Below are 114,110 nucleotides of genomic sequence, written 5' to 3'. Positions count from 1 at the left end.
GCCGCGGGCGATATAGAGCGTTCCGAGCGTGGCGATGAAGGGTGCGACGTTGAGCTTGGTGATGAGCAGGCCGTTGATGAGCCCGATCAGCAGCCCGACGGCCAGCGTGATGAGAATGATCTCGTAGATGTTGAAGTAAACGGTATAGCCGATCGGCAGTTCGACGCCGTTGAGGATAAGGGCGCCTGCCACCATGCCGCAGAGGCCGACAATTGAGCCTACCGATAGATCGATCCCGCCGGTGACGATCACGAAGGTCATGCCCATGGCGAGAAAGGCGTTGAGCGCGACATGCTTCGACATCAGGATGATGTTGGCGGTCGAGGTGAAGTTCGGTGCAAAGATCGCAAAGAAGATGACGACGGCAAACAGCGCGATGAAGGTCCTGAGCTTCATCAGCGTCAAGAGAACGGAGCCGTTCGAGCGATTGGTCGCAAAGGCGGAGGACGTGTCTGCGGTCATGACGCGAGTTTCCCTGTATGTCCGTGTCCCTTGGCGGATGCCGCGATGATGGCCTCTTCCGTCGCTTCGCTTCGGTCGAGAACGGTCACGAGCTTGCCGTTGCTGAGCACTGCGATGCGGTCCGAAAGTGCCATGACCTCTTCAAGGTCCGATGTTGAAAACAAGATTGCCAGACCCTTGCCCGCGAGCCTACGCATGGTGCGGAAGACGTCGGCCTTGGCGCCGACATCGATGCCGCGGCTCGGCTCATCCATCAAAAGCACCTTCGGATCGGTCATCAGCGCTTTGCCGATGACGACCTTCTGCTGGTTGCCGCCGGACATGGAGGTGACCTCGAAATCTGGATTGGGCGCCTTGATCGAGAGATCGCGGATCATCTCGCGAATGGCGTTCTTTTCGGCACCCGGATCGATATGGAAAAACAGCCGGGCGAAGCGGCTGAGGCTCGCAAGCGTTAAATTGCTGGCGATGGACAGGACCTGCACCAGTCCCTCGCGCTGACGGTCCTCGGGGATCAATGCCAGGCCTTGCCGGATGCGCCGGGTGGTGTCGCGGGCGCGAACCTCGACCCCATCGATGTAGATCCGCCCGGTCGAGTGCATATGCCGGCCCATCACACATTCGAAGAATTCGCTACGCCCGGCACCCATCAGGCCGTAGATGCCGAGGATTTCGCCGGCGCGCACCGATAACGAGACATGATCGACGGCAAGGCCGCCCGTGCGCCGCGGCAGGCTGATCTCCTCGGCACGGAAGGCTTCTTTGCCGATCGCATGGCCGCCGTCCCTGGCGAAGTCCTTGGCATCCGATCCGATCATCGAGCGGACGATCCATTTCGTATCGATATCACGAACCATCGCCTGACCGGTGATCTGCCCGTCGCGCAGCACGGTGATGTAGTCGCCGATCCGCATCAGCTCTTCGAGCCGGTGCGAGATATAGACGATGGCGACGCCTTGAGCCTTCAGTTCCACAATGACCTTGAACAGAATGTCGACCTCAGCCGCAGATAACGCCGATGTCGGCTCGTCCATGATGAGGATACGGGCGTCAAGCGATATGGCCTTGGCGATCTCGACGAGCTGCTGCTGCCCGATCGGCAGGTCTTCCACCATGGTTTCGGCGCCTATGCCGGCATCGAGCCGATCCAGAAACGCGTTGGCCCTTGCGATCTGCGCCTTGTGATCGATACCGAAAATGCCGCGGGTGATTTCGCGCGTGGCGAAGATGTTCTCGGCCACCGTCATGTTGGCAAAGAGATTGAGCTCCTGGAAGATCATGCCGATTCCGCGGGCCTGTGCGTCAGCCGGGCTGCCGAAGGAGACTTCCTCGCCCTCGAGCAGGATGCGGCCCGAAGTCGGCCGTTCGACCCCGGCGATGACTTTCATCAGGGTAGACTTGCCGGCACCGTTTTCGCCGACGAGCACATTGACCGCGCCGCGGTGCAGCTCGAGGTTGGCGTGCCTGACGGCGACGATGCCTGAATAGACCTTGGAAACGTCCTCCAGGCGCAGGATGATGTCGTTGCTTGGGGTTCCGCTCATGATCATTGCCCCAATGTCAGGGCCGAAGGCGTGATCAGGGGAAGCTGGCCGGATGGCGGCAGCGGAAACGCGCCCGTTACGGTGATCGTCTTTCCGATCAGCTCGTTGCGAGGCAGAGCTGCCAGAAAGGACGAGTTTGCCTTCTCATTGAAGGCTTTGCCGAATTGAGCCCACTCGATCTGATTTCTGAATTCGTTGAAGTCCAGGAAATCAAGCGCGTCGCGTAGCGCCGTACCTCGGATCGCAGGGCCGATCTGTACCTTCGCGTCCGGCTTGCCATCGCCATCCACATCGACGTCGAGGGTTCCGGCGCGAGAGGCTGTGTCGGCAGCCACGATCTTGCCGCTCAGTTTGACGGCATAAGTCCACGGCGATGAAGCCTGTTTTCGCGGGTTTCCGTATTTTGCGCCGGCATCGTCCGGATTGGCGGCTATGGCTTGCAGCACCGTCTTAATGTCACCCGCGCGCTTCTCAATAGCGGGCAGTGCCTGGGGTTGCCAGATCGCCTCCACCTTGGCTGCGGGGTCGAAGGCACTCTTTGCCGCCGCTGCCGCCTTCTCCTCGGGCGTCGGCGTTTTGATAATCTTGCAGCCGGGCAATGCCGCCGCCAAAACAAGGGCCACGAGCGCGCCTCTGGTCCTCAACATGCAATGCACCTCGATCTCGCAGGAAAGACATCGGGAGAGCGCGGTTCCGCGCCCTCCCACTTAGTGGTCCGCTATCAGTTCTTCAGTGCGAAGGTTTCGAGCTTGTCGGCGTTGTCGGCATTGATGAGGACGCAATCCATCAATTGCTTCTCATCCTTCGGCGCCGTCTTGTTTTTGATATAGGCGTCGGCCTGTTCGACCGCCTTCTGGGCCTGGGCGTAAGCCGGCTGCATGACCGTCGCCTTGATGCCGCCCGCCTTGATGGAGTCGCGCACATCGTTCGACCCGTCGAAACCAACGACGATCACGTCCTTGCGGCCGGCGGCCTGCAGAGCGGCAATTGCGCCCATCGCCATAGTGTCGTTGCCCGAGATCACGCCCTTGATATCGGGATTTGCCTGCAGGATAGTTTCCATCTTGGCATAGGCTTCGGTCTGGCTCCAGTTCGCCGACTGCTTGGCGACCAGCTTCAGGTCGGGATAGTCGTCGATGACGTCGTGATAACCCTGCGAGCGGATACCGGCATTGGTATCGGCTTCGCGGCCGACGAGCTCGGCATAGTTGCCCTTCTCGCCCATCAGCTTGACGAATTCCTGCGCGCCGAGCTGCGCGCCCTGGTAATTATTGGAAACGATCTGGGCGACGGCGATGCCGGTGACGTTGATTTCGCGATCGATGAGGAAGGAGGGGATGCCCGCATCCTTGGCCTTCTTCAAGGCGGCGACCGTCGCATCCGCACCAGCATTGTCGAGGATGATGGCCTTGGCGCCACGCCCGATCGCTGTGTCGATGACTTCCGATTGCTTATTGGCATCGTCGTCATGCGTCATGACGAGCGTGTCGTAGCCCAGCTCCTTCGCCTTGGCTTCGGCGCCGACGGCCTCTGCCTTGAAGAATGGATTGTCGAAGGCCGGCGTGATGATGGCGATTAGGTCGGCCGCGAAGGCCGGCATCGCCGTGCCCAGCGCCAGTGCGGCGGTAAAGGCTGCAAGTGTCAGTCTGCGTGTCAGTTTCATGGTCTCCTCCCAGTTATGAAACAGGCCCTGTTCCCGGCAGGGCGGCAAGGGGCGGGCATTGCCCTCCCGGGGGACGTCGATCAGGTGATGCGACGGATGCTTTCTGCGATCTCCTGCGGCTCGAAAACCTTCTTCCAGTCGTCGCGCATGAGGGCAGGGATGCCGAATTCTATCGCCTTGTTGCAGGCATCGGAGAACACGCCGTCGACTTCCTTGAAGATGACGGCGCCGAGTACGTTCATGTGGCCGAGCAGGAAGTCGCGGGCGGCTTCCGCCGGAACGCCGCGGGCGACGCACTCATCCATAGCCTGACGCATGACGACGAGCAGCGAGGCGCAGACCGTTTCTGAAAGGCCCGGCTCCAGCATCGCCATCTGCTCGACGGTGACCCGGTGCGAACGCATGACCGGCGCCCAGATGACCTTGGCGATTTCCTCGCCGAGCGCATAGGCGCTTTCCGGACCTTGCATCAGTGCCGAAACGATATGCTGCTTGGCAAAGAGGCCGCCGAAATGGTCCTTCTTGGCCTGCATCTCAGTCTCGTCGTTGAAGATCGGCGGATGGCAGGGATGGGTGACGAAATAGGTGAGGTCCTCGCGCTGCGGCAGATGGCCTGCAAAGGGGGCGGCGGCGTCGAGCGCGACAACCATCGTGCCGGGCTTCAGCTTATCGACGATGCCGGTGGCAACCTTGCCGATCGCGGTATCCGGTACTGCAAGGATCACGACCTCTGCGCCGTCCAGCGCGGCATCGACGGGGACGCAATCAATAGAAAGGTCATTCTTCAGGCGGGCCTTGCCGGCATCGCTGACCTCGACATGGCGCACATCGAAGCGCGAGCCTTTCAGGTTCTTGGCGAGCCGGTAGCCCATTTTGCCGCCGGCGCCGAAAAGAGCAATTGCAGTCATCTTAGTACCTCGTTCACTTTCAATGTGTGGTATCGCAAGTGGTATAATGAGTCAATGAGTATGCCAATATCATACCGAAGAATGCCGCAGCTATGATCCCCTCCCGTCGCGGATCTGCGCGAAGTAATCGTCGGTGCCGACCTGCCCGCCTTTCAGCGCGATCTGCAGGCCATTGGTGGGCGCGTAGCTGCCATGGGCGGTGCAAAGCGGCGAGCCGGGGGTTTGCGGCAATGGAAGAAGCGTCGTCAGGGCCTCGACGCGCACTTCCTTGAGCGCGTGGCTCGACGTGTCGCCGCCGGCAATGACGACGCGACCGAGGTTTTCCTGCTCGATTAACTGCCGCAGGATCGTGCCGAGAGCCTGCCCCAGGCGATGGCGGGCGCCGGGAATGCGGTCGATATCGCCGCCGCGGTCGGCGGATGGGCCGAGTGCCGTATGAAGAATGACGCTGCGGCCGGCCTTGAGGCTGGCCACGCCCGCGGCGACGGCTGCGTCCAGAGCACGCTCGCCGCTCTCGCCGACAAGCTCTATGGGATCGAGATCGATGCCGTCAAAACCGTCGGCTGTGGCACGCCGGATTTGCCGTTCGGTCGTCGGCGATACGCTGCCGGAGACGACCGCGAGGCGGTCGACCTTGCCGGGAGGAGCAAACTCCGGCTTTTCTCCGATCAAACCTTCGTTGCGCCAGGCATTGAGAAGGGCATATTCGACACCGGACGAGCCTGCGACAAAAGCATTGCCTTTGCCTGCAAGGCGCCACAGCTGATGTCCTGCGGCAGCCTGGGTTTCCGGGCTGTCGACATCAAGCAGCAGGACACCCTCCTTGCCTCTCGCCAGAGCATCGAGCCGCGCATCGGCATCGGCTGCCTGGATCGTGATGAGATCGGCGAGGCTGACGGGGAGGGACGTCTGCCTGCTCAGATGCAAGGTGAGATCGGCCTCATCCATTGGCGTAACGGGATGCCGGCTCATGACCGGATGCCGGTCGATGCGAAAGACTTCGCCTTGGTAGGCCGCGAAAAGGTGGCCGAAAGCGGTGTAGCGTTTCAGCTGCGGCGCTCCGACCACAACGGGCACGACGGGTTGTGCAAAGAGCGCTTTGCCGATCTCGATCGCCTTGCCGATGTTGCCGATGACGGGACTGGAATCGAAGGTCGAGCAGACCTTGTAATGGCATATCGCGGCATCGAGGCTCTTTAGCCATTCGATTGCAGGCGTCAGATGCTCATCCATCCATTGCGGCGTTTCGCTGCGGCTGGTGCCGGCAATGCCGATGGCGCGGCAATCCTTGAACCGCTCCAGCATGGCTTCACCTGGAATGCCGAGGAAGAGAGCCGTCGGCACGCCATTTGAGGCAAGCGCCTCCATGACGTCGGTGGAGCCGGTGAAATCGTCGCCGTAATAGCTGAGAAGAAGGTTGGACATTGCTGTTAGGCGTCCTTGCCGTCACTGAATTTTGCGATTGAGGCGGCAAGCTCCGGATGATCCCTCGCATAGTCGGCAAGCGGTATGTCCGAAACCGCTGCCTGCCAGGCCTGCTGGATGGCGCGAACGCCGGCCGCCGGTCCGAAGGGATGGCTGACGATGCCGCCGCCACAGAGATAGAGAAGGTTCGTTGTCCGGCCGGTGCGCTGGTAGGTTTCCGGCGCCTGGCCGCCCCATTGACCGGAGCCGGCGACAGGAAGCGGACAGTCTGTGGGATCGAAGAGCGGCGTACTGATGGCCTTGAAGGATTCGACGAAGCTATCGTCCGGTTCCCAATATTTGACCCTGATGCCGTTGATCTGGAACTGGTCGACGCCGAGCAAGCGCCAGAACTGCTGGTACACCTTGAAATCCATGCCGGCGCCGGGATGGCGCGTCAGCACATCCCAACCATTGCGATGCGCATGCAGGACGAGGCTGGAGCGCTTGCGCAGGAAGCTCATGCCGCCGAACCCGATAGAGTTTATGTTGACAACAGCGCAATTGCCGCCGGCCTTCAGCACGAGATCGTGGTTGCGCATCATCTCATCGGGATCGGCATGCGAAATGCCGAAGGCATACATGACCTTCTTGCCCGTCTTCTGCTCGTGATCGAGGATCAGCGGCATGATGGCTTCGACGCGCTCTTTGAGCGGCGAATAGGCCGGGCTCATCAGCTTCTCGTCATCCTTGATGAAATCGACGCCCGAGCCGATCAGCTCGCCGACAAGCGCGGCCGTTTCCTCTGGCCGAAGACCGAGCGCCGGCTTGACGATCGTGCCGATGATCGGGCGACCGCTGACTCCGGTCAGACGCAAGCTGCCGGCAACCCCGAATTGCGGGCCGGGATGCGCATCACGGAAGGCCTCCGGCAGCTTCATATCGACGATGCGGATGCCGGTCATGCCCTTGATCGAAAAGACGCCGCCGATCGCGATCGTCATCAGCGCCGTAAGATCGGTGCCGATGGCATCCAGCGGGAAGGCGATGTCGACATCGGCGCGATGGATCGGGCCATGGTCCTCGGCCACCTCCGGCCAGGTTGAACGCTCGGCGTCGGCAAGGGGGCGGATCGCGAGGACACGCGCGGCCACACGCGCCTTGAGCTCTTCCGTTTCGCCCGGCACGGCGACAAAGGTGCCGGTCGACTGATCGCTGGCGATCTTACGAGCCATCGCCTCGATGCTGCCGGGCGTTTCAATACGGTAGGTGATGGTGATGGTCATGAGTGGATGAATGCTCCTCTCGCCGACGATTTTTCGCGTGGCGCAAACTGGTGATCTGGTATAATGAGTATTCCAACTTCTGCAACGATTTTTTTGTCCGGTTGCAGATAAGGCGACTCGTATGGGCTTCCGCCATGGCGGCCAAAAATGCATAAGGGAGGAAAAGCTTTGGGAAAGCGGGATTCCATGAGCCAGCCAGTCGAACAAATTGTACGTCGAAAGCTATCCGATGAAGTATTCGACCGATTGGAGCGGTTGATCACGTCGGGAGAGCTCAAGCCTGGCGATGAGATGCCGTCCGAGCGTGTTCTTATGGAGCGCTTCGGTGTCGGGCGTCCGGCAATCCGCGAAGCCATGCAGGCACTTGCCAATATGGGGCTGGTCAACATTTCCCACGGCGAACGCGCCAAGGTGCTTCAGTTGACGGCGAAGTCGATCTTCCGGCAGGTCGACCTCACCGCAAAGATCATGCTGTCGCAATCATCCGATTCGCTCGAACAGCTGAAGAGCGCCCGCATCTTCTTCGAGCGCGGCATGGCCCGCGAGGCGGCCCAGCGTGCAAGCAAGAAAGATGTCGCCGATCTCAATGAGATCATCGAGCGGCAGCGCGCGTCCCTCGGACACGCCGAGGACTTCATTTCTGCCGATATGCAGTTCCACACGCGCATCGCTCAGATTTCCGGCAATCCGATCTTCGCGGCTGTCAGCGAAGCGATGCTCGCATGGCTGAAAGCCTATCACACCGACATGCTGATCTGGACCGGCAAGGAAAAGTTCACCCTAGTCGAACATGAGGAAATCCTTGCGCGCCTGGCTGAAAACGATGCAGATGGCGCCGAGCAGGCAATGCTCAAGCATTTGGAAAGATCGCGCGCGCTCTACACAAAATGAACATCCGTTCTCGCCCCCGCGCCGGCACGGCGCCTGGATGCCCCCTGTCGTAATTCCTCCCAAATCCCAATGGAATCTATTGGTACTCAAATGAGGTGTGCGTGATGATTGATTTCTTTCAGCGAAACATGGCGCTTTTCCTGGCCGCCCTGATGACAGCAGTGGCCGTAACACTTTACAATCTGAGCTGCCTTCTGCTCAGGCATCATCATGCGCTGCTGCACAATCTGCATCATGCGGCAGGCGCCCTGGTCCTCCTTGCAGGCTTCTACACCATGATCCGCTACATGCAGGCGCTGCCGGATGATGAAGGCTAGAAATACGCCAAACTCCGAAATTCGAGCCGGCAATTTCAGATAGAGTTCAGCCTGCGCGGCTATATCCTCGACCTGTCCCGATGCGAAATCGGCGACGCCCTAACCAGGTGTTGCCAATTTCAAACCGGGAACCAGTTTCACAGCTAGTTCGTCGCACCACTCCGGTGCAAAGCCCCCATGAACAACTGAGGATATCAAAACGTGGCTGATGTTTGTACGCAAGGCGTGGATACGGGCTTCGTTGCCCTGGGCTATGCCAAGATTGCAATTCTGGGCATCGTGCAGGGATTGACCGAGCTGCTGCCGGTTTCGTCCACTGCCCATATGCGCCTGGTGCCGGCCCTGCTTGGCTGGCAGGACCCCGGTTCTGCCTTCTCGGCTACGATGCAGCTAGCAGCACTCGCCGCGATCGTCTCCTATTTTTGGAGCGACGTTCGTTACGTCACATTTGGGTCGCTCGATGCCATCAGGCAAAGGGACTGGAGTTCTCCCTCCATACGGCTTGCGATCGCCATCGTGATCGCGACCGTACCGATCGTGATCGCCGGTCTGCTGCTGTCATCCTCCCTGAATGCCTGTGGCACCTCGCTCCGCAGCCTTTGGGTGATCGGTATCGCCTGCCTGGTCATGGGCTTGTTGCTGGCGATCGCCGAACTCTACAGCCGCCATCGGAAAGACATTGAGCAGATGACGCTGATCGATGCTCTGTTCGTCGGCATCACGCAGGTCGGCGCGCTCGTTCCCGGCGTTTCTCGCTCTGGTTCGACGCTGACCGGCGCGCTCTTCCTCGGATTGAAGCGCGAGGAAGCCGCCCGATTCTCCTTCCTGCTCGGCTTGCCTGCCATTGCGCTCGCCGGCTTGAAGGAACTGTATGAGCTTCATAAGGCGCATATTCCGATGGAAGCCTGGTCGGTTCTGCTCGTCGGCCTGATCGTCGGCAGCATATCGTCGTTCATCACCATCTGGGGGCTGATGCGCTTCCTGGAGCGCTTTTCGACCTGGCCTTTCGTCATCTACCGAATCGTGCTCGGCGCCGTCATTCTTTTTGGCGTGCTGACCATGGGCTGGGCCTGAGCAAACTGATTTTTAGCGTGCTGCGGACTTAAAAGGTGGCGCTGCTCTGGAGAGCAGCGCCTTTTTCGTTGCGGAGCGACTATCCGAAGACCAGGCCGCCATCGACGATCAGGTTCTGTCCGGTAACGGCCCGTGCCCAAGGGCTTGCAAAGAAAAGAACCGCATCGGCAACCTCGTGGGGCGTGGTGACGCGGCGCAGCGGCGTATTCGCGGCTATGATGTCGAATACAGATTCCGGAGTAGCGCCACTTGCATCCGTCGTGCGCAGAAGGCCGCCGGAGACCATGTTGACGGTGATTCCGAGTGGCCCGAGTTCGGCGGCAGCCGTGCGGGTGAGCGACAGCAATGCCGCCTTGGCGGCTGTATAATCGTGATAGGGCACCACGGGGTTTTGGAAGAGATTTGTACCGATCGTAACAATCCGTCCAAAGCCTGCCTGCGCCATCGCCGGCCGCGCCGCTTGTATGAGGTTCAAGGCGCCCTCCAGCGCGGTTTCCAGCTGCCTGGTCATCTCGGCCCAGCTCAAGGCATCCAGCTTCGAACGTGCGTCACCGTTGAAGCTGAAATCAGCCAACGCATTGTGGACGATGGTCGTCGGCACGCCGAAATACCCGGTCACCTCGAAGACGAGCCGCTTGGTGTCTTCGAGGTCGCGGATATCGGCTTGAAAGGCCTTTGCATGATCGCCGAGCTTTGCTGCGAGCGCCTCCGCGCTCTCGCGGCTGGCGCGATAGTTGACCGCCACTTTCGCACCTTCCCGGGCGAAGGCCGTCGCTATCGCGGCACCAAGGCCGCGTCCCGCACCGGAAACGATGACAATCTGATCTTTGAGTGAGAGGCTCATTTCTCTGCTCCTTGTCTGTTTGGCCAGAGCGCATGGAAATGCTGCACAGGCCCGTGGCCGCTTCCGACGGAAAGCTGGCCTGCGGCAGCAACCGCGGCGGCGAGATAGGTCTTGCCGACGGCGACAGCTTCGGGAAGCGACAGGCCCTTGGCGATCTCTGCCGCGATAGCGCTGGAGAGCGTGCAGCCTGTTCCATGCGTATTCTTGGTCGGCAGCCGCTCCGCCTCGAACCAGGTCACATGATCGCCGCTTGCGAGCACATCCGGGCTTTCATCCCCTTCGAGATGACCACCCTTGACGAGGACTGCCGAAGGCCCGAGCATGGCCAAAGCAAGCGCCTGACACGCCATGTCTTCGCGGCTTTTCGCCTCCACGTCATGCAACAGCGCAGCAGCTTCGGGCAGGTTCGGTGTAACGACGGTCGCCAGCGGCAGCAGCCGCGTGGTCAGCACGTCAACGGCATCGGCAGCCAGTAGGGCGGCGCCACCCTTGGCGATCATGACCGGGTCGAGGACGACGGGTACATCGCGATGTCGCGCCAGAATGTCCGCGACGGCACTGGCGATGGCGGCATTGGCGATCATGCCGATCTTGACGGCATCCACATGGACGTCGGCAAAGATCGCATTGATCTGGTCTGCCACGAAATGTGGAGGCACCGGATGGACGCCGGAGACGCCTTGCGTGTTTTGCGCGGTCAAGGCAGTCAGCGCTGCCATTCCATAAACGCCGCGGGCAGAGAAAGCCTTCAGGTCGGCTTGAATGCCAGCGCCGCCGGAGGGATCGGAGCCAGCGATGGATAAGACATTGCGGATCATTGGCGAGCCTCCTTGATGGTGTTCGCGATGACAGTTGTCGCGGCTTGCGGGTCCGGTTGGCCGCATATGGCCGAGACGACCGCGAGACCATCGGCTCCGGCCGAGTAAACGCTTGCGGCATGCTCTCCCTTGAGGCCGCCGATCGCGACCGATGGAACGGGGCATAGCCTGACGATGCGTGCAAGCCCGTCGAAGCCGATCGGCTGCTTGTGATCGGGCTTGGTGGGCGTGGCAAAGACCGGGCCGATCCCGGCATAGTCGACGATGCCGGGATCTATGGAGGAAGCGAGAGCTTCCGTTTCCACCGAGAGGCCGAGGATCATGTCCGGCCCGATCAGGCGGCGTGCTTCGGCGGCATTCATATCCTCCTGTCCGATGTGGAGGCCATCGGCGCCAATGGCGATGGCAGCCTCGACATTGTCGTTGACGATCAGCCGGACATTCGTTCTGTGCAGGATTTCCTTGAGGGCGCGGCCCGTCTCGATCATGGCGGCTGTCGGTGCATGCTTGTCGCGCAGCTGTACGATGGTTGCGCCGCCGGCAATGGCTGCACGGGTGGTTTCAATCATGCCGAGATCGGCACACAGCATGGGATCGAGGACGAGATAGAGCGAGAGATCGAAGTCTTTCATGCCGCCGATATCCCTGCATTGCGATCCAGCACTTCCGGGCTAAGGCCGGCGAGGGCGTCGAGGAAGCGCCAGGAAAAGGAGCCCGGCCCGTCTGCAGCCGCTCCGGCCTGTTCGCCGGCGACGGCAAAGACCGCGAGCGCCGCAACGGTCGCATCGAATGGATCATCCGGCGTTGCTGCGGCAAAGGCGCCGACGAGGCAGGTCAGCGAGCAGCCGAGGGCCGTCACCTGCGGCATGAATGACGAACCGCCGGCGATGCGCTTTGCCCTCCGCCCGTCAGTCACGAAATCCGTAACGCCGGTAACTGCAACGACGCAGCCATGCTTTCCCGCCAATTGCCGGGCGGAATCTTCCGCGTGTTCGACGGCGTCGCGGCTATCGACGCCCTGGCCGCGGCTCGTGCCGCCGGCAAGCGCGATGATCTCGGATGCATTGCCGCGAATGATCGCCGGCTTTAGCTCGATCAATTGCGCGACCGCCTTGCGGCGGAACGTGGTCGCATAATGGGCGACGGGATCGAGGACCCAAGGCTTGCCCGCCTCGTTTGCCGACCGGGCAGCCTTCAGCATGCCCGCAAGCCAGCCGGACGAGAGCGTGCCGATATTGATCGTCAGCGCGCCGGAGATAGCGGCAAACTCGCCGGCCTCCTCTTCGGCATGTACCATTGCCGGCGATGCCCCGGCGGCAAGCATCACATTGGCCGCGATATTCATGGCGACGAAATTGGTGATGCATTGCACCAGCGGAGGGTTAGCCCGCATGGTGCGAAGCAGATTGCCTGCAGTTGTCTGGTCTTGCATATCGCCCCTTTCAGGCGGGCGAGACGCACAGGGACGACGTGCTGGTACTTTACGAGGTCCCGAGCGACTCCCTCCGCCAGCATGATCTGGTTCAGGTTCGAAGGGTGCTTCTCAGCCCGCCGGATGGCGGACGCCCCTGTCTCTCATCTCTCTTCTTTTCGCAGACAAAGACGGCGCTGTCACCAGCAAATTACAAAAGTCATGCTGGCGAGTGAGATTGCCTGCTTTCTCGGCGACCCATGCGATGGATGCATAGGTGGAGTGATCCCTTAGCTCTGCAAAAACCTGTGGGCTTCGACTATATATTTCTCATCGAAGCGACGGGAGCGCCAAGCACGGCCGCTCAGCTTCGAAAGCCCAAGGAAAGGGGATCATCATGAACGTAGCACGCTCTTTCAATAACTGGCGCAAGTATCGTCAGACGGTCGCCGAACTGGGCCGTATGTCCACGCGCGAACTGCATGATCTGGGTATCGATCGCGGCGAAATCCGCAATGTTGCCCGCGCAGCGATCGCTCGCTAACGGCCGCACCGGCTCCTTATAAAGCTGAATTATGCCAGCGCCTGTTCCCTTGAGCAGGCGCTTTTGCTTTATGAATATCACCGTTCCTTTTCGCCGCGCTTGCTGAAGATTGCATCAATTTAGCTCTCTGCTTTTCGCATGGCGCATAACTGCCTTGCAAAGAAATGCCTATGAACTGAGCAAAAGACTGGTATGTTCTTCTCATCGAAGCGATGCATCTCCTCCCGCATCCCTTCGCTTCGCAGACGTCCTTATCCTCCTCCCAGGGACGGCTGCAGGAATAGCGGAACTCCTCCTCCCATCCGCTGTTCGGTTCTTGTAAAAAGCCTGCCGCTCCTCCTCCCGCGGCAGGCTTTTTCATTTCATGGACCTCCAGAAGATTGGCAATGACCTAACTTGGAAATGAGGCGACGCAGCTCAGCCCAAGCGGCAGGAGCGCTTCCGCATTAAAGTGTGCGCATTCTCCTCTCGCAAAAATGAAGAGCGGCCCCTATGTGCGACCTATGTAGCGCGCTACATCGAAGATCGCCCAAATTCGATTCCCGAAAAAGGAGGATGCCCATGACCGGTTCTGCCGAATATACGCCGCCGAAAATCTGGACCTGGAACAAGGCCAATGGCGGCCAGTTCGCCAATATCAATCGCCCGATTGCCGGCCCGACTCACGAGAAAGAACTGCCGGTGGGACGTCATCCCCTTCAGCTCTATTCGCTTGGAACGCCGAATGGCGTGAAGGTCACCATTATGCTCGAAGAGCTGCTGGCACTTGGTCACAGCGGCGCGGAATATGATGCCTGGCTGATCAAGATCGGCGAGGGCGATCAGTTCGGCAGCGGTTTCGTCGATGTCAATCCGAACTCGAAGATCCCGGCTTTGCTCGACCGCAGCGGTCCGAAGCCGGTCCGCGTTTTCGAATCGGCCTCGATTTTGATGTATCTCGCCGAGAAATTCGGCGCCTTCCTGCCTACCGAGCAGCCGGCTCGGGCCGAATGCATTTCCTGGCTGTTCTGGCAGATGGGCAGCGCGCCCTATCTCGGCGGCGGCTTCGGTCATTTCTACGCCTATGCTCCGACAAAGATCGAATATGCGATCGATCGCTTCGCCATGGAAGTGAAGCGTCAGCTCGACGTGCTCGACCGTCGGCTGGCCGAAAGCGAATATATCGCCGGCAGCGACTATACGATCGCCGATATTGCCATCTGGCCGTGGTACGGCGGCTTGGTCAAAGGCTGGCAATATGGCGCGGCCGAGTTCCTGCAGGTGCAGGATTACAAGAATGTTCAGCGCTGGGCAGAGCAAATCTACGCGCGTCCTACCGTCAAGCGCGGCCGCATGGTCAACCGCATGTCGGGCGATCCATCCGAGCAGCTGCGTGAGCGCCACGATGCCAGCGACTTCGAGACGAAGACGCAGGATAAGCTGGAAGCCGCTGGCTGATACGACAATTCCCTTTTGCTGAAATGAGCTCGCGGTCCTCCGGATCGCGAGCTTTTTATTGCTCTTGCCACCGGCGTTGCCGGTCTCGACAAGTCAGCCTCGCTCCACCTTGCGAAGCATAAAGTTCGGCTGCCGAGGGTCCGTCGCTCGGCATAGAGCGCGGCGCGATCCTGCGAAGCGTTTTCGAGTTCGGCGAAAGAGGAATGCTTCTCCATGCAGCAAATTGCTGACGACTGTACCCTGGATGAGAACGTGACCGCGGGTGCGTCGTCGCAGCAGCGAGGCGAGGCGAGGGGTGCGCTTCTGAAACATCTGGTGTCGGGCGGCGACGAACGGCTGGATTGCGATCCGGTCAGCGGGCTCAACATGTATGGCTATGGCCCCTCGCCCCGACCCGAAGATCTCGCTTTCGGTTCGTCGACGGCATCGACCATCTCCGCCGCCGCCTTTGTCGCGGTCGAATCCTATTACGCGGATTTGACGCAGGAGATGGAAACAAGCTCGCCGAAGGCTATCTACGACCGCGAAATCGGGCGCGTGCGTGACAATCTGCTGCGCTTGCTTGGCCTCAGCCAATCGTCGCAGCCGCGGATCGATGCCATTCTGGCCACATCGGGCACGGACATCCATCTTTTTTCGGCCTCGCTGTTGGCAGGCGAGGACGAACGTGCCCTGATGACCATCACGCTGATGGGGAACGAGACGGGCAGCGGCGTCATGACGGCGTCGGCCGGGCGGCATTTCATGAGCCGCGTCAGCAGCGAGCGAGCTGTTGTCAAGGGTGAGGAATTGCGGGCGGGCGACGCGACGCGCAACGCCGCCATTGCTGTGCGCAACAAGGATGGCTCTCTTCGCACCGAGAGCGAGGTGGAGGAGGAGTTGCGCGGCCTCATCGAACTTGCCCGCGCAGCCGGCCTCAGATGCCTGCTTGTGGTCACGGACGTTTCGAAAACCAGCCTGCTGGCCCCGGGTCTCGGGACCGTTCTGCGTCTGAAGCAGCGCTTCGGTCCGTTGCTGGATATCATGATCGACGCCTGCCAGTTTCGCCTGTCGGCGGCGACGATCCGCGCATATCTCGCCCATGGCTTCATGGTCGCGCTCACGGGTTCGAAATTCCTTGCCGGACCGATTTTCAGCGGGGCGCTTCTCTGCCCGCCCCAAATGTCGGAGCGCTTCAAATCGTGCGCACTGCCAGCGGCCTTGGCGGATTATTGCGGAAAGGCAGAGTGGCCGGAGGGCTGGGCCGCTCGCGATATCTTGCCGGATAGAGCCAATTTCGGCCTGCTGCTACGCTGGAAAGCCGCGCTGTTCGAACTCGGACGTTTTCTGGATATTCCTGAAGATCGCGTGGTCGCCGTTTTGTCCGCCTTTGCCGACGCCGTCTCTGATCGTCTTGCGAACGATCCGGCCTTCGAGCCTTTGCACAGCCGGCCATTGGACAGGCGTGAACTGGGGGGCGCATCATCGGCTCTTCGCTGGGACGAGATTCCCTCCATTTTCTCGTTCTACCTGCGCAATTGCACGGATGGCGCGATGCTGACTGCGACGGAAATGGCGGCGGTCTACAAGGAGCTGGCCATCGACGGTGATGGGGTTGCGTCCGTGCGTCTCGGGCAGCCCGTTCGCTGCGCCGATTTTGGTGATGTACCGGCAAGTGCCCTTAGAATTTGTTTGAGCGCGCCGCTGGTCGTGGCTGCTTCCAAGAGCGATGAAGCGCTTGCGACGGTGATCGCGCAAGCGATGCTGGTTCTGGATCGCACCGCCGAGGCAGCGGCTCGACTAAGCGCCGGTTCCAACATCAAGGAGATGCGCCGCAGTGCCTGAAGCGCGTGGTGGAAACCCGCTTCAGCTGGCATAGTCCGCTCTTGGCGATGGATCACGAACCTCGGCGCTCGCCCCCGTCAAAACCAGCGAAATCGCCTCTGACGATGCCGTGCCGCTGGAGCTTGTCGTAGAAAGTCTTCCTGGGAATGCCGAGCGCTTCGATAGTACGGCGCACATCGCCATTGTTCTGCGACAGGGTTGCGCGAATGAGTTCGGCTTCGTAACGTTCTACTCGAACCGGCAAGGGCAAACCTTCGTCCGCCGCCGGTACCTCGCCGGATTTTGCCGTTGTTGCCGATTCGAGGCCGAGCACGAAGCGCTCGGCAAAATGCGAGAGTTCGCGAACGTTGCCCGGCCAGTCGTGCTGCTGCAGATGGCGGCGCACTGCTGTGGATAGGACCGGCACCTCGCGCTTGAAGCGGCCGGCGGCGCGATCGGCAAAATGGCCGAAGAGCAGCGGGATGTCATCGCGCCGTTCACGCAGTGGCGGAATGGAAAGTGTGACGACGTTGAGGCGATAATAGAGATCCTCGCGAAAATCGCCGCGTTGGCGAGGATCGGCGAGATCGACCTTCGCCGCCGCCACGACGCGAAGATCGACAGGGCGGACTTCGTTGGTGCCGAGCGGCGTCACCTCGCGCATCTCAAGCACGCGCAGCATCTGCACCTGGATCGCCGGCGGCATGCTTTCGATCTCGTCGAGAAACAGGGTGCCGGAGCTGGAATATTCGATGCGCCCAACGCGCTTTTTCTGCGCGCCGGTAAAAGCGCCGGGCTCATGGCCGAACAGCTCGCTTTCAATCACGGTTTCGGGCAGGGCGCCGCAGTTCAGCGCGACGAAATTACCCTTCGCGCGCCGGCTCCAGCGATGCAGCAGGCTCGCCACCACTTCCTTGCCGCTGCCGGTCTCGCCCGTGACAAGTACATCGACATCCGTATCAGCGATCTGCCGCAGCGTATAGCGCAGCCGCTCGATGGCGGGTGTCTGGCCAATCAGAGGCAGATCGCCCTGCGCCTGCTCCGCCGCTTGCCGCAATGCCCTATTCTCCAGGATGAGCCTTCGTTTCTCAGCCGCGCGTCGCACGCTTTGCACCAGCCGGTCCGTGGCGAAGGGCTTCGCGATGAAATCATAGGCGCCGTCCTGGATCGCCTGCACCGCCATCGGAATATCGCCATGACCCGTCATGAGAATGACCGGTAGATCAGCGTCGAGCGTCTTGATGCGGGCAAAGAGCTGCTGTCCATCCATCTGCGGCATGCGGATATCGGAGACGACAACACCCGCAAAACCGGCGTCGAGAACAAGAAGCGCTTCGGCTGCAGCAGAGAAGGCGGATACGGCGAAACCAGCCAATTCCAGCGTCTGTTTCGTCGCCCTCAACAGATCCTTGTCGTCGTCGATGAGGAAAACGGGGAAACTCTCATTCATGGTGTGGCCTTGCGCAAATGGACGGTGAAGCGTGTGCCGCTGCCATTGCTCTCGACATCGATCCGGCCGCCATAGTCGACGACGATATCTTTTGAAATGACGAGACCAAGGCCGAGACCCTTTTCCTTGGATGTATTGAAAGGGGTAAACAGCGAATCGAGGATCGTCGTTGGAATACCGGGGCCGTTGTCCGAAACCACGACCTCGACCTCATCCAAAGTTTCGCGCACCGACACCTCCACCTTGGCCTGATCGCGGCCTTCCAGGGCTTCCAGAGCATTTTGAAAGAGGTTGATCAGCACTTGTTCCAGCCGGATGCGCGTGCCGACAACACCGAGCCCCGTTGGCGGCAGCTCGATCTTCAACGCATCCAGGCGGCCGGCAAAGCGGCTCCGCAGCAGAACCACGGCTCCCTCGATCACGCTTCTGAGGTCGACCGGCTCTGGGGCAGTCCTTCCCTTGCGGGCGAAGGCTTTCAGTTCTTCGGTGATCGTGCCGATACGCTCGGTCAGCGCCGCGATCGCCGAAAGGTTTTCCTTCACTGGCTCTGTCTGCTGCCGATCAAGGAAGACATTGGCATTCTCCGCATAGGCGCGGATCGTCGCGACCGGCTGATTGATTTCATGCGCGACGCCGGCGGCGACCTGACCCAGGATGGCAAGGCGATTGGCTTGCACGAGATCCTGCTGCACGCCTTGCAGCTTGGCTTCCGTCGCACGGTGGTCGGCAATTTCCGCCTCCAGCCGGTCGCGGGCCTGGCTGAGATCCTCCGTGCGCTCGAGAACCCGGCGTTCCAGCTCCTCGCGCGCGATCCTGCTGATGGCGATCTGCATGGCAGAAACATCGCGGCGACGCAGCAGGAAAGCGGCGAATGCGAGGATCGGCAGAAGGACGGTCAAGGCAAGGAAGCGCGTCTCGCGCACGGACGAGGCGATCGCCTGATCGGTCGGGATCAGGTAGCCAAGCTGCCAGGGTGTTGATGGAACGGCGACCGTCAGCCGCAAATATTCCGCAGCGCTGCTTCCAGGCAAAATGGCGCGCACGATGGTTGCATCCGGGCCGACTTTTTCGGGGTGGCTGACCGGAAGGGGCGAAAGCGGTGCCGCGCCGAACTGCAGGCTTTTTCGAATGGCATCGGCTTCCTCGCGCGCAAGAGGGGTGGTCGTCATGAAGCGCCATGAGGGCAGGCTGGTGATGAGCACGACACCGCGTTCGTCGGTCACGTAAGCGGGGCGGCCGGTCTCGCTCCAGTCGGCCTCCAGCTGATCGAATTCCATCTTCACCACAACGACACCAAGCGCGGAGCCGACATCGCCAACGCGTCGGGAAATGTAGAGGCCGGGACGATTGCTGACCGTGCCGAGCGCGTAATGCTCGGCGGTTCCCGTTTCCATGGCTTTGCGAAAGTAATCGCGGAAAGAATAATCATTGCCGACGAAGCTCAGCGGCTCGCGCCAGTTGCTGGAGGCCATAGCAACGCCGTCCTTGCCGGTGACGTAAAGGACGGATGCGCTGGTGCCGGAGACGAGACTTTCGAGCTTGCGATCCAAGGCGACGACATCGTCGATGTGCTTGTCAGCGAGCGCATCTCGCACCTGCTGATCATCGGCCAGCAGTAATGGCAAAGCGCGCGGACGTTCGAGGACCGCGCGCAGCAGGGCAACCTTGAGGTTCGCATCCGTGTGCCCCTGCCGCTGCAGCGTTTCTATTGCCGAGAGCCGTCCATAGAAATTCGCGCCATAAAGGCCAGCCGCAATGATGGCCGCACTTAGAAACGCGAACACGAACCAGACCCGGCGGGAGCGCCGGCCCAGTTGCTCGGGCGTTAGAAATCGTTCGTTGGCCGGGCGCTGCAGCATTGCCGTATTGTGCATGATTTCGCGCGCCCCGCAATTCGATCTGTGCGGATAGTCGCACAGATCGATGATCTTGGATCAGTGTCGGAAATTAAAATCTAACAAAAGCAAAGTGTTAAAATCAAGGCGTGTATCTGGCACGGTCATTGCAAAGAACGACGGAACAGTCGGAGGCTGTTGAATTCTAGTCGTCGCCCGGAGGGCCGAGAGATCGGTTGGGCTTAACGGAGGACATCATGATTGCTCCTATCGCTGCCGCGGAAACGCGCGCCAAGGTTCCCTTTTACCGGCACCTCTATGTGCAGGTTCTGACCGCCATCGCCGCCGGCATTCTGCTCGGTCACTATTATCCGCAACTCGGCACATCGTTGCAGCCGCTCGGCGATGCCTTCATCAAGCTGGTGCGCATGGTCATCGCGCCCGTCATCTTTCTAACGGTCACGACCGGCATCGCCGGCATGTCGGACCTGAAGAAATTCGGCCGTGTCGTCGGCAAGTCGTTCATCTACTTCCTGACCTTCTCGACCCTGGCGCTGATCGTCGGTCTTATCGTTGCTAACGTCGTGCAGCCGGGCGCAGGCATGCACATCAATCCGGCGACGCTGGATACCAAGGCCGTCAACAACTATGCGGCGCAGGCCCATGACGCGTCGGTCGTCGGCTTCCTGATGAACATCATTCCGGATACGATCGTTGGCGCTTTCGCCAAGGGCGATATTCTCCAGGTGCTGTTCTTCTCGGTCGTTTTCGGTATTGCGCTTGGCGCTGCCGGCGAACGCGGACGCCCGGTGACGGATTTCCTCCAGGCACTGACCACGCCGATCTTCCGTATGGTTGCCCTGCTGATGAAGTTCGCTCCCATCGGTGCCTTCGGCGCCATGGCCTTCACTATCGGCAAGTATGGTATCGGCACGATCGCCAATCTGGCTTTCCTGATCGGCACCTTTTACGCCACCTCGCTGCTGTTCGTTCTCGTCGTGCTCGGGGCCGTCGCCCGCTATAACGGCTTCTCGATCCTGGCGCTGATCCGCTACATCAAGGAAGAGCTGCTGCTGGTGCTCGGCACCTCGTCGTCTGAAGCCGCATTGCCGGGCCTGATGAACAAGATGGAGCGTGCAGGCTGCAAGCGCTCCGTCGTCGGCCTCGTCATCCCGACGGGCTATTCCTTCAATCTCGACGGCACCAATATTTATATGACACTGGCGGCATTGTTCATCGCCCAGGCAACTGATACGCCGTTGTCGCTGGGGGATCAGGTCCTGCTGCTGCTGGTGGCAATGCTGAGCTCCAAGGGTGCCGCCGGCATCACCGGTGCGGGCTTCATCACGCTTGCCGCCACCCTTGCCGTCGTGCCTTCGGTTCCGATCGCCGGCATGGCGCTGATCCTCGGCATCGACCGATTCATGTCGGAGTGCCGCGCCTTGACCAATTTCGTCGGCAATGCGGTAGCCACGGTCGTTGTTGCCCGCTGGGAAAACGAACTCGACCAAACCAAGTTTGCCGCCGCCATGGCGGGGCAATTGAGCGAAGAAATCGAGGTGCCTGCCCTGCAGGCAGCCGAATAAGCTTCGCATGTCCTCCCAAGGATGAAACGGCCCCTTCGGGGGCCGTTTTTTCGTTCGGTGCCGTTCGATCACAGTTTCGTGTAGCACTCTCAGATGGCTGATCCTTCCGCATCATCAACAGCCGCCTTCATAAAACTGTCACCGCAGCGGCTCACAGCATCATACGGACAGTTGTGAATTTCGACGAAACCCAAGCGAGCAGGAGAGCAGCGTGTCACAGACGATTTTTGTGAGCGCGGGCCGGCCAGTTTCGAGGGGCGTGTGCGTCGATCGACCGTGTCGCGAGTAGCGCGCATGGCTTTCTCACTTTCAGCGCAGCAAAAAGCCTTGCGACGGTCGGAGAGCTTTCTGTCCGAGCTTGCCGGTCATGCCGACGAGTTGCTGCACGGCCAGGTCCATGAGCAATATGCCGCCATCTGCTACAGGAAGGTGCCCGAAGGCGACGATGCCGAGATGCTCGTCGTCACAAGCCGGGAGAGCGGCCGATGGGTCGTTCCCAAGGGTTGGCCGATCAAGGGCAAGAAGCCGCATGAGGTTGCCGCCATTGAAGCTTATGAAGAAGCCGGCGTGCGCGGCAAGGTGAAGAAAAAGCCCTTTGGCTATTTTACCTATCTGAAGCAGCTTGCCGACGGCAGCCGCGTTCCCTGCATTGTCCAACTGCATCTGCTGGAGGTCGACCAAACGCTCCAGGACTTTCCGGAGCGAGGCCAACGCCGCGTCGAGTGGGTTTCCTTCATCGAGGCAGCCAATCGTGTGCGTGAACCGGAACTCAAGGGGCTCCTGCTTGCGGCCGAGCGGAAGGTGCGCAAGGCAAAAGGCAAGAAATGATCTTCGTCGTTACAGGGTGACGTTCACAGCCGGGCGGGCGGCGGCTGACGTCGCAGGACGGCGTGCAGTGCCGTTCATTCCTCTGTAACCGTGACGTGTTGTCGCTATCACAGAATATTAAATCGCGACATTAGCCGAGAGCCAGGCGATTGGCAGCTATGCGCTTCCGTGCTTGCCCTCGCCGCATTGATGCCTATATTGACGCAGCGTTCGGCCGTGTCTGTTTAGGTCGATATGCCTCATGGCTGCAATAGCTGCCTTCACCCGGCAACGAATTGGCCGGCGGACTTTGGAAGGAGAAATTTCATGTCCATTACTCCGAATAATATCGATAGTTCAAAGGTTTCTACGGTTCCTGATGGTGAGATTGCTGCTGCTGTGCGGCAGGCGCGTGAAGCCATCGGTTACACGATTGACGACCTCTCGGAGACCTGTGGTCTGACCAGTGGGGAGATCACGGAAATCGAGGCTGGTACCGAGGCCGATCCGGCGAAACTTCGCCGCATTGCGACCGCATTGCAGGTTCCGCCATCGACTTTCTTCATCGTCTGAACAAGCGGCGCACTTCGGTGCGCCTCTTCAATTCGGCGGCTCGCGTTTCGCATTGGCTTTCCATGCCGATCGTCGCAATCGAAGAGCGCATCGTCTCGCTTTCGCAGGCACATGCGTCTGCAACTGTATGAGCAACGTCTTGGGACGGGCTTGCAATGCTTCCGGCACCGAAAGCTGCCGGAATGGCAATCGCAGGTGGATTAGGCGACATTTGAAGTTGCCTATGCAGCTATAGATGTAGGTGTGGCTGCTGCATCGAAGAGATGCAGCTTCGATCACAGGACCGTTCGTTGGCCTTTTAAGCGAAAATTTCCATATTTATACATTGAAAATAAGCCAATATCGCCTGGTTTTATGAGTATTTTCGCTTTCTGTTGTCGCGATACTGGTCAAATTCGTTTCAAAGTTTTAATCTATACGGGTCAATTGCGTTTTATTAGTAGTACTTTTGCCGATACAACATATCGCTGCTATGCAGTGGGACGGGTTTGACGGCGTTTATTGGGACAGATCGGCATGGGGCGGAATGATAAGAGTTTTGGTGCCGACCTCGATAACGGTGCACAGCTTGTTAATTCGGTCCCTGATGATGTTTTCACTCCTCGAACGAATGTAGATAGCCGCCTGGCCTCGCCGCCGGAGCCGCAGGCGGGACAGGGGGGGCAGGACCGGACGCGGGCCGAAGAAGACAAGCTCGCAGCCCTGGATAGGATTGCTCGGGATATGACCTTGCTGGCCACACTGGTGACGAGGCGCCGGCATGCAAAATCCGAAAACGCCGCCGATCAAGATCAATCAACCTCATTCGACGCCTCGGATGAACCCGCAGGGCTGGCATTCGCGCCGCTCGGAATTGCAGCGCAGGATGGGGACGAGATTCATTCCATCAATTCGATCGCACAGGCCATCGAATATCTGACGACGAAATGGCCGATACGCTACGGAGATGCGTTTGAAGAAGCGTTGCAGGCCTGCGTCGACGGCGTCAAAGGCAGGCTTTCACCCGAACAGGTTCGCTCTGCCTTCCTCAAGGCGGCTGGCGCCGCCCGCATGCATATAATTCCCCGAGGCGATTAAAACCTCTCGGTTTGTTTGAATTTGCAGCATGCGAACAAGCAGGCGTCTTGGAGCATGCCGGGATAAAAGCTACTGACTGGCGAGTTGCGCTTGTTGCAAGCGAGGAGGCCCGACCGCTGCTTGAAGCAAACAACCAGGCCTCCCGACCATCGCAAATTGGCGGTTGCGATAGTTCCAAAGATGTGGCTTGTCGCCGCTACATCGTCCATACGGAAAGCGGCGCGGGAGGTCTGATTGCGCCCCACGTTGGAAAGTCGATTTCACAGTAAGCCAATACCTAATGCCATCAGGCTGCATGTTTCGGAATGCTCCAGCGGCAACATGATCGCTCTGCCTGTCTTCCTGGGCGCCGTTGCGGAGATTGACACACCAAATGTATGCAGGCCGTGATTTGCCAGCATGCTCTTTATCATATGTCCGTTCATAGGGAGAGGAGTTGGGCGCAGTTGGGAGGCCTGACGTTCCTTCTAGGGGTCCGCCCCGTCAGGCCTCCCAGCGCAGCAGATGACTATCTGCGGTAGCGATAAAAACTCGCAGAACGGCGTTCTGCCTGTCTATCGAAAGCGACATATCACACCCGATCGCGTCACTCGGAAGCCGCCGCGGCCAGCCGCCCTTGCGAACGAAGCGAAATTGCCGCGCTTCGTTTCATACATTCCGCGTCCCCGGCAGACGCGAAGCCATCCATCTCATTCTGGTTGTAATGTTTTTGCCGCCGCGATTCCGGCATTTTGCGGTGCGTCAAAGTATAGAATCAATATGCTCTCAATACATATTGCGACAAAACTATACAAATAAAGCTTATATATAGAAAATATTTATTAGTGACTACGTATTTACAGCTATAATCACGTCTATATTATGGCCTCAACGTGGACTTTCGCAAGTTACATGTTGAATCTCGTGAATTCCTTCGAGGAGAATTTTCGAATGCGCAAGTTTTTGGGGACTACGGTTTTCTTGTTGGCGACGGTTGCGGGAAGTACCGTCTATGCAGCAGATCTCGCAACTTCCACACCGCCTCAAGCTCCCGTCGAGGCGGCGCCGGTATTTTCGTGGACCGGTTTCTATGTCGGTGTGAATGCCGGCGGCGGTTTCGGTGGTAACGACGATGTCGGGTTCCATTCCTTCGGAAGTTACCTTGGCAGATTTGGCAAGCTTGAAGGGTCCGGTTTCCTCGGAGGTGGCCAGATCGGCTACAACTACCAGTTCGACCCCAACTGGGTAGTCGGCCTCGAAGCCGATTTTCAGGGTGCTGACATCAGCGATTCCTTCCGAAACGGCACCGCAAGTGCATCTTCCAAGATCGACTGGTTCGGCACTGTTCGCCCCCGCATCGGTTACGCCTATGACAACACCTTGTTCTACGGAACCGGCGGCTTCGCCTATGGACACGTCAAATACAAGGGCGCGTTGGCTGGCGTAAGCTTCGACGACGACAAGACCGAGACGGGCTGGACTATCGGTGCCGGTGTCGAACACGCTTTCACCGACCATGTGACGGCAAAACTCGAATATCAGTATGTCGATTTCGGCAGCAGCAAATTCGGGGGGGATACCCTCAATACCAAAGGCAGCCTTGACTTCCATGCCGTTCGGGTCGGCCTGAACTACAAGTTCTGATCCAGTTTTGCCTTAAAAGACAACATGTTAATCTGTCGGAGAGGATAATAACATGGCTTTGATTGGCATCAACCTAATCAACAATGGCACGACTACGATTGATAGTAGCAATGCCGGCACTCCCTCGGATAGCATCCAGCTCAATCTGGTTGCCAACGGTACGGTGATTGTTGACGGCGTTGATGTCGATATTAGCAGTATCGTCGGCATCGACGGGGCTTCAAATACAACGATCAAAGCGGTTAGTGGTGCGAATGTGACGATCAATGCCGGCCCCGCAAATGTCGGGGCCGCTTCGACCTATACTTATGCGATAGGTGCCGATTCGAGTATTACGGCGAATGTGAGCCTGCTTACTGCCGATCTTTTGAACGGGGCTACCGTGGATTTTGCCGATGCAAAAGGTAGTGGGCTGTTCGCCTACGATCCGGGCGGCATCAATTTGAGCCTCTCGACCCCGCCGAACGTCGTAAACGTTCAATCGGGAGACAGGATCGAGGTAGTAGGCTCGAACGTTGTCTCTCAAACAGGGAATACCGTCACCTTCTTCGGCGGTCTCTTGAACGCGGTACCGTTTGGCTCCTATACCATACCCATGGGTGTCACCTATACCTACGATGCCAACGCGGACAGCCTGACTTTTACGAGCTGCTTCCTGCGTGGCACACTCATCCGCACACCCGAGGGAGATACTCCGGTCGAAGATTTACGGGCCGGCGATCTTGTGGTTACGCACAAAGGCGTCGCGGAAATCAGATGGGTCGGACGGCGTCGGATTGATCCGAAGGCGATCGATAAACCACGCGATACCCTTCCGGTTCGCATACAGGCGGGCGCCCTTGCCGAAAACGTCCCTTCCCGGGATCTTTACGTTTCGCCCGACCGTTGCATGTTTCTAGAGGAATCGTTGATTCCAGCAAAGTTCCTCCTCAACGGTACGACGATCACGCAGGAGACGACTTTGGTGCCGTTCGAGTATTATCATATCGAACTCGAACAGCATTCGATCATTCTTGCCGAAGGCGCACAGACCGAGACATATCTCGCTCTCGGTGGTCGTATGTCCTTCCTTGAGCCCGGCGTACTGCGGTTCGGTTCCTTTGCAAGTACAGCAACGCGCACCTGGAACGACTGGTGCTATCCGCCAGTCTATGCCGGCAGAGTGCTCCAGCAAGCTCGTATGTCGATTGAAAGGCGGGCGATGGAAATGGGCTATCGCGTCCGCGAAGCTGAAGCATCCTGAGAGAAGAATAATGCCGCCATAAGACGATGCTGTTTCGTCCTATTTACTAAATCGGGATCGGGTTGACGGACGAGCTTCGATCAAGAGCTGTCGGTTGGTCTAAAAGACACGCGGATTTTCTCCATCCCGCGTCCTTCCCATTTTGACTATCTGCCGCTTGGCCAGGAAGACTCGCTTATCTGTTGTTTTACAAGGGGATACTCATCAACTTTCCCGTCGACATGACGGTATGAGGATACCTGCCGATCTTATGGTCTATAACGCGCTCTTCCCGGGTGCGCGGGTCAGGGTTGGCGCAATAATCGAGCATTGCTGCAGAGCCTGAGCATTTCGCGCTGCGTAGCCGATTTCAATCCGAGCGAAACCGCATTCTCAAACCTCAAAGTCTTGTCGAGAACAGCTGGCGAACGACCCATCGACAGCATCTAAACGATAAGCGAGGTAACCCGACTCTCCACCCCGACTGACGCTGCAACTATCTGACAGCGCGTGTGATTCCGCTTTGAAAGTCAACTACGCTTCGGAGAAAACAGAAAATATCTTTATTAGACTATGATTATAGAGATTTTGTCGCGTTTTATACTGTCGTGACGGGATTGGTGTGGCAGGGGCGGGATTGCCTGGACAAGAGTGTCGATGGTCTTTGCATGCTCTGGAGTTCCTCGCGCTGCGGCGTTGGCAAGGAGATGTGCGAAGGGCGAACCGAAGCTCCATCGTCCTACGCGATGAGGGTCAGCATAGACTAGTTCTGAACTCGTTTACTTTAACGGAGCAAGAAACATGGCGGAAGGCAATTATAGTGCCACCACAGCGAGTGGCGTACAGTATAATCTGACCTACAACCCTGGCGGCCCACTCGGGATAGGTGCAAATTACAACCTCACCATCACCAACCCTGACGCTACGACTACAACGGTAACCAATATTGCGCCAGGCAACGTCGCGACACCGGTTAATGGCACCAGTTCGCTGTCTATCCTCTCGGTCCTTGGGAACACCAACTATGTGGTGGCCCCCGGCGCGACGGCAACCGTCAATATTACCGCTGCGCTATTAGGCTCGTCCACGGTCTATGTGGGCGGCAACGCTACCATCAATTCGGGTATTAGCGCCCTGAGCAGCATGACCGTCATCGTTGACGGCGGCACCGCCACCGCTGCCGGCGGCTCGGTCCTCGGAGCGCTGAGCGGCTTGAATGTCGATATCGAGAATGGCGGCACGTTTACCAACGGAACGGCCTTGATAAGCGCGCTGAACGGCACGACCATCAACTTCGGAGCCGGTGGGGGCACCTTCGTCGCGAACGCCGGTGGCGCGGTTCTCGATCTTTCGTCGACGACCATCAATAGTTTCGATGCCGCGACGGACAAGATCGAGTTTCAAGGGCTGGCAGGATCGGTGGATCACTACACCATCACTTCGAGCGGCGGCTCCCAGACGATCAGCCTTTTTGACAGCAGCAACAATCCTCTCGGAAATGTCAGCGTTGCCGGTACCAGTTTCACGACCGGCACTTTCATAGCCGGCCAGGCAGGTCCGCTGACGATCACTGCGAATGGCGCAGCGATAGACATTACTCCGGTGGCGACGCCCTGCTTCGTTTCCGGAACGCTTATCCTTACCGCGCGCGGCGAGGTCGCCGTCGAAGATCTGAGGGTTGGCGACCTGGCGATCACGGCGACCGGCGAAGCCCGTCCGATCATTTGGATCGGCAGCAAACGGGTCGAACGGCCGGTGCGCAACGAGTGGCCGGTCCGGGTTCGTGCCGGCGCATTCGGCGATAACCTGCCCGCTCGCGATCTGCTGCTGTCCGGCGGCCATGCGGTGTGCGTGGACCTGATGGGCGAAGTGTTCGTGCCGGTTGGCGAACTGGCCAATGGCGCGACGATCGTCCGCGAGGAGTGGCCCGAGGTCACATATTGGCACGTCGAACTGGAAAGCCATGATGTGCTGATGGCAGAGGGCCTGGGCTGCGAGAGCTACATGGAAGTGGGCAATCGCGCTTTCTTCGGCAGGGCTTATGGCCGTCTTGTCGAGGTCGACGCCGCTCAACGTGTGGCCGAGAGCTTCACCCGTTATGCCCGCCCCTTCGTCGACCGCGGTGTCCTCGTCGAGGCGATCCGCGAGCGGTTGATTGCGCGGGTCGAGACACTCGGCTGGAGCCGGGCTGCGGATATGGACCTGCATATGCTGGTCGACGGCAAACGCGTGGAGGGACAGATCGACGGCGACCTCGCCCGGTTCATCTTCCCGGCTTCTGCCAAGACGGCGAGCCTGGTGTCGCGGACCTTCTCTCCCGGCCGCGAGGTTCGTGCGCTCGGCGTGCGGTTCGAGAGCCTGCGTATCTTCGATGGTCTCAAGACGGATCGCGACGTTGCCTTGAACGGCCTCGTCGGCCTTCATCCGGAAGAGATCGCTGCAGGTTGCAATTGGTCCTGGACCAATGGTCACCTCGTGCTGCCGGCCACACTGTGGGCCGATTGCAAGGGCCACGTGATCCTGCGCCTGACAGGCTATGCGGAAGCCGGCCAACCTTGGGTGGCGCCGGAAGAAACAGACGTCGCGGGGCTCCGCGCCGCTTGAGGAAAGCCCATCTTGCGGCGGTCCACCTTTGGACCGCCGACAGAGTGAGGAGCTGTTCAGCAGCCGGAGAGGGATGGGATCGACCTATCCGTCTCCGGCAAGAACCGGCGGAGTTGCGAGCGCCGACGAACCATCGCGGAAATCCCCTTAGCCATCGCGATCAACCTGACCCAACAAACCGGGCGAGATTTCATGAACATTTTCCGCAGCAAGGAAGAAATGAGAAACGTCGTCAGTGAGGCAGACGTCGCGCGGGATTCGCGACTGTGGCAGAAAGCGGCCGACCTCTATGATGAGCATTTGCAGACCAATCCCGAGGACACGGGGATTTGGGTTCAGGCGGGCAACTGCCTCAAGGAAGCGGGTGACTACCGCGAGGCAGCCAAGCGCTACCAGAAAGCTCTCGAGCTCAACCCGGATGATTCCGATATTCACCTGCAGCGCGGACACTTGCTGAAGCTCACCGGACGCATGGGCGAAGCAATCGAAAGCTACAAGCGCTCGGTGGAATGCAACCCCGGCAACCACGACGCCGTCATCGAACTCGTGGCAGCGGGCGCCGCTGGCGACGTCTTCTCAGATTTCAGCGCCGAGAGCGAAAAAGCGTTAAAGACCATCTGGCTCGACGTCACCGACCTCATGGAATATGCTCAGCACAATAAGAGCCTGAGCGGAATTCAACGCGTCGTTGCCAACCTGGTCCTTCATATCGAGTCCGGTATGTTCGGAGATTACCGCGTTATCCCGGTGATCCCCGAGTATGATCGCCATCGTATTCTCGCCGCGAGCCCGGCGGCACTTGCGACGCTTGTTCGCCAGTTCGATGTCCCGATTGTCGATCGCAGCATGGTCGATAAGGCAATTGCCGCCGTCTTCGACGCGCGCTTCGAAGTTTGGCCGACGCAGGATGATATATTCGTCGTTGCGGGCGCTTTCTGGATCTATCCGCATTACGATGTCATGCGGAAGCTTCGTGAAAAAGGCATGCGCTTCTGCGTATTCATCCACGATCTCATTCAGATCCGGAATCCCGAATATGTCCAGCAGGCTGCCGTCGACAAGTTTCAAAGACAGCTGATCGACGTATTGTCGGTTTGCGATTTCGTTCTGGCGAATTCGGAGTTCGTCGCATCCGAAATCAGGGCCTATTTCAAGGAGCGTCTCAACTTCGAGCTGCCCGTCAAGGCAATTCCGCTCGCAACGGAACTGCGGAAGACACAGAAGAAGACCAGGATCCTTAATACCAACATCCTCGGCATGGCAGAGGAGGAATATGTCCTCTGTGTTGCAACCATCGAGGTTCGCAAGAATCATATGTACCAGATCCGCATCTGGGAACGTCTGATCCGCGAACTGGGCGAGAAGGCACCGAAACTCGTCTGGGTGGGCAAATGGGGTTGGCAGATCGACGAATTGCGCCACCATCTGGCCGCTCACGGTTATGTCGGGGACTGGCTCTACATTTTCAACGACATCTCGGACGACGAGCTGGAATATCTATACCGGCATGCTCTGTTTACGACCTATACAAGTTTTGCCGAAGGCTTTGGCCTGCCCATCGGCGAGAGCCTGAATTACGGCAAGCCCTGCATCGCCTCCAACGCCACCTCGATGCCCGAAGTTGGAGGGCATTTTGTGCGTTACATCAATCCTTACAACATCGAGGACGGCTACAACATCTTCAAGCAGGTCATTGTCGATCGCAAGGATCTGGCCGACTGGCAGCGCGATATCGAGCAGAATTTCGTGCCAAAATCGTGGGATGCGTTCTGCTCCGAGCTGTTCTCGACGGCGATCGACATGAGTGTTGGGCTGGGAGATCAGCCCGGCCGTTTGAATTGCCGCCTGCCTCGCAACGAGATCATCGAAGGCGGCGACACGGCGCTATTGCGGATCGCCGCCGAAGGCCGGCGGATCGTTACCTTTCGCGCAGCGCGTGACTCTGGCTGGTTCGCTATGGAGGATTGGGGCGTCTGGGCAAGCCAGCGCCGCTCCCGGCTTGTGTTCGATAGCGAACTCGCCGAGGGCCAGAAAGTGCGTATCTACCTGGAGGTGATGTGCCCACCTGGCAGCCAGAACATTGTTTTGATCACCGATGCCGGAGGGGAAACGTCTTCCTTCCAGGTGATCGACCGGCCGACCTACATTTCGTTCGAAGGTGTTGTCGGACCGCAGGGGAGGGTGACGGTCAACCTGCTGACGAGGGGCAGGTTCGGCGATACGGGCGCTCGGTCATGCCATCTCGGGCTTTCAGCCGTGGCGTACTGCGATGGGGCGGCCCCACTGGAACGAGTGGGTTTGTTGGAGAAAGTCATGCTCCAATCGCAGCTAGGCCGAAACTGATCGATGCAGTCCCGTTAGGCGGCTTGGCCCGCCTCAAAATGTAATTTTGATCATCTCGATTCCCGAGATCAGTGCTGTGAGTGGAGGGTTGTTTATGGATGGAAGTTTAGAAACGATATGTCAGTTCCTGTATGGGAACGATATTCCTCCATCTCATAAAGATCATATTAGGAGACATGGTATTTCGGATGGAGAATTATCTTATTCAAAAATTCGCTCTGTTATAGGTGTTTTTGATCGTCAGAGCTTAAACACACCGATCATTGTCAGATTTGGACCAGAGGATATTTTCTACGCTGATCTTGGATCATTTAGCTTGGCGGTAGACAATGCCGATAGGGCAGTCGGCCTTTCGATACTGCATTCAGGTATATATGAGCCTCATGTCACTGCCTTTTGTAAGTCAGTGATCAAGGAGGGAATGCATGTCGTCGATATTGGTGCAAACATCGGGTATTTTACGCTGTTGTCCTCAAGGCTCGTTGGACCATCGGGTTCCGTGACAGCAATAGAGCCGAATTCCGAAAATAGCCGCTTGATACTGTTGAGCATCGAGCGAAACGGAATTGACAATGTAAAGCTTCTGCCTATCGCACTATCCAGTGCAGAAGGGGCCGCCTATTTCTCTACGCATGTAGGTTCCAATGGCGGGTTGCTGCCGGAAACCTCGGCTGTTTTAAGCAGTCCTTATTGTACGGTGGTGCCGGTTTTTCGCCTGGATCAGCTTGTCCAAAAGCGCATCGATTTCATTAAGGTTGACGTAGAGGGCGCAGAGTCCAAGGTTTTTGACGGCGCTTGGCCTCTTATAGAGCGCGATCGGCCCATCATATCGACGGAGTTCTCGCCGGAGATGCTTCAGCGCATATCTGGGGTGGATCCACTGAGCTATTTAAAGAGGTTTACAGATATTGGTTATCACATTGGTCTTCTCGATCGAGCGGACCCGACGGGCGCACCGAAAGACATAGGAGACGCTGGCATATTCTTACAGAATTACGGAGCGAATACTCGCCTTGAAGATCTGGCGCTGATCCCCCGTGAGCGGTTTTCAAACTGAAATATAGCTATTGAGAATTTCCTCCGTTGGGAGTTCTGGCGTGCATTTGGTAAGTGGCAAGAGATGAGGCGAAGCGGCGTTGTCTCCACAAGTCGGTGAGGACTGTAAAAATGCCAATTTCCAACGACGATGTGAGCTACGGCTATCGCTATCTTTTGGGCAAGTTGCCAGAAAACAACGACCGTACTGCCGGACAATTTTTGCTGCTCGCATGGGCACTTATCGTGTTCAGTTTCAGTACGGGTGCCTGGGCGCAAAGCGCCAGCACGGTCCAAACAAACGCTGCGTTACAATCGACGTCCATTTCGGGACTGGCGGTGGGAACGACCATTGTCCGTAGCGGGTTTTACGCCGCCGGTGACGGCGGCGCGGCTACATACACCTTGTCGGCATCCAACTGCACCGGCCCAGATAACGGCGCGAAGGTCCAACCATCAAGCGGGACAGGGTGTTGGATGCTGCAGCCTAGCACAATAACGGACATCCGCATTTGGGGCGCACAAAACAACAACTCGACAGATATTGGCCAATATGTCCAGAAAGCCTACGACGCAAATGTTGGTTGCATCTTTATCCCGGCGGGAATTTGGTTATGGTCCTCTGCAGTAACAATGTCGGCGCAGACCCCTTGCTTCCGCGGTGCAGGCTGGAATGAGGCGGTTTCAGCGGGATCATTGAGCAGCACAAATATGCTTGGTACGTGGATTCACCGCTCTAGCACTTCGTTCACCCCCGCCACAATAAGTGGACTTGCTGGCCAAGGAGGTACGCCCTCCTTTTCTTATATAGCGTTCTATGACGATCAGCCAGCGATTGGTACTGGTCCCTGGACCCCAAACGCCTATCCATATTTCTTCGTACTTAACAATAATGGCCGGGTCGATTTTGATAATATCATGTTCTATAATACAACGCATTGCATCAGTGTCTTTAACTCTGCGCGGGGTCACATCACAAATATTTATGGCCAGCCCCAGGGAACGTGTCTTTCCTTTGATCACATGCATGATATTTCGACGCTTAAAGATATCCAGTTTTGGCCTTTCTGGTCAGGGGCTTCCGTCGTCGCGGCGTTCGACCAGACTGTTGATCCGATTGTCTACGCGCGATCCGATTCACCTTTTATAGACGACATTTTTACCTTGTCTTATCATAGTGCCCTAGCCTTTACCCAATCGAACGAAGGTACCACGACGGGTGCGCAGATCGGTTCTGTGTCCGCTGACGCCACGTTATACGGCATTTGGATTAAGCCCGACGCGACAGGCGTGCAATTACAGATCGCCAATCTTCGCGGGTCGGGCCAGGCATTTCCCGGAACCGGAAGTCAGCCTGGTTCAGGCACCTATCGGGATTCTGGGACAAGTACACAGGTATCGATCGGAAATATAGATTGCTTCTACGCTGGCGGTAGCTGCATCTCTGTATTGGGCAGCGGAAGCCTGCAATTTGGTAACGGAGTCCTGTGGAACTACAACAACGACAATAATGGGTCGGCCGCTATTAATGCCGGAGCTTCCGGCTTTATTTCAGGCGCAAATCCGCCAAGTATAGCCAATGTCACACATCCAGCACCTGTAATTCCCACAACATCCGCCGGCGGCATTTATGAGCTGCGCGGCGTAAGACAGTATTGGACTCCGGGAGTGGTCGGGAGCGGCGAGAGCGGCACGGTAACGTATAGCTCGCGTGTTGGGACGTTCTGGTATGATGGCTCTCAGGTGACGATTACCTTTTACATAAACGGTACTACCTCCAGCGGCCTCTCAGGTTCTCTCTTTATCAATGGTCTGCCGTTTACGGACAATGAGCTACCAGACCAGCACGCGTTCTGCACCATTTCCAGTATGGCGGGAATTACGCTCAGTCCCTCGTTTAATATTCTATCTGGGGTTGTAGCTAGTGGCTTAAATCAAATATTGCTTGTCCAAAGTGGCAGCGGCCAGGCGACAATACCGGCCCCGACGACGATTGTGACGGGCGGTTCCGGCTCCTTCGTACTTGGAGGATCATGTACGTTCGCATCAGGACAATAAGAAGAACAACGAACAACGACCGTCGCGGCTTGTGCACCAAGAAATATCATTTAAGGACCAGAGGAATGCCAATTTCTAAGGACGACGTGAGCTATGGCTATCGCTATCTCTTAGGCAGGTTGCCAGAAAACAACGATGTTATAGAAATTTATCGCCAGGCATTCGAAGACGTTGAATTATTCCGCCAGCATCTGATGGAATCTCCCGAGTATAAATTAAAGAATCCCATAGCGGTCACTAAATCTTTTCTGGCCCATACTCCGCCCTCCGATATTGAAACCACCATGGACGATCCCACTCTTAAACAGGTGGTATCCAAGACGGCATCCTATTGGTCAGAAATTGGTGCTCAGGCGCCACATTGGTCTGTGTTGTCTTTGGATAAGTATGTGCCGGATCAATTGGAACAAAATCTGGTTGAATTTTATGAAAGCGGTGTCGGAGATTTGTACTTGGTTCGCGACCTGCTCCGTAGAATGAACCGATCGCCAAATGACTTCAAAACTATCCTTGAATTTGGTTGCGGTGTGGGGCGTGCGACGGCTGCGCTGGCTACGGCCTTCAAGCATGTTATCGCGCTGGACATCTCAGCCCCTCATATTGAATTGGCGAAAAAGCATATTGCATCTTCGGGCGTCAATAATGTCGAGTTTATCCAAGTCACATCTGAGAACGTCATGCCAGGACGCGGCTTCGATCTTTGGTATTCCCGGCTGGTGCTGCAACATAATCCGCCGCCAGTTACACTGTCTATCCTAGAGAAGGCGTTTTCCGGATTGCCGCCTCACGGAGTCGCGATCGTACACGTTAGGACACATGAAGATGGTTACAGCTTCAAAGTAGCAGACTATCTCAAGGGTGGTTTCAAACTCGATATGGAGATGCACTCTACGCCGCAACATTCCATCTTGGAGCTGGCCGATAGAACTGGCTGCCGGTTATTCGAGTTGCATGAAGAGCCTGGCCATATCGACAATGTTACTAGCATCTTTGTTTTCGTGAAAAAATAATGCCAGCAGTTAGAGCGTGCGCGTACGCCGAAAGCCCGCCTTGAGAAGTGTGCGGGTAAAGTAGCTGACTGTGGGCATAGACATCTATACGCAATTCCGGACGGAAAACCGCCATACACTTTCTTAGAATTGCTGTGAGACTTGGATCAGAAGAACGCCGGATTGCGCCATACCTGGTCCCCATCCGCAACAAGCATCGGATCTCCGTGCGGATCGTCCCTGGTCTTCGCGGCAACAATGCCTTCGCAAACCCAGCCATGCTTGGGAAACAAGCTGATAAGGCGCCGATCCAAGTCAGCGGAATGCGTGCCAATGAATACGCGCTTCACCTGCTTCGTCACCACATCGATATGGCGTTCAAAGAGGTCGCCTTCGGCACCTTGAATATCGCAATGGATGAGATCAATGGTCCCTTTGCCGTCTAGGACCGTTGCTAGACTATAACATGCGACTTCTTCAATTTCCGCGATAAGGCCGCTATGATGCCTCAGGAATGTCCCGAATGCATCGCCATCATTGCCTTCGCCAGAAAAAGCAGCGGCGGCGCCATAGACATGCCCGGCCTGCGCTGCCCGAGGGAACCTGGCTATCCCATCTTCAACGCCGATGACCCCATGGATAACGTCAGCATCGCTATCCGGAATGGAGTTTTCACGAAATGAATGGTGAATGTAATCGATGTGACCACTATCCCCTTCGATCGCGGTTACATGAGCGCTTAAGCCTTTCTGTTTGGCGGCCGCATAGCCGATTGCCGACCAAGGTGCCCATCCGGCGCCGAGCTCAATCATGCTGAATCGCTCCCGAGCGTCGAGAACCGAACGCAATACCGCGATCCATTCCAAGGCGGCCCCATGAAAATTACCGGGAAACGGAAATGATTCAACCAGTCCGGAATGGCTTGCAAGGCCGACATGGTTCACGTTGGAAACGCAACCGAGAAAATTGGTCACAAAGCCTGCTCGGCCCGGCCCCTCATACTTTCTGAATTGCCGAAATACATCCATTGCCTCTCTTCTGGAGGAGCCATATGTTTGAATGTACCCATGTATGGTCTTAAATTCATCAGAACCACTGATTTGCCGTATAAGATCTTCATATGAAAGTGAGTTCTTCTCCAGCAAGTCGAGATATGAACTCATGCCGTTCTTGTCAGGATCTCTTCCTAGAAGGCCTTTATATGCTGCGATAATGACGTCCTTTGCATTGCCTGTTTTCGATTGCTCTTCGATCACAATGCACTCCATTTCCGTTTTTATCTGATGGTGAACTTGAATAAACGCCTGGATTGCAACCATTAATGCGGCTGTTCACATCAATATGATGCGATGTCACCTCTTGATTTGATCCTTATCCCGTTGATCGGGTAAGCTTAGCTCCGATTTTTCCGCCATTCCTCAGGAAATATTTGCAACAAAAATCACTATTTTCAACTGTAAAATCAATATAAATGTGTTCAATAACTAAATTTTTTCTTTAACGATATTTTGATCGGAAATATTGTCGCATTTTATACTATTGAGACGCAATCGGTATGGCGCCAAAGAAATTGTCTGCTGGTTGTATTTTGCTCCATGGCATGCCGATAACGTTCAAAATCTGAACACTCAGGTTCGATCATGGCTCCGGCAAGGTTAGCCGCTTTCGTGATCCCTGATGGCGGTGACCATGAGCCAGCCCAGCAGATAGCAAAGACTCAGGGACAGGAAAACGACCGTAACGTTCTTCAGCGCATAAGGCATCTCTGCCTCGTCAGGCATCTGCGGTGGAACGACGACCTCAAGATAAAGCTGTTGGCGGCGGGCATCGGCTCGGGCCGCTTCGAGCGCATCGAGCGCGGCAACGAGCGCCTTGTTGGAAAACTCCCTCATCAGGACGAGACTCTCGTAATCTGCAATTCTGGGCGCGACGGATTTGTCGGATCCGACCATTTTTGCTCGCTCATTCTCGATCTGCTGCTCCAATGCTGCGACCTGGCTCGTCAGAAAGGGAATGGAGTTACTATCCGGCGCAGTCTTGCGCGTCTCTGCAAGGCGTGCCCGCGTATTGGCGAGAGCGGACGTCAGATTGCTGATGAGATCGATCATCGACATGGAGCTGGCATTCGGATCCACCATCAGCTCCTTGTTTCTGAAGTTTGTTATGTTTCGTTGGGCATCAATGACCCGCTGCTGCGCCTGCTGCACCTCGCCATCGGCAAAGCGAACCGCATCGCCACGGGCGCGATTGTTGAGCCGGTCAAGAAGATCGCCGCCAAGTGCCAGCAATGAGGCGTTCATATCCGCGGCATCCTGCGCGTGAAAGGCTGTCGTCCGCAGGACGGTGATGCCTGTGGTGTCGTTGTGAATGACAGACACCCGGCTCGAATAATAATTAAAGAGCTGTTCCTCGCTGTTGTTTTCCCAGAAGCGGGGAAAGCGCGTCAGCCAGTCCGCCTGCGGACTGCCGAAAATAGCACGTACGGGAAGCTTTTCGGCAAGTTCCTTCAGCGCCTGGCGGGAGCGGATATATTCCTGCACGGAAAAAGTATCGTCCTGCGAGCGCGTTATCCCGCTGTTCTGCAGCAGAGAACCGAAGACATTGGAGGATGGCGGCGCGGCCATGCGGACGACGAAAGAGGATTCGGAAACATAGATTGGAGCGGCGATCAATGCGTAATAGGCGCTGACCGCCAGGGTAGGGGCAATAACCGCCAGCAGATAAACGCTTAGACGGCCGTAACGCTTGCGACGCTTTCGGGCTCTTGCAGGTCCGGCAATCGAAGTTGCAATCATGCGGTGGAAAGACTGCCGGCGCTGATCTGCATCGACTTTCTTGTTTTGGGTCTCGGGGTTAATCAGAGCCATGATCATGCCCTTTCTGATGATCGTCTGTCGTTGCAGATCTGCGAGCGGACGTCACGGACGCTAATTGTCCGAGCCCGGCGCAATGAAGATTGAGCGGTTGCCCTTCGCCGGTATCGTTGACCGACCGTCCGATGGAGACGGGATAGCGACCAGGAGGGCTTCGGATGCATCAGGTATCGGCAAACGCGCGCGGGGGGGCGCAGTTCATTACCGGATTGAAGATTCAGGGACGGGTCCTTGGTGCGCTGATCATGCGCGAAATGCTCATACGCTACGGGCGGGAAAACATCGGCTTCCTGTGGCTTGCGCTGGAACCGATGATCCTGACTACGGGTGTCATGATCATGTGGACACTGCTCAATCACGAGGCGCACGGATTGACGGTCGCGGCCTTCGTTTTGAGCGGCTACATGCCGCTGACGCTCTGGCGCCACATAACCGGTCACGCGGTTTCTTGTCTGCGTCAAAATCTGCCCTTGATGTACCATCGCCAAATCCGCCTGGCCGACGCCATAATCGCCCGTGCGCTTCTGGAGACTGCCGGCACGACTGCTGCGCTCATCGTCGTCTACACGGTTGCGCGTTTGGCAAACATTATTCCGCCCTATCAGAATCTCGGTCTGCTGTTGGCGGGCTGGCTGTTCATGGCCTGGCTCTCTTTCGGAGTGGCGCTCATCTTTGCCGCCGGTACGGAGCGGTTCGAGTTCATCGAGAAATTCATTCCACCGTTCCAATATCTGACGCTGCCGATCTGCGGCATGTTCTTCATGGTGGCCTGGCTTCCCAGTGGCGCCCAGAAGCTGGCGCTCTATGTCCCTCTCGTTCATTGCTTCGAGCTTTTTCGCGCCGGTGTCTTCGGCGATTCCGTGCAAACCTTCTATGACATTGATTACCTCGCGAAGTGCTGCATGTTTACGACGGCTGTCGGGCTCTTCCTGATCAACGCGGCACGCAATCACATCAAGTTCGAGTGATGCCGCGACGGGCGCGCTAACGTTTGGCATAGTTCGTCACCTGGTTCTGGAATTCCAAGGAGCGTAGCAGCGTTTCGCGCAACTCCCATCGGCTGGGCAGCGCATAGTGGCTGAGAAAGGTTTCGACAGATTCCGGCTCGCGACCGAGAATCCAGCGAAAGGCTGCAACGACATCATAGGAATCGATGGGGTCGCCAAAGTGGTTATAGGCGGGGTTGCTGATTTTTGCGAAGAGATAGGGCAGTGCACCAAGCAGAATATCGAGGCTGAACCGATGAAGGTTCGGGTTGGTCAATGCCGTTTTGGTGAAGGCGTCTATTAGGCCGGAATAGTTCGTGAGTGCGGAAACCGTATCGCTCGCACGCGGCAATCCGTCGAAGCCGCCATTCGCATGAAAGCGAACAGCGATCTCCTTCCAGACCTCCACGAAATAGTGCATCGGTGCGGGTCCGTAGAGTGCGGTGTCGTCGGAATAGAGATCTGACGGCGGTGCAAATATCCTGCTGTTTTCAATACGCTCCCGGCAAAAGTCGATAAGCATGCGAGAAATCGGATATCGTATCTGCCAGCGGCAAAAGTCGGTCATGTAGGTATTGCGGTCGATAAGCGTGCCGCGATAGTCGGTTGTGGGGGGCATATCGAGCAATATAACCTTTGTATCCGGCAGGTTTGCATTCAGGAACTCGCAGAATCTTTGTGCTGCCTCGATCACGAGCGTCCAGAAGTCGCAACTACCGAACGGAATCACCTTGAAGATGCTGAAGGCTTCGCGTTGCAAATCGTGTCCCGCTTCCAAAAGTTCGTAGGGAACGGTGAGTAAGGTGCCTTCGTAGTCTAGGAGCGAGGCGCGCGTGGCGCGGCTGAAATCGATCACCAGCGTCATCGGCGCTGATGTCCTCAATCGATCACAGAAGCCTTTGTCGGCTTCGAACTGCAGCTTCTTTTGGATCGGTTCGGGCCACCCCTCGATGGCGGTGATGGACGCCTGCCTGTCGTTCATGAAGCTGGCGATGTTGATGCCGTAGCAGAAGAAGACGATCGTGCTGTCCGCAAATACGTATCGGACAAACTCCTCGCTAGGGCACGAGCCATAATAGGCGATGCCACCCATATGATTGCCCCTTTTTGTTCAACAAGATCTTCATTCTCGATCCACGCTCAGGTGCTGAAGCCGCCGGTTGACGTCCTCGGCGCGATCTTCATGAACGGCAAATATGTTTGCTGCGGTGCCGGCCGGGAAGTTCGAGTTGAATTCCTCGGATGTCGCCATTCGCATCAGCCGATGCTCGGACCTTGTCCAGATGTGGTAGCCGAAATCTGCGAGCTGGCGGTGGATCGCGCCTGGAGCGGTTTTGGAGACAATGGAGAGCATATCATGGTTGATCTCCATCAATAGAGAAGGCTTACATGTGGCGATGGTTCTTTGCGCACCCTTCAGAAACAAGCCTTCCGCTCCCTGTATGTCGACTTTTATGACATCAGGCCGCAGATTGCCGATAACACGATCCAGTGTTTCGACCTTGGTCTTGCGATCGACCTTGACTTCAGCGCGGGTAGTAATCAGTCGCGTGGCTCCCGCGTTGACTGTTTCCCCCACGTCATTAAGCGGTAATTCTCCCGGAGCATCCGCGAGAGCGAGCTGGTGAACGCTGACTCGGTCTCCAAGTCCGTTCTCCACGATCGATCGATTGAACAACTCGCAGAGCTTCGGTAGAGGCTCAAAGGCGAGAACCGTTCCTCTAAATGGGGAATGATGGGCTGCGACAGAGAGGGAATAGTACCCCACATTGCCGCCGACATCGATGAATTGTCCGTTATCGGGCACGATGGCTTTCACGAGCTCGATGTCGAACTTCTCATATTCACCGTTCATGATGCCAAAAGAAATATGATATTGGCGAAGGTCCAGATACAATTTGAAATTGTAGGTGGTTTCAAAAAGGACGACGATCGATCTCGGCACGAAATTGTGAAACAGCAATTCGCCATGACGTTGGTGAAATTCGTTAGAAGTCAGAAAACGTTTGCGATGGACGTCCAGCGGCAGATCGGTGATTTGCAGGAGATGATTGCCGATGACATTTCGCTCATCGTCGTTGATCGGACGGCCGAGAATGAATTTGTAGCAATTCTCGATGTCGTAAAAGCTTGTCACGTCGCCGCTCCCGCGTCTTGCTGACGAACTTTGTTATTATGTTGCGCCAGCACCGCCGCCTCTCACTGCAAAATCGCCGAGGTAGGGAATCTCTCGATACGCCGCGAAGCGCGTTGAGCAGCATGGCGTCGTGGCGAAAAATCGGCCTCAATCAACGCCTCCAGATCATCGAAATGCGTATCCCACCCGCTTGATGACCCGGGCTTCATTCGGCGTTGCGGAGAGGCTGCAATCATATCCAGCGCGGCTCTCCAGCTCAGCCCGTCTAGGGGGTCCAGAAAGATGGCGGGCTGTCCGGCGGCAGCTTCGCGATGGGCGCTGATGTTGGAGGCGATCACCGGCGTGCCGAGCGCGATAGCCTCAGCGACCGGCATGCCATACCCCTCCGTGAAGGAAGGCGCGAGAAGGGCGGCCGCGCCCGCGACCAGCCGCGCCAAGGCGGCATCCTCCAGCCCCGGCACTTCGATGACGAGTCCGGGCAGGGCAGGGCATCGCTCCAGCATTGCCAGGATGTGGCTGTTTTCCCATCCCCTCTTGCCGACAATGACCAGCCGTGGCGCCTTCGGCCCGTCACGCTCGGCCAGATATTGCCACAGGTGCAGCAACAGCATGTGGTTCTTGCGCGGTTCGATCGTTCCGAGCGTCACGAAATATGGCTGCTGTGGGCGCGGCATGTCCGATGATGGCGACAGGAAGCATTGTTCGACACCGGGAGGCAGCACGGCGATAGAGGGCAGCTTTCGATTGCTTTCCTGGGCAAAGGTGCGCAAGGCGCGTGCCGTTACCTGGGAGTTGCAAAGCACCAGCGACGCATGTCTCAGCACCGTCTCCATCCTGCGGCGATGCCGCTCCGGCTCTTCGGGTCTAACGAATTCCGGATGCGATAGCGGAATGAGATCATGGACGTAGAAGACGCCGTTTCTGCCGGCTTCTCGAAGCCAGGAGAAAGCCGATGTCCGCTCCAGCCGGCTGTGTGATACGTGGACGAAAGACGCCCTGTCCGGCAACGCCAGGCCATGAGCGAAATGATTGGCGACGGCATGGGCAATCTTGCGCAGCTTTTGCGTATGAGCCTCGCCTGCTTTTACTTCCGACGCCGACTGCCACCTGATCTTGCCATCGACGGCGGCGAAAATCCGTTCGAGAAGGGCGGACTGTGCGGGCGATATCTCCGTTGCTGCCCAGCGGCTGTTGAGCATGGAGACCAACTTGTCCGCCCGCTCGGACGGAACGGTGACGGCGCTGTTATGACCGGTTTCGACAAACCACGACGGTGGCGGAAACGCACCGAGATCGGTCAAGGCAGTCCGTTTGCGGCGCTCGTTCAGCCAATTCGCATAATGAAGCTCATAGCGATCGATGCCGGTGGGCGTCGGGCAATGCGACCGTTCCATCAATCGCGAGATGTCCATAACGACCGGCTTCATCATTTTTTTCTCGCCTCGAGCATGTGGATGACCTGTGCCAGCCAGCGCCGCCGCGACGGATTGGGAGCGATGCCCTGGCGGGAACGATAGAGTTCGGCGACCACGTCTTCCGCCTCGCACGGAAGATTGGTGATGTTCGACCAGTATCGCGGATAGAGGATGAGTGTGCCGGCGACGAGGGCGTCGAGCGTTAAAGCGCGTTTTCGCCGCAACGAAACGACCGAATCCCGTGTGAGGCCCCAGCCGGCATAGAAGGGGAGACCGTGACACCATACCGGCTTTTCTCGTAGCAGGGCCTCGAACCCAATCTGCGATGTTGCGACGTGAACCTCATCGACAACGCCGAGGAGATTGTCCAGATCGACATTGCCGATGACGAGATCGGCAGCTTCCGCCTCCGCCGGTGGCCATGGAGGCGGATGACGGCCAGCTACCTTCGCCAGAAGATCAGGGTGTTGCTTGTAGATGATGAATGCCGCAGGTCTTGCGCGCCGGACGGCTTTGAGCAGTTCGATATCGGATGGATGACTTGCCATGCCGAACCGCAGCGAGGCATCGTTCGGCACCTGCCCGGCCACCAGAACGATATCGCGGCCTTCGGCCAGAGCACGATAATCCGGCGCCGGCTGCGGCGGCAGATTGTATTTGGTGATGCCCATCGAGACGATGGCCTGCCGCAAGCGCTTTGCGCGCGCAAGAAGCGCATCGTCGAAATTCGCCCCGTTCAGGATCGTCTCCAGCCGGCTTGGAGCGGAGGCATCGAAATAGATGCCTTGGTCGTCGAAGCAGAGCGAAGATGGGGGCACCAGCGAGCTGCCGAGGCCGGAGGAGCGAATGAAGCCATCTTCAACCCGAATGATCGGCAATCTCTTGCCCTGCTTCCACAAAATGGATTCATCGGGAGGAGTGGCGTTCCCCCAAAGGACGATGGTGTCCGCACTCTGAATCTCCGAGGCGCTCGGATTGGTGGCGAATTGCACCTGCGACCGGGGGCTGCTTAGATAGCGGCGCATGACCGCGCGTTTGTGAAGCGAAAAATTGACGCAAAGGTAACGGCCGGAGAGCGATCGGGCGCGCGTGCGCCATTCCAGCAGCCGTTCGACTGCCTGCTCTGCCGTGATCGGGCTGCGCGAGACGGGATCGACATAACGGGAATATTGAAAGAAAGCAGCAGCAGCAAACTCGTCTATGCTGACATGGCGTCCACGACGCGAGCGCGCCGTCGTTGCGACCGTGCCTACGGCGCGGTCCGCAGTCAGTCCCCAGCCGGCATAGGCGGGCATGCCGAAGGTAACGACAGGTATTTCCCGCAGAAGCGCTTCCAGCCCGAGTTGGCTTGATACGGTCCAGACCTCATCCACCATATCCAGCAGGGAATGCGTCGAGACAGGGCGGTCCACAAGCTGCACGCCTGCCGTTCGGGCGAGGGGTTGAAGAAAACCCCGAGCCTGGCCTGCGATGACGTCGGGATGGCATTTGACGATGATATCGGCATTTTCCACGGCAAGAGCCGCCGTCCACATTCTTGCGAAAGTCGCGGCATCGGCACCGGCGCTTTCCACAGCGTGATTTCCCATCACCTCGTCTACAAGCAGGATCCGTCTGCGACGGCTCCGGCGAAGCGAAATGCTCTCGTCCCGCAGCTGATTGTCTTGGGATAACCGTTCGCGAATGATCCATCGCCGCAGGTCGCGGGCGCGTTGAATATCCGTGTCGGATGGCGCATTTTGAAGCAGCGCCTCCAATCGGGAGGGCTGGCGGGCAGAAGAATGAATACCGAGATCGTCGGCGACGATGGAGACCGGCGATGTGGCGTCCTGACCGGTCGATTGCAGGAAGCCGCCCGCCACCGTCCAGAAGGGCAGACCTTGCACCTGCGCATAGAGGCGCGCCAGGCGGGCAAGCGGTCCGTCTCCCCAACTGACGACACCATCGGCGGCCCCCATCGTCAATTCGATCGGCTTGAGCGAGGCGGAGAAGGCGGGGCCGATGAGAGGAAACCGTTGACGTGTCGGAAGGAAAGCGAGCAGGCGTGCGTTGATCGGGGGCAACCAGAACGGCTGCTCGTCTATCTTGGTCGAGGACCGCGCCTCCTGAGGAAAGATCGTCGAATCTATGTGCATATAAGTCCCCCCAAAAGATGTTCGCTAAGAGCGATGGCTCGCGCCTGCACGAGACAGCCCGCGATGTCTGCTCACGGCTGGTTGCATGAGCGGAACCGCTTTGGGGGACATGAAACACAACGGTAACTGGAGGACATCTTCCGGTATCGAAAGTGGGAGGTTGCGCCGCCTACCCAGGAGAAATTTCAAGAGGCTTCGGCAAAACCGGCCGATGAACAGGTCTGGACGGCCATCCGAGGCAAGGTTACTGCCGATATGCTGCAAGATGCCTCCGAACTTTCCCATTCCGAATTCCTTGAACCAGCAATGAGGGTGAAACGGCTAATCGAATGGCAGTTATTGCCGCCACAATTCGGCCTCGCCATACGGATCGCGTCGCCAAAGTATTAATTACGACAGAAGCCAAATTATTCTTGTTTCCGTATGTAAAAATTTCGAAAGCGCGGAAATATATTTGACTTTCAAAGGATATATGGGAATCTCTTGCAAAGTAAATTGCCATCGACATCGTCGTGCCCTTGTTCGGAATGACGAGCCAAAACGATGGAAACCGGCTGACTACGGTTGCTTGATCGGAGCTCCGGAAGGGCAGCGGCGGAGTGGTCCTCACCATTCCAAGAGAGATTTGATGGTCCCAAATGAGCCGTATCGAGAATAACAAGGAATTCACTGATTTCGTTAGGCTGGTGAATGCACGCTCATCCGGCGCCGTTATAGGTCAACCAGTTTCCTGGCCGCGTTCTGTCGCGCAATGGGCTCGATCACAATTGCTGCTATTGCTGATCGTCGTCGTTCCCGGCTTACTCGGGGCGATTTATTACGGTTTCATCTGCTCCGATCAGTATGTTTCCGAAACGCAGTTCGTCGTGCGCAGCCCGAACAGGAATGCCGCTGGCCTGCTTAGCGGGTTCCTGCAGAGCACCGGATTCGTTCGCGCGCAGGATGACAGCTACATCGTCACCGAGTTCATCAAGTCTCGCGCCGCTGTCGACGCCTTGGTAAAGAGGGATGGTCTAATGGAAATCCTCTCTCGGCCCGAGGGAGATCTCCTCAGCCGCTACCCGCTGCCTTGGGCGGAAGCCAATAATGAGGAGTTGTATCGGCATTATCTTCGTTTCATCAATGTACACACCGACAGCGGCAGCGGCGTGACGACACTGGATGCACGCGCATTTCGTGCCGAAGACGCCTATCGCCTGGCCAATGCCCTGGTTCAGCACGCAGAAGAACTCATCAATCGTCTTAATGATCGAGCGCGCGAAGATGCCATCCGTTACGCGCAGATCGAGGTGAACGACAGCCAGACAAGACTGTCCAACATGCAAAAAAGCCTCACGGAATTCCGCAATCGCGAAGCGCTTGTCGACCCAAGCAAGCAATCGTCTGCCGCCTTGGACATGATTGCCCGTCTTTCGGATGATCTGGCCGACAGCAAGGCGCGTCTTTCTGCACTGCAAGAACAGGCGCCGCAAAGTCCGCAAGGGGAGGCGCTGAGCGCGCGCGTGGCGGCGATGGAACGGCAGATCAGCGATGAACGGGCACGTATCGTCGGGAGTGACGGCTCAATGGCACCTCGCATCGCGCAATATGAGCAGCTGCTGCTGGAGAGGGAAATGGCAGCGAAGATGCTGACATCGGCGACCGTTTCCCTGGAAAATGCCAGGATCGATGCGCAGCGGCAACAATTGTATCTGGAGCGAATCGCCGATCCGAATTTGCCCGATCATGCGCTGTACCCGAAACGCCTCGGTTCGTTTCTGATGCTGCTTGCGGTTTGTTTCGCGACTTTCTGGATCGTGCGATTCTTCATGATCCAGGTACACGAGCACGCGGCTCAGCAATGACCGGTCTCCCTTCCAGTCTCACGCAGATCACGTCCCCGGGGACGCCAGCGCCGAAGAGCGAAATGCCCTGGCATGAAGATGGCATTGTCGGCGTGTTCGACCTCGTCAAGGAATATGAGGTGCATGGCCGGATGCGCCGCGTGGTCGATGGCGTGACATTCAAGATTGGCCGCGGTGAAAAGATTGCCGTCCTCGGACACAATGGGGCCGGCAAGTCAACGCTCGTGCGCATGATCGCTGGGATAGAGGAGCCGACGTCGGGCAAGGTCGTGCGCAACATGTCGATGTCGTGGCCCATTGCCTTGAGCGGTGGCTTCGGCGGTTCGATGACTGGCTACGACTGCATGCGCTTCCTGTCGCGCATCTATGACAAGCCGTTCGATGAAATTCGCGATGTGGTAGAGGATTTCAGTGAGCTTGGCCGCTATCTGCGCATGCCTCTCAGGACCTATTCCTCAGGCATGCGAGCGCGGCTCGCCTTCGGCATGTCGCTTGCCATCGATTTCGATTGCTATCTCATCGACGAGGTATTGGCGGTTGGCGATAAACGCTTCCAACTCCGCTGTTTTGAGGAGCTTTTCGTTAAACGCAAGGATCGCTCGATGATCATTGTGGGACATAATCTCAATGTGATCGGTGAGCTGTGCAAGTCGGCGCTCGTGTTGAAGAATGGCCGCGGCCGCGTTTTCGACGACATCGAAGCGGCATTTCGCATTTACTCCACTTTGTAAGCCGGCCGATGGTTGGTTGTGTGGATCGGCAACAGTAGTGCACGCCATGTTTGCAAATTGACACAATATCGAGCGGCGGAATGCACCGCGTTTAAGCGCTTGCCGGGGCCTGGTCGTATATAGATAGCGGCATTCCGGGCGCTGACGCAGGCTCCCAGCTAAACCTCATCATGTATTAGAATAATTGAAATGAATGTAGCGGGCAGATTGTTTTAGCTGCAAGCCAGCGTGTCCGCTTGGCTACTCCATTTTACCGGCCGACCTTGTGCACGCAACAAACCTCCGACAATTCGATCGAGGTAAATTAGTAACTACTTCTGCAACCTGTGCCCGTAGACATGTCGAATATATTTGCCGAGAGCGATTATTTTGTCCGATATCGTCGCTCGGGATTTTCAACCTGTGGCCGCGCTACGAAGAGGTAGGAATCTGTATAACATCGTCACTATCTGTACTGTCGCGCTAAAATTCATCGTGCTAATTTAATTATAAGTAATGCAACTTGCGATGAATGGTCTTGCTTCTCGAAGTGGGCGCGAGAGCAAAGGAATGGAGTCGTCAAAACGAACGCTAGAAAAAAGTAGCCTAGATAGAAATCACGTGTTAGCGATGGCTAATATGCAACCTGAGATTTTGAGTAGGATTAGCGGATGGCGATGTTGGAAAGAGTTGTCGAGCAATGCGTTGGCACTTTCGAGGTGTATTCCCGGGATGCAATCATTCGCAACCTTGACATGCTTGAACCAAACTGGAAATGGGCGGTTCCTTCGGAAACCTCAGGCGATTATTCCTTCAAATTCAGCAAGCAACCGCTTCAGTCGGCCTCAATCATAAGCGCCGAGCATTCAGCCGGCCTCGAGGGGACCGCGAAGCAGGACTTGCCGCGCGTCAGCATCGTATTTGTTCTCGCGGGGGAAATAGAGATCAATCACCGGCGAATGCGCAAGTCCTTGCGCATTCCTGCCAATTATGTCGCCAGCATCAGCGATCGGGCGGGCAAGCGGCTGGAGATTAAGCCGCGCAGTTCCTGGCTGCTGTTTCAGATCCCGGAATCCGTAATCCGCCAGCATTTCGAGGAGCTGACCGGCAAGCCCTATGTGCAGGAATTTGCGCTGGCACCGGTGAGCTTCCGTCAAGGCGGCGCGCAAGGGCTCTATCAAACGCTGCGCCAGGCCGAGAAGGATTTGACGACTGCTCGCCAGACTGAACGGATGATGCTCGCCAAGGCTTACAGCGAACTCCTGCTGGTCAAGCTGTTTGCCAAGCTGCCGCACAATCTGTCCGATGCCTTCAATCGCGGCACGCTTGAAAACGCGCCACGGCAGCTCCTGAGGGCGGAGGCGTTCATGCGCGACAATCTGCACAACGCCATCATGCTGGAGGATCTCGCGAACGCCGCGAGCTGCAGCCCGCGAGCGCTGCAACGCATGTTCAAGACCTACCGTGGCGATACGCCCATGGGAATTCTCTGCAACTACCGGCTGGCTGCGGCGCATGGCGCCATCAAGGGTGGTCAGGCCGAAAGCATCACCGATCTCGCCATGAGCCTGCAATTCTCCAATCCCGGGCGATTCTCCGTGCTCTACAAGCACGCTTATGGCTCCAGTCCTTCGTCGATCCTTCGTTTTACCCGGGAGCGCAGCGACGATGCCGGAACGGCCTAGCCTGCCTCGCGCGAGAATACCTCGCCAAAACTGCCTCCATGCCATTCAGGATCGTCGATGCCGTTGAAGTTCGGATTATTGTGCGTTCTCGCCTGCGTTCTTACGGGCTGTGGACTACCGGAGGCCGGCCCCAAGGCCTCCCGCATATTGGGGGAGGCGGCCGCGCGCGCTATGCCACCATTCGCGGTTGTCGATGTGACGTCGACGGCGATGGTCAAGAGTGTCGCTCGACCGGTAGCCAGCTTCGCGGCATATTTCGGTGAGGGCGCACGCGATCCCGGCCTCAGGATCGCGGTTGGTGATGTCGTTTCCGTCAGCCTTTGGGAAGCGCCTCCCGGCAGCTTGTTTGGGATGGCTTCGAGCGCTTCGGGGCAGCAACAGGCGACGGGTAGTTCAGTGACGATCCCGCCGCAAACCATCAACAGCGATGGCACCATCAGTATTCCCTATGTGGGCCGGATCACGGCTGCTGGCCGCACTCCGGCTTCGGTCGAAAAGGCGGTAGTTTCCGGCCTGATGGGCAAGGCGGTGCAGCCACAGGCGTTGGTGACCGTCCAACAAAGCTCGTCGAACACAGTCACGGTTACAGGCGAGGTGGCCGGCGGCGCGCGCGTCGCGCTTTCGCCCGCCGGCAGCCGAGTACTCGATGCTATTGCCGCCGCGGGAGGACTGCGCGCCGGCGTCAACGACAGCGTCGTCTACCTGACGCGTGGCGGGCGAACAATGCATCTGCCTTTTACCGCGATTGTTCAAAATCCGCGCGAAAACGTGAGATTGCGGCCCGAAGACGTCGTCACTGTCGTGCGCGAGCCGACTACTTACACGATTCTTGGCGCATCAGGTCAGAATGGCGAAGTCCCCTTCAGCGTTCAGCATTTGACCATGGCGAATGCCGTTGCGCGTGCGGGAGGCTTGCAGGATACCCGTGCCGACGCGTCAGGCGTCTTCCTCTTCCGCTACGAGCCGCTTGAGGTTGCCCGCCGCATCGTTGCACCGAGCAATCCGTTGCTGCGCCGTGGTGGACCTGTCCCGATCGTCTATCGGTTCAACCTGAAAAACGGCTCGACGCTGCTTGCGATGCAGAACTTCGAGGTTCAGCCGCGAGATATAATTTATATCTCCAATGCCTCGTCGATCGATATCCAGAAGTTCATGGGCCTCTTCCAGGGGGTTACCGGAACGGCTCTATCGGCAGCATCGGTCGGGATCTCCGCGTCGGCAGCAAACTGAAGACGACTGAGCAGGGCGGGGACAGGCCGGAGGCGGTTAAGCTCGCTGGATTCGAGGGAGTTTCCTGATGTTGCCCGGCCTGCGGAATGCGTTACGGGCATGCAGGAACGAGAGAGGTACAATGAGTTCTTCGGCACTGCTACATCTTCATGAATTGATGGCGTTCGATCGCCATCAGGCCGAAACGGCCATCTTGCAGCGCGTGAACAGCGCCTACCTCGGAAACCACACGGCTTTGGTGCGTGTACTCGGTCGCTACAAGCTTTATGTAGACACCCGAGACAGAGGTTTCGGATCCCATGTTCTTCTGGACGGTTTTTGGGAGATCTGGCTGACATTGTTTTGCGCGCGCAACGTCAAGCGCGGTATGACCGCGATCGATGTCGGTGCGAATTTTGGCTACTACTCCCTTCTGCTTGCCGAGCTCGTCGGCACAAGGGGCGAATTGATCGCCGTCGAGCCCAATCCCCATGCCGCCGATTTCCTGCGTCGCAGCGTCGAGCTCAACGGGCTGCTCGGACGGACACGGATCGAAACATCGGCGCTTGGTGCAACGATATCGGATGAAGCCTCCTTATATGTACCCCATAACGAGCCGAAGAATGCGCTGATCGTTTCGGAGTTGTTTCAACCTCGCCCACAGGACGGTGTCGTCATCAAGGTCCCCTTGACGACCCTCGACGAGATGAGCGCCTCCTGCTCGCGTGTCGACTTCATCAAGATCGACGCGGAGGGGGCGGAGGAGGTCATACTCGAAGGAATGGCCGAGACCATCGCCCGCCATAAGCCGATGCTCGTGGTCGAATTCAATCCTGCCCGCTATGCCGACGCATCCGGTTTTCTTGAACGGCTGGCCGGCATCTACGGGGCAATGCGGCGCCTCGATTTCAGCGGCGAGGCGGTTCCCATCACCAGCGAAGACCTGCTTTCGAAATACGGGGCCGACGATTCGCTGCTCGTTCTGTCGCGTGACAAGCCGGCTTGAGAGCGACGAAGGATTTCCAGATGCTGAAGGAGAGATGGGAGTGAGCCAGACGATCCTTTACGACGGCCTCAATCTTTCTCTGCAAAAGGGCACAGGTGTTGCGACCTACACCCGTAGCCTGCTGTCGGCGTCCCGTTCGCTTGGTTATCAGACCGGCGTTGTCTACGGAATTCCGGGGAGGGTTCCGAAGGACCCGGTATTGCGGGAGGTTGTTCTCTTCGATGCATCCGGCGCCCGCCCGCGCGGAGCATTATCCGAAGCTCGGCATTGGCTGCGCCGTCGCATTGCCGCGCCCTTCGGTGTGAGACCGGTTCCGATCCCACTCGGCGGGACGGTTATTCTTAAATCTCTTCAGGCGCAACTCGGCGATGCGGCCCTGGCCTATGCTTCCAGCGACTTGTTCCATCTCGCGCGCCATCATTTCAAGCGCTACGGCAATAATCTCACAATGAAGTTCGAGGCTCGGCCGGATCTTCTCCATTGCACCTATCCGATGCCGATCGCGGTTAGGAAGGCGCTGAATATCTATACGATCCATGACCTGGTTCCCTTGCGGCTGCCCTATCTGACCGAGGACGACAAGCGCTATCACTACAAGATGCTGCGCTCCCTGGTCCGGCGGGCGGATCATATCGTGACGGTATCCGAAACGTCGCGGGCCGATATTATCAAGGTTCTTGGTGCTGATGAGGCGCGCGTCAGCAATACCTATCAGGCCGTTCACGTGCCAGAGCGACTTCGCGAGAAACCGGTCGATGTGGTTGCGGATGAAGTCGCCGGCATCTTCCATCTCGATTGGAAGGGCTATTTCCTTTTCTTCGGCGCTTTCGAGCCGAAGAAGAACATTTCGCGGCTGATCGAGGCCTATCTCGCCGCAAAGACATCCAAGCCGCTTATCATCGTCGGTGCTCCGGGATGGAAAGGCGAGGAAACGCGGCAGCTCATCGATGATGACCGGTTTCGCTTCTATCTTCGCGCGGAAGACCGCATCTTGCCGCAACGGCAGATCCAGCGCTTCGATTTCGTATCCTATCCCTTGCTGATCAGCCTGATCAGGGGAGCGCGGGCGGTGCTGTTTCCGTCGCTTTACGAAGGCTTCGGCCTGCCGGTGCTGGAATCCATGCAGCTTGGAACGCCGGTTCTGAGCTCTACGGAGGGGTCGATCCCCGAAATAGCCGGAGATGCCGCGCTGCTGGTCGATCCTTATGACACCGAGGAGATGCGCAAGGCGATCGTCAGTCTGGATCAGGATGACGGGCTGTGCGCCTCGTTTGCCAAGTCCGGCCCCAGGCAGGCCGCCCGTTTTTCCACGGATCGATATCAACAGAAGGTGAGCGCGCTTTATGACAGCCTCTTCAACGGATAACCGCAGAAAGAGCGGATCATGACCATCCTCTTTGCATTCGGGATGCCGGGCGTCATGTCCTCGTGGGGTGTTGCCGCGGTGCATGCCCTGGCCCGCGAAGCCTTCGGCGATTACGCGATCATCGCAACCGACACGGTGGAGGACCTTAAGCAGCATGTCGTAGCGCGATCCGGCATGCATGCGGTTCTCGTCTCGCAATTTCCGGAAGCCAGGCTTTCGGAGTTAATCCTCAGGGTCAATGTGCCGTTTCTGTTGTTTCTTGAGGATCCGCTCGACGCGGTCTCATATCTGGCTCGAGCGACCGAGCAGCGGGATATCGGCTTGGTCAGGGCCGTCTCGGCCAGCCTTGCCTGCCTCGAGCCGCTGGCAGGGGCTTCCGGAGGGCTGGTCTTGCGTCGCAACGACATCGGTCAAAAGGGCAGCATAGATCTGCTTTTGAAGACGATAGACCGGCATTTCAGTACTGATCTCAAATTTGAGCAAATCGCGAATGCGCTGCTGCATGTCGGAATGGCGCCTGCCGGACAGCCGTCGCATGCCGAGCCGCCGAAACTAGAGGAGGCTGCAGCGGCGGTGATCGCGGGATATCTGATGCCGCAGGAGGCTGTCCCGGAGGTTAGCGAGGCACTGCGCGAGACGGCAAGGAAGGTTCTTCGCCCTCTGGAATTCGACCGCCGGAAAAGCTCAAGCGCCACGATTTTCTGGCCGCAAGAGACATTTCTGTCAGGCGACAGCCTGGGGCAGGCACTGGACGATCTTGTCGACCTCACCGGAGGAGCCCGGTGCCTCATCTATGGCCCCTATCTTCACTTGCCGCCAGGCCGCTGGAATGCGAAATTTGCCTTCGATGTCGACGAAGATTGTCAGGGGCAGATCCTCACCCTGGAGGTACATGCTGCCGAATTGCTAGGGAGGCTGCGTGTCTGCCCGGAAGGCACTGGCTCTTTCGAGGCGGCGGTGCCGGTCAATATTGTTGATCCACGTACGCCGATCGAAATTCGGCTGATGATGGACAGCGGTGCCATTGAAGGGCGGCTTTCCGCCTGGAGCGTGGAATGGCTGCGAGCGGCTTGATAGCCTGCTTGCGGATTGGCTTTGACGACCGCGGGTGAGCAACGGCTTTCGACTCGTTGATGCGTCATCGGCAGCGGATTCCGTTTTTCGCGCATTATTTTGTTACCCAATATTTCCAGCGCCGAGAATTTTGTAAACGAACGTTTCTCGTTCAGATTTTTCCGTATTGGCGCCGCAAAACCCTTCTTTTCAGGCAATCCATAGTTTGTATAAGAATTGAGAAAACGGAATGAATCCTATGAACGCGAATGCCGCACCCGATGTTCTGATAGTCGATGATGACCACGAAATACGCTCCCTCCTAAGCAGATACCTCGAGGAGCAGGGTTTCCGCGTATCGACGGCAAGCGATCTGCGCGGATGCAACGATGCGCTCAACCGACGTCATCCCGATCTCCTCGTCCTGGATGTCATGCTTCCCGATGGGTCTGGCCTCGATCTTTGCCGCGATCTGCGAAATCGCCGTCCTCGGGTACCGGTCATTCTCCTGACCGCCCTGAAAGAAGATATAGATCGCATTCTCGGTCTCGAGATCGGCGCCGACGACTACCTCGGCAAGCCGTTCAATCCGCGCGAACTGGCCGCGCGCATCCGTGCGGTCCTGCGCCGCACGAACGAGGATTCCTCATTGGAGCCCGAGCAGAGGCGCTATCAGTTCGCGAACATGATGCTCGATCCGCAGCTTCGTCGGGTCAGCAGAGAGAGCGGCGAGGTGATTTCGTTGACGGGCGCCGAATTCGACCTTCTGAAGGCGTTCCTGGAACGTGCTGGCCGGCTCCTGTCGCGTGATCAGCTGCTCGACCTGACGCAGGGACGTGATCGCGATCCGGCCGATCGCTCCATCGACGTCCTGATGAGCCGGTTGCGCCGCAAGCTTGGAGAAACGGTAGAGGAGCCCATCTTCAGGACGATCCGCAATGGAGGCTATCAGCTCGTCGTTCCGGTAACGGCCATCAAAGGCGATTCATGAGGTCGCTCGGCGCGCGCTTAGCGCTACTTTTGATGACCGCCATCGTTCTGGTCGTCATTTCCTCGTCTTTCGTAGCAAGCCTTGTCATGCGCGGACCGCGGCCGGACATGACGATCGAACGGATGGCCCACCAGCTTTCCATTCTCGCCACCTTCGCAGAGAAAGACAGAACCACTGCAGCATCGGCGGGATTGGTCGTTACCCCTGGACCCGCTGAAGGCCAACGCGACGAGGAGCTGTCCCGCTTCCTGATGGAAGCCCTGCTTCGAATATCCGGCATGCGCGAGGCCGTCATAGTACGCCAGTCGACGGGCGAGATGATCGCGTCGCTGAAGCTTTCCGACGGGAACTGGCTGATCATGCCGATGCCGGACCATGGCCCGCCGCCGGGCGGGTGGAAAATCCTTGTGGGATGGCTCGGTCTTATCATCATCGGCAGCGTGCTCGTCTCCATCTTTGCCGCCTCGAAGATCATGAAGCCGCTGCGTCTGCTGGAGGAGGCGGCGGCGGCGATCAATCCCGACGGTACCCTGCCGCATATAGCGGAAAGCGGACCGGGAGAAATCCGCGCGACCGCGCAGGCGCTCAATGGCCTGTCGGCGCGGGTGAAGGCCGCCACGGAAAGCCGTATGCGGCTCGTTGCCGCCGCCGGACACGATCTGCGGACGCCGATGACCCGGATGCGCCTGCGGGCCGAGTTCATCCAGGATGATGAAGAGCGGCGCAAGTGGTTTGCTGATCTTGAGGAGCTCGACAGGATCGCCGACAGCGCGATAGGGCTGGTTCGGGAAGAAATTTCCAAGGACAGTCTGGAGCAGGTCAGGCTCGACAAGATCGTTGGCGATATCGTCACCGAGTTGAAAGCGATCGATATGAACGTCACGAGCGGCGAACTGGAGCAGGCAACGATCAGCGCAGGCCCTCTCGCCGTCACCCGAGCCTTGCGGAATCTGCTCATCAATGCGGCAACACACGGCCAGTCGGCGACAGTGACGGTGACGCATCTTGGCAATAGAGCCGTTGTGCGAATTGTCGATACCGGGCCCGGTATTCCGGAGGATCGGCTCAATCAGGTGTTCGAACCCTTCTTCCGGATCGACATCGCAAGGCAAAGGTCTTTTCCGGGAGCAGGCCTTGGCATGGCCATTGCGCGTGAAATCGTTACCCGATTCGGGGGGGAAATCACGGTCCGTAATCGTCAGCCGCGTGGATTGGAGCAGGTCGTGTCGTTCAAGAGCGCCGGGGCCAAAGTCGCAAGCTAGAGCAATTCCAGGAAAAGTGCGAAGCGGTTTTCCATCCGGAATTGCGTGAACCAAAGAGATAGAGCGGTTCAGAGATTCCGTGAAGAGCTGAACCGCGCCAGCACGAGCGACGTGACTCAAATCATCGTGGCATCGTAGCTTGGCCATCCCTTGCAGGGATGGGATCAGCTGACGGAATATCCGCGCGATCAAACAGGCTTTACTTGCGTAGAACTCTCGAAAATTCTACATAAACCAATATTGAAAGTAAGATTATAGAACTTACCAAATAGTTCGTGCTGGCGGAAAAGCCGAGACATTAAATTTCCCCAAAATGCCTTGTTTCAGCAACATTCAGAAATGTCAGTGCCGGCAACTGATGTAAAATCCTGGTCGATCAGCAGCTTGGCTCGAGCAGGCTTTGGTCGCCCCGCATACCCGGCTTCGCCATGACGTCCCCAACACGAATGGCGAAGCCGGATTGCTTTCCGGCTCCGCCGCTGATTTTTCCCCGAAATATCAGTCTCTTGATAATGCCGCGACAGGGTCCAGCAACGATGCGTTGCGGGCCGGCAGGTAGCCGAAGGTCAGGCCGATCGCGCAGGAGCATGCGAAGGCCAGAATGATCGAACTTGCGGAATAGACGAGCGTGAAGTTCGATCCGAGATAGTTGAAGGCAAAACCGAAGCCAAGCGCCGTCGTGATGCCGAAAGCGCCGCCCAGCAGACATACGAGCACGGCTTCGATCAGGAACTGCTGGAGAATGTCGTGACGTCTCGCGCCGACTGCCATGCGCACGCCGATCTCGGCGATACGCTCCGACACCGAGACGAGCATAATGTTCATGACGCCGATACCTCCGACCAGCAGCGATATGACGGCGATCGCCGAGACGAGCAGGGTCATCGTCCGGGTCGTGCTGGTAATGGTCTGGCGAATATCGTCGGTATTGAGGATAAAGAAATCCTTGGTGCCATGGCGGCGCTCCAGAAACTGGGAGACGGCCGCCTCCGCGGCAACACTTTCGGTATTGTCGGCGACTCGTACCGTGACGCTGCGCAGCGACATATCGCCCAACAGGCGGGCTTGGACACTGGTATAGGGTAGATAGACGGAAAGATTATCACTTGAGCCGAAGCCGCCTTGCTGGGAGGCGATGACGCCGATGATGCGCGCGGGAACCTTGCCGACGAGAATGGTTTGCCCAAGCGGATCGAGCCCCTGATCGGCGAACAAGGTCGTCGCCGTGTTCTGATCGATTACCGCATCCTGCGACAAGCGTTTCACGCTGTCCGCGTCGAAGAATCTGCCCATGATAAGTTTCGATCCCTTCACGGAAAAATACGCGTCTCCCACGCCATTGATGAGGGCGTTCGCCTCCATCGAGCCGAATCGCACGGTGCTGCTGGTCGAGACGGTCGGTGTAACAGCCGCGACATAGGTCAATTTCGCCAAAGCATCGGCGTCGGCGACCACCAGGGTCTTGATGCGGCCGGAGCGCGTATCGCCGAAGCTCTTGCCGGGAAAGATTTCCAGCGTGTTGGTGCCGAGGCTATTGATATTTTCCAGAACCTTTCGCTGTGACCCCTCGCCGAGCGCGACGACGCTGACGACCGAGGCTATGCCGATGATGATGCCGAGCATGGTCAGGAACGTGCGCAGCCGATGGGCCTTGAGTGCAAGGACCGCCATCCGGAAAGCTTCCGTCAGCCGGCCGGCCATCTCCCGCCAGCCGGATTTGCCGAAGCCGGCCGCGGTAGCGGAGGCTCGCAATGCTGGAGCTTTGCAGCACGTACGTCGATCGGCAACAATCCGTCCGTCGGAGATCTCGATGATGCGATCGGCACGCGCGGCGACATTCATGTCGTGGGTGACGATGACGACCGTGTGGCCCTCGCCATGGAGCTCGCCAAGAATACGCAGGACTTCCTCGCCGCTCTGCCGGTCAAGGGCGCCCGTGGGCTCGTCGGCAAGAATGACGTTGCCGTTGTTCATCAGGGCGCGCGCGATCGAAACTCGCTGCTGCTGGCCGCCCGAAAGCTGGCCCGGGCGATGGCTGTTTCGTTCGCTCATGCCGAGCCGCTCAAGAAGCGCCGCCGCGCGCGCTCGTCTTGTTTCACCTGACTGCCCGGCATAGATGGCCGGTACCTCGACATTGCCGATCGCCGTCAGCTCGGAAAGCAGATGATAGCGTTGAAAGATGAAGCCGAAATGCTCTCTGCGCAGTTTGGATAGCGCATCGCTCTCTAGGCGATGCGTCTCTTCGCCGGCGATCGCATACGTGCCGGAGGTCGGGCGGTCCAATAGACCAATGATGTTCATCAGCGTGGATTTCCCCGAACCGGAAGGCCCGACGATCGCGACCATTTCGCCTTCGGTGATGACAAGATCGACGTCCTGCAGGACTGCGATCGTGCGGTCCCCGGATTGATATTCGCGGCGCACGCGCTTCAGTTCGATAATCGGAGAAGGCATGGGTCAGAACCCCATTGGAGGGGGAGGGCCGCCACTGCTGCTCTTGGCGATCGTCGTGCTTGCCTCGCCGACCACGACATTCTCTCCTTCGGAGAGACCAGAGAGGATTTCGGCGGAGACGTTGTCGTTAAGGCCGACCATGACGTTGCGGCGGATCCTCTTGCCGTTGTCGCTCACGACCTGAACCGTGCGGGATCCCTCGGCGGATTTGCCGCCCAATGCGGAGGAAGGGATGGTGAGCACATTCTTGGCCTGTCCGAGAACGATGTGAACCTCCGCCGACATGTAGGTGCGAAAGTAATTATCGGGGTTCGGCACTGCAAACACACCGTTGTAGTAGATCGCCGAGGTGGAGGATGACGATGTCGTGCTGCTGCTTGATGACGCTGTTGTGGACGATGAGGTGATGCTGCTGTCGCTGGTGATCGATTCAGGTGCCGGCTCGATCGACTGCAATGTGGCCTCATACCGGGTATTCGGATCGCCAAGGATGGTGAAATAAACCGGTTGCCCCACCTTGACCTTGACGACATCGGCTTCGGAGATCTCCGTGCGAACGATCATCGTATCGACTTGTCCGAGGATGACGATCGTCGGCGCCGATTGCGCCGCGTTCACCGTCTGGCCCTGCTGGTTGACGATGGCGAGCACCGTGCCGTCCATCGGCGCGGTGATGTGCGTGTAGGAAAGATTGGCGCGCGCGGTTTCCACCGCGACTTCGGCGGATGTGATTTGCGCGTCGAGAGCTGCAATTTGGGCAGTAATCTTCTTGACGTTCGCTTCCGCACTGTCGAGGTCCGCCTTGGAGCCTGCCTGGTTGCGGAATATCGTCTGCTGGCGGACAAGCGTCGTCTGTGCGTTTTCAAGATCGGCCTCGCTTTCCTGGCGCTGTGCCCTAACGTTCGCCAGGGAAGCTTGAGCGGTCTTCAGGTCGTTGCTCTGTGTGGTCGAGTCGATTTCGGCAACAAGGCTGTCCTTCTTGACGGTATCGCCAAGCTTGACATGAAGTGCCGTGATCCGACCGGAGACCTGCGCACCGACCGCAACCAGCTTGATCGGCCTGAAGGTGCCGGATGCGAGCACGGCTTCCTCGACATTGCCCCGCATCACCGGCGCCGTGATGGCCGATGTCGTCTGCCTGCCGAAATAGCCGTATCGGAAAGAAAGGAGGCCGATTACGGCAAGGGCAAGGAGACCCGCATAGAGCATGTGCCGCGGTCTGATGCTCCGCTTTGGCAGCGCTCTGGCGGGAAGAGGGCTTGCGTCCTTGGCCCGTTTCGGGTTGACGGTCGGCGGTGCCTTATGTTCCAGGGTGTTCAGCATGAGATTATTTGACCTTGGCCAGATGGGGACCCGTATCGGCGTCAACGACGACAGGCGTGGAGACATCGACCTGTCCGTCCCAGCCTCCACCCAGCGCCTTGTTGAGTGCAATATAGTCGGTAGCGATCGATGCTCTGCTCTGGATCACGTTTTCTTCAGCGCTATAGAGCGAGCGTTCGGCATCCAGCACGTCGAGAAAGTCGATAACGCCGGCCTTGTTCATCGTATGCGAGAGGTCCGAGGCCCGGCGGTAGGAGCTGCTGGAGGAGACGAGCTTGTCGTACTTCAGCCGTTCCTGGGTCAGCGATACGATAGCATTCTCGACATCCTCCATGGCGGAAAGAACAGCCGATTGGTAGGCGATGAAATATTGATCCCGTTCGGCCTTGGCGACGTCCACGGCGGCCTTGAGCTGTCCGCCCTGGAAGATCGGTACCGTCAGAGTCGGGCCGAATGTCCATCCGATGGAGGACTTCTTTGCAAGATCGCCGATACTGGCTGCCGACGATGAAATGTCGCCGGTCAGGGAGATCGAAGGATAACGATTGGCTTCGGCCTGACCGATCTTCGCGGTATATTGTGCAAGCTGCCGTTCTGCCAGACGAACATCCGGCCGTGAAATCAGGATATTGGCGGGAATGCCGACGGAGACATTCATCTTCGGGCTCGGAATCGGACCGCTGCCCTTGAGCCTGTCCTCAAGCGTGGCCGGAGGCTTGCCCAGCAGCACACCCAGGCGATGGACAGCTTCTGAATAGGAGATTTCGTAGGTTGGGATATCAGCCTCCGTGCTGTTAGCGAGCGCGTCAGCCTTGGCGGTATCGACGCCGGTGGCGCTGCCTGCCTGATATTCTGCATGGGTAAGAGCAGCACTTTCGCGCTGCGATGCGGCGGTGCGCTTAGCCAGATCGCGTAGCGCTTGATATTCACGCGCCTGGACATAATAGGATGCGACATCGCCGATCAGGGTCAGCATGGTGTCGCGCAGCTGCTCATCCGCAGCATCGAGGCCGTATTTCGCCGCTTCCGCGGCGCGCTTGTTGCCGCCGAAGAGATCGAGCTCCCAGCTGGCGTCGAACCCCCCGTCATACAATGTGGAAAAGGTTGCATCTGTCGTGCCGCCTTCTGCAGCCGACGTGCGTGTGCGTGCCGCGGAAGCCGTTGCCGATGCCGTTGGCAGCAATGCGCCCCTCTGCTCCCGATAGGTGGCGCGCGCTTCGCGGATCTTTGCCTTGGCTGTCGCAACGTCAAGATTGCCGGCGATCGCCTCCGCGATGAGCGCATCAAGGGTCGGATCCTTGAGCTGTTTCCACCATTGCGACAATTGCGGGGTTTGCGAGGGCTTGCTTGTGGCCTTGCTGCCCCAATGCGTCGGCACGGCAAGGTCGGGTGTCTTATAATCCGGCCCTACGACACAGCCTGTCAATGTTCCGACGAATATGGCGGCAATGGCAATATTCGACGGTCCCGTGTTTGAGCGCAAACATATCGGCAAGATTTCCATCCCTGGCTTGTTGATGCAATGCACTGGCCTCGATTGGGGCCAGGAAGACGTGGAGCGTGAGGGAGACCATCGCTTTTCCCCTGCGAAGAAGGAATGGCAGTGCTCACACGCCATTGGTCCGGGAGCGCCGGGCGGGGCGTTCCCGGACCATTCGGCCCGGCGAAGGGCCGCTCCTTCCAACCAACAGTGGCGTCCGGGGGATCTCGATTGGTTGGAAGCGGAGAGGAAACGGTCTGACGTGGTGAGGTGGAGGGTTTCGCCCAGAAAGACCCTCCATTGATGATCAGTGGAACGGATGCGGGCCGGGAACGAGCGAGCGCTCCGCGTCCGCTAGTTTGGTGAGCTGATCGGCGTTCAACATGTTGCGCAGAGCCACAGCCTTGTCCTTGAGAGCCTTGGCCTTCGCGGCACGATCCAGTACGCGATCGGCTAGGCGCTCTCCGAAAAGTTGAGCTTGCCCGTCGCTCTGATGGGCAGCCTGGGACGCGGCATCGTCGTCGGGCGCCGGCAGGTCTGGCAGCTCGTTCTTTGCGGGAGCCAGGAGATCGATCAGGGCGCTGGTATAATCCCGCCAGGCGTCGAGCTGGTTACTGCGGACGCCGATCAAGGTTTCGAGCGCTGACAATTTTTCCGCGATCATCAGGGCCGGGTTCGGTCTATGTGGAGGCCCCGGGGGCATGGGCATACCCCCGCCAGAGGCCATCATCGGCCCTTCGGGATGACGGTCCTGGAAATACCAGCGGTCCGATGGCGGGCCGACCGGACCCGGTTGCGCGGTCTCTGCTCCTGCAGGCTTTTGCTGCTGGGATTCGATTTCTGCACCGGCTGCATAAGCTGAAACGGTTGCACCGCCAATTGCCGTTACCAATAAAGCCGCGACGATAAGTCGTTTGTTCATAATCAATGCCTTCGCTACGAGTAACTGCAGCAAAAGCTAATGCGACCTTATGAATGCAATACGTCGATATGTTTCCTAACTTTTCCCGCAAGGGGAATATTGCGAACGAAGTTTGCTGATGGCCTGGCAGCAATGCTTCATTACAATTTCCTCTATTGTCGCCTTAAAGTTCGACTTCCAGTGTAACAACAAGCGACATTCGAGGTCGATCGCAGGTCGTAGATGGAGAGAGCTGTCGCTTGGCGACGGCTCTCTCCACAGTGTTCGCTATTCCTTGCTTCCGGAAGCAGCAGATGTCGATTGATCCGCCTCCTTCAACGCGGCCGCACATTCCTCGCAGCACACTTCCACCGATTTACCGCCGAGATTGACCTTGATGGTCTCGGTGCCGAGTTCGCAATCGCAAGCGGCACATGTGGTTCTCTTCATCTCATGATCCTTTCCTGATCGATCCCCTTGCCAGGGCAGGATCATAAGAGCACCGATCATCATGTCGGCGCTGTCGGAATCTTTAGCGAACCGCGTAGCGCTTGGGCTTCAACTGTGCGGAGCGCTGGAATTCCGCTGGCGTCAGGCCGTAGGTCTGTTTGAACGCGGCGCTGAAATGGCTATGGCTGGAAAACCCGAGATCAAGCCCGAGCATGGTCAGGTCGTCATAGGAAGCGAGCAGATCGAGCGCGCGTGCCAGCCGAAGCCGCAGCTGATAGCGATAAAGAGGGATGGCTTCTACCTGCTGGAAGACCTGTGTCAGGTAGACGGGCGAGACGCCGACATCCCTGGCGATCTCTGCAAGCGTCCAGCGGCGGGCAAGATCGGAGGACAGAACGAGCTTTGCCCGATCGACGAGCTTCTGCCGGCCGGAACTTGCGCCGGCGGCATGCGACGTCCGCTCGCCGAGCGAACGGCGCACCAGAGTCAATGCCAGCGTTTCGCCTTCAAGGCTCTCGGCTATATTGCGGCTGAGCCCATGGCGAAGCATCGCCACGAGCGCCTGCGCGCGCGGATCTATGCGTCGGCGCTGGCGGCGAAAGATAACGCTTTCACCGGGTTGAACCTGTTCTTTCGGCGCGAGCTCGTGAAGGATGCTCTCGTCTATGCTGAGATCGAGACAGGAATCACCGCCGTCAACGGGATGACTGATTTGATATCCCTGTCCCTTATTGAAGAACAACACCTGGTTTGCTTCCGCAACGGTATCACTCTGGCCGACGTGGCGCTTGAAGACGCCACGATAGGGATAGACGAGGCTCGTTTTGTGGGCGCACTCCTCTCCGCTCTTATGCCGGCATTCGCCATTGCAGACGATATCGCGGATGACGACGGTTTTCGTCTTCAGCAGCAAGGCGGTCGAAATTTCTGACATGCCGAACTTCCCCATCCCGGCGTTAACGCCCGTCGCACCAGCGGAGCTTAGCACATCCTGCGCCATTTTTAGTAGCGACTGTAAATATGGACATCGCTCCCATTCTGGCCGCGGGAAAGGCCAATGTCCTTCAACTGATCGTCCGACAGTTCCAGAAGCGCATTGCGGTTCCTGCGCTCGACCATCTTGCGTGCGAGCATGCGTGCAAGGTCCTGCAACGCCGAAAAAGGCGAGCGTCGAGCCTTGCGGAAAACGCCGGCCGGTTCGGAAGAGGTGATGATGTTTGTGGCTTGCATGGCGATACTCCATCGGTTGCTTCGATGAGAGCAGTGAACCACTGGAGCCGTGTTCGCGCTGTCAGATAATTTAGCAATCGAACGCGGCTGCAGCCTTTCGGGAAAGTGATTATATTTGTATTTTCCTTGTCGACATAAGTCTTGCAGCAACGATAGTGTCGGCGCTGCTCCGCATGTTGCGACAATCACACTATGCAGGGCGACGATCATTAAGGAGAGTAGGAATGTCGTGGCAACATCCAGTACCCCGGATCACCGCGGAGGAAAGACAACAGCGCCTTTCAAGCCTTCGAAACCGGATTGATGCAAGGGGATGGGCCGGAATGCTGCTCGGGCCGACCGAAAGCCTCCGCTATTTCACCGGTCTGGTCTGGCATGCGAGCGAGCGGTTTCTCGGCGCATTGGTGACGCCGACAGAACTCTACTACATCGTACCGGGCTTTGAGCGTAGCAGGGTGGAAACCCTGCCGCATCTACCGGCCGAAATCCTGGAATGGCAGGAGGAAGAGAGCAGCGCGGCATTGATCGCCCGCTTGCTCGGAAATGCCGGCATCTTGGCGCTCGACGACAGCATGCCGCTTTATTTCTACAACGCCCTGGCGGCCGAGCTTGGAGCTGAAAGACTTGTGAATGGTGGGCCGATTATCAACGGTATGCGCCGCATCAAATCTCCGGCCGAAATCGCGCTCATTCAATATGCCATGAACCTGACGCTGGACGTACACAGGCAGGCTCATGCCTTACTCAAGCCGGGAATTCACGCGTCGGAAGTCGTCGAATTCATCGATCGGCGGCATCGCGAGGCAGGTGCCGATGGTGGCTCGACCTTCTGCATCGTATCCTTCGGCGAAGCCACGTCCCTGCCGCACGGCGCCGACGGCGATCAGACGCTTGGCGAAGATGACGTGATTCTGGTGGATACCGGTACCCGCATCGACGGCTATCATTCCGACCTGACGCGGACCTACAAGCTGAAGAGCGGCGATAGCGCCTTCGAGGATGCATGGGCGATCGAACGGGAGGCGCAGCAGGCCGTTTTCGACGCGGCAAAGCTGGGCACTCCCTGCTCCAGCCTGGATGATGCGGCGCGCGCTGTACTCGCCAGACACTCGCTTGGCCCCGATTACAAGCTGCCGGGACTGCCGCATCGCGCCGGTCACGGCCTTGGCCTCGAAATTCACGAAGAGCCTTATATCGTGCGCGGCAACACGACGGTGCTGCAGGCCGGAATGTGCTTCTCAAACGAGCCGATGATCGTCTTTCCGAAGAAATTCGGCATCCGGCTCGAGGACCACATCTATATGGCGTCGGATGGGCCGCACTGGTTCACACAGCCGGCCAACGGACCGACGGAGCCCTTTGCGAGCTGAGAATTTCCAGACAGGGCGGCCGTCAAGCCGCCCTTTTTCCATCCTCATCGAAGACATGCAGATGCTGCGCCGGGAAGGAGACGTTCACTTGCGTTCCCATACTCAAAGCAGTGCGATCCAGGGTGAATACCTTGAACGGAAAGCCGTGCAGCGAAAGATGCAGGATGATGCCGAAGCCGGTGGGTTCGATAAGTTCGACATTGGCCGTCATGTCGGACGGGTCGGACGATAACACGACATGCTCAGGCCGAATGCCGAGCGAAATCTTCGCAGCGGTTACTAATTTAAGCGGCGCCGGAAGCGAAACGAGCGTGCCATCCCTGAGCTTGACGGCATTGCCCTCGTAAGTCGCATCGAGAAAGTTCATGCCGGGCGAACCAATGAAGCCGGCCACGAAGAGATTGGCGGGGCGGTCGTAGAGTTCGAGCGGGCTGCCGACCTGCTGAACCACCCCGCCATGCATGGCAACGATGCGGTCCGCCAGCGTCATCGCCTCGATCTGATCGTGAGTCACATAGATCGAGGTCGCTTTAAGATCGCGATGCAACTTCTTGATTTCGGCTCGCATCTGCTCGCGAAGACGAGCATCAAGATTCGACAGCGGCTCGTCGAAGAGGAAGGCTTTCGGCTGGCGCACGATGGCGCGGCCCATGGCGACACGCTGGCGTTGGCCACCGGAAAGCGCCTTCGGACGGCGCTCCAGCAGCGGATCGAGACCGAGCTTGGATGCCGCACCGGCGACAGCCGTGGCAATACCATCCTTGGCCACCTTCCGCAGCCGCAGGCTGTAGCTCATATTGCCGGCGACATTCATATGCGGATATAGCGCATAGGACTGAAAGACCATGGCTATATCGCGGTCCTTCGGATGCAGCTCGTTGACACGATTGTCGGCAATGCGGATTTCGCCGCCGCTGATGTCCTCAAGGCCGGCGATCATGCGAAGCAGGGTGGACTTGCCGCATCCCGAGGGGCCGACAAGAACGACAAACTCCCCATCCTTGATCCTGAGATCGATGTCATGCAGCACCTGCACGTGGCCGTAGGCTTTTTTGACGTTCTGAATATCGATCGATGCCATATGACTAACCCTTGACCGCGCCGGCCGTCAGGCCTTGCACGAGATAGCGTTGGATGAGCAGGAAGAAGAGCGCGGCCGGAATGAGCGCCATGACGCCCGCCGCCATCATCTGCCCGAAATCCACCGAGAATTTCGAGACGAAGGTGAGAAGCCCGACCGGAAAGGTCGCGGCTTGATTGCCGTTGATGAGCATCAGCGCGAAAAGCAGCTCGCTCCATGCGGCGGTGAAGACAAAGCCGAGCGTTGCGGCAATGCCTGGCAAGGTCAGCGGCAGGATGATCTGCCGGAAGGCGGTGAACTGCGTCGCGCCGTCGATCATGGCAGCCTCCTCCAGATCCTTCGGAATGCCGTCGAAGAAGGATTGCATCAGGAAGGTGGCGAAAGGCACGTTGAAAGCCGTGTAGACGATGACAAGGCCGGTCAGGCTGTTGGTCAAGTGCAGCGGCGTCAGGATCTTGAAGATCGGCGCTACCAGCATGACCAGCGGAAACATCTGCGTCAGCAGCATCAGCGCCACGATCCAGTATTTGGCGCGGAAATTGAAGCGCGAGAGCGCATAGCCGGAGAGCGACGCACAGATGGTCACCGCGATCGCCGTCGAGGCGGAGACGATCAGGCTGTTCTTGAAGAAGGTCGGAAAGTCGCTGTGCTGCAGCACGAAGGCATAGTGTTCCCAGGTCGTGCGCGACGGCCACATGCGTACACCCTCGGTATAGAGCAGATCATTCGGCGTCACCGAGACCTTCAACAGCCAGAAGAGCGGGAAGAGTGCGAAGGCAACGTAGCAAAGAATGGCCAGTCGATGCGCGATGGTGGGAAGGACGGATCGTCTCATGGCTCAATCCTTGTTCAGCAGGGTCTGCCGCAGCAGGATGATCAGCATGGAATAGGCAAGCAGGAGGACCAGCAGCACCAGGGCAATGGCCGAGGCATAGCCGAAATCCAGCCGCTTGAAGGCCTGGGTGAAGATGTAGCTCGCAACGATCTGCGTCCGATCCGCCGGGCCGCCGCCCGTCATGACGACGATGAGATCGGCGAAATTGGAGATCCAGACCGTTCGTAGGAGGATCGTGATGGCGATGGTCGGCGCCAGGAAAGGAAGCGTGATCGAACGAAAGCGCTCGAACCAGCCGGCGCCGTCGATCGAAGCCGCCTCATAAAGATCGCGCGGGATCGCCTGAAGGGCTGCCAGGAGCGTGATCGCGAAAAAAGGAATGCCCCACCAGACATTGGCGATGATCGGCCCCCACATCGCGTAGTTCGGATCGGAGAGAATATTGCCCGGCTCGCTCATCAGGCCCATAGCATAGAGCCAATGCGGGATCGGTCCGATGACCGGGTTGAACAGCCAGGACCAGTTGAGGCCGGCGAGGAACGAGGGAACGGCCCAGGGCAGGAACACCAGCGCCTGAACGATCGATCTGCCGAAAAAAGGTTTGTCCAACAGAAGTGCCAGGATCAGCCCGAAGATGAACTGCAGCACCACGGAGGCGCCCGTCCACCAAAGTGTATTCTTCAGTGCCCAGTAGAAGGCCTTATCCTTGGAGAGATCGCGAAAATGTTCCAGGCCGATGAAGCTGCCGGAAAACGGATTGAGCAGTTGAATATCGCGAAAGGCGTAGGATATGCCGATTGCCAGCGGCACCAGCATCACGGCGATGATGAGGATGAGGGCAGGGGCGCTGTAGAGATAGGGCTCCGAGGCGTCGGCGAGGCGCTTTAGCCACGGCCTGCGGTCGTGACGCCTGTCGAGCGTGTCGGTGATCGAAGTCATCTGCAAGAGTTCCCGTTCGCGGCGTTCGAACGCCGTCTGTTTCAATTGGGCAGAGATGGCGGCGGATCGCTCCGCCGCCACATGTGCGTTCTATTTCTTGGCCAGGAATTTCTGCTGGGCCTTGGTCAGATAATCGGCCCATTGGTCGGCCAGATCCTTCGCCGCGATATCGCCGAGCAATGCCTGCTGCGAGGTCTTGATGGCGAGGGAATCCTTGAAGAAGGCGAATTCCTCAAGATAGGTCGGCATGACAGTGGGCACGGTGTCCTTGTCGGCCAGTTCCTGGAACCAGCCCTTGAACTGATCGCCGGCATAGAAGGGGTCCTTTTCCGCGGCCGTATAGGCCGGCAAGGCGCCGATCTTCTTGTTCCATTCCAGGTTGCCTTCCTTGCCCTCAAGGGTCGCGATCAGCTTCCAGGACAGATCCTTGTTCTGGCTTGTCGCGAACATCGACCAGCCGGCATAACCGATGGTCGGGAAGGACTTGCCATCGGGACCCTTCGGCAGCGGCGCTACGCCGAAATCATCCTTGTTCATGCGTTCGGCGACTGCGATCAGGGCGTCCGGATCCTGATCGAGGAAGGCGCAGGTGCCGGAATAGAAGCCGGCAACGACTTCGTTGAAGCCCCAGTTGACGCTATCTTTCGGCGCATAACCCTTCTTGTAGAGATCGACCATCCATTCGATGCCCTTGGCCCAGCCGGGGGTGTTCATCGTCGATGTGCCGTCATCCTTGAAGTACTTGTTGTCGCCGGCCATGGAGGCGGCAAAGATCATCCAGCCGTTGAGACCACCCGGACCGCCGCGCATGCAATAGCCGTATTTGCCGGGCAGCTTGGAGATCGCCTCGGATGCCTTGACGAATTCGTCCATCGTCTTCGGCGGCTCGGCGACGCCGGCATCCTTCAGGATCTTCTTGTTGTAGAACATGGCGCGCAGATAGAAGCCGTAGGGCAGCATATAGGCGGTGTTCTTGACATCCCGACCTAGCTGAAGCGCGCGGGGCGTCAGTTCACTCGTATGTTCCCACTTGGCGAGGTATGGCTCGAGGCTTTCGAGCATGCCATTATTGCCGTAGAGCGAGAGCCAGGTGTCCGGCATTTCCATCACGTCGGGCGTATCGCCGGCAGAGACCATGGTGGCAAATTTCTGGAAGGCCTCGTTCCAGGGCAGGGAGATGATGTCGACCTTGGTGCCTGGGTTCGCGGCTTCGAACTTTGCGACGATCGACTTGAGCGTCTCGGTGCGCTCCGGGCTGGTGATGACTTCCACGAGCTTCAGAGTCGTATCGGCAAAGGCGGTGCCGCCCATCAAAGCGGTAAAGAGTGCTGCCGTTATCAGTCTTTTCATGTTGGTTCCCCTTTTTGGATTTTCCTCTCAGATTGACGATGTCACGAGGCGGCGGCGATTGCCTCCTCGAGTTCCTTCCACAGGGCCTCGGTTCCTTCGAGGCCGACATGGAGACGTACGGAGCGCGGATTGATGCCAAAAGTATGCGCCGAATTCGGCTGCGCCTTCTGCTGCAGCACGACTTCGCCCGGCACGATCAGGCTCTCATGTCCGCCCCAGCTCACACCCAGCTTGAAGAGCGTGAGGCGATCGGCAAAGGCGCGGATATCGACGCCGTCGCGGAAGATGAAAGAAAACAAGCCCGAGGTGCCGTTCAGGCCGGATGGCAGACGGTTGGCCAGGCCCGGATGGCAGACCTGCTCAACGACATCGAGCTCCTGCAGGCGTTTGGCGATGGTCAGCGCCGCCGCCTCATGCGCCTTCATGCGAATCGGCAGGGTGCGAAGGCCGCGGATCAGGAGCCATGCGTCGAACGGCGAGAGCTTGCCCCCGAGATAGGGGTAGGCTTCGGCTTTCAGGCGAGCGATCATCTCCTTCGAGCCGGCAACGAGACCCGCGACCACGTCGCTGTGCCCACCGAGATATTTGGAAGCGGAATGGATGACGAGATCGACGCCGAGCTTCAGCGGCTGCTGGAAATAGGGAGTTGCCCAACTGTTGTCGATCATCGAGACGACGCCGTGCTGTTTGGCGAGTGCAGCGAGCGCGCCGACATCATGCGCTTCCATGACCCAACTCGTCGGGCTTTCCATGTAGAACACCTTGGCGCCGGGAAGCGCCTTAGCGACCGCTTCTTCGTCGCGACCATCGACATAGGTCACGTCCACCTTCATGCGCTTTAAAACCGTGCCGAAGAGGCGGAAGGCATCGGGATAGACATGCTTGACCGCAACGATCCGATCGCCCGGCTCGACAAAACTCAGCACTGCAGATGAGATCGCCGCCATACCGCTGGCAAAACCGAGCGCATCCTCGCCGCCCTCCAGCTTCGCCAGCATCTCCTCGAACATGCGCACCGTCGGGTTAAGACCGCGCGTATAGATCGGCCGCACCTTTTCGCCGCGATAGGAGGCGATCATTTCGTCATAGTTCGAGAAAGTGAACAGCGACGTCTGGAAGATCGGCGGTACGACGGCTTCGGCAAAATTGCCGTCGTCGTGAGCTGTAATAAGGGATGCAAGTTCGAACGGCTCTAGCCCGTCGGTCATTGGGACATTTCCTTGATGTCTTCCTCGACGACGTCGAGAATTTTCAGTGTTTCGGCGCGCGCTGCTTCGGGATCCTGGTCGACGATCGCGTTGAACAGCGTGCGGTGATAGGGAAAGGAGCGGCGAGCAAAATCCTGCCGATCGAAAGGATGCTCCCAGAAGCGCTCGAAGGTTTCTCTCATCTGTTCGAGAAGCTGCCGGAACAGCGGGTTATGCGTGGCGTCATAGACGGCAAGATGGAAGGCAAGATCCTCAGGCCCCGATGTGCCCTTGGCCATATGGACGCGCTCCATCTCGTTGAGTTTCTCTTCGATGATGACGAGGTCTTCGTCGGTGCGCTTTCTCGCAGCCACCATGCCGGCCTCGCATTCAATGCCGCGGCGGACCTCCAGCGTCTGCAGCAGCGCATCGCGCAGATGTGACGGGTTGAAGGAAAGCGGCATATGGATCGTCGCCTTCGAAACCGGCTTCAGCAAATAGGTGCCGCTGCCTTTGCGCGTCTCCATGACGCCGAGCGCCTGGAAATAGGTGATCACCTCGCGAATGGTGGAGCGCCCCACGGAAAGCGCGGTCATCAGCTCGCGCTCGGTCGGAAGCCGGTCGCCTGCCTGCAGCTTGGACGATTCGATGAAGGTCGACAGCGCCTCGATGACTTGCTGCGTCCGGTCGATGGAAGGAAGAGGGGTAAGCACGGGTTTTGTCATGGGACAGTAAATTGGTCTGACATCTGCCATCAGGTCAATATCTTTTTCTTGGCACGGTCATTTTTCCAGCCCTTAAATTTTTAAGGACGGAAAGCGAGCGGTAACGAAGGTTGTTTGCGGCCTTCAAGAGCACCGGCAGCGCTGATAGAAGGAACGTGTTGTGAGTCCCGGGCTGGAAGAGAATGGCCGCAAGAGATCGATATTCACGGAAGCTGGAATGCGCGAAATGCGACCACACCGGCTTTGCTGAAGTTTCCGAAACTGACGATCGTCGGGCGACGAGCCGCGATTTCAAGATAGACGAGATGCCGCGCGGCTTTTCCACGGAACGGCCATCGACCGATCCGCGCAAGCATATGGTGCGCTGCCGGTGCGGCTCGGTGTTTCCTTTCGAGCAGGACACGATTTATGCACCGGGCGGCGAGCCGCGACGCAGCAAAGCATAGGCCGAAAAGAAAAAAGCCCCGCACAGGCGAGGCTAAGCTTGTGCCGCTCCGGGGAAATCGGAAGCGACGCGGCATTGTCTAACGGTCGTCTTCTCTCCCGGCTAGGTCAGTTTTGCCGATAGCGGTACGCTCAAGTAAAAAAGCTCTTCATTCGTGAAATGAGATTGGTTTGCGGGCTCTCTCCTAGCGGCTGCAAAGATGCGAGGAAACTATCGTGCCGTGCAATATATTCAGCCAGCGTTCATTTTCCCACGGGCAAAAAGGCAATCACCGCAACGCCTTGCGGTCGTCGAGGTCCGGCTTCTATTGGTTTTCGAGCCTGGTTGCCGGGCCTCGCAGATACTGAAAAACTCGGATACCCACATGCGATTGCTTCGCGCCTTCATCGATTGGATACGTCGCAGACGGCGGCCGGAACAGGAAACGATCCAACATTCCGCCGACGACCCATGGGTTCTGCAGCAGATCGAGAAATTCGAGCGAGAGTTGAAGCGGTAGCAGGCTGCCGATTCCTAGTCCTGGTGCCTGATCAGCGCCGCACGACGGCCCCATCTTTGGCGACGAGTTTGCCCGCCTTATAGACCGCGCGTCCTTTCGGCACTGCGACGACCGCCTCGGGAATATGCTCCGCCTTCAAGGTAACGAAGTCGGCTTTGGCGCCGATCTTCAAGCCATAACCCTCCAGGCGCAGGGCCTTGGCGCCGCTTTCCGTCACGACATCGAAGGCGGTCTTCAGCTCCTCGTCGGTATAGAAGCCGGACCGATAGCCGATCATCATCGCGCGGCCCAGCATGTCGCCGTCGCCATAGGGCCACCATGAATCGCGGATGTTGTCGCTGCCACTGAAAACAGTGACACCGGCAGCCCGAAGCAAGGCGACGGGCGGGAAGGAATGGGCGCCTGGCGCATTCGTCATGATGGAGACACCGCTCCCGGCGATGAGGGCCGCAGCCCGCTTGGCCGCTTCGATCGAGAGATCGCCAAGTCCGTAGGCGTGGCTGATCGCGACATGCCCGCCCATGGAAAGACCGCGCGTGCGGGCGCAGATTTGCTCGATGGTGAAGAAACCGAGCGTGCCGCCGTCATGAAGATGGATGTCCACATCGACGCCATGCTTCTCGGCGACGCCGAAAACCACATCGAGATGTTTTTCGACATCGCGGTCAAAGCTTGCCGGATCGAGCCCGCCCACAAGGTCAGCTCCCAAGGCGATCGCCTCATCCAAGAGCTTTGGCGTGCCGGGGCTCTTCAGAATGCCGCTTTGCGGAAAGGCAACGAGCTGGATGTCGATCAGGTCGCGGTATTCTTCGCGCACGGCAAGCACGGTCTCCAGCGATTTCAGTCCAACGGAACCGTCCACCATGACATGACTGCGCATATGCGTGCTGCCGTTGGCAATGCAGAGTTCGAGCTGGTTTCTGGCCCTTTCGTCCATCGGCGCGGCCTGCGCCATGTTTTGCGCCTGGAAGGCAACACGTTCGTGGACGTCGAAGCCGTTGGTGCACGGCTTGTGCGGTATCCAGGCATCACCGTAAAAACTGGTGTCGAGATGAATATGCCCTTCGACGAAGCCCGGCACGACGAGGGCACCTTCAAGGTCGATGAGCTGGAAGGCAGAAATCGGTGCTCCAGTCTCGGTCATCGACACGATCCGCCCGCCCGTGACGCCGATGTCCTTGATGGAACCGTCGGCAAGTTTGGCCCGGGTAAAGAGAGTTTCGATCGTGCTCAATTTTTTCTCCATGAATCGATGGCCACCAGTCGCGCGCGAAATGCCTGGGCAGCGGATGTCCTACCGCTCGAAAGCCTCTTTCAGGCCGAAGCTTTTGCGCTCACGTAGGTCAAGATCGGCTTCGATATGCGCGATATGATGCAGCATGAGATGACAGGCCGTGTCGACATCCTTGCGCTCCAGCGCGGTGATGATGTCCCCATGCTCGGAATGGCCGCAACTGGAGGCGCTTGACTGTCCATAAAGTGCAATCACCAGCGAGGAGCGAGCAACAAGCTCCTCCATGAAGCGCTGCATGATGAGATTGCCGGAAATGGCCGCCAGCATCAGATGGAAGTCGCCCGAGGCCTTGATCTCGGCCCGGCGCGCGGATTGACCCCGCTCTCCCATAAGGCGGCCTTCTTCCACGAGGAGCTGCCGGAGCTGTGCGAGCTGGGCCGCGGTGATGTGTTCGGCCGCCGATCGCACTATCCCCGGTTCGACCAGGCGGCGCGCGGCGAATATCTGTCGGGCTTCCTCTGGCGATGGATAGGCGACGAAAGCGCCTCGGTTTTTCTCGACGCTGACGAGCCCTTCATAGGAAAGAGCCTGCAGGGCAGCACGTGCCAGTGTCCGGCTGACGTTGAAGAGAGCGCCAACATCGCTCTCGGACAGTTTCGTGCCCGGTGCGAGCCGCCGCTCCACGATCGCGTCGCGAATGGCCTCGCGGATTTGTTGCGCGCCGCTATCGGTGGCGTCGCTGGGCGTCAAAAGCGCATCTGTTGAAGAGTTCATGATCGGTAGCCTGAGTAACTGGCTGCAATGATAGACAGGTTTCGCGCGGAAGTTAAACGAAATCTGATGCAAATAAGCCGGTAAAATGTATACAATATTTTGCATAAATCGCGCACAATAGCCTATTTCCTGTGCAGATTCCTAATTGCCTATCAGAAGGCAAAATTTATTTACGGAGAAAAAATTCAGAAATTCCAGCCGGTTAGTCAACCTCCGACAAAACTGGCACGATTGATGCAGTGTCTTTCCCAAACCAAAGGGGAAGATGATGTCGAAAGCGGCAGAGATCGATATAGCGTCCGTTTCGAAGGTCTACGGCACGACCACGGCTGTCCATGCGATCAGCCTGAAGATACCGGCGGGTTCCTATTGCTGTTTCCTCGGCCCCTCCGGCTGCGGCAAGACATCGACCTTGCGCATGATTGCTGGTCACGAGGGGATTTCCTCCGGCGATATCAGGCTCGGCAATACCGTAGTTACCGATTTCCCGCCCGCCAAACGCGGCACGGCGATGATGTTCCAGTCCTATGCGCTGTTTCCTCATCTGGATCTTATCGACAATGTCGCCTTCAGCCTGAAGATGAAGGGCGTTGCCAAGGAAGAGCGCCGCGCAAAGGCGCTCGAAATGCTGAAGCTGATGCAGATGGAAGCCTACGCCACACGCCGTCCGGCCCAACTTTCAGGCGGCCAGCAACAGCGTGTCGCGCTTGCCCGCGCCCTGATCACCGATCCGGAAGCGTTGCTGCTCGACGAGCCACTTTCGGCGCTCGATCCCTTCCTGAAGATCCGCATGCGCGCAGAACTGAAGAAGCTGCAGAAGTCGCTCGGCATCACTTTCGTCCATGTCACGCATAGCCAGGAAGAGGCGATGGCGCTTGCCGATATCATGGTCATCATGAATGACGGCCGGATCGAGCAGGCAGGATCGCCGCGGGAGGTGTTCGAACACCCCGCAACGGCCTTCGTTGCCCGCTTTATGGGTGATCATAATGTCTTGTCCGGCCGCGTAACGTCGAGCGAAGAAGGCTTGATCACCATGACCGTGCCTGAAGGGCAGGGCTTCTCCGTAAACGGGTCAGGCCGGGCCGTCGGCGAAGCCGTCGATATCGCGGTCCGCACCGACCGCGTCCGGCTTTCGCCGCCATCGGACAAAGGGCTGGGCTTCAATGGCGTCGTCTCCAATATCGAATATCGCGGCGCAACGCTGAAGATCACCGTTATCGGTGCTGGCAGCGACGATTTCACCGTCATCGCAAGCAATGACGACGATGCGACTAAATCGCTCACCGTTGGCGATGCTGTCTCGCTGAGTTGGGCTCAGGAGGATGCAATCCTTCTCGGCCGTATATCCGCATGAAAATCCGAAGCATTAAATAAAGGGGAACTGACATGACGACTGAAACCAGGACTGAGAAGACCACGAAGGGCATTTCCCGCCGCTCGCTGCTGAAGACCGGCGCTGCCGCTCTCGGCGCTATGGCCGGCTCCGGCGTAATCACCGGTTTCCCGACCATCTGGGCGCAATCGAACATCACGCTGCGCCAGTTCGGTACCGGCGTTTCGAACATCAATGCCATTGCGGAGAAGTGCAAGGCCGATCTCGGCATTACGCTCGAGATGACCGCAACCGATTCCGATGCCGCCGCGCAGCGTGCGGTGACGCAGCCGAACAGCTACGATATCGCCGATATCGAATACTGGATCGCCAAAAAGGTCTTCCCGACCGGCGTCTTGCAGCCGATGGACGTCAAGAAGCTGAAATATTATGACAAGATCGTGCCGCTCTTCATCACCGGCAAGCTGAAGCCGGATAGCGTTATTGCGCAGGGCACGGCGCCGCACACCGTCGGCTTCGTCGAAGGACAGGGCTCCAAGAAGTTCGCCAAGGAGCCGACGCAGTGGATGACGATGGTTCCAACCATCTACAACGCCGATACGCTCGGCATCCGCCCGGACCTCACCGGCCGTCCGATCAACAGCTGGGCCGACATTCTCGATCCTGCTTTCAAGGGCAAGACCGCGATCCTCAACATCCCATCGATCGGCATCATGGATGCCGCGATGATCATGGAAGCCGCCGGCAAGATCAAATATGCCGACAAGGGCAACATGACGAAGGCGGAAATCGACAAGACGATCGACTTCCTGATCAAGACCAAGGGCGACGGCCAGTTCCGCGCCTTCTGGAAGTCCTTCGACGAAAGCGTCAACCTGATGGCATCAGGCGAAGTGGTTATTCAGTCCATGTGGTCGCCTGCGGTCGCTGCTGTCCGCTCCAAGGGCATTGCCTGCACCTTCCAGCCGCTCAAGGAAGGCTATCGCGCCTGGGGCGGCGGTCTCGGCCTTGCTTCGCATCTCAAGGGTGCGCAGCTCGACGCGGCTTACGAGTATATCAACTGGTACACCTCCGGCTGGGTCGGCGGCTACCTCAACCGTCAGGGCTACTACTCTGCCTGCATGGAAACGGCCAAGAACTTCATGTCGGCTGACGAATGGGGTTACTGGATCGAAGGTAAGCCGGCTCAGGGCGATATCCTCTCTCCGGAAGGCAAGGTGATGGAGAAGGCCGGCGCCGTTCGCGATGGCGGTTCCTTCGAAACCCGCATGGGTGCGGTTGCCTGCTGGAACTCGGTCATGGACGAGGATCGCTACATGGTCCGCCGCTGGAACGAATTCATCGCTGCCTAGGTGCGATCGATCATTTCCTCTCCTCGTCCGATACGGGGGGAGGATCCTATCAATGGAGAAGCCGGACCATGGCGACAATCGCTTCCTCGGATACGGAGCAGGGAACTCAGAAGGCCCGACGCGGCTTTGCCGTGCCCGGCTGGGCCGTCTCCTATCTGCAGGCAACGCCGCTCTTTCTCATTCTCGGCTTCTTCTTCCTGTTGCCGATTGCGATGATCGGCATCGTCAGTTTCTGGGATTATGATTTCGCTGGCCTCTATCCGGCGTTCCTAACCACGAATTATACCGATACGCTCGGTTCGTGGGTTACATGGAAAACCTACCTCAACACATTGAAATTCACAGCAATTGTCTGGGCGCTGACACTTTTCATCGGCTTCTGGGTCGCCTATTTTCTGGCTTTTCACATTCGCCGAACGTCGACGCAGATGATCCTTTTCCTGGTCTGCACCGTGCCCTTCATGACGTCCAACATCATCCGCATGATCTCGTGGATTCCGGTGCTCGGGCGCAACGGGCTGGTCAATTCGACGCTGATCGAGATGGGCCTCATCCCGCAGCCGATCGAATGGCTGCTCTATTCCGATTTCGCCGTCGTGCTCGCCATGGTCCATCTCTATACGCTCTTCATGGTCACTCCGATCTTCAACACGCTGATGCGTATCGACCGTTCTCTGTTTGAAGCCGCGCGCGATGCCGGCGCCAGCGGATGGCAGGTGTTGTGGGATGTGGTCATCCCCTTGGCCAAGCCCGGAATGGCGATCGGCAGCATCTTCGTCGTCACGCTCGTCATGGCGGATTTTTCCACTGTGCAGGTGATGTCGGGCGGCCAAAGCGCATCCATCGCGCTGATGATGAAGAACCAGATGTCGCTGCTGCAATATCCGGCAGCCGCCGCCAATGCGGTCGTGCTGCTGATCGTCGTGCTGCTGATGGTTGCCGCCATCCTGCGTATCGTCGATATCCGCAAGGAGCTCTAGGATGAACCGTGAAAAGCGCAGCCTGGAATTTTATGTTCTCGCGATCTTCTTCACGATCTTCGTGTTGTTTCTCTATGGCCCACTGTCGGCGGTCATCATCCTGTCTTTCCAGGGGCCGGATGGCGGCTTGACCTTCCCGTTGAATGGCGTCTCACTGCATTGGTTCGCCAATCTTTTTGAGAAGCAGGCGGTCGGCGATTTCGGCGCCTCGTTCCAGCGCTCGCTGATCCTTGGCGTCATGGTCATGATCGTCACCGTCGTTGTGTCGCTGCTGGCAGGGCTAGCCTTTCGCCGCCGGTTCCGCGGATCGACATTCCTGTTCTATGCGACGGTTGCGAGCCTCGTCGTCCCATCCATCATCATCTCGCTCGGGATCGGCGTCGTCTTCCAGCAGGGCGGCATTGCGCCGGCCTGGTATTCCTCTGCCTTCGGCGCGCATTTGACCTGGACCTTGCCTTTCGGCGTGCTGATCATGTTTGCAGTCTTCAACCGGTTTTCGCCGGCCTATGAGGAGGCCGCTCGCGATCTTGGCGCCAGCTCCTGGCAAACCTTCCGTCATGTCGTGCTGCCGATGATCGCACCGAGCCTGATCGGCGTCGGCCTCTTCGGCTTCACGCTGTCTTACGACGAGTTCGCTCGCACCCTGATGACATCAGGCACCTACAACACCCTGCCGCTCGAGATCTACGGCATGACGACCAACGTCACGACGCCGGTGCTCTATGCGCTCGGGACGGTGACGACGCTCTTCTCTTTCACCATCATTCTGCTGGCGCTTGCGGTCATGACCATGCTCGGCCGTCAAGCCAAGAAAAGTTGAGATCATGCGCCTGCTGCTCATCAATCCGAATACCACCGTTTCCATGACGGAAAAGGCGGCCATCGCTGCGCGTGCTGTAGCAGGCCCCGGCACCGAGATCATCGCCGCCACCTCGCAGATGGGGCCGGCTTCGATCGAGGGCTATTACGATGGAGCTATTGCCGTGCCCGGCATGCTGCGCGAGCTGAAGGAGAGGCAGGCTGAAGGTTATGACGCCGCGATCATCTGCTGCTTCGACGACACCGGCCTGGAGGCCGCACGCATGTTCTGCGACGTTCCGGTCGTCGGTCTCTGCGAGGCGGCCGTCGCGACGGCCGGGTTCCTGGCACAGCGTTTTAGCGTGGTGACGACGCTCGAGCGGTCACGCATCCTCATCGACAATCTTGTCCATCGTTATGGCATGGGCGCGCGGGCAAAGGTACGCGCCTCCGACATCCCTGTGCTCGAGCTTGAAGATTCGTCTTCGGGTGCAATCGGAAAGCTGAGGGCGGAAATCGAGCGCGCGCTTGCCGAAGACGGAGCAGAAGCCATCGTCCTCGGCTGCGCCGGGATGACCGATCTGGCAAGAGAACTACAGTCGATTTACGGCGTCCCGGTCGTGGATGGTGTCGCCGCAGCGGTCAAGCAGGCCGAAGCTTTGGTGTCTCTGGGACTATCCACCAGCAAGCGCAGTTCCTACGCCTCGCCATTGCCAAAGCCCTTTTCGGGGGCAATGCAGGATTTTGCACCGGCACCGGTATTGGCCTAATCTCATCACAATCCAACAGTACCACCTCCAATGATCGCTAAGCGTTGCGATTGGCATATCTTCGCTGCCGGGACTACAATGTCTCGGTAAAGAACGAGAGTCGTGGATTTGGCACAGAGAGCCGGCAAAGCTGATCTTCCCCTGCATGGCGGACGCGTACCGCGCTGGCTCGGCGATCGCATGACGCGCCTGGGCGCCGTCATCACCGAAGCGATCGTACAGCATTATGGGCGTGACGAGCTCTTTCGCCGTCTCGCCAATCCTTTCTGGTTCCAGTCTTTTGGCGCCGTCATGGGCATGGATTGGCATTCCTCGGGGATCACGACAAGCGTTCTCGGTGCCTTGAAGCGCGGTCTGACGCCGCTTTCCGGCGAACTCGGAATCCACGTTTGCGGCGGCCGCGGTGCGCAGTCGCGCAAGACGCCGGACGAGCTCATCCATATCGGCGATCGCGTCGGCCTCGACGGCGCGTCCCTTGCCATGAAAAGCCGGCTGATCGCGAAGGTGGATAGCGCGGCCGTGCAGGATGGCTTCGATCTCTATCTGCATGGTTTCATCGTCGCCGATGACGGCAAGTGGGTCGTCATCCAGCAGGGCATGAACGATGAACGGCGGCAGGCGCGGCGGTATCATTGGCTATCGGAGGGTTTGACGAACTTCCTGGATTCGCCACACTCCGCCATCGAGGGGCGCGAGCAGGGCGAGATCATCAATCTCGCCGATCGACGCGCCGGCCACTCCCGCAACGGTCAGCTCGATTTGCTCGCTTCCTTGGGGCCAGATAAAATCGTCCGCGAATTCAACGCCCTGGAAGGGAAAGTTCCAGCAATCGGCAAACAAGAAGCGCAGCCCATGCTGCCATATCTTGTCATGCCGGCACATCATGACGTGCGTCAGGAAGATGTGAACATGCGGCGCCTGCACGGAAATCTCGCCGCGGCTGCCGATCGTGGTCCGGTGGATTTCGAGGATCTGCTTCTGACGCCCGGCGTCGGCGCGCGCACGGTAAAGGCACTGGCAATGGTCGCCGAAGTTGTTCACGGCGCACCCTGTCGCTTCTCCGACCCCGCGCGCTTCTCGCTCGCCCATGGCGGCAAAGACCGGCATCCCTTTCCCGTGCCGCTGAAGGTCTATGACGAGACCATCAACGTGATGAAATCAGCGGTCAGGAAAGGGCGTCTCGGTCGCGATGAAGAATTATCGGCGCTGAAGCGCCTGGATGACCAATCGAGAATACTGGAGCGCTATGTCACCGGCCCCGATCTCAAGGAGATCGTAGCCGGCGAATTCGACCGCTCCTTCTCCTATGGCGGCCGCAGCGTCTTCGGCTGGGAACCTCCCGTGGACGTCGGGGACGATGGTGCTGAGAGCAACTTCGGCTCTTCCAGGCGCTAAGCCGGGGCATCGGCAGAAGGAGCGGCTTAGCGCCGCTCCATCATCAGCTCATGGCAGCGTATAGCCGATCACATAGTCGCCTGGTTTCGTTCCGACGGAACCGTGACCACCGGCCACCATGACGACATATTGCTTGCTGTTGCTGGCGGTATAGGTCATCGGCGTCGCCTGGCCACCCGCCGGTAGACGCGCCTGCCAGAGCTGTTTTCCGGTCGTTACGTCATAGGCCCTGAGATAATCGTCCACCGCCGCCCCAAGGAACGCTACTCCGCCCTTAGTGACGATCGGCCCGCCAATGCCGGGAACGCCGACCTTGAACGGTAGGGGTAGGGGCGTCATGTCGCGGACGGTGCCGTTCTTGTGCTTGTAGGCGATCTTGCCGGTCTTCAGATCGACACCGGCGACATAGCCCCAGGGCGGTGCCTGACAGGGGATGCCGAGCGGACTGACGAACGGACCCATATAGACGCCATAAGGTGAACCTTCGTTTCGGTTCAGGCCTTGTTCGCTGCCCTTATCGCCGGCTCCCTTCGGCGGGATCTCGGCGCGCGGCACCAGTCGCGAGGTGAAGGCGAGATAAGTCGGCATGCCGAACATGATCTGCCGCTCGGGATCGACGGCGACGCTGCCCCAGTTGAAGGTGCCGAAATTGCCGGGGAAAATGATGGAGCCGCGCAAAGAAGGCGGTGTGTAGCGGCCTTCATATTGATGCTGATGGAACGAGATACGGCAGGCGAGCTGATCGAACAGCGAGACGCCCCACATGTCCTTTTCCTGTAAGGGCGGCGGCGAGAAGGTCAGATCGGAGATCGGCTGTGTCGGTGAGGCGTGATCTTCGGGAATCGTGCCGCCGGGAGCGGGAATTTCCTTGAAGGGAACGATCGGCGCGCCGGTGCGGCGATCGAGCACGTAGATATCGCCCTGCTTGGTCGAGGCGACCAGCGCAGGAACCGTGCTGCCGTCGGCCTTGGTCAGATCGACGAGCACGGGCTGGGCCGGCACGTCCATGTCCCAGAGATCGTGATGGACAAATTGCTGCACCCATTTGAGCTGGCCGGTATTGATATCGAGCGCCACAACCGAGGAGGAGAAGCGTTCGACATTGGCGCTGCGGCCCATGCCCAGCTGGTCGGGTGTCTGGTTGCCAAGCGGAACATAAACCATGCCGAGCTTTTCGTCGGCGCTGGAAACCGACCAGCTATTCGGTGAGTTGGTCGTATAGGTCTGCCCGGCAGGCAGCGGCGCCGTCTGATCGGGATTGCCCGAATCCCAGTTCCAGAGCAGTGCGCCGGTCCGGGCATCGAAGGCGCGGATGACGCCGGATTGCTCCTGGGTGGAGTAATTGTCATTCACCGCGCCGCCGATGATGATCTTGTCGGCGACGATCACGGGCGGCGAGGTCGAATAATAATAGCCCGCCGGATTGTATTTCATGCCGGTTTCAAGATGCAGGGTGCCCTGATTGGCAAAACTCGGACAAACCTTGCCGTCGGCGGCATCGAGCGCGATCAGCCTGGCATCCGAGGTCGGCAGATAGACGCGATCGGCACACGGCGCGCCTGCGGCAACTGCCGTGTCATGGTAATAGGAAACGCCGCGGCAGGTCTGATGCTGGCGGTTGGGGTTCATGCCGGCATTGGCATCGTAGCGCCATTTTTCCTTGCCGTCCGTCGCACCGATGGCGATCGCCAGGCTATGGGGTGTGCAGATGTAGAGCGTGTCGCCGATCTTCAGCGGCGTGACCTGATAGGTCGTCTCGCCAATGTCGTCGGGACGCTTCACATCGCCGGTCTGATAGCGCCAGACTTCCTTAAGGTTCGCGACATTCTGCGCATTGATCTGATCGAGGGGCGAATAACGTTGGCCGAAGGAGGTTCTGCCATACTGATGCCATTCACCATCGGGCACATCGCCGCCCATCGGGGCATTTGCGGCTGTTGCCGTCGGCAAATCGCCGGAAAGATCGTGCGGATCGGTCGTCATCGAATAGACGGCCGCGAGGATGGCGATGATCAAGGGGATCGCGAGCGGCCAGGGATTTGCCCCGTAGTGAACGCCGTCCAGGCTGCGAAAGCCCAGCGGGCGCCGGACCCATGGCGTCAATAGCCACAGACCGATCAGAATGATCAACCCGCCGCGCGGGCCGAGTTGCCACCAGTCGAAACCGACCTCCCATATCGCCCATCCAAGCGCTGCCAACACGAAGATCGCGTAGAACCAGAGCGCGGCGGCTTTCCGCGTATAAAGCAGGATGGCGGTTACCAGGAAGGCAAGACCGGCCAAAAGATAAAAAAGGCTTCCACCGAGCAGTGCAAGCCACAGCCCACCGCCGCCGAGCGCCAGACCGATAAGTGCGAGGATGATCGATGTGATTACGAGGACCATGATCTGCTCCAATCTAACCGTCGATGAGACAGTGATTACTCGAAGGCTTGCAAACTCGCGCGAGGTCCCTCCGGACCTCGACGGCTGGCTATAACGAAATCGGTGTCTGTAGTTTCGCCGGCAACGAGAGGAGCCACGCCCAGGGCGATTTGGATCGGTTCATCAATCCCCCTAATCAAATCAGAGACTGAACGTCACGATTGCGAGAATGTTCCAATCCACTCACCCGTTCAAGCTTTAGGATCTGTGGACTGATTTGATTAACGAACGTAGTTAATTTTTTAACAATTGTTGAGATACTAATGGAACAGATATTGGAATCAAGGGTTTCCGTGCAGAGCCGGAGGACTATAAATGAATATGAAGATCGTGACTGCCCAATCGGAAGTAGCAACCGAGGACACCGGCACTTATCCGGATGGCATGATGGAACGTATTCTTGTCGAGTTTTCCGCAAGCTCCGAACGGCAGCATCGCAAATCTCACGAGCGTGATTACGGCACGCACAAGGTGCTACGGCCGATCCCGGTCGGGCTTGCTTGAGCGACCGGAAATGCGCTTTCGCTAGATGTAGAGCGGCGCCATTCGCCGCCATGCGCCTGCCTGATGGGCGCGCCCATCCCATACATGCAGCCGATGATCGATCCGCTTGTCGGCTAGCAAGTGGCTCAGATACCGATTGTTGTCGAGGAAGGGATCGGCATCTCCGATCGCCATCACGATGTCGATCTGGCGCAGGCTCTCCAACCGCCATTCGCAGGCAAGTCTCGGCAGAAAATGCGTCGGGGTGTGAAAATAGATATCGTCGTCGTAATAACCGTCGAATAGATCCGTGAAGGATTCGACATTCGTCGTCAGGTCGTAACGGCCGGAAAAGACGACCAGCTTGCGGAAGAGGTGAGGGTGGCGAAAGACCAGGCTCGCAGCTTGGAAAGCACCGAGGCTGCAGCCGTGAACGATGGTGCACTCGTGCCCGTTCTTCTGCGCCATCAGCGGCAGGACTTCGTTGAGAATATATTCCTCGAACGCATTATGTCTGCGAATGCGCTCGGCTGGATGGCGATGGAAACCGTAGAAGGTTTCGGTTGCCAGTCCCTCGATGCAGTAGAGCTGAAGCTGTCCGGCATTCAGCTTGTCCGCGAGGCTGGCGACGATGCCGACCTGCTCATATTCCCAGAAGCGACCGTCGCGGGTGGGAAATACCAATACCTTGGCGCCGGCATGGCCGAACACCAGCAACTCCATGTCGCGATGCAGCCGAGGACTGTACCAGCATAGGTATTCGCGGTTCATAGCACCTTGAAGAATTGCCCGACCTTGTCTCGCAGAATTGCGTTCTGCTGCTCGCCGCCAGCATAATCGAAGTGACCGGCATCCAGAATGAAGATTTCGTTAAATTTCTGCAGCGCATTTGCGACAGAGAACTGGCAGGGTGGTGCGACGGCGGGATCGAAAAGCGCGGGTGCGACAAGCATCGGCACAGTGATGCGCTGCGCGGCGATCGCAGCATCGAAGAACCGCAGTGTATCGAGAACGCTGCCGTGCTTTTGCTGATAGGCCTGAACCGATTGGGCGCTGCCGACTGTTGGCAGTGTCAGCCATAGCTGCCGGTGGCCAAAAGTGGGGACGATGAGATGGCCGCGCCTGATCCGCGCATCGAAAGGAATTGCCAGGGCACCGATGCCGCCACCGAAACTGATGCCGCTATAGCCGATATGGCCGGCAAGCCACGGATAGAGGGTCTCCAATGTCGAGACGGCGAGCCAAATGTCTTCCACGCAGCCGCCGATGACATAGGTATCGCGGTTTTCGATACCGCAAAGAACATGGCCCGATGCGTCCGAGGGGATTTTCGGGCTGGCGCTGAGGGAAAGCCCGCGGCAGCAGGGAAAAAGGATCGCCGTTTCTTCCACCGGCCAATCGAATTCCGGTTGGTCTCTTCCGCCATATCCGTGTCCGACAACGAGGCCGCGCCGCACCTGTCCGCTGCGGGGAATGAGCAGCCAGCCATTGATCTGAAATAACCCTGCCGACGCGTAGCTGATATCGAAGACGTGCCAATTGTCGTGGCGCAGCTTGCTGTGGCGAAGCTTGGGTTGCGGATCGACGGCGAGAGCCGCCCTGTAGCGCTGCTGCCAGAAATCGTCGAAGCCCGCCGGGGCTTCCGGCGTCTCTATCGCCTGCAACTGCGCAAGCTGCATGCCATAGGTCGGATCGAAATCGAAGGGGTGGGATGTCGGTATGCTCATGGCAAATATTTCGCGTGAAAGGACGGGGAACGCAAGAATAGGGATGGCCGATCCGCAGGCTTTCGGCGCGGCTTACTCCTGTTCATTCATGGATTTTCTGCTTGGGACGGTCGATGCGGTAGAGCACGTGCGGTCGCAGAATATGGCCTGGCGGCACGGTGATGTCATCGAAATCACCGCCCTCGACATAGATCATGCCAATTTTCTCCATCACGCGGCGGGAAGGAATGTTGATCGCCGACGTATAGCCGATCACGCAATCAGCCTGCAGCTCTTGCCAGGCGAAATCCAGGCAACGCCGGCTGATTTCCGCCGCGTAACCCTGCCGCCAGTATGCACGCCCCAGAATCCAACCGATCTCCAATGGAAAATCGCCCGGAACTTCCGGACCACGGCGTGAAAGACCCGCGCCGCCAATCAGTGCGCCATCGGCTTTCCGCTCGACGGCCATGAAGCCGAAACCTTCGTTGGCCAACTGCGCGTTGGCTTCATCGATCAGTTCATCTGTCTCGGCAGCCGTGAGCAGGCTCGGATAGTAATATTGCCGAACCTGCGCGTCCGCGTTTACGGCTGCAAAAGGAGCGCGGTCGCTATCCTGCCAAGGCCTGAGAACGAGCCGGGAGGTTTCCAGAGTAAGCATCGTTCTCCCAGGGACGAACGGATTGATCTCGATTGCGCGATCGCGCACAATCTTTGACGGGGCGGCAGGCTGCGCCGTATCTCCATCGATGAATTCATCATGAAAGTCTATATCTGCCTACCGATATTAACCTCTGTGCTTTCTGCCGCACAGCTGGAAAGATGACGCAAATAGACTTGGTTTGTTGCGAACTGCTGTCGCTTCCTTGCATTCGTTGAGGTATAGTGGAAGCATGATCAGGGTCCTAACGATACTTGCGGGAATTTCGATTGCAGGTTCCGCAATGGCAGGTCAAATCGCTCAAAGCACCTACAATGTTCAGGATTGCTCGAGTGCGGTGGATCAGGTTCTGTCGACGACCAAGGGACGCCTCCTATCCGTCAAGCCACGTGAGAATCGTTGTATCGTGACTGTGATCGTTCAGCATGGCGAGCAACGACCGGAAAAGGTCGTGGTTCGTGTCGACTACGGCAATAATGACAACAGCCAGGAAAATGGCCAATAACCGAAAGCGGTGAAAGGGACCGCGTGAGAAATGGGCGAAGTCATCCAGTTTCGGCCCGCAGCGAGATACGGCAAGCACCTTGATGCGCAGGCTCGCATGGAAAGGGAGCTGCAGCTTCCCCTTGCAACGGCGGATCAAACCACCCGAAAGGCCGGCCGCGCGAATCCGCCGGATACGTCGCCGGCTCCCAAGTCAAAAATTGGGCTTCCCATTAGCGGCATCGTCATCGTAGTCGGCTCTATCCTGGTCTATGCGCTGGTGATATCCCATGTCGTCGGCCAGCCACATTATTCGGCTCGGGCCAACCTGATGCCTTCGATTTTTCTGCAAAACTAGACTTGCCCTATCAAGCAGTTGCCATACGCGCCGCGAACGCATTTTCGGCACTATTCTTTCCTATCGCATGCACGTAGCACGACGCCGGCAATCGGCCGCAATATAATTGCGGCTCAAGATCGACAAAACTGTCATCCCGCGTGCGGAAGACTGTCATATCAGGCCGACTGTTCGGATATGCGGACTTAAAGAACATGAGAAAGATTTAAGCCTGTTCGTTAAGTGAAGATTCCATCAAATCTGATGTAATCCGCAATAGACGGTGATTTTGGAGAGCATTTATTGTCGCGGCTTAAAATTCAACAGCTACAATGGATCGGCGCGGTAGCTGTTATCATGGTTTGCTTGATGATGGCCGGCTCGACGATTGCCTTCAGCCTGTCGGATTATCTCAACTACAAGCGCGGCGTAATCGAATTCGGCCGTTTTCATACGGCGCTGCATGCGGCCGCGACGATATCGAGAGAGCGCGGTCCTGCAAACAGTCTGATGGGCGCTTCGGAGCGTGAACAAGCGCAATTTGCCGCCGATCTGAAAGCAAGCCGCGAAGCAACCGACAGGGATATCGCCAAGCTTGAAGCGCTCTTTAAAACGGAAATAGACCAGTCCGCTGAAATGCGCAGCGCATTCATGGCGCTTAAGGCTCAGCTGGAGAGCGGCCGCCAGGCGGTCGATGCAGTGGCCGCCTTGCCACGCGGCGAGCGCAGCGGCGCAAAGATCGCAGACGCCATACAGGCGATGTTCCGTGCAGCGGATCGTGCCCAGGATTACCGGGATGTCGCCGGCCGATCGGTCATTGCACTGGCGCCCGAGACAGGCGCCGAAGTCATGCTGACCTCGATGGCCGGAACGCTTAGGGAGCGTGCCGGAAGGCTGGGCTCCTATGTCGTTATGATGCTAGCCTCACAGGGGCAGGCCCGTTCCCACTATAGAGCTGCGTTCGACAACGAATTGAACCGGCTTTTCGAAGTGAATGCGCTGCTGAAAACCTATGCGCCCGTTACATTGCAGTCCCAGGCTCTGGCAAGGCTGTTGGATCAGGTGACGGTCAGTTACTTTGCCGGAGCGCTGCCTTACGCTCAGCGCGTCGCTTTTGATCCGAATGCGAGCGATGCGCTCACACCCGGAGAGTTCACAGCGAAATACGTGCCTGGTATGAAATCGACCGAGAACCTGCGTGAACTCATCGAAACCGCGGCATTGAATTCTCTTGGAGAAGTACAGCAGAAATCCCTGAGAGCCATGCTGATCTCCGCGCTGCTTGCCGTCATGGCGGTATCGGTTGTGATTGGGTTGGCCTACGTGCTCAGGCGTTCGCTCTTTCGGCCGATGCTGGCTGTCATGCGACAGATCGACGAGATTGCCGTCGGCAACCTTACGACGCCACCACCGATACCTCACGCCGGACGTGAAATGCGGGAGCTGTTCCTGCGTCTTGACCTTTTGCGTGAGCAGCAACGCTTCAAGCGGCACCTGGAGATGGAGCGCAAATCGATGACGGAGGAGTTGAGGCGTCTCTCCCAGACGGATGCACTCACTGGCCTTCTCAATCGGCGCGCATTGGAGGATGCGGTGGAGGAATTGCTCGCGACCCCGACAGCGGGCTCCCGAGGCTTTGCAATCATCATGTTCGATATCGACCATTTCAAATCGATCAATGATCGGTACGGTCACGCCGTCGGCGACATGGTGCTGCAAAGGACGGCGCAGATTCTAGGCCCCTGCCTGCGCGCCGCCGATCTATTCGCCCGCTACGGCGGTGAGGAATTCATCGTCGTAATGGGTGACGTCACCGAGGCCTCGGCGCGTTCAACGGCCGAGCGATTGCGGGAAACATTAGCGCAAGCCGTCGTCAGCGATGAGCATGGCTTGAAGGTGACTGCGAGCTTCGGCGTCGATTGGCAGGCGCAATGCATGTTCGAAAATTGGGAAAAGCTGGTCGTCGTTGCGGACAACCGGCTCTATCAAGCCAAGCGCAACGGGCGCAATTTGGTCTGCTCATCCGAGAAGACGACTGGACAGACGGCAATCTCCGCCTCGAGACGCGGCCAGAGCGGCGCAAGCGCGGCCTGACACGCTTCGCTATGACCGAGATCATCCGAACCTGCTCGTTGGAAGCTCGTGGTCAGTAGGTAAGCGTCACCACGACCGTATCGGTGTAAGTGCCTGAGGATGGCGTGGTCTGCGGTGGCACTCGGCCGTAGACTGTCAACAGTTGAGCACTGCCGGTTCCCGTTCCGGCGACGGTGCTGCCCGGCGTATTGGCATCGCCCCAGGGCTGCGACCGGCTGGTATCCTTGTAGAGGCCGTAGGTCACCGTCTCCGAGCCTTTCGCCATTTTTCTCGCCGTCGGCGGAACATTCGCGTCGGCACCGCCCACGGAGATCGTATAGGTCGTGCCCAGCGTACAGGTTACGGTGACGGAACCCGTTTGACTTATACTCGCTGTCCGCGAATTCCGACCGACCATCGAGCCTGGGCCTAGTTTTTCATCACAGGTCTTCCGACAGTCTTATGAAGCGGAATGTTAGCCTGATCTCCAGCGTGTCGAAGAAATCATGCCGGCATTGATGCATACGAGCCGCAGCAAAAGTCACAGGATTTACGGCAGGCTGAATGGCGGCTCTTGAACGCAGCTCATCCATACCGCCCGGATAGGCAAAGTGCCTTCGTCAACATTTCTTTGCAAAAGGTCTGCAATTGGCCATGTTTCGGTAAAAGCCGCGCCACAGTTCGCATGAAAATGGCTATCTGGGATTTTGTCAAAAGGAGCGGTCGATGGATACGCAGCCTATGAGATGGTGGAATGGTCAAAGCGAGACGACCCGAAGGCTGGGTTCCGGGCTTGCTGTTTGTGGCACCGTTGTCGGTGCTCTTTATGTCATTGTTCAAACCGGCCCCGTCGACCGCACCATACAATTCATCGACGACAGCGGCCGCATCGTTATCAATCGCCCAGCACCCGCACCGCAGCTTGCCGTGAACCATTTACAGTTAGCGATTGATGCGAGCCCGGCAAAGCCGCAGATGGCAGTGCCAATTCCGCAACCTTCGCCGCTTGCTGCCATGACCAAGACCAATTTGCCGGTAAAGCGCATTGCGTCGCATTCCGATGCTGCAAAGACCAGGATCGCGTCATCCGGTGACGTGGAACATTTCGACCGCTGCCTGCCGCAATGCGAAACACAGGATCCGCTGATAATAAGTCACCCGGAATATGCTGAGGCAACTCCGCCGCTTGCAAACGACGATCCGCCTCCCGTGCTGGAGGAAAGGGTCGGATTTCATCCGCTTGCCGGCGCGCGCAACCTTTTGAACAGAGCGGTGGATGCCCCTGGCATGATGTTGCGCCGCAGCCGGCAGATGATCGACAATGTGGCCCGCGTAGACTGGTAATTGGGACGCATGTCCGTGCCCATTGCCGATATCGAGGCAACGGGCGCAGACTTTTATGCTCGAGCGAAGGGGTGTTGAGACACCCGACGAAAAGCCGCCTATAGGCCGCCGGCGCTCGCCGTACTGCGCAGCAGCCGGCAAAGGCTGACAAGACCAGCATCGAAATTGCCGGATGCCGTCACCTGACGACAGGCAATCAGCATACGTTTCTGCTCAGCGCTCGACATGGTACGGAAAGCGGCAAGCGTGCGCGTGCTCGATCCCCTGCCGGAATTGCCGGAGCCCAGCCCGAAGCCGCTCGTGCCGCCTGTGCCTCCGGTTGCCATACCCATTCCACTGGAGCCGGTACCCCCAGTCGAGCCAGTCCCGCTGCCGGTTCCACCGCCGCTGCCGCCTGAACCGCTCCCACCGATACCAACACCCACGCCGACGCCCACTCCGGATCCGCCGACGGAGACACCAGCGCCAGCATTGACACCACTCGAGCCTCCAACCGAAGCGCCGAGACCAGCGTTGACGCCATTGCTATTGGCCGATGCGCCCACGCCGGCATTCACTCCGTTGGAACCGCCAACGGACGCGCCGACGCCCGCGTTCACACCACTCGTTCCGGATACGGAAGCACCCGCACCGGCGTTGACGCCGTTCGTGCCGCCGACCGATGCACCGACGCCGGCATTAAGCCCATTGGAGCCAAGCCCTGCGCCCAAACCAGCGTTGATGCCGCCGACCGATACGCCAACACCCAATCCGCTGCTTCCGGATCGGCTGCCGCCGTGATCCGTCCCGCCGCCGGGCTCTGCATAACTTGTCGAGGTCAATAGAAGAAGAGCGGATGCAGCGATTGCCATCCGTGAAGATTGTATTCTCATGACTAAACCCCGTTTCAGTTTAGGCTTTTGTCAGCCTGTTTCTGATTGCCGGAGCGCGCGCACCGTAGAGTTGGAATGAAGGGGCCTGTCTATTCTCCTTTCCTCCCAAGACTACACTACAGAATAATCTAATTTAGTAATGCTTCAATATAAAAATTCACGGATGGCTTGCATAATGACAAGGAGATTGGTTCCGAACAGGCCAAAGTGACCTATTTCGCGACAGGGTTACTAGGCTTTTATAGGATGAACGAGGTTTTTTCTCGAAAGCTTTCAGGAGCGCTCCGCCCACACCTTGGCCAACTCTACAAGCGTCTTTACGGCTCTTTCCATATCCTGCCGGCTTACCCATTCCAGCGGCGAATGAAAGGCATGCCCGCCGGCAAAGATATTGGCGCAGGGCAGTCCCATGAAGGAAAGCCTGGAACCGTCCGTACCGCCGCGAATGCTGCCGCGCACTGGCGTCATACCGGCACGGCGGATGGCCTCGATAGCATTTTCGACGATTTCCGGATGGCGATCGAGAATCGTCTTCATGTTGCGATATTGATGCCGAACGGTGAAGGTGTGCGAGGAGCCGGGATAGGCTTTCATGACATCCTTGACGATCGCCTCCAGCATAGTCTCCTTGTCAACAAGGCCTTGCTCGTCGAAATCGCGGATGATGAAGCCGAGTGAAGCCTTCTCCATCGAGCCGCTGATGCCGGTAGGGTGGATGAAGCCGTCGCGACCGTCCGTCGTCTCTGGAGCTATGTTCTTCGGCAGCCTGTCGATGATCCCGCCGGCAATCCTGATGGCATTTTCCATTTTTCCTTTGGCGAAGCCTGGATGGATGGCGACGCCATGGATGATAACCTCGACACTGTCGGCCGAGAAAGTCTCGTCTTCTATATGCCCCGCCGTTTCACCATCAACCGTATAGGCGAATTGCGCTCCCAGCTTCTTCAAATCCACCTTGTCGACACCACGCCCGATCTCTTCGTCCGTCGTGAACAGAAGCTTGATGGTGCCGTGACGGATATCAGGATTCTCGACGAGATATTTGGCGGCTGCGACGATTTCGGCAAGACCGGCCTTGTCATCCGCGCCAAGCAGCGTCGTACCGTCCGAGGTGATGATGTCGTTGCCGATCTGATCGCGCAGGGCAGGGTGTTCTTCAAGGCGAATGACCTGCTGCGGGTCGCCCGTGAGGCGGATATCACCGCCGGAATAGTCGCGCACGATCTGCGGCTTGACATTCGTGCCGGTAAAATCCGGCGCTGTGTCCATGTGGGAACAAAAGCAGATGACGGGAACCGGCTTGTCGATATTCGATGGAATGGTGGCATAGACATAGCCGTGCTCGTCCAGATGTGCATCGGCAAGCCCGATCGCCAGCAATTCCTCTACCAGGATGCGCCCGAGATTCTTCTGCTTCGCAGTGGAAGGCTGCGTGACCGAAGACGGGTCCGATTGCGTGTCGACGACGACATAACGAAGAAAACGATCGGTGACGGTATCGGTCATGAATTTGGCTCCGAAGAATCTCTAGGGTTTACATAGCTATAGCGCCGCGAGGGTACATGGATAAACCGATTTTGCGCGCATGGCGTCAGTCTGCGAAGCCGGCTGTCGCCGCCCCGATAGAAAAGGCCGCTCCAGCGCCAGGCAGGAGCGGCCATATTCAATGGTCAAGACTTTAAGCAAAACACTCAATCGACCGACGTCAGCGTGACCGACGTACCGGTAGCCGCAACGTTCAAGCCGAGCTGACCCGTAACGCTCACGGTCTGAAGGTGGATGGAGCCGGCGGTGCCACCGACAAGGATATTCGTGCCCACGCCGGCGCCGACAGTGGCTTCAACGGTAGCGCCCTGGTAAAGGCCGCTCAGAGAACCACGATGGTAGCCGGCTGTCGGCGCGAAGACGAGCCAAACGAGCCGGCTGCGGGTCGTAAAGCCGAGATCGACGCCCATCTTCCGGATCGCGCCGGTATAGTGATCGACACGACGCGAATGCCCGACTGTCGAATGGAAGGTGCAATCCATTTCCTTGGCAGAGCCGAGGACGTAGCCGACACCGCCGCCGATATCGCATTCGAGATAGCCGATTTTCACGCCATTGCGGTCATCCGGCTCCTCGCTATAGGTCGCCGGCATGTCGGCTGCGCGCGCCGCAGCGGTGCCCGCAACGATCAACGACGCCGCTGAAAACGCCAGGGTCAGGATTTTTCTCATCTGTTTTCTCCTTGTCAGAGTATTATGGGTGGCAAACACCCTCGTGGTAGAGCCGATAGAATCAACCCTCATTTAACGTTCGTACGCGCAGAACGATCCCCAAATTAAGGCGGCTATCGTCATGATCCACTTCACAATATAGGGAAGTCCTTCCGCCACGGCACCCTTTGGCCATTTCACGTTTTGCAACCGACTGAATCGCGCCGTACAAAATCGAGGATTTGCAGGGCAAAGCTCGCCCTGCCTACCCGTCAACCATGTTGAAGCAAGACTTCCTTGGCGGCAAAGGCGAACACATCGACCGGTTCTCCAAGCCCCTTGAGAGGGAAGGAGCCGAGGCTTTCCATATCCCGCCTGCAGCCGGCCATGTCGACGAAGGCCTTGGACAGAAGTACCGGCCGCTTGACCTCCTTCGTCAAGGACTCCAACCGTGAAGCGATATTGACTGCCGGACCGATGACCGTGAAATCAAGGCGAGTGCGTGAGCCGATATTGCCATACATTACGTCACCGACATGCACGCCGACACCGTAGCGCAAAATTTCACGGCCATGCTTGCGGTTTTCCTCATTGAGTGCGGCAACGCTTGCCTGTGCCTCGCTGATGGCAAGAAGCAGATTGTGACAGGCATTCGGATCGCTCAACGGGAAAATGGCCAACAGGCCGTCGCCCATGAATTTGAGGATCTCGCCGCCATGCTTTTCGATCGGGTCGACCATCGCGTCGAAATAACCATTCAGCAATTCGATGACATCGTCACGCGGCCACATGTCAGAGATGGTGGTGAAGTCGCGCAGATCGCAGATGAGGATCGCGGCTCCGACCGTGGTGCCGCTGCCGCGCGTCGTGGCGCCAGCCAGGATCTTCTCGCTGGCATGCGGTCCGACATAGGTCCGCAGCAGCGTGCGGGCCATGATGTTCTTCAACCGGATCTCGGTCACCATTGTCAGGGCCGGCAACAGGTCCTTCAAGAAAGTGATGTGCTGTTCGGCAAAGCCGCCCGGAGCATCCGAGGCAAAGGTCACGATATGGCGCTTGCCGAGCGTGTGGTAGATCGGCCAGGCGATATAGTCGGTCAGTCCTTCCGCCTGCATTTCTTTATATAGTGGATATTTCAGCTCCGACTTTTCACAGACCTCGAGATTTTTCCGGACTTCCGTCGCGCCATTGAAAATCTCATTGATAGGGCTTGCCAGAAATTGCGGCGTGTTCTCGACCCCATAGCTGAAGGTCGCGATATCGGCCTCCTTCATGCCGGTGCGCCAAAGAATTCTCGCCCCCAGCCATTGCGGATGCAGCGTTCGGAAGTGCATCGTCGCTCTCGCGACCGGAACTCCGATTGCCCGCATTTTCTCGCAGAGTTCCACGAGGATATTGTCGATGAATCGCTGGTCGCGGACATCGTTCATAAGCCAATCGAGGATCTTGCTTTGTTTCGTCGGCCAATTGCCCTGGTCGTCCTGTGTCGAGGCGGCAACGGCCTCAAGAGAAGATTGCATTTTCTATACCCCACAAATTCCGTCACCTGTCCTGGACAGAGAGCGCCATTCGGTCCGAAGGGAACTATACGCGCCTCGTCGTTGACCGGGAACGGCAATCGCCGTTATTTCGCGATTTCGTAAATTATGCGCCCAGCTATGGCGGTTGCGCCTTGAATCAGCCATAGGCTTCATATGGTTCCGCAACTGCTGCGGTGCAAGATTTCATTAAAGAGGTGAGGCATTGAGAGCATATCTGGCAGGCCCGGAAGTCTTCCTCCCGAACGCTAGGGAAATCCTCGATCGCAAGATCGCGCTAGCGCGCAGCTATGGTTTTACGCCGGTTTCTCCCGGTGACCTTGCCGTGCCTGAAACGGAGACGCGTCGGCAGCGCGGCCTTGCCATCAGTTCCATCAACGAGAAACTGATGATGAGCGCCGATCTCATCATCGCCAACCTGACGCCGTTTCGTGGTGTCGCCGCCGATATCGGCACGGCCTTCGAACTCGGCTTCATGTGCGCCCGCGGCTGCCCGGCATTTGCCTTTTCCAACTGCCTCGATAACCACTTCGAGCGTGTGAGCAGGCTTTATGGCGGCGAAGTGCAGCTCGGTGAGGACGGACGTCACCGTGGTCCCGACGGCATGGCGCTGGAAAATTTCGACATGACCGACAATCTGATGCTCGATGGCGGCATAGCGACACGTGACGGCGTCATCGTCACGCGTCAGGTCGCGGCTGACCAGCTCTTTCTGGATCTGACGGCCTTCGAGGAATGTCTGGGTCTCGCAGCAAAGAAATTATTGATACACGTCGCCAGCGCATAATGTGCCGGCTATTGATTGGCGCATCCGAACTTCACCATGTTCCGAGAGCAGAATCGATGGCGCGCGCTCTTGCGGGAAGCTGGTCATAAGCGGCAACATCCGGCTCGGCAAAGGCCAGCAGTCCGAGCGATGCGAGAATATCGCTCCCTTGCCGATCTTGGTGGGCATTGAGAAGAACGGCGCGTAGCGCGTCGACGATATCTGGCGATTGCTGCCTTGCGCCCACCAGCAAAGGGAAGGGAGCCGGCTTCGTGGTAGCGACGATGCGCAACGGCACAATCATGTCCGGCTCGTGCATTGCCATCAGCTGAAAGGCATAGGCGTCGATGGCGCCGACATCTATGGTATCTAAACGAATGGCGTCGACTACGCCGCGTGGATTGAGAAGTGGGCCGACGATCTGCGCCGCTGCGGGTCTATTCGCAAGCATGGAAAAGAATTCCCTCGGCGCATTATAGCCGGACTGAGAGTCCCGCACGGTCCAGCCCCACCGTGCAGTTGCGAGATCGGCTTCAGTCAGCGCTCTTTCACGAGCGGCGACGATATGGCTCGCATAGACAGGCTGCCCGTTTGCCCAGTCCGCCAGGGAAACCGGCGCGGCCAATGGCTGCGGACGCTCCGCCGGCGATAGCCGGGAGAACGGAAAGCCGCACATGAAAACGGCACCCATGTCCGGACGTCTCCATAGGTCGGACAGAGGTGCCGGAGCCGCATGCGCAATGATTTCGAGCTCGACGCCTGACCGGTCGGCAAGCCAATGAAAGAGCTCATCCCAGAGACCGGATATTTTCGGGCTCAGATTGTACATTCGTGAGCAGGCAATGGCCGCGGCAGAGGATATCGTCATGACGCGTCACGCAAACCGAAGGCGCTGGCCGATATTCATGCGCTTTGCCTTTTCAACCATGGCTGCGCCAAGCGCGACGTCGGTGGTGCTCAGGCCCCGATGCCAGAAGAGGATGGTCTCGTCATCGCTTTCGCGGCCCGGCTTCGTGCCGCAAACGATCTGGCCGATTTCGGCATGCAGCGTCTCCGCCGTCACCTTACCTTCATCGACATGGCGGCGAAGGGCACCGAAGGGACGCCCGGGTCCGCATTGTCCCCAGTCATCCACGACGACCTTGTCCATGATGTCGGTCAGGTCGAATTCGAGTGCACTCATCGTGCCATAAGGTACGACGAAAGCGCCTTTCTTGACCCAGGCGGTCTTGAAAAGCGGCGTCGGCTCTGGCAGCCGGCTCGCCTCGATCATGATATCGGCGCCTTTCAGGCAATCCTCCCAATTGTCCGTCACGATGATCTTCTTGCCGAGATCCTTTTCCAGCCGCGCCGCAAAGGCGTCGCGACTTTCCGGACGGCGCGAATGCACGCGGATCTCATCAAAGTCGAAGAGGTGATCGAGCAGCCGCACGTTCCAGTAGGAAGTGCCGCGTGCGCCGATATGGCCGAGGATCCTGCTGTTCTTGCGGGCGAGATGGCGCGCGCCGATAGCCGTGACCGCGCCGGTGCGCATATCGGTGATGGCAGTCGCATCGATGATCGCCTTCGGTACGCCGGTGCGCGGATCGAAGAGATTGAGAACCGCCAGCTCCGAGGGCAGGCCCTGCTTGTAGTTGTCGACGAAATCGCCGACGACCTTGACGCCGGCATAATCGAGCGGCTTCACATAGCCGCGCAGCACATTGAAATGACCCTTGTCGGAACTCTCGGGCACGAGATGAACGCGAGGCTCGATGACCGTCTCGCCGCGTCCCTGCGCATCGAGCGCCTTGGTCACGGCGTCGAGTATTTCGTCGTTGGAAAGGGCCAGCGCCTTGGCGTCGATCGCGTTGAGATAGTCGATCCAGATTTCCTGCATTACCGTTCTCCAGCATGTCACCGGCCGTGCCGGTTTATCGGATGATGCAGGCCGCCAGACGGCCTGCGAGAAAGCGAGGCGGCGGGCGTGGACCGCCTTGCCGCCATATCGATCAGGAAGCCATCTCCATCATGTCGGCATTCTCAATGAACTCCGACAGCCTCTGAAAATCTGGTCCTTGCGCACGATCTTCCTCCAGCGGCGGGACAATTTTGCGCACCTTGCGATAGGCGCGCTGCGTTCCGCCGCCGAGCTCGCCCGCCACACCGCGCAGATCAACGGCCTGGGCGGACGCGACAAGCTCGATCGCAACCAGATAACGCATCCGCTCGATCATCGCCTCGATCTTCGTCAGGACACTCGGCGCCATCGACGCCTGATCCTCGACGCCGTCCGCGACCGGGATCGGCGTGAGCGAAACCGGATTGGCCAGATGGCGTATCTCGGCTTCAAGCGCCGAGACCGTTTTCTGCACGGTGGCAAATCCTGTCCTGCTCTGTCCGAGCGGGGTCAGGAAGCGCGGCAGCTCCGACATGCCCGGAGACATGATTTTCATCGTTCTATAGGCGGTCGCCGCCGCACAATGTGCGATTGCCTGGCCAAGCCGTTCCCATGCGAGAACGAAGGCCGTCATGTCGAAATTGCCGTGAGACAAGATAAGTCCCTCGTCGGCGAGCACGACGGGATTGTCCCCGGAGCTGGCAAGCTCGATCTCGGTGGCAACGCGCGCTTCGCCGATCGCGTGGAGCAGGGCACCCCAGACCTGCGGGGCACAGCGATAGCTCAAAGGATCCTGCAAGCGCCGTGCCGCACCGTCGACAAAAAGAGAGCTCCCGGAAAGCACCTCGCGAAGTCTCGCCGCGGTTTCGCGTTGGCCGAAGGCTGGTCTTGCCGCCAGCGCGCGGTCATCGAAAGCAGAGACATTGGCGCGGAATGCCTCGAAATTCAGTGCGACGGCTGCAAGCGACCAATCGAACAGGCGCACGATATTCTCGATGCAGAGGCAGGCCTTGCCAACCGACAGGCTGTTGGCGACCGCGAGGACGTGGCCATCCTTCGGCGCGATCGGCAAAGGTTTCAGACCGAGTTTCGAGAGGGCATCCCGCGCCGGCATGATCGCGCCATCAAGCTCCGCCTCGCCGTCGCCCAACAAGGCCCGTGCCATATGCGCCAGAGGCGCAAGATCGGCTGCGCCGATCGAGCCAAGCGAGGGAACCACCGGATGAAAGCCTGCATTCAGCGCGGCGACGAGACCGGCGAAAACCGGGAGCGATACGCCCGAGCCGCCAGCCGCCATGCCAGCAATACGAGCGGCCATCATCGCCCTGACGATTTCGCATGACAGCGCCGGCCCAACCCCGACTGCGCGGGCTTGCGGTACACGTAACTGAAATGCGATCAGGTCCTCCGTGGCGAGCCGTGTGTCGACACCTGCGCCCAATGCCGTCGTCAAACCATAGACTGGCTGGTCGGCAGCCAAATAGCGCTCCACGACTGCGCGCGCAGCGATGATTTTGTTTTCGACGTCAGTCGAAACCTCGATGCATGCGCCACGGCGCGCTATCGAAGCAATGTCGCTTATCTTCGGTGCGGTACCGGTGAAACGCACGATGGGTACGGCTTCGGTCATGCCTGCTTGCCTCCAGGAAAAGCATTTATAGCCCGGTGGCTCTTTCTCGATCCAGCCTCCAGATTGCATTTGTTGCCGGGATGGCTGAGGAGTCGCACATCCCGTTTGAAGATTACGAATATTTCCTGATTAGCTCCCCGATTAAGGATCGAATGCATTCGGTACCGCGAGAGTAGGAAGATCAGCGGGTGCGGTCACGCGGATCGTCGGGCGATGCTCAGCGTGAACAAGCTGTTGCCATTTGAATATTCGGATTGTTCGGCAGACTTATCACGCGACTGCCTTAACCGCCTTCATTTCATGTTCCAAGGGTTGATGACGCTTAAACCGCCAGCCTCAAAAGGGCTAGTATCGCGCGTCGCTACCATAAAGCCATGTGAGGCAGCCGTGGCGGCAATATAGCCGTCTGCCGTGCCAATGGACTTGCCTGCCCTCCTCGCTAACGCCATCAAATCGGCATAGGCTTGCGAGGCATCCAGGTCAAAAGGCAGAACCCGGTTGGCAAAAGCCGGTAAAACCTCCCTTTCCAATCGGTCTTGATAGATCGTACGCCGCTTGCCCTCAGGCATCGCAGCCAAGCCGAAGCGCAGTTCGGCAACGGTGATGATCGAGAGGTAGAGTGTTTCGATCATCTGCGCATCGATCCACGACAACACATTCGGATCGGGCGTGATCTTCCACAGCTCGGAAATGACGTTGGTGTCGAGAACAATCATTCGAAGCTAATCGGCCCGACCGGGGTCTTATCGCGAAGCTGGTTGAAACCCTCAGCTTCGGCTTCGGTTAGCCCTCCCGCTTCACGAGCAATGGATGTCAACAGCGAACCCAGCTTCAGGCGGCCTTCTGGTTTTGCTGCCTTTTCCAGAATATCGCGGATCTCGGCTTCAGTGCTGCGACCGTGCATAGCAGCTCGCACTCGGATCGCACGATGCACCTCGTCCGGCACATTGCGAATGGTGATCGATGCCATTGCTTCACGCTCCCATATTTGATTGCATTGATAGCAATATATGAGAACGCAATCAAAGCAAAGCAAGCGGAAACGCGCTTGCCGGCTTTCTACGCGCTCCAGCATTAACTGCCGGCCTCTTGGTTCTGCTACTGCTCTGGTGAATCCAAAATGAGCGCCTTTGATTGCTGACAACGAAACGGCAATGGCGACAAAACACCGTTGCCGCTCTCGGCTCAAATCATGTGCCGGCGATCCTGCTAACCGCCGACCATGAGCCGCACGACTTCCTCATGATTGGTGTCGGCGATGTTGCGTTCACCGGCAACGATCCCGCGGCGCAGGACGACGATGCGGTCGGAGACCGCGAAAATATCCTGCAGATTGTGCGATATGAAGATGACGCCGCGCCCCTGCGCCTTCAGCGACTTGATGAGAGCCACGACCTTGCGCTGTTCCGGCACGCCGAGTGCTGCGGTCGGCTCGTCCATAACGAGGATGCGGGCATTCCAATAGACGGCACGCCCAATCGCGACGGCCTGCCGCTGACCGCCGGAAAAGTTGCTGACGGGCGCATCGAGCCTCTTCACGTGGAAATCCAGCTCCGCCATCGTCTTGCGCGCCGCTTCGGCCATGGCTTTCCGATCGAGCACCGGCAGGAAGCCGAAGAGCTTCTTCATCGGCTCACGGCCGAGGAAAATATTGGCGCCGATCGGCAGATTATCGGCAAGCGCCAGATCCTGATAGATCGTCTCGATGCCTTTCTCGCGCGCATCCTGCGGCGATGAGAAGGTGACAGGCTTGCCTTCGATCAGGATTTCGCCGGCGGTCGGCGGATAGACGCCGGAAATCGCCTTGATCATCGTCGTCTTGCCGGCGCCGTTATCGCCCGCAAGTGCTACGACTTCACCAGGCCGCACGACCATGGAGCAATTGTCGAGGGCACGTACCGCACCGAAATAACGCGAGAGATTGCGGACCTCGAGGAGGGGAGTTGCACTATTCATCCTGTTTTGCTCCGCTGAACCGACGCTGCGCCTGGTCGATGAGCACCGAAATGATGATGACGACGCCGACGGCGATGAACTGCCAGAACGGCTCCACATTCATGAAGACGAGACCATACTGGATGACGGCGATGACGAGAGCGCCGGCAATGGTGCCGATGATCGTGCCGGAACCGCCGAAGAGGCTGGCGCCGCCGATAACGACGGCGGCCACGCTATCGAGCAGCAGGGGCTCGCCCGCCTGGGCGGCGCCTGCAGTGAAACGGGCCGCATAGAGCGCTCCGCCCAGGCCCGCACAGACGGCCGAGAGAATATAGAGCCGCAGCAGATGGGACTTGATGTCGATGCCGGCGCGCCGCGCCGCCTGGGCATTGGCGCCGATGGCATAATTATGCTGGCCGAAGCGGGTCTGGCTCAGCAAATAATGCATGATCACCACGAAGACGAGCGTGACGATGACGAGATAGGGTACGCCATAGAATCGTCCGTTGCCAAGCTCGGCGAAATAGGAGTTCTTGACCGGCACCGTCGTACCGCCGGCGAGCAGGAAGGCCGTACCACGCGCCACGCCGAACATGCCGAGTGTACCAATGAACGGCGGAACCTTGAGACGGGAGATCAGGAGACCATTGATGAGGCCGGGGACTGCGGCTGCCAGCATGGCGACGAGGATGCCGAAGACCATTGCGAGGGGCAGAGGCATGTAAAGACCGGCGATATTGGCAATATGCGCGGCGACGACGGCCGCAAGGCCCATGATGAAGCCGGTCGACAGATCGATACCGCCTGAGATGATGACGAAAGTCTGCCCGATTGCCAGCAGCAACGGTGCTACCGCGAAGATCGCAACGGACTGCCAGTTGAAGCTCGAGCCGATGAACGTGCCACCGAAGTCGATCCGCGCCCAGATCTCGAAAGTCACGATAAGCGCAGCAAGAAAGAGCCACGCACGCAATTGCGCGATGCGATTAAGAAGTGTTTTTGCCTGGTCGCCGTGGTCTGCCTGTGGCGCCACGTGCTGATCCGCCTTGCGGACCTCTGCATTGTCGATTGTCATGGATCGGTCCAAACTGGAGCGTTGGAAGCGCGAAGATTAGGGCGCCGTCGCTCTATCATCGTTGGATAATGTGCCTCGCCGATGGGCGAGGCACAGACTATCCCCGCATCAATCGGAGTAGATGAACTTCGCGATCTTCTTGTCGGCTACGTTCGACTTGTCGATGACCGTGAAGCCGGTCCCGATCGCTGTCGGAATCGAATTGCCGGTGAGATGCGCATAAGCGGCCATCACTCCGAAATAGCCGATCTCGGCCGGATGCTGCGCAATCGCCAGATCGACGAGACCGGAGTTGATGTTATCAACGATAGACGTCGGCGCATCGAAGGCCACCACGCGGATCTTACCCGTCTGGCCGGCCTGCTGCACGCCGTTGGCAGCACCGAGAGCGGAGAACAGATTGGCCCCGAAAACGCCATCGAGATCGGAGTTGCGTGCGAAGACGGCCTGCAGCTGCGATGCTGCCTTGTTGGCGTCGTCATCATTATATTGCGTCTCCAGAACGGTGATGTTCGGATACTTCTTCATCTCCTCCTTGAAACCCTGCTCACGCTGGTCGGTGGTCGAGACGCCGGGCTTGACGTTGGAAACATAGACCTTGCCCTTTTCGCCAACGGCCTTTGCCAGTGCGCGGGCGGCAATCGCCCCGCCGAGCAGGTTGTCGGAAGCGATATAGGCCAGCGGGAAATCGGCATCACCGCTGCCGGTCTGGTAGACGCCGTTACCGATGAAGGTATCGACGGTGATGATCGGAATGCCGGCATCAGCAGCCTTCTTCAGAGGCTGGATGAGCTGATCCTTGTCGGTCGGCGCAATCAGAATGAAATCGGGCTTCTTGGCGATCACTGCGTCAAGAACCGGAACCTGGGTCACCGGGTTGAAATCGGGGCCGCCCTGAAAAACGAGCTCGGCACCGACAGCCTTGGCTGCCGCTTCGGCACCCTTGCGCATGGTAATATAGAAGGCGTCGGTCGTCAGACCCGGAATGAGGGCAATCGTAAACTTCTTGTCTGCGGCTTTGGTGCTGCCGGCAACTGCCGCAACACCGGTAGCGAGCGATGCCACGGCCGTAGCCTTGAGAAATGAGCGGCGCTCCATAATTTTCCTCCTCTTGAAGCCGAACCTCCCCTGTCCGGCAAAGCGATAATCAGTGGGTTACTGCGGCACGTCAAGCAATTTTTTTCTGCAAAGAATTTCCATCATCTTATTGATATAGCTACATAATTCTGCCATGCACACGATGCCCGGCATCTGCCGGGGACATAGCGTCGCACGACAGTTCAGGATTATTTCGCATTTATGCCGTCTGCCCGGACGGCGGCGCTTATCATTCGCCCTCGAAGACCTTTGAAAGCCAGGCCATAATAGCCGCCATATCCGGTTCCTCCGTCTGGTCGACCGTCATTACGGCACCACATCCCATAGGCTCGGCCCGATCGGCAAGCGCTACCAATTCCGGCACATATTCGGCACCTGGATGTCCAGGTAATCGGTCCTTCAACCGACTGGCGTAACGCTCGCCCGCAACCGATCCAGGCACCTTGCACCAGAGTTCGGCGACATGGCCTATCTGCGCAGCATTGAGATAACTCTCTAGCTGAGCCTTCGGCTGAAAGCCGAACCATGCATCGACAATGAAGGTCGAGCCCGTCGGCGCCTCCGCGATAAAGGACCAGATCGCCTGGTAGCTTGCCTTTCCCAGCGTCCGATTGAAGTCGCGGTCGACGGAACCGATATGCTGCAGGAACGGGTTCTTGATGCCGTCGAGAGACAGGATCGGCCAGCCGGTCCGCAGCGACAAAGCTTTAGCCAGGCGGCTTTTGCCGGAAGCCGGCACGCCGTTGACCATGACAACCCGCTTTCCTTGCGGCGCGGCATCAGCGCCAAAAATCGAAAGTCCGGCGCCGATCACGCCGGCATCGTCTGAAAGCTTCGCTGGCAATATGGCGGGGCAGAACCAGGGAGCGCTTGCTGGCAAATCGGCAAGAGCCCGTGCGGCATCACAGCCAAGCCCGCCGCCGAGCAGGATAATCTCCGGATCCATGGTCGCTGCGATATTGTCGAGTGCGGCACGCAAGGGTGTTGCCCATTGGCGCAGCACACGGACTGCCGTGTCGTTTCCTTCCGCCGCCATCTCGAAGATTTCACGAATTGTCGTGACGGATAATCCGGATTCGGCGATATGCCGGCGCAAAGCGGTTCCGGAACTGAAGGTCTCGACGCAGCCGCGTCTGCCGCAAGGGCAGGGCGGGCCATCCTGCGATACACAAATATGGCCGAGCTGTCCGGCCGCCTTGTGCCCGTGGTAGATGCGCCCGGCATGGGCGACAGCACCCCCAATGCCCGTCCCGATCGTCAGCATCGCGACGTTTTGATAGCCCTTGGCGCCGCCGATCCGCATTTCGGCGATCAACGCCATGCTGCAATCATTCTCTATGACAACAGGTTTTTGCAGCGCTGTCTCGAGTTGTTTTACGAAATCGAGGCCGGAAAGGTTGAGGATGCCGCCAGACAGAATCTCGCGTCTGTCGACGTCTACCCGCCCTGGTATGCCGATACCGATCCCCAAAACTTCAGGAGTGTCGAGCGAGCGCGCCATCGCAATGACGCGCTCCAATGCCAACAGCGGATCGGTCGGGGTTCTTTCCGACAGCTTGGCAAGAATCTCGCCTTGAACGGAGACGAGGGCGGCACGAATATTCGTGCCGCCAATATCGACGCCGATGGCGATGTCAGCCATGGGCGCGCTGCCTTTGATCAGCGCCGTTAGAGCCTGCGCCCTTGAAGTGCGTCGCAATGACGGCCTGAATTTCGCGAAGCCTCGGCACCGCGACCGTCTCCAGACGATCCTTCGTTACCGAACGATCGAGCGAGATGCAGTCTTTCCACAGCGAGCGACCGGCGATGACGCCCGAAGCGCCGTTGCGCATGGCATCCTCGACCTGGCTGAGGAAGGTGGCGTGGTCGACACCGGCCGACAGCACCGCCCACGGCACATCGCCGGAAAGGCGCGTGACTTCGGCGCAGGCTTCCGGCGAGCCCGGATAAGGGATTTTCAAGACTTTCGCACCGAGATCGAGGCAGATCTTGCTGCCGCCGACGATCAGAGAGGGCAGCTTCGCCTTGTAGTCTGTCTCATCCTCGTCTTCGAACTTGTAGGTCAGGAATTCAACGACCAGCAGAAGATCCTCATGCGCGAAATCTTCAATGCACTGCTTCAGGATCTGAATGTTGTGGGCGTTCGCCACATCCCGATCCGAGCGCAGATAGACCATGATCTTGCCACCCGTTGCCCCCAGCTGGCGCACGCGGCGTGCGGAGATGCCGGCAACCAGCTTCGACAGACGATAGCCGTCCGCCGATGTATCCCAGCCGGAAGCATCGAGGCCGATCAGCAGTGCGGTATCGCGCTGAAGGATACGATCATCGACCAGCGCCGGCACGGCGCAGATGGGATCGACGAGAACACAGGACGCCTTGCTCGCGAGGAAGCGGGCGATATCGGCCTTCGTGTCCCCCAGCACCTTATCGGAGATCGCCGCCTGTTCGGCCGGGTCCTTGGCTAGAAGGCTGCGCATGCCGCCGCGCTGATCGCAGGCAATCACCATCATGGCACCGTCGCTGCCGCAAATCTGCTGGTAGCCGCGCATCTCCGCTGTCGTCAATTTCGTCATGTGATCCTTCCTCCAGCCGTTGCGAAACGGCACCCATACGAGCAAGCCTTCCCCACTCCTCGAAGAGGGCAATACTCTTGAAATTGAGGACTCTCATGCGCGGCATAAACGTTGCGAAACCGGGCTTTTTAAGCGATAACTCCTCAAGTGCCGTATGTGTAACACATTGCAGAAAGGAATTTCAATCTGAATTCATCTCAATCGCAGGAGGCTGCGGCAAATCGCGCGTTGCTGCACACGGTCGCCAAACTGCACTACCAATCCGATATGGCGCAGGTGGATATTGCCAGGAAGCTTGGTCTGTCGACGGCGACGGTTTCGCGGTTGCTGCAGCGAGCGCGGGCAGTCGGGATCGTCCGGATCGAAGTAATAGATCTCTCACCTGCTGAAGACCTGAGTGCGGCACTGATCGACGGCCTGAAGCTGCGCACCGCTGCCGTAATCGATACGCCGTCATCAAACGTGCTGAGCGCGCTTGCAGCGCCTGTCGGCTCGCTTCTGCAGCAGGCGGGCCTGCGTTCAGGTTCGACGCTCGGCATCGGCTGGGGACGGGCGGTGCGCGAGGTGACATTGGCTGGTCTGCCGCAATTGCCTGGTATCCTCACGGTTGCGCTGAACGGCGGCATGCAGCACGCAGCGCCTCACTTCCAGATCAACGAATTCGTGCGCCAGGCGGCGGTCCAGATGGGTGGCGTGCCGCATTTTCTGCATGCGCCCTATATCTCTTCGACAGAACTCCGGGATGCGTTTCTCGGAGATCCTACAGTCCAGCAGGTGACGTCTCTCTGGGACAGGCTGGACGCAGCAATCGTCGGTGTCGGGCTGACACATGCGGCCAACCCTTCGGAAACAGCGTTGCCGGGCGAAAAGGCGCTGAGCCATGCAGCCGGCGATGTGCTGCGCCACTACGTCACCGAGGAGGGCGAGATCCTGCACTGGGATGGAGAGGAGGGCATGATTGCAGCCTCTCCCGCACAATTGCGGAAGGTGCCGCTCTGCATCGCCGTTGCTGCTACTCCCGGCAAAGCAAGCGGCATTATCGGCGCGGCACGATCGGGAATGATCAATGCTTTGGTCACCGATGCCAATACCGCGCAGGCTATCCTCGATCGTCTGTCATCCAACCCAAAAGTCGAGGATCGACCCTGATGCCCTTTGACGACCGCTCCTTCGGCGCCTTCCTGTTCGATATGGATGGAACCGTCCTGAATTCGATAGCGGTCGCCGAACGGGTCTGGACCTCGTGGGCGGAAAAACGCGGTGTCGATGCCATCGCCTTGCTGGCGACCATTCATGGTCGCAAGGCGATCGAGACGATCACCCGCCTCGGCCTTTCGGGGATCGATCCTGCCGAAGAGGTCAGGATACTCACACAGGCCGAAATCGATGATGTTGCCGGCGTTGAACCGATCACGGGCGCTATCGGCTTTCTGAAAAGCCTGCCGTTGGATCGCTGGGCGATCGTCACCTCCGCTCCCCGTGAACTCGCCAAAGTCCGCATTGCGGCAGCCGGTATTCCCTGGCCCGAAATTCTGATTGCCGGCGAGGATGTGCAGCACGGCAAGCCGGCGCCGGATTGCTTCATGTTGGCGGCAAGGATGTTGGCGCAACCTATTGAAGAATGTCTCATTTTTGAGGATGCGCCAGCGGGAATAGAGGCGGCGGAGGCCTCAGGTGCTTCCGTGCTTGTGATCAGCGCGACCCATCGGACGCCGTTATTCACACGGCATCCGACTATTGAGGACTATGATCGCGTGAGTGCGGGCATCGATGCAAATGGCAATCTGCGTCTCTCTGCCAGACCCGATTGACTAGCCCTCACCGAAACGGATCGTAGCCCGGCTTTTTATAGATCGTGTCTGACTTGCCCTGGATATCGGGGACATAGACCTTCCCAGTCCAATCGGACATCGCGACATCCTCGATCGCGACCGATACCGAACTCTCATCAACGCCGAGTGTTTCGATGACCGCCTTGGTCAGATTTTCAGCCACGGCATGTTTCATTGCTTCGGTTCTTCCTGCTGCCATTTTCAAAATTATATGGGGCATCGGGTCATTCCTGTGCTCGTCGGAGATTGTCAGGCCGGTAAAAGTCTCCGTCGGGGCTTTGCCACCGTGCGGCTGCCCGCCGGACCAAGCTTCAAGCTCTTTGCTTGTCTGCATAGGAAAAAGCACTGCGAGGATGAAGCTTGCTGCGGAAGGGTGCGTTCCATGGCTATCCTTCATTGGGCCTGGCGTTGCCTGCGGACGTCGCTCATGGGGCTTTCGGCTCCGGCCCGACGTCTTTGCGGAGCAAGGCAGATATCCACATCGGATCTCGTAGCGATACGAACGAATTACCGCCGCTGCTAAGTCCTAGGGAACTGCAGAAAGAATGTAGGACGATCCGGATGCCGGATTAGCACCTGAATGCTGCAAACACTTATGGCATCTGCTCATGAATGCATTGCTGCAGCCTGCCGATGATACCGGCAGGCTGTCGCGATCGAAGAGGCAAAGCCAACGTATCTTGATAGCCTGTCAGGCCGCTCGAGGCAGCATGGATTTCAGGTTCGCGTTGCCAGCCAGCGCTTCGGTCGATGGTGTGACGCGTCCGGCAATCAGCATCTCGCTGAGTTTGATATCCTTGGCGACCCTGTTGCCGGGGCCGACGCCGCTTGCGGCCACTAGCCGCTGCTGGTCGTCGAGATGAAACAGGATGAAGGCACCGTCCCCGAGCTCTCTGCGAACGACCGTGCGACCCTCATCGACAAGGCCGGCGATCTGCAGCGTATGATCGAACTGGTCGGACCAGAAATAGGGAACGGCCTGATAATTGCGCGCCGCGCCTGTTAAATTGGCGGCCGCTAATATGCCCTGATCCTGCGCGTTGCGCCAGGCTTCGAGACGCAGACGGCGACCGTCATAAAGGAGATGCGGAAACGAGCAGCAGTCTCCGGCGGCATAAATATCGCGCTCCGATGTTTCCAGGCGCTCATTGACCGCAATGCCGTTGTCGATTGCGATACCGGCGCGTGCAGCAAGCTCGGTGCGCGGCAGCGCGCCGATCCCGACGACAAGCACATCGGCCGAAATCGCATCGCCATCGGAAAGAGAAATATCGACACGCTGCTCATCCGCTTCGAGCCCGAGAACCGCTACACCGCATTTCACGACGACGCCATTGCCTTGGTGCAGGGCAGTAATCGTTTCGGCGATCGGTTCGGGGACACCGCGCTTGAGGATACGCTCCTGGGACTCAATGACCGTAACCCTCGCTCCGCGGCCGCGTGCCGAAGCGGCGACCTCCAGGCCGATGAAACCGCCCCCAAGCACTGCCACATGCATATCGGCTCGGACGAAGGAACGGAGTGCAAGCGCATCATCGATCGTCCGCAGATAGACTATGCGGCTGCTGACGGGCGCGTTCGGCAATCGCCTTGGTGCCGCGCCGGTCGCCAGTAGCAGTTTGTCATAGGGCAGCGCCCGGCCATCGGAGAGGAGCAATTGCTTTCCGGACGTGTCGATGGTATCGCCCGAAGTGCTGCCGATATGACGGATTGCCTGCTCCGCCAGCACGAAATCATTGAGAACGGTTGGCATCCGAGGCTCCATCTCGCCAAGCAGAACCTGTTTGGAAAGAGGCGGCCGCTCGTAAGGAAGGTGAACCTCATCGCCGATGAGGGTGATCGCCTGCCGGTAACCGCTCTCTCTCAGGCTCAAAGCGGCGCGCGCGCCGCATTCACCGGCGCCAACGATGATGATGCCCGCATCGCTGCTCATGCGCCGATTCCGATCAGGATGCGATCGCCTTCCACTCTGACCGGATAGGTTTTCAGATTGATGCAGACCGGAGCGCCTCGCGCTTCACCCGTCTTATAGCTGAAGCGGCCATTGTGCTTCGGACACTCGATGGTGTCATCCATTACGAGCCCATCGGCCAAATGGATTTTCTCATGAGTGCAAAGCCCATCCGTAGCGAAATATTCGTTATCGGGACTACGATAGATCGCAAAGGTTCGCCCGGCGTGATCGAAGCGGACAACATCCTCCTGATCGATTTCATCGGCAGCGCAGGCATCAACCCAGTTCATCATTTCTTCCTCCTCATTGCAGTCACCGCAAGGCGCGAAACGCATCATCCAATCTTGGGAGCAGGTCGACGTTGCGCTTTGATCGCGCATCGCTTTTTCCTCCCGGCTGGTTCCAAGCATGCGCGAAATGACCCTTCACATTCCATGCCGATTATGATCATTTTTCATCAGGGAGGAGCGGCATGAAGAAAGCACGTCTCGTGGACATCGCCGCCGAGGCAGGAGTTGGTCTTGCGACTGTGGAGCGCGTTCTCAACGAACGCGGCAGCGTCAGCCCGCAAACGGCGGAGAAGGTGGTGCTGGCCGCAAAGCGGCTGGGCTACAAAGGAATCATCCCAAGTCTTTATCGCGGCACGATCCGCATCGAAGTCATCCTGGTCAGGCCGGAGTCGCCGTTCTTCAGCCGGCTCAACCGTGCCTTCGAGCGAATCGCTGCTTCGCTGGACAGCTCGATCACGGTCCACCGGACCTTTGTCGAAGAGAGTGAGCCGGAGAAGTTCGCTGCGCATGTGGCCGATCGCAGCATTCGCCGGCATGGCCTGATTGTTGCCGCAATCGATCATCCGGCAATCCGGGAGAGTTTGCGGAAGGCGCGTGCCGCCGGCATCGAAGTCGTCCAGATCGTTTCGTATCTCACGGGAAGGGACGACGTGTTCGTAGGGATCGACAACTATGCCGCCGGACGAACCGCCGGCTTCTACATGTCGCATATGCTCCGCCACGCGGCGGGAAGCATCGTCGCCATCTGTCATAGCTGGGCCTATCAGATTCACCGAGAGCGCATTCGCGGCTTCTCCGATTATCTCGGTTCTCAGCGTGGTTCGGCACTGCAGCTTTCGGAAGTTGTATTCAGCTGGGATGACGACCTGAAATCCGCGGAAGTGATGACGCAGGTGCTGCGTCGCTGTTCGGATATTATCGGTATCTACAACGCCGGCGGTGCCAATCTCGGCGTCAGCTCGGTGCTTCAGCGCTTTCAGGAACGACAGGGAAGGGATTGCGTCTGGATCGGGCACGAACTCAACGACGAAACGCGCCGCTTCATCGCCTCGGGGCTGATGACGCTCGTTCTCGATCAGGCACCCGAAACCCAGGCGAGGCGCGCACTGGATACGATATTATCGCGTATGGGGATTATTGATGTGCCCGTTAGCCAAGAGCCAGTTCCGTTCCTGACCTATACGACGGAGAATATTGGCCCGGCGCCAGTCATCACCAGTAGGTGACAAGGCCGGAGCCTGCGGAAGGAGGGCCACAGGCTCCGGCATTTCCCGCCATCAACGGCCGATTGAACCGGTGGCGGGGGGAGAGCTCAATACGCGCATATGGAGCACATAGCGCCTTTGGCAAGTCCTTGAGATCATTGTCCTGGCTGGAAGAACCCAGCCAGGCACGGCTCTTTGCTAGCTTGGCGTGCCGGAGCGGCGGGCCTGCTTTTCTGCATATTTCTTGGCGCGCTCCATGAAGCGCTTATTCATGCGGTCCTCGGCCTCTTTCGAGCCGTCGTGAAAGGTGCCGAACCACTGGTCGAGCGGGATGACGCCATCGGCATAATTGCACTCGAAGAATTTGTGATGGAGATAGTGGTCGTAGGCATGGGTATCGATCCCGGCTTCCTCGCCGATCACGATCTTGTCGAAACCGGCATGGCCTGGCGCCGGTGCGAGAGCGGCATGTGTCAGATGGAACAGCGCATGGACCGGGTTGGACGGTACAATCCAATGAATGAGGACACCCGAAAAATACAGCAGATGTTCGACCGGATGCATGGCGAGGCCGGACCAGGGACCGGGATTGACGTTGTTATGATGCAGCTTGTGAACCGCATGATAGAGCGGCGGCCAGTGGATCAGGCGGTGCACCAGATAGAAATGCAGATCGCGAAACGCCGGGATCAGCAGCATGATGATGGCGCAATAGATCGGATGTTTGGCGAAGTCGACATAGGGAATGAGGCCGTTCGCAAAGGCCCATAGCGTCAGCACTTCGAAGGCCGTCCAGAGGGGTACGGCGCTCGCAAAAGTCCAGATCACATTGTCGATGGTTTGATTGCTGAAGAGGAAGGCGGAATTATCCTTCGATGGCCACTTGCTGTTGTATTTGAAGCTCGTGCCCTGCTTCTTCTGCATGTAGAGGCGCAGGTGAAAGGCGCCGAAGAACAGGAAGACTAACACGGCATTGCGCAGGAGAAGATAGGCGATCCAGCCCGGCGCCAGTGTCTTCATCGTTTCCATGGAAGGTGTCGTATAAAGCCATAGCAGTGTCGCGACGACGGCATAGACGACGTTCCAGGGCATCAGATAGCCGGGATAGCCGAAGAACCATTTCAGGAACGCCAGCGGTTTCGCCGGCCAGATGAAAACGGGCGGATATTGCAAGAGCTTGTTGGGTTTCCAGTCCCCGCGCTTGTCTCGCGTGCCATACAGCGTGTCGTCCATGAAGTGCCTCCCATTGAACGGAACCATGCAGTCAGTGTCAGCGGTGTCGGTCAGAAACGACAGCATTGATTTGATGAAATTTGCTCACGGCGACGGGAACTCTGCTGAGCCGCGATCGGGGGAGGAGAAGGTGGCGATTACCTTCTTCCAGGCGTCGCACAGAAACACCTGCCACATGACTATTTGGAAAGAGTTACGGGTGGACCCGGTTGGCGCATTCAGAGCATCTTGATGAAAACCCCTCACGCGACCAGCGCTCGACGAGCGAATACATCCGCTTTGCAATGAAACGCGCCGATGATCAAAAGCCATCATCGCGCCGGCTGGCGGAGATCTCGGATTCATGATCTGAGCAGCGCACTGGTAGGGGAGAAACCATGCAGAACTTGCTCATATTCCAGTCACTCTGGTCCATGGAGCGACGCAGCGCGCGATATCCGGAGCTTTCTCTGGAAGAAAACATCGAAAAGATCGCGTCTGCGGGCTTTGATGGCATCAGTACTCATTGGTACGACCGCAAGGTCGTTTCTCGCGTCGCGGGCTTGCTCAAACAGCATGGGCTGCAGGCGGAGGGCCAATGTTTCCCCAAGACTGTCGACGATCTAAAGCCGGTGCTGGAGATCGCGGCCGAATACAACGTTCATCATATCTGTCTGCAGCCGGACGTGCGCCTGCGACGGCTTGAGGATTGCATTCCGTTGCTGGAAGGCTGGCAACGTCTGGCGGAAGAGGCCCGCATCGATGTCTGGGTCGAGACGCATCGCGACCGCATGACGACGGATCTCTTTTTCACGCTCGACCTGCTCGATCGCCTGCCGGACCTGCGGCTGCTCGGCGATATCTCCCATTTCCTTGTCGGGCGGGAGTTCGCCTGGCCGGTATCCGACGAAAATCATGCCCTTATTCATCGGATATTGGACAGTTCCTGGGCCTTCCATGGCCGCGTTGCCTCCCGCGAACAGGTTCAGATCGAAATTTCCTTCCCACATCACAGACCCTGGGTCGATCTTTTCCTCGGCTGGTGGGAGTATGGCTTCAAAAGCTGGCGGAAGCGCGCCGACAAAGACGCCACACTTGCCTTCACCTGCGAACTGGGGCCGAAGCCCTATGCAATCACCGGCAGGGACGGTGAAGACACCACCGACCGCTGGGAAGAATCTCTGCTTATGAAGCAGGAAATACGTGATTTGTGGGCAAGAATCATCGGCTAATAAGTTAAGAAAAGTATCAGCAATAGACTATTGATTTTGGAGGATTTTCCATGGACGTAAGAGCAGCAGTCGCGGTTGCGGCTGGCAAGCCGCTTGAGGTGATGACGGTTCAGCTGGAG

At 58.2% G+C, this 114,110-nt stretch carries 104 protein-coding genes and 1 riboswitch (1 of these 105 running past the window's edge); of the genes, 46 read left to right on the top strand and 58 right to left on the bottom strand.

Annotated features, from left to right (window positions below):
- The 7 genes from AC13RC_RS15145 to oiaX form a co-directional block, all read right to left on the bottom strand.
- Positions 1-462: the beginning of an ABC transporter permease gene (locus tag AC13RC_RS15145; RefSeq protein ID WP_113332709.1), read on the bottom strand. Its footprint begins 603 nt before the window's first position; the window shows 462 of its 1,065 coding nt (coding positions 1-462); the start codon lies at positions 460-462; its stop codon lies off the left edge, out of view.
- On the bottom strand, positions 459-2,012 hold the full coding sequence (locus AC13RC_RS15140; RefSeq protein WP_488557627.1) for a sugar ABC transporter ATP-binding protein: 1,554 nt from the start codon (positions 2,010-2,012) through the stop codon (positions 459-461). The genes AC13RC_RS15145 and AC13RC_RS15140 overlap by 4 nt, the downstream gene beginning before the upstream one ends.
- Entirely contained in the window at positions 2,009-2,653 is a 645-nt protein-coding gene (locus AC13RC_RS15135) for a DUF2291 family protein (protein WP_145317886.1), read from the bottom strand. The genes AC13RC_RS15140 and AC13RC_RS15135 overlap by 4 nt, the downstream gene beginning before the upstream one ends.
- A 74-nt stretch (positions 2,654-2,727) precedes the next feature.
- Positions 2,728-3,669, bottom strand: a complete 942-nt coding sequence (locus tag AC13RC_RS15130) for a D-ribose ABC transporter substrate-binding protein (protein ID WP_113351124.1) — start codon at positions 3,667-3,669, stop codon at positions 2,728-2,730.
- Between the two features lie 80 nt (positions 3,670-3,749).
- Positions 3,750-4,577 (bottom strand): phosphogluconate dehydrogenase C-terminal domain-containing protein, encoded by an 828-nt coding sequence (locus AC13RC_RS15125; protein WP_113351125.1) that lies wholly within the window; start codon positions 4,575-4,577, stop codon positions 3,750-3,752.
- A gap of 90 nt (positions 4,578-4,667) precedes the next feature.
- On the bottom strand, positions 4,668-6,002 hold the full coding sequence (locus AC13RC_RS15120; RefSeq protein WP_488557626.1) for a four-carbon acid sugar kinase family protein: 1,335 nt from the start codon (positions 6,000-6,002) through the stop codon (positions 4,668-4,670).
- 5 nt (positions 6,003-6,007) lie between these two features.
- Positions 6,008-7,267 (bottom strand): 3-oxo-isoapionate-4-phosphate decarboxylase OiaX, encoded by a 1,260-nt coding sequence (gene oiaX / locus AC13RC_RS15115; protein ID WP_488557625.1) that lies wholly within the window; start codon positions 7,265-7,267, stop codon positions 6,008-6,010.
- Positions 7,268-7,453: 186 nt separating this feature from the next.
- Between oiaX and AC13RC_RS15110 the strand changes: the two genes are divergently transcribed.
- The 3 genes from AC13RC_RS15110 (at position 7,454) to AC13RC_RS15100 (ending at position 9,549) form a co-directional block, all read left to right on the top strand.
- Positions 7,454-8,158 carry a transcriptional regulator NanR gene (locus AC13RC_RS15110; protein WP_069615499.1) on the top strand — a complete coding sequence of 235 codons (705 nt, stop codon included), beginning with the start codon at positions 7,454-7,456 and terminating at the stop codon, positions 8,156-8,158.
- 104 nt (positions 8,159-8,262) lie between these two features.
- Positions 8,263-8,475, top strand: a complete 213-nt coding sequence (locus AC13RC_RS15105; RefSeq protein ID WP_113332702.1) for a hypothetical protein — start codon at positions 8,263-8,265, stop codon at positions 8,473-8,475.
- Positions 8,476-8,676: 201 nt separating this feature from the next.
- Positions 8,677-9,549: an undecaprenyl-diphosphate phosphatase gene (locus AC13RC_RS15100; protein WP_113351128.1), complete on the top strand. Its 873-nt coding sequence runs from the start codon at positions 8,677-8,679 to the stop codon at positions 9,547-9,549.
- Between the two features lie 79 nt (positions 9,550-9,628).
- Here AC13RC_RS15100 and AC13RC_RS15095 read toward each other — a convergent pair whose 3' ends face one another.
- Genes AC13RC_RS15095 through thiM form a run of 4 tightly spaced genes read right to left on the bottom strand, consistent with a single transcriptional unit; the run spans position 9,629 to position 12,643 of the window.
- Entirely contained in the window at positions 9,629-10,393 is a 765-nt protein-coding gene (locus AC13RC_RS15095) for a 3-oxoacyl-ACP reductase (RefSeq protein WP_488557624.1), read from the bottom strand.
- Entirely contained in the window at positions 10,390-11,211 is an 822-nt protein-coding gene (gene thiD, locus AC13RC_RS15090; RefSeq protein WP_488557623.1) for a bifunctional hydroxymethylpyrimidine kinase/phosphomethylpyrimidine kinase, read from the bottom strand. Before thiD ends, AC13RC_RS15095 begins: the two co-directional genes overlap by 4 nt.
- Positions 11,208-11,843 carry a thiamine phosphate synthase gene (thiE, locus tag AC13RC_RS15085; RefSeq protein WP_488557622.1) on the bottom strand — a complete coding sequence of 212 codons (636 nt, stop codon included), beginning with the start codon at positions 11,841-11,843 and terminating at the stop codon, positions 11,208-11,210. The genes thiD and thiE overlap by 4 nt, the downstream gene beginning before the upstream one ends.
- The gene (thiM, locus tag AC13RC_RS15080; RefSeq protein ID WP_488557621.1) at positions 11,840-12,643 is read right to left on the bottom strand and encodes a hydroxyethylthiazole kinase; all 804 of its coding nucleotides are present in this window, start codon (positions 12,641-12,643) and stop codon (positions 11,840-11,842) included. The genes thiE and thiM overlap by 4 nt, the downstream gene beginning before the upstream one ends.
- Before the next feature lie 51 nt (positions 12,644-12,694).
- Positions 12,695-12,791: riboswitch (TPP riboswitch) on the bottom strand.
- 228 nt (positions 12,792-13,019) lie between these two features.
- Between thiM and AC13RC_RS15075 the strand changes: the two genes are divergently transcribed.
- Entirely contained in the window at positions 13,020-13,166 is a 147-nt protein-coding gene (locus AC13RC_RS15075) for a DUF1127 domain-containing protein (protein WP_015342994.1), read from the top strand.
- Between the two features lie 16 nt (positions 13,167-13,182).
- On the opposite strand, the gene AC13RC_RS15070 is transcribed toward AC13RC_RS15075, so the two are convergent.
- Positions 13,183-13,527 (bottom strand): hypothetical protein, encoded by a 345-nt coding sequence (locus tag AC13RC_RS15070; protein ID WP_488557620.1) that lies wholly within the window; start codon positions 13,525-13,527, stop codon positions 13,183-13,185.
- Positions 13,528-13,727: 200 nt separating this feature from the next.
- Here AC13RC_RS15070 and yghU point away from each other — a divergent pair, with 200 nt between their 5' ends.
- A complete protein-coding gene (yghU, locus tag AC13RC_RS15065) occupies positions 13,728-14,603 on the top strand; it encodes a glutathione-dependent disulfide-bond oxidoreductase (protein ID WP_113351133.1) in 876 nt (291 codons plus the stop codon).
- 213 nt (positions 14,604-14,816) lie between these two features.
- Positions 14,817-16,427, top strand: coding sequence for a hypothetical protein (locus AC13RC_RS15060; protein ID WP_488557619.1), 1,611 nt, complete (start codon positions 14,817-14,819; stop codon positions 16,425-16,427).
- Between the two features lie 52 nt (positions 16,428-16,479).
- On the opposite strand, the gene AC13RC_RS15055 is transcribed toward AC13RC_RS15060, so the two are convergent.
- Complete coding sequence (locus tag AC13RC_RS15055; RefSeq protein WP_488557618.1) at positions 16,480-17,856, bottom strand: sigma-54-dependent transcriptional regulator; 1,377 nt, start codon at positions 17,854-17,856, stop codon at positions 16,480-16,482.
- Positions 17,853-19,730: a sensor histidine kinase gene (locus tag AC13RC_RS15050; RefSeq protein WP_488557617.1), complete on the bottom strand. Its 1,878-nt coding sequence runs from the start codon at positions 19,728-19,730 to the stop codon at positions 17,853-17,855. The genes AC13RC_RS15055 and AC13RC_RS15050 overlap by 4 nt, the downstream gene beginning before the upstream one ends.
- Before the next feature lie 218 nt (positions 19,731-19,948).
- Between AC13RC_RS15050 and AC13RC_RS15045 the strand changes: the two genes are divergently transcribed.
- The 11 genes from AC13RC_RS15045 (at position 19,949) to AC13RC_RS14995 (ending at position 35,629) form a co-directional block, all read left to right on the top strand.
- Positions 19,949-21,277, top strand: coding sequence for a dicarboxylate/amino acid:cation symporter (locus AC13RC_RS15045; protein WP_112724414.1), 1,329 nt, complete (start codon positions 19,949-19,951; stop codon positions 21,275-21,277).
- Between the two features lie 294 nt (positions 21,278-21,571).
- Positions 21,572-22,105 carry an NUDIX hydrolase gene (locus AC13RC_RS15040; protein ID WP_183809223.1) on the top strand — a complete coding sequence of 178 codons (534 nt, stop codon included), beginning with the start codon at positions 21,572-21,574 and terminating at the stop codon, positions 22,103-22,105.
- Between the two features lie 306 nt (positions 22,106-22,411).
- On the top strand, positions 22,412-22,657 hold the full coding sequence (locus AC13RC_RS15035; RefSeq protein ID WP_488557616.1) for a helix-turn-helix domain-containing protein: 246 nt from the start codon (positions 22,412-22,414) through the stop codon (positions 22,655-22,657).
- Between the two features lie 516 nt (positions 22,658-23,173).
- Positions 23,174-23,734, top strand: a complete 561-nt coding sequence (locus tag AC13RC_RS15030; protein ID WP_488557615.1) for a DUF982 domain-containing protein — start codon at positions 23,174-23,176, stop codon at positions 23,732-23,734.
- Between the two features lie 930 nt (positions 23,735-24,664).
- Positions 24,665-25,357, top strand: coding sequence for an outer membrane protein (locus AC13RC_RS15025; protein ID WP_183809224.1), 693 nt, complete (start codon positions 24,665-24,667; stop codon positions 25,355-25,357).
- 52 nt (positions 25,358-25,409) lie between these two features.
- The gene (locus AC13RC_RS15020) at positions 25,410-26,600 is read left to right on the top strand and encodes a Hint domain-containing protein (protein WP_488557614.1); all 1,191 of its coding nucleotides are present in this window, start codon (positions 25,410-25,412) and stop codon (positions 26,598-26,600) included.
- A gap of 780 nt (positions 26,601-27,380) precedes the next feature.
- Positions 27,381-29,183, top strand: a complete 1,803-nt coding sequence (locus tag AC13RC_RS15015) for a Hint domain-containing protein (RefSeq protein WP_488557613.1) — start codon at positions 27,381-27,383, stop codon at positions 29,181-29,183.
- 192 nt (positions 29,184-29,375) lie between these two features.
- Complete coding sequence (locus AC13RC_RS15010) at positions 29,376-31,526, top strand: tetratricopeptide repeat protein (protein ID WP_488557612.1); 2,151 nt, start codon at positions 29,376-29,378, stop codon at positions 31,524-31,526.
- A gap of 94 nt (positions 31,527-31,620) precedes the next feature.
- On the top strand, positions 31,621-32,583 hold the full coding sequence (locus AC13RC_RS15005; protein WP_488557611.1) for an FkbM family methyltransferase: 963 nt from the start codon (positions 31,621-31,623) through the stop codon (positions 32,581-32,583).
- 110 nt (positions 32,584-32,693) lie between these two features.
- Positions 32,694-34,619, top strand: coding sequence for a hypothetical protein (locus AC13RC_RS15000; RefSeq protein ID WP_488557610.1), 1,926 nt, complete (start codon positions 32,694-32,696; stop codon positions 34,617-34,619).
- A complete protein-coding gene (locus AC13RC_RS14995) occupies positions 34,595-35,629 on the top strand; it encodes a class I SAM-dependent methyltransferase (protein ID WP_488557609.1) in 1,035 nt (344 codons plus the stop codon). Before AC13RC_RS15000 ends, AC13RC_RS14995 begins: the two co-directional genes overlap by 25 nt.
- Before the next feature lie 146 nt (positions 35,630-35,775).
- On the opposite strand, the gene AC13RC_RS14990 is transcribed toward AC13RC_RS14995, so the two are convergent.
- Positions 35,776-36,927, bottom strand: coding sequence for a DUF4214 domain-containing protein (locus AC13RC_RS14990; protein WP_488557608.1), 1,152 nt, complete (start codon positions 36,925-36,927; stop codon positions 35,776-35,778).
- A gap of 336 nt (positions 36,928-37,263) precedes the next feature.
- On the bottom strand, positions 37,264-38,475 hold the full coding sequence (locus tag AC13RC_RS14985) for a KpsE/RkpR family capsule polysaccharide export protein (RefSeq protein ID WP_488557607.1): 1,212 nt from the start codon (positions 38,473-38,475) through the stop codon (positions 37,264-37,266).
- Between the two features lie 164 nt (positions 38,476-38,639).
- Between AC13RC_RS14985 and AC13RC_RS14980 the strand changes: the two genes are divergently transcribed.
- Positions 38,640-39,449, top strand: a complete 810-nt coding sequence (locus AC13RC_RS14980; RefSeq protein WP_488557606.1) for an ABC transporter permease — start codon at positions 38,640-38,642, stop codon at positions 39,447-39,449.
- Between the two features lie 16 nt (positions 39,450-39,465).
- Here the strand turns inward: AC13RC_RS14980 and AC13RC_RS14975 are convergent, their stop codons facing one another.
- The 4 genes from AC13RC_RS14975 to AC13RC_RS14960 all read right to left on the bottom strand — a co-directional run bounded on the left by AC13RC_RS14975 (position 39,466) and on the right by AC13RC_RS14960 (position 45,154).
- Positions 39,466-40,560, bottom strand: coding sequence for a DUF6270 domain-containing protein (locus AC13RC_RS14975; RefSeq protein ID WP_488557605.1), 1,095 nt, complete (start codon positions 40,558-40,560; stop codon positions 39,466-39,468).
- A 30-nt stretch (positions 40,561-40,590) separates the two neighbouring features.
- Positions 40,591-41,604: an FkbM family methyltransferase gene (locus AC13RC_RS14970; protein WP_488557604.1), complete on the bottom strand. Its 1,014-nt coding sequence runs from the start codon at positions 41,602-41,604 to the stop codon at positions 40,591-40,593.
- 62 nt (positions 41,605-41,666) lie between these two features.
- Entirely contained in the window at positions 41,667-43,034 is a 1,368-nt protein-coding gene (locus tag AC13RC_RS14965; RefSeq protein ID WP_488557603.1) for a glycosyltransferase family 4 protein, read from the bottom strand.
- A complete protein-coding gene (locus tag AC13RC_RS14960) occupies positions 43,031-45,154 on the bottom strand; it encodes a capsule polysaccharide biogenesis protein (RefSeq protein WP_488557602.1) in 2,124 nt (707 codons plus the stop codon). The genes AC13RC_RS14965 and AC13RC_RS14960 overlap by 4 nt, the downstream gene beginning before the upstream one ends.
- 638 nt (positions 45,155-45,792) lie before the next feature.
- On the opposite strand from AC13RC_RS14960, the gene AC13RC_RS14955 reads away from it, so the two are divergent.
- The 9 genes from AC13RC_RS14955 to AC13RC_RS14915 all read left to right on the top strand — a co-directional run bounded on the left by AC13RC_RS14955 (position 45,793) and on the right by AC13RC_RS14915 (position 56,280).
- The gene (locus AC13RC_RS14955) at positions 45,793-46,998 is read left to right on the top strand and encodes a KpsE/RkpR family capsule polysaccharide export protein (RefSeq protein WP_113332677.1); all 1,206 of its coding nucleotides are present in this window, start codon (positions 45,793-45,795) and stop codon (positions 46,996-46,998) included.
- Between the two features lie 62 nt (positions 46,999-47,060).
- Entirely contained in the window at positions 47,061-47,729 is a 669-nt protein-coding gene (locus AC13RC_RS14950; protein ID WP_246661130.1) for an ABC transporter ATP-binding protein, read from the top strand.
- A gap of 734 nt (positions 47,730-48,463) precedes the next feature.
- Entirely contained in the window at positions 48,464-49,393 is a 930-nt protein-coding gene (locus AC13RC_RS14945) for a helix-turn-helix transcriptional regulator (RefSeq protein ID WP_229002144.1), read from the top strand.
- Positions 49,394-49,450: 57 nt separating this feature from the next.
- Positions 49,451-50,623 (top strand): polysaccharide biosynthesis/export family protein, encoded by a 1,173-nt coding sequence (locus tag AC13RC_RS14940; RefSeq protein WP_488557601.1) that lies wholly within the window; start codon positions 49,451-49,453, stop codon positions 50,621-50,623.
- Positions 50,624-50,744: 121 nt separating this feature from the next.
- Positions 50,745-51,608, top strand: coding sequence for an FkbM family methyltransferase (locus AC13RC_RS14935; RefSeq protein ID WP_233788768.1), 864 nt, complete (start codon positions 50,745-50,747; stop codon positions 51,606-51,608).
- A 34-nt stretch (positions 51,609-51,642) separates the two neighbouring features.
- On the top strand, positions 51,643-52,974 hold the full coding sequence (locus AC13RC_RS14930; RefSeq protein WP_113351152.1) for a glycosyltransferase family 4 protein: 1,332 nt from the start codon (positions 51,643-51,645) through the stop codon (positions 52,972-52,974).
- A gap of 18 nt (positions 52,975-52,992) precedes the next feature.
- Complete coding sequence (locus AC13RC_RS14925) at positions 52,993-54,048, top strand: hypothetical protein (protein WP_145317803.1); 1,056 nt, start codon at positions 52,993-52,995, stop codon at positions 54,046-54,048.
- Between the two features lie 238 nt (positions 54,049-54,286).
- Complete coding sequence (locus AC13RC_RS14920; protein ID WP_113332757.1) at positions 54,287-55,018, top strand: response regulator; 732 nt, start codon at positions 54,287-54,289, stop codon at positions 55,016-55,018.
- A complete protein-coding gene (locus AC13RC_RS14915) occupies positions 55,015-56,280 on the top strand; it encodes an ATP-binding protein (protein WP_145317799.1) in 1,266 nt (421 codons plus the stop codon). The genes AC13RC_RS14920 and AC13RC_RS14915 overlap by 4 nt, the downstream gene beginning before the upstream one ends.
- Positions 56,281-56,778: 498 nt before the next feature.
- Here AC13RC_RS14915 and AC13RC_RS14910 read toward each other — a convergent pair whose 3' ends face one another.
- The 7 genes from AC13RC_RS14910 to AC13RC_RS14880 form a co-directional block, all read right to left on the bottom strand.
- On the bottom strand, positions 56,779-58,734 hold the full coding sequence (locus tag AC13RC_RS14910; protein ID WP_488557600.1) for a MacB family efflux pump subunit: 1,956 nt from the start codon (positions 58,732-58,734) through the stop codon (positions 56,779-56,781).
- Between the two features lie 3 nt (positions 58,735-58,737).
- Positions 58,738-60,057 (bottom strand): efflux RND transporter periplasmic adaptor subunit, encoded by a 1,320-nt coding sequence (locus tag AC13RC_RS14905; RefSeq protein WP_488557599.1) that lies wholly within the window; start codon positions 60,055-60,057, stop codon positions 58,738-58,740.
- Between the two features lie 4 nt (positions 60,058-60,061).
- The gene (locus tag AC13RC_RS14900; RefSeq protein ID WP_488557598.1) at positions 60,062-61,561 is read right to left on the bottom strand and encodes an efflux transporter outer membrane subunit; all 1,500 of its coding nucleotides are present in this window, start codon (positions 61,559-61,561) and stop codon (positions 60,062-60,064) included.
- Positions 61,562-61,844: 283 nt separating this feature from the next.
- On the bottom strand, positions 61,845-62,459 hold the full coding sequence (locus tag AC13RC_RS14895; protein ID WP_488557597.1) for a hypothetical protein: 615 nt from the start codon (positions 62,457-62,459) through the stop codon (positions 61,845-61,847).
- Positions 62,460-62,726: 267 nt separating this feature from the next.
- Positions 62,727-62,888, bottom strand: coding sequence for a hypothetical protein (locus tag AC13RC_RS14890; protein WP_488557596.1), 162 nt, complete (start codon positions 62,886-62,888; stop codon positions 62,727-62,729).
- A gap of 82 nt (positions 62,889-62,970) precedes the next feature.
- Positions 62,971-63,822, bottom strand: coding sequence for a helix-turn-helix transcriptional regulator (locus tag AC13RC_RS14885; RefSeq protein ID WP_488557595.1), 852 nt, complete (start codon positions 63,820-63,822; stop codon positions 62,971-62,973).
- A gap of 68 nt (positions 63,823-63,890) precedes the next feature.
- Positions 63,891-64,118, bottom strand: coding sequence for a DUF1127 domain-containing protein (locus AC13RC_RS14880; RefSeq protein ID WP_488557594.1), 228 nt, complete (start codon positions 64,116-64,118; stop codon positions 63,891-63,893).
- Between the two features lie 224 nt (positions 64,119-64,342).
- Between AC13RC_RS14880 and AC13RC_RS14875 the strand changes: the two genes are divergently transcribed.
- Entirely contained in the window at positions 64,343-65,488 is a 1,146-nt protein-coding gene (locus AC13RC_RS14875; RefSeq protein ID WP_488557593.1) for a M24 family metallopeptidase, read from the top strand.
- Between the two features lie 22 nt (positions 65,489-65,510).
- Here AC13RC_RS14875 and AC13RC_RS14870 read toward each other — a convergent pair whose 3' ends face one another.
- The 6 genes from AC13RC_RS14870 to AC13RC_RS14845 form a co-directional block, all read right to left on the bottom strand.
- Positions 65,511-66,569, bottom strand: a complete 1,059-nt coding sequence (locus tag AC13RC_RS14870) for an ABC transporter ATP-binding protein (RefSeq protein WP_488557592.1) — start codon at positions 66,567-66,569, stop codon at positions 65,511-65,513.
- A 4-nt stretch (positions 66,570-66,573) separates the two neighbouring features.
- On the bottom strand, positions 66,574-67,404 hold the full coding sequence (locus AC13RC_RS14865) for a carbohydrate ABC transporter permease (protein WP_113407750.1): 831 nt from the start codon (positions 67,402-67,404) through the stop codon (positions 66,574-66,576).
- A gap of 3 nt (positions 67,405-67,407) precedes the next feature.
- Positions 67,408-68,343 (bottom strand): carbohydrate ABC transporter permease, encoded by a 936-nt coding sequence (locus tag AC13RC_RS14860; protein WP_488557591.1) that lies wholly within the window; start codon positions 68,341-68,343, stop codon positions 67,408-67,410.
- A gap of 90 nt (positions 68,344-68,433) precedes the next feature.
- Positions 68,434-69,693: an ABC transporter substrate-binding protein gene (locus AC13RC_RS14855; RefSeq protein ID WP_488557590.1), complete on the bottom strand. Its 1,260-nt coding sequence runs from the start codon at positions 69,691-69,693 to the stop codon at positions 68,434-68,436.
- A 41-nt stretch (positions 69,694-69,734) separates the two neighbouring features.
- On the bottom strand, positions 69,735-70,901 hold the full coding sequence (locus AC13RC_RS14850) for a PLP-dependent transferase (protein WP_488557589.1): 1,167 nt from the start codon (positions 70,899-70,901) through the stop codon (positions 69,735-69,737).
- Positions 70,898-71,605 (bottom strand): FadR/GntR family transcriptional regulator, encoded by a 708-nt coding sequence (locus tag AC13RC_RS14845; protein WP_210296226.1) that lies wholly within the window; start codon positions 71,603-71,605, stop codon positions 70,898-70,900. Before AC13RC_RS14845 ends, AC13RC_RS14850 begins: the two co-directional genes overlap by 4 nt.
- A gap of 182 nt (positions 71,606-71,787) precedes the next feature.
- On the opposite strand from AC13RC_RS14845, the gene AC13RC_RS14840 reads away from it, so the two are divergent.
- Entirely contained in the window at positions 71,788-72,051 is a 264-nt protein-coding gene (locus AC13RC_RS14840) for a hypothetical protein (protein ID WP_113351164.1), read from the top strand.
- Between the two features lie 363 nt (positions 72,052-72,414).
- Positions 72,415-72,549 carry a hypothetical protein gene (locus tag AC13RC_RS14835; protein ID WP_257714007.1) on the top strand — a complete coding sequence of 45 codons (135 nt, stop codon included), beginning with the start codon at positions 72,415-72,417 and terminating at the stop codon, positions 72,547-72,549.
- 31 nt (positions 72,550-72,580) lie between these two features.
- Here the strand turns inward: AC13RC_RS14835 and AC13RC_RS14830 are convergent, their stop codons facing one another.
- A complete protein-coding gene (locus tag AC13RC_RS14830) occupies positions 72,581-73,783 on the bottom strand; it encodes an amidohydrolase family protein (protein WP_488557588.1) in 1,203 nt (400 codons plus the stop codon).
- 60 nt (positions 73,784-73,843) lie between these two features.
- The gene (locus AC13RC_RS14825; RefSeq protein ID WP_113351203.1) at positions 73,844-74,557 is read right to left on the bottom strand and encodes a GntR family transcriptional regulator; all 714 of its coding nucleotides are present in this window, start codon (positions 74,555-74,557) and stop codon (positions 73,844-73,846) included.
- Positions 74,558-74,825: 268 nt separating this feature from the next.
- Between AC13RC_RS14825 and AC13RC_RS14820 the strand changes: the two genes are divergently transcribed.
- The 6 genes from AC13RC_RS14820 to AC13RC_RS14795 all read left to right on the top strand — a co-directional run bounded on the left by AC13RC_RS14820 (position 74,826) and on the right by AC13RC_RS14795 (position 81,188).
- Positions 74,826-75,914 carry an ABC transporter ATP-binding protein gene (locus AC13RC_RS14820; protein ID WP_488557587.1) on the top strand — a complete coding sequence of 363 codons (1,089 nt, stop codon included), beginning with the start codon at positions 74,826-74,828 and terminating at the stop codon, positions 75,912-75,914.
- 32 nt (positions 75,915-75,946) lie between these two features.
- On the top strand, positions 75,947-77,245 hold the full coding sequence (locus tag AC13RC_RS14815; protein ID WP_113332657.1) for an ABC transporter substrate-binding protein: 1,299 nt from the start codon (positions 75,947-75,949) through the stop codon (positions 77,243-77,245).
- 68 nt (positions 77,246-77,313) lie between these two features.
- The gene (locus AC13RC_RS14810) at positions 77,314-78,225 is read left to right on the top strand and encodes an ABC transporter permease (protein ID WP_488557586.1); all 912 of its coding nucleotides are present in this window, start codon (positions 77,314-77,316) and stop codon (positions 78,223-78,225) included.
- Between the two features lies 1 nt (position 78,226).
- Positions 78,227-79,045: an ABC transporter permease gene (locus AC13RC_RS14805; protein WP_488557585.1), complete on the top strand. Its 819-nt coding sequence runs from the start codon at positions 78,227-78,229 to the stop codon at positions 79,043-79,045.
- Between the two features lie 4 nt (positions 79,046-79,049).
- Positions 79,050-79,793, top strand: coding sequence for an aspartate/glutamate racemase family protein (locus AC13RC_RS14800; protein ID WP_113351169.1), 744 nt, complete (start codon positions 79,050-79,052; stop codon positions 79,791-79,793).
- A 108-nt stretch (positions 79,794-79,901) separates the two neighbouring features.
- A complete protein-coding gene (locus tag AC13RC_RS14795) occupies positions 79,902-81,188 on the top strand; it encodes a DUF763 domain-containing protein (protein ID WP_488557584.1) in 1,287 nt (428 codons plus the stop codon).
- A 48-nt stretch (positions 81,189-81,236) separates the two neighbouring features.
- Here AC13RC_RS14795 and AC13RC_RS14790 read toward each other — a convergent pair whose 3' ends face one another.
- Complete coding sequence (locus AC13RC_RS14790; RefSeq protein WP_488557583.1) at positions 81,237-83,573, bottom strand: glucose/quinate/shikimate family membrane-bound PQQ-dependent dehydrogenase; 2,337 nt, start codon at positions 83,571-83,573, stop codon at positions 81,237-81,239.
- 354 nt (positions 83,574-83,927) lie between these two features.
- Here AC13RC_RS14790 and AC13RC_RS14785 point away from each other — a divergent pair, with 354 nt between their 5' ends.
- The gene (locus AC13RC_RS14785) at positions 83,928-84,116 is read left to right on the top strand and encodes a hypothetical protein (RefSeq protein WP_113332651.1); all 189 of its coding nucleotides are present in this window, start codon (positions 83,928-83,930) and stop codon (positions 84,114-84,116) included.
- A 21-nt stretch (positions 84,117-84,137) separates the two neighbouring features.
- On the opposite strand, the gene AC13RC_RS14780 is transcribed toward AC13RC_RS14785, so the two are convergent.
- From AC13RC_RS14780 to AC13RC_RS14770, 3 genes are all read right to left on the bottom strand, one after another.
- Positions 84,138-84,866 (bottom strand): esterase family protein, encoded by a 729-nt coding sequence (locus AC13RC_RS14780; RefSeq protein ID WP_113351171.1) that lies wholly within the window; start codon positions 84,864-84,866, stop codon positions 84,138-84,140.
- A complete protein-coding gene (locus AC13RC_RS14775; protein ID WP_488557582.1) occupies positions 84,863-85,822 on the bottom strand; it encodes an acetylxylan esterase in 960 nt (319 codons plus the stop codon). Before AC13RC_RS14775 ends, AC13RC_RS14780 begins: the two co-directional genes overlap by 4 nt.
- An 82-nt stretch (positions 85,823-85,904) precedes the next feature.
- Positions 85,905-86,462: a GNAT family N-acetyltransferase gene (locus AC13RC_RS14770; RefSeq protein WP_488557581.1), complete on the bottom strand. Its 558-nt coding sequence runs from the start codon at positions 86,460-86,462 to the stop codon at positions 85,905-85,907.
- Between the two features lie 283 nt (positions 86,463-86,745).
- Between AC13RC_RS14770 and AC13RC_RS14765 the strand changes: the two genes are divergently transcribed.
- The 3 genes from AC13RC_RS14765 (at position 86,746) to AC13RC_RS14755 (ending at position 89,376) form a co-directional block, all read left to right on the top strand.
- On the top strand, positions 86,746-86,967 hold the full coding sequence (locus AC13RC_RS14765; protein WP_488557580.1) for a hypothetical protein: 222 nt from the start codon (positions 86,746-86,748) through the stop codon (positions 86,965-86,967).
- 30 nt (positions 86,968-86,997) lie between these two features.
- Entirely contained in the window at positions 86,998-87,303 is a 306-nt protein-coding gene (locus AC13RC_RS14760; protein ID WP_488557579.1) for a hypothetical protein, read from the top strand.
- A gap of 282 nt (positions 87,304-87,585) precedes the next feature.
- A complete protein-coding gene (locus tag AC13RC_RS14755) occupies positions 87,586-89,376 on the top strand; it encodes a GGDEF domain-containing protein (RefSeq protein WP_488557578.1) in 1,791 nt (596 codons plus the stop codon).
- Positions 89,377-89,428: 52 nt separating this feature from the next.
- On the opposite strand, the gene AC13RC_RS14750 is transcribed toward AC13RC_RS14755, so the two are convergent.
- The gene (locus tag AC13RC_RS14750; protein ID WP_488557577.1) at positions 89,429-89,773 is read right to left on the bottom strand and encodes a Csu type fimbrial protein; all 345 of its coding nucleotides are present in this window, start codon (positions 89,771-89,773) and stop codon (positions 89,429-89,431) included.
- Between the two features lie 308 nt (positions 89,774-90,081).
- Between AC13RC_RS14750 and AC13RC_RS14745 the strand changes: the two genes are divergently transcribed.
- The gene (locus AC13RC_RS14745; protein WP_488557576.1) at positions 90,082-90,699 is read left to right on the top strand and encodes a hypothetical protein; all 618 of its coding nucleotides are present in this window, start codon (positions 90,082-90,084) and stop codon (positions 90,697-90,699) included.
- A 98-nt stretch (positions 90,700-90,797) separates the two neighbouring features.
- On the opposite strand, the gene AC13RC_RS14740 is transcribed toward AC13RC_RS14745, so the two are convergent.
- The 4 genes from AC13RC_RS14740 to AC13RC_RS14725 form a co-directional block, all read right to left on the bottom strand.
- Positions 90,798-91,448 carry a hypothetical protein gene (locus AC13RC_RS14740; protein WP_488557575.1) on the bottom strand — a complete coding sequence of 217 codons (651 nt, stop codon included), beginning with the start codon at positions 91,446-91,448 and terminating at the stop codon, positions 90,798-90,800.
- 396 nt (positions 91,449-91,844) lie between these two features.
- Positions 91,845-93,077 carry a peptidase T gene (pepT, locus tag AC13RC_RS14735; protein WP_488557574.1) on the bottom strand — a complete coding sequence of 411 codons (1,233 nt, stop codon included), beginning with the start codon at positions 93,075-93,077 and terminating at the stop codon, positions 91,845-91,847.
- Between the two features lie 185 nt (positions 93,078-93,262).
- Positions 93,263-93,787, bottom strand: a complete 525-nt coding sequence (locus AC13RC_RS14730; protein ID WP_095436469.1) for a DUF992 domain-containing protein — start codon at positions 93,785-93,787, stop codon at positions 93,263-93,265.
- Between the two features lie 251 nt (positions 93,788-94,038).
- A complete protein-coding gene (locus AC13RC_RS14725) occupies positions 94,039-95,286 on the bottom strand; it encodes an adenylate/guanylate cyclase domain-containing protein (protein ID WP_488557573.1) in 1,248 nt (415 codons plus the stop codon).
- Positions 95,287-95,509: 223 nt separating this feature from the next.
- On the opposite strand from AC13RC_RS14725, the gene AC13RC_RS14720 reads away from it, so the two are divergent.
- On the top strand, positions 95,510-96,091 hold the full coding sequence (locus AC13RC_RS14720; RefSeq protein WP_152094854.1) for a nucleoside 2-deoxyribosyltransferase: 582 nt from the start codon (positions 95,510-95,512) through the stop codon (positions 96,089-96,091).
- Positions 96,092-96,122: 31 nt separating this feature from the next.
- Here the strand turns inward: AC13RC_RS14720 and AC13RC_RS14715 are convergent, their stop codons facing one another.
- The 10 genes from AC13RC_RS14715 to AC13RC_RS14670 form a co-directional block, all read right to left on the bottom strand.
- Complete coding sequence (locus tag AC13RC_RS14715; protein WP_488557771.1) at positions 96,123-96,899, bottom strand: phosphate/phosphite/phosphonate ABC transporter substrate-binding protein; 777 nt, start codon at positions 96,897-96,899, stop codon at positions 96,123-96,125.
- A gap of 45 nt (positions 96,900-96,944) precedes the next feature.
- Positions 96,945-97,949 carry an ornithine cyclodeaminase family protein gene (locus AC13RC_RS14710; RefSeq protein ID WP_113351183.1) on the bottom strand — a complete coding sequence of 335 codons (1,005 nt, stop codon included), beginning with the start codon at positions 97,947-97,949 and terminating at the stop codon, positions 96,945-96,947.
- A gap of 112 nt (positions 97,950-98,061) precedes the next feature.
- On the bottom strand, positions 98,062-99,579 hold the full coding sequence (locus AC13RC_RS14705; protein ID WP_488557572.1) for an HAL/PAL/TAL family ammonia-lyase: 1,518 nt from the start codon (positions 99,577-99,579) through the stop codon (positions 98,062-98,064).
- Positions 99,580-99,872: 293 nt separating this feature from the next.
- Positions 99,873-100,295 (bottom strand): type II toxin-antitoxin system VapC family toxin, encoded by a 423-nt coding sequence (locus AC13RC_RS14700; protein ID WP_113332632.1) that lies wholly within the window; start codon positions 100,293-100,295, stop codon positions 99,873-99,875.
- Positions 100,292-100,549: a FitA-like ribbon-helix-helix domain-containing protein gene (locus AC13RC_RS14695; RefSeq protein ID WP_113332631.1), complete on the bottom strand. Its 258-nt coding sequence runs from the start codon at positions 100,547-100,549 to the stop codon at positions 100,292-100,294. The genes AC13RC_RS14700 and AC13RC_RS14695 overlap by 4 nt, the downstream gene beginning before the upstream one ends.
- Before the next feature lie 239 nt (positions 100,550-100,788).
- Positions 100,789-101,535: an ATP-binding cassette domain-containing protein gene (locus AC13RC_RS14690; protein ID WP_069615566.1), complete on the bottom strand. Its 747-nt coding sequence runs from the start codon at positions 101,533-101,535 to the stop codon at positions 100,789-100,791.
- Positions 101,528-102,592 (bottom strand): ABC transporter permease subunit, encoded by a 1,065-nt coding sequence (locus AC13RC_RS14685; RefSeq protein ID WP_488557571.1) that lies wholly within the window; start codon positions 102,590-102,592, stop codon positions 101,528-101,530. The genes AC13RC_RS14690 and AC13RC_RS14685 overlap by 8 nt, the downstream gene beginning before the upstream one ends.
- Before the next feature lie 108 nt (positions 102,593-102,700).
- Positions 102,701-103,690 (bottom strand): substrate-binding domain-containing protein, encoded by a 990-nt coding sequence (locus AC13RC_RS14680; RefSeq protein WP_113332629.1) that lies wholly within the window; start codon positions 103,688-103,690, stop codon positions 102,701-102,703.
- A gap of 229 nt (positions 103,691-103,919) precedes the next feature.
- Positions 103,920-105,332 (bottom strand): ROK family protein, encoded by a 1,413-nt coding sequence (locus AC13RC_RS14675; protein WP_488557570.1) that lies wholly within the window; start codon positions 105,330-105,332, stop codon positions 103,920-103,922.
- On the bottom strand, positions 105,325-106,266 hold the full coding sequence (locus AC13RC_RS14670; RefSeq protein ID WP_488557569.1) for a tagatose-bisphosphate aldolase: 942 nt from the start codon (positions 106,264-106,266) through the stop codon (positions 105,325-105,327). Before AC13RC_RS14670 ends, AC13RC_RS14675 begins: the two co-directional genes overlap by 8 nt.
- Before the next feature lie 228 nt (positions 106,267-106,494).
- Here AC13RC_RS14670 and AC13RC_RS14665 point away from each other — a divergent pair, with 228 nt between their 5' ends.
- Together AC13RC_RS14665 and AC13RC_RS14660 are read left to right on the top strand one after the other, a co-directional pair.
- Positions 106,495-107,415 (top strand): sugar-binding transcriptional regulator, encoded by a 921-nt coding sequence (locus AC13RC_RS14665; RefSeq protein WP_488557568.1) that lies wholly within the window; start codon positions 106,495-106,497, stop codon positions 107,413-107,415.
- Positions 107,415-108,077 carry an HAD-IA family hydrolase gene (locus tag AC13RC_RS14660; protein ID WP_113332626.1) on the top strand — a complete coding sequence of 221 codons (663 nt, stop codon included), beginning with the start codon at positions 107,415-107,417 and terminating at the stop codon, positions 108,075-108,077. The genes AC13RC_RS14665 and AC13RC_RS14660 overlap by 1 nt, the downstream gene beginning before the upstream one ends.
- Positions 108,078-108,084: 7 nt before the next feature.
- Here the strand turns inward: AC13RC_RS14660 and AC13RC_RS14655 are convergent, their stop codons facing one another.
- The 3 genes from AC13RC_RS14655 to AC13RC_RS14645 form a co-directional block, all read right to left on the bottom strand.
- Positions 108,085-108,495 (bottom strand): tautomerase family protein, encoded by a 411-nt coding sequence (locus AC13RC_RS14655; RefSeq protein ID WP_488557567.1) that lies wholly within the window; start codon positions 108,493-108,495, stop codon positions 108,085-108,087.
- 294 nt (positions 108,496-108,789) lie between these two features.
- Positions 108,790-110,031 carry an NAD(P)/FAD-dependent oxidoreductase gene (locus tag AC13RC_RS14650; protein WP_488557566.1) on the bottom strand — a complete coding sequence of 414 codons (1,242 nt, stop codon included), beginning with the start codon at positions 110,029-110,031 and terminating at the stop codon, positions 108,790-108,792.
- Positions 110,028-110,345 carry a MocE family 2Fe-2S type ferredoxin gene (locus AC13RC_RS14645; protein ID WP_488557565.1) on the bottom strand — a complete coding sequence of 106 codons (318 nt, stop codon included), beginning with the start codon at positions 110,343-110,345 and terminating at the stop codon, positions 110,028-110,030. The genes AC13RC_RS14650 and AC13RC_RS14645 overlap by 4 nt, the downstream gene beginning before the upstream one ends.
- Positions 110,346-110,524: 179 nt before the next feature.
- Here AC13RC_RS14645 and AC13RC_RS14640 point away from each other — a divergent pair, with 179 nt between their 5' ends.
- Entirely contained in the window at positions 110,525-111,568 is a 1,044-nt protein-coding gene (locus AC13RC_RS14640; RefSeq protein ID WP_488557564.1) for a LacI family DNA-binding transcriptional regulator, read from the top strand.
- Positions 111,569-111,745: 177 nt separating this feature from the next.
- On the opposite strand, the gene AC13RC_RS14635 is transcribed toward AC13RC_RS14640, so the two are convergent.
- The gene (locus AC13RC_RS14635) at positions 111,746-112,780 is read right to left on the bottom strand and encodes a sterol desaturase family protein (RefSeq protein WP_488557563.1); all 1,035 of its coding nucleotides are present in this window, start codon (positions 112,778-112,780) and stop codon (positions 111,746-111,748) included.
- 377 nt (positions 112,781-113,157) lie between these two features.
- On the opposite strand from AC13RC_RS14635, the gene AC13RC_RS14630 reads away from it, so the two are divergent.
- A complete protein-coding gene (locus AC13RC_RS14630; RefSeq protein WP_113390134.1) occupies positions 113,158-113,991 on the top strand; it encodes an apurinic/apyrimidinic endonuclease family protein in 834 nt (277 codons plus the stop codon).
- Positions 113,992-114,110 lie beyond the last annotated feature (119 nt).

The organism is Martinezella sp. CNPSo 3890, assembly GCF_057784455.1.
The sequence above is the reverse complement of the archived record's forward strand: the minus strand, read 5'-3'. Positions and strand labels throughout refer to the sequence as shown.

Excerpts from the sequence above, each read along its gene's own strand:
- AC13RC_RS15140 (WP_488557627.1), bottom strand. The coding sequence starts at position 2,012 with ATGATCATGAGCGGAACCCCAAGCAACGACATCATCCTGCGCCTGGAG.
- AC13RC_RS15135 (WP_145317886.1), bottom strand. The coding sequence starts at position 2,653 with ATGTTGAGGACCAGAGGCGCGCTCGTGGCCCTTGTTTTGGCGGCGGCA.
- AC13RC_RS15130 (WP_113351124.1), bottom strand. The coding sequence starts at position 3,669 with ATGAAACTGACACGCAGACTGACACTTGCAGCCTTTACCGCCGCACTG.
- AC13RC_RS15125 (WP_113351125.1), bottom strand. The coding sequence starts at position 4,577 with ATGACTGCAATTGCTCTTTTCGGCGCCGGCGGCAAAATGGGCTACCGG.
- AC13RC_RS15120 (WP_488557626.1), bottom strand. The coding sequence starts at position 6,002 with ATGTCCAACCTTCTTCTCAGCTATTACGGCGACGATTTCACCGGCTCC.
- oiaX (WP_488557625.1), bottom strand. The coding sequence starts at position 7,267 with ATGACCATCACCATCACCTACCGTATTGAAACGCCCGGCAGCATCGAG.
- AC13RC_RS15110 (WP_069615499.1), top strand. The coding sequence starts at position 7,454 with ATGAGCCAGCCAGTCGAACAAATTGTACGTCGAAAGCTATCCGATGAA.
- AC13RC_RS15105 (WP_113332702.1), top strand. The coding sequence starts at position 8,263 with ATGATTGATTTCTTTCAGCGAAACATGGCGCTTTTCCTGGCCGCCCTG.
- AC13RC_RS15095 (WP_488557624.1), bottom strand. The coding sequence starts at position 10,393 with ATGAGCCTCTCACTCAAAGATCAGATTGTCATCGTTTCCGGTGCGGGA.
- thiD (WP_488557623.1), bottom strand. The coding sequence starts at position 11,211 with ATGATCCGCAATGTCTTATCCATCGCTGGCTCCGATCCCTCCGGCGGC.
- thiE (WP_488557622.1), bottom strand. The coding sequence starts at position 11,843 with ATGAAAGACTTCGATCTCTCGCTCTATCTCGTCCTCGATCCCATGCTG.
- thiM (WP_488557621.1), bottom strand. The coding sequence starts at position 12,643 with ATGCAAGACCAGACAACTGCAGGCAATCTGCTTCGCACCATGCGGGCT.
- AC13RC_RS15075 (WP_015342994.1), top strand. The coding sequence starts at position 13,020 with ATGAACGTAGCACGCTCTTTCAATAACTGGCGCAAGTATCGTCAGACG.
- AC13RC_RS15070 (WP_488557620.1), bottom strand. The coding sequence starts at position 13,527 with ATGAAAAAGCCTGCCGCGGGAGGAGGAGCGGCAGGCTTTTTACAAGAA.
- yghU (WP_113351133.1), top strand. The coding sequence starts at position 13,728 with ATGACCGGTTCTGCCGAATATACGCCGCCGAAAATCTGGACCTGGAAC.
- AC13RC_RS15060 (WP_488557619.1), top strand. The coding sequence starts at position 14,817 with ATGCAGCAAATTGCTGACGACTGTACCCTGGATGAGAACGTGACCGCG.
- AC13RC_RS15055 (WP_488557618.1), bottom strand. The coding sequence starts at position 17,856 with ATGAATGAGAGTTTCCCCGTTTTCCTCATCGACGACGACAAGGATCTG.
- AC13RC_RS15050 (WP_488557617.1), bottom strand. The coding sequence starts at position 19,730 with ATGCACAATACGGCAATGCTGCAGCGCCCGGCCAACGAACGATTTCTA.
- AC13RC_RS15045 (WP_112724414.1), top strand. The coding sequence starts at position 19,949 with ATGATTGCTCCTATCGCTGCCGCGGAAACGCGCGCCAAGGTTCCCTTT.
- AC13RC_RS15040 (WP_183809223.1), top strand. The coding sequence starts at position 21,572 with ATGGCTTTCTCACTTTCAGCGCAGCAAAAAGCCTTGCGACGGTCGGAG.
- AC13RC_RS15035 (WP_488557616.1), top strand. The coding sequence starts at position 22,412 with ATGTCCATTACTCCGAATAATATCGATAGTTCAAAGGTTTCTACGGTT.
- AC13RC_RS15030 (WP_488557615.1), top strand. The coding sequence starts at position 23,174 with ATGGGGCGGAATGATAAGAGTTTTGGTGCCGACCTCGATAACGGTGCA.
- AC13RC_RS15025 (WP_183809224.1), top strand. The coding sequence starts at position 24,665 with ATGCGCAAGTTTTTGGGGACTACGGTTTTCTTGTTGGCGACGGTTGCG.
- AC13RC_RS15020 (WP_488557614.1), top strand. The coding sequence starts at position 25,410 with ATGGCTTTGATTGGCATCAACCTAATCAACAATGGCACGACTACGATT.
- AC13RC_RS15015 (WP_488557613.1), top strand. The coding sequence starts at position 27,381 with ATGGCGGAAGGCAATTATAGTGCCACCACAGCGAGTGGCGTACAGTAT.
- AC13RC_RS15010 (WP_488557612.1), top strand. The coding sequence starts at position 29,376 with ATGAACATTTTCCGCAGCAAGGAAGAAATGAGAAACGTCGTCAGTGAG.
- AC13RC_RS15005 (WP_488557611.1), top strand. The coding sequence starts at position 31,621 with ATGGATGGAAGTTTAGAAACGATATGTCAGTTCCTGTATGGGAACGAT.
- AC13RC_RS15000 (WP_488557610.1), top strand. The coding sequence starts at position 32,694 with ATGCCAATTTCCAACGACGATGTGAGCTACGGCTATCGCTATCTTTTG.
- AC13RC_RS14995 (WP_488557609.1), top strand. The coding sequence starts at position 34,595 with ATGTACGTTCGCATCAGGACAATAAGAAGAACAACGAACAACGACCGT.
- AC13RC_RS14990 (WP_488557608.1), bottom strand. The coding sequence starts at position 36,927 with ATGGTTGCAATCCAGGCGTTTATTCAAGTTCACCATCAGATAAAAACG.
- AC13RC_RS14985 (WP_488557607.1), bottom strand. The coding sequence starts at position 38,475 with ATGGCTCTGATTAACCCCGAGACCCAAAACAAGAAAGTCGATGCAGAT.
- AC13RC_RS14980 (WP_488557606.1), top strand. The coding sequence starts at position 38,640 with ATGCATCAGGTATCGGCAAACGCGCGCGGGGGGGCGCAGTTCATTACC.
- AC13RC_RS14975 (WP_488557605.1), bottom strand. The coding sequence starts at position 40,560 with ATGGGTGGCATCGCCTATTATGGCTCGTGCCCTAGCGAGGAGTTTGTC.
- AC13RC_RS14965 (WP_488557603.1), bottom strand. The coding sequence starts at position 43,034 with ATGATGAAGCCGGTCGTTATGGACATCTCGCGATTGATGGAACGGTCG.
- AC13RC_RS14960 (WP_488557602.1), bottom strand. The coding sequence starts at position 45,154 with ATGCACATAGATTCGACGATCTTTCCTCAGGAGGCGCGGTCCTCGACC.
- AC13RC_RS14955 (WP_113332677.1), top strand. The coding sequence starts at position 45,793 with ATGAGCCGTATCGAGAATAACAAGGAATTCACTGATTTCGTTAGGCTG.
- AC13RC_RS14950 (WP_246661130.1), top strand. The coding sequence starts at position 47,061 with ATGCCCTGGCATGAAGATGGCATTGTCGGCGTGTTCGACCTCGTCAAG.
- AC13RC_RS14945 (WP_229002144.1), top strand. The coding sequence starts at position 48,464 with ATGCTTGAACCAAACTGGAAATGGGCGGTTCCTTCGGAAACCTCAGGC.
- AC13RC_RS14940 (WP_488557601.1), top strand. The coding sequence starts at position 49,451 with ATGCCGTTGAAGTTCGGATTATTGTGCGTTCTCGCCTGCGTTCTTACG.
- AC13RC_RS14935 (WP_233788768.1), top strand. The coding sequence starts at position 50,745 with ATGAGTTCTTCGGCACTGCTACATCTTCATGAATTGATGGCGTTCGAT.
- AC13RC_RS14930 (WP_113351152.1), top strand. The coding sequence starts at position 51,643 with ATGGGAGTGAGCCAGACGATCCTTTACGACGGCCTCAATCTTTCTCTG.
- AC13RC_RS14925 (WP_145317803.1), top strand. The coding sequence starts at position 52,993 with ATGACCATCCTCTTTGCATTCGGGATGCCGGGCGTCATGTCCTCGTGG.
- AC13RC_RS14920 (WP_113332757.1), top strand. The coding sequence starts at position 54,287 with ATGAACGCGAATGCCGCACCCGATGTTCTGATAGTCGATGATGACCAC.
- AC13RC_RS14915 (WP_145317799.1), top strand. The coding sequence starts at position 55,015 with ATGAGGTCGCTCGGCGCGCGCTTAGCGCTACTTTTGATGACCGCCATC.
- AC13RC_RS14910 (WP_488557600.1), bottom strand. The coding sequence starts at position 58,734 with ATGCCTTCTCCGATTATCGAACTGAAGCGCGTGCGCCGCGAATATCAA.
- AC13RC_RS14905 (WP_488557599.1), bottom strand. The coding sequence starts at position 60,057 with ATGCTGAACACCCTGGAACATAAGGCACCGCCGACCGTCAACCCGAAA.
- AC13RC_RS14900 (WP_488557598.1), bottom strand. The coding sequence starts at position 61,561 with ATGGAAATCTTGCCGATATGTTTGCGCTCAAACACGGGACCGTCGAAT.
- AC13RC_RS14895 (WP_488557597.1), bottom strand. The coding sequence starts at position 62,459 with ATGAACAAACGACTTATCGTCGCGGCTTTATTGGTAACGGCAATTGGC.
- AC13RC_RS14890 (WP_488557596.1), bottom strand. The coding sequence starts at position 62,888 with ATGAAGAGAACCACATGTGCCGCTTGCGATTGCGAACTCGGCACCGAG.
- AC13RC_RS14885 (WP_488557595.1), bottom strand. The coding sequence starts at position 63,822 with ATGTCAGAAATTTCGACCGCCTTGCTGCTGAAGACGAAAACCGTCGTC.
- AC13RC_RS14880 (WP_488557594.1), bottom strand. The coding sequence starts at position 64,118 with ATGCAAGCCACAAACATCATCACCTCTTCCGAACCGGCCGGCGTTTTC.
- AC13RC_RS14875 (WP_488557593.1), top strand. The coding sequence starts at position 64,343 with ATGTCGTGGCAACATCCAGTACCCCGGATCACCGCGGAGGAAAGACAA.
- AC13RC_RS14870 (WP_488557592.1), bottom strand. The coding sequence starts at position 66,569 with ATGGCATCGATCGATATTCAGAACGTCAAAAAAGCCTACGGCCACGTG.
- AC13RC_RS14865 (WP_113407750.1), bottom strand. The coding sequence starts at position 67,404 with ATGAGACGATCCGTCCTTCCCACCATCGCGCATCGACTGGCCATTCTT.
- AC13RC_RS14860 (WP_488557591.1), bottom strand. The coding sequence starts at position 68,343 with ATGACTTCGATCACCGACACGCTCGACAGGCGTCACGACCGCAGGCCG.
- AC13RC_RS14855 (WP_488557590.1), bottom strand. The coding sequence starts at position 69,693 with ATGAAAAGACTGATAACGGCAGCACTCTTTACCGCTTTGATGGGCGGC.
- AC13RC_RS14850 (WP_488557589.1), bottom strand. The coding sequence starts at position 70,901 with ATGACCGACGGGCTAGAGCCGTTCGAACTTGCATCCCTTATTACAGCT.
- AC13RC_RS14845 (WP_210296226.1), bottom strand. The coding sequence starts at position 71,605 with ATGACAAAACCCGTGCTTACCCCTCTTCCTTCCATCGACCGGACGCAG.
- AC13RC_RS14840 (WP_113351164.1), top strand. The coding sequence starts at position 71,788 with ATGGCCGCAAGAGATCGATATTCACGGAAGCTGGAATGCGCGAAATGC.
- AC13RC_RS14835 (WP_257714007.1), top strand. The coding sequence starts at position 72,415 with ATGCGATTGCTTCGCGCCTTCATCGATTGGATACGTCGCAGACGGCGG.
- AC13RC_RS14825 (WP_113351203.1), bottom strand. The coding sequence starts at position 74,557 with ATGAACTCTTCAACAGATGCGCTTTTGACGCCCAGCGACGCCACCGAT.
- AC13RC_RS14820 (WP_488557587.1), top strand. The coding sequence starts at position 74,826 with ATGTCGAAAGCGGCAGAGATCGATATAGCGTCCGTTTCGAAGGTCTAC.
- AC13RC_RS14815 (WP_113332657.1), top strand. The coding sequence starts at position 75,947 with ATGACGACTGAAACCAGGACTGAGAAGACCACGAAGGGCATTTCCCGC.
- AC13RC_RS14810 (WP_488557586.1), top strand. The coding sequence starts at position 77,314 with ATGGCGACAATCGCTTCCTCGGATACGGAGCAGGGAACTCAGAAGGCC.
- AC13RC_RS14805 (WP_488557585.1), top strand. The coding sequence starts at position 78,227 with ATGAACCGTGAAAAGCGCAGCCTGGAATTTTATGTTCTCGCGATCTTC.
- AC13RC_RS14800 (WP_113351169.1), top strand. The coding sequence starts at position 79,050 with ATGCGCCTGCTGCTCATCAATCCGAATACCACCGTTTCCATGACGGAA.
- AC13RC_RS14790 (WP_488557583.1), bottom strand. The coding sequence starts at position 83,573 with ATGGTCCTCGTAATCACATCGATCATCCTCGCACTTATCGGTCTGGCG.
- AC13RC_RS14785 (WP_113332651.1), top strand. The coding sequence starts at position 83,928 with ATGAATATGAAGATCGTGACTGCCCAATCGGAAGTAGCAACCGAGGAC.
- AC13RC_RS14780 (WP_113351171.1), bottom strand. The coding sequence starts at position 84,866 with ATGAACCGCGAATACCTATGCTGGTACAGTCCTCGGCTGCATCGCGAC.
- AC13RC_RS14775 (WP_488557582.1), bottom strand. The coding sequence starts at position 85,822 with ATGAGCATACCGACATCCCACCCCTTCGATTTCGATCCGACCTATGGC.
- AC13RC_RS14770 (WP_488557581.1), bottom strand. The coding sequence starts at position 86,462 with ATGCTTACTCTGGAAACCTCCCGGCTCGTTCTCAGGCCTTGGCAGGAT.
- AC13RC_RS14765 (WP_488557580.1), top strand. The coding sequence starts at position 86,746 with ATGGCAGGTCAAATCGCTCAAAGCACCTACAATGTTCAGGATTGCTCG.
- AC13RC_RS14760 (WP_488557579.1), top strand. The coding sequence starts at position 86,998 with ATGGGCGAAGTCATCCAGTTTCGGCCCGCAGCGAGATACGGCAAGCAC.
- AC13RC_RS14750 (WP_488557577.1), bottom strand. The coding sequence starts at position 89,773 with ATGGTCGGTCGGAATTCGCGGACAGCGAGTATAAGTCAAACGGGTTCC.
- AC13RC_RS14745 (WP_488557576.1), top strand. The coding sequence starts at position 90,082 with ATGGATACGCAGCCTATGAGATGGTGGAATGGTCAAAGCGAGACGACC.
- pepT (WP_488557574.1), bottom strand. The coding sequence starts at position 93,077 with ATGACCGATACCGTCACCGATCGTTTTCTTCGTTATGTCGTCGTCGAC.
- AC13RC_RS14730 (WP_095436469.1), bottom strand. The coding sequence starts at position 93,787 with ATGAGAAAAATCCTGACCCTGGCGTTTTCAGCGGCGTCGTTGATCGTT.
- AC13RC_RS14725 (WP_488557573.1), bottom strand. The coding sequence starts at position 95,286 with ATGCAATCTTCTCTTGAGGCCGTTGCCGCCTCGACACAGGACGACCAG.
- AC13RC_RS14715 (WP_488557771.1), bottom strand. The coding sequence starts at position 96,899 with ATGTACAATCTGAGCCCGAAAATATCCGGTCTCTGGGATGAGCTCTTT.
- AC13RC_RS14710 (WP_113351183.1), bottom strand. The coding sequence starts at position 97,949 with ATGCAGGAAATCTGGATCGACTATCTCAACGCGATCGACGCCAAGGCG.
- AC13RC_RS14705 (WP_488557572.1), bottom strand. The coding sequence starts at position 99,579 with ATGACCGAAGCCGTACCCATCGTGCGTTTCACCGGTACCGCACCGAAG.
- AC13RC_RS14700 (WP_113332632.1), bottom strand. The coding sequence starts at position 100,295 with ATGATTGTTCTCGACACCAACGTCATTTCCGAGCTGTGGAAGATCACG.
- AC13RC_RS14695 (WP_113332631.1), bottom strand. The coding sequence starts at position 100,549 with ATGGCATCGATCACCATTCGCAATGTGCCGGACGAGGTGCATCGTGCG.
- AC13RC_RS14690 (WP_069615566.1), bottom strand. The coding sequence starts at position 101,535 with ATGAATAGTGCAACTCCCCTCCTCGAGGTCCGCAATCTCTCGCGTTAT.
- AC13RC_RS14685 (WP_488557571.1), bottom strand. The coding sequence starts at position 102,592 with ATGACAATCGACAATGCAGAGGTCCGCAAGGCGGATCAGCACGTGGCG.
- AC13RC_RS14680 (WP_113332629.1), bottom strand. The coding sequence starts at position 103,690 with ATGGAGCGCCGCTCATTTCTCAAGGCTACGGCCGTGGCATCGCTCGCT.
- AC13RC_RS14675 (WP_488557570.1), bottom strand. The coding sequence starts at position 105,332 with ATGGCTGACATCGCCATCGGCGTCGATATTGGCGGCACGAATATTCGT.
- AC13RC_RS14670 (WP_488557569.1), bottom strand. The coding sequence starts at position 106,266 with ATGACGAAATTGACGACAGCGGAGATGCGCGGCTACCAGCAGATTTGC.
- AC13RC_RS14660 (WP_113332626.1), top strand. The coding sequence starts at position 107,415 with ATGCCCTTTGACGACCGCTCCTTCGGCGCCTTCCTGTTCGATATGGAT.
- AC13RC_RS14655 (WP_488557567.1), bottom strand. The coding sequence starts at position 108,495 with ATGAAGGATAGCCATGGAACGCACCCTTCCGCAGCAAGCTTCATCCTC.
- AC13RC_RS14650 (WP_488557566.1), bottom strand. The coding sequence starts at position 110,031 with ATGAGCAGCGATGCGGGCATCATCATCGTTGGCGCCGGTGAATGCGGC.
- AC13RC_RS14645 (WP_488557565.1), bottom strand. The coding sequence starts at position 110,345 with ATGATGAACTGGGTTGATGCCTGCGCTGCCGATGAAATCGATCAGGAG.
- AC13RC_RS14640 (WP_488557564.1), top strand. The coding sequence starts at position 110,525 with ATGAAGAAAGCACGTCTCGTGGACATCGCCGCCGAGGCAGGAGTTGGT.
- AC13RC_RS14635 (WP_488557563.1), bottom strand. The coding sequence starts at position 112,780 with ATGGACGACACGCTGTATGGCACGCGAGACAAGCGCGGGGACTGGAAA.
- AC13RC_RS14630 (WP_113390134.1), top strand. The coding sequence starts at position 113,158 with ATGCAGAACTTGCTCATATTCCAGTCACTCTGGTCCATGGAGCGACGC.